Genomic DNA, 115,343 nt, shown 5'->3' on the forward strand with positions numbered 1-115,343 from the left:
ATCTATCTCTTTTTTAGTCGAATACACACTTGAAACACAGATTGGTGTGTTAACGGGTATTTTCTTTATTCTGCTAGCACTTATTCCAACCACCTCTAGCCGCCCTACAGCCACTCGATTGGCCCAGCGTTAAGGCCCGGCCCTAGGTTCAGCTTATGCTTAGCTCTTTTCTCACGCGCATTCGGTTGGCTTACCGCGCTCGCCGTGCCGAGCGTCTTGTTGTAGCGCTCAGCACTTCAGATGCCAAAGCGCTCAGTACCCAAGCCCCACCTCAGCAGGCGCGCGTGCTGGTAGTGCGCAACGACTCGATTGGCGATTACCTGCTGTACCGCCCTTGGTTGCGCCAGCTCAGCCTTGCGTTGCGCGCCCGTGGGCAGCAGCTCACGCTGCTCGCCAACCGGGTGTGGGCGCCACTGGCGCAAACCTGGGACGGCGAGTGGTGCGATGAAATAATAGCCGTGGACTTCGGCGCTTTTGCCAAAGACCTATCGTACCGAAGTCAGCTCGTACAAAAGCTGGGCGAAAAAGGCTTTGGCGAAGTCATTTATCCGCTACACGTACGCGAGCCTACTGTCGAAAATTTTATTCGGTTTCTACAGGCGCCCGTTCGCGTAGCCAGTGAAGGGGCGCATCAGGTCAGTGATTGGTTGTCGCTGCTCAATGCCAGCTATTCGCACCTACTGCCTAGCACCCGGGACGTACTGTTTGAATACGACCGCAACCGCGAATTTTTCGAGAATTGGCAGCAGTTGGCCGCAGACCCTAGCGCACTGCCTACTACCGAGGTGCCGCTGACCCTGCCGCTCTCGGTGCACGAAGCGGCTCGCCAAGTGGGGGCTACCACCGCGCCCTACGTGGTGCTGTTTCCCGGTGCCAGCGCCCGGCAAAAAAGATGGCCCCCGTCTGCTTTTGCGAAGCTGGCTCGGCAGCTGCACCAGTACTACGGTGCGCGCTATCGGCTAGTAGTAGCCGGCAGCGCCGCCGATGACAAGCTGGCCCAGCAGCTGATACAGGCGGCCGGCCCCGCCGTGCCCCTCGAAAACCAGTGTGGAAAAACGGACCTGCCGGGGCTGGCCGCGTTGCTGGCCGCCGCGCAGCTAGTCATCAGCAACGATACAGTGGCGGCCCACTTGGCTGTGCAAGCCGGTACGCCCTGCTTGGTATTGCTGATGGGTGAAAACTACGGCAAGTTTTTTCCCTACCCGCCCGCCTTGCTACGAGCGCCTTGCCAATGCCTGTTTCCGCCCAGCCAAGAAGCGCGATTCGCTCGCGGAGAATTCAGCCCGCCACCTCGCGACCCAATTATTGATAAAATTCCGGTGGAGCGGGTGCTACTGGCTGCGCAGCAAATGCTGCAATGAGCAACAGTAAGCTAAGCTAAAAGCGGCCCTAGATAGCTCCATAGTTGCTCGCAGCTACTGATGGGGATGAAAGAACTACCTAGGTAGCGTAAAAAATCAGCCGAAGAAAACGAACATCAGTGCTAATACCACAATGAACACCACGTACATCAGGCCATCGGATAAAATGTACTGGCGATAGCGTTGGTAAAACTCACGGAGGCGGCTCATAAGCACGGGCAAAGGGGCGGGCGAAGGTACGACGGCTAATTTTTGCGTACTTTTGAGGCTATTCTTGTTCTATTTATTAATGCCTGTTATTCCTCTCAAGCGCTGGATATTTGCCCCCGACCCCGACCCCGCAACGGTGGCCGGCCTAGGGGAAGCGCTGAGTATCAGCCCAGTGTTAGCGCGGCTGTTGGTGCAGCGCGGTATTGTGACGCCAGCGGCGGCGCAAGAGTTTTTTGAGCCTAAGCTGGCCGATTTGCCCTCGCCCTGGCTGATGTGCGACATGGACTTGGCCGTGGCGCGGGTAATGCGCGCCCTACAAAGTGGCGAAAAAATCTTGGTGCTGGGCGACTACGATGTGGACGGCATTACGTCGGTAGCCTTGGTAGTAAGCTATTTGCGGCCGCTAGCCGAAGCCCTCGACTTGCCCGAGGAACAAAGCCGGTTTCAGCCCTACATCCCCGACCGGCATCGTGAGGGCTATGGCATCTCGATGCAGGCCGTGGACTTCGCCAAAGCCCACGGTTTCACGCTGGTTATTGCCCTCGACTGCGGCGTGAAGGCTGTGGAGCAAGTGGCCCACGCCAATGACCTAGGACTCGATTTCATCATCTGTGACCACCATTTGCCTGGCGAGGAACTGCCGGCTGCCGTGGCTGTGCTCGACCCTAAGCGGGCCGATTGCAGCTACCCGTACCCCGACCTGTCGGGCTGTGGCGTGGGCTTTAAGCTCTTGCAAGGCCTCACCGAGCGCCTAGGGCTGCCCACCGCCCCACTCTATGCGCAGCTCGACCTCGTGACGGTGAGCATTGCGGCCGACGTAGTGCCCGTAACGGGCGAAAACCGCGTGCTGGCCGCCCACGGTCTCCGCCGCTTCAACGTGACGCAGGCTGCCGCAGCGGCCCAGGCTGCTACGCCTCAAGTAGCCCAAACCGCTGCCGACACGCTCGATGGCCCGGCACCGCGCCCAGCGCAGGCGCCCTCCTCGGCTCACCTACCAAGCGAAGGCTTGCGCCCCGGCTTAGCAGCCTTGCACGAGTTGGCTGCCCCCCGCCAGGGCCCGCTGAGCCTGAGCTCTCTAGTATTTGGGTTTGCGCCGCGCATCAACGCCGCCGGGCGCATGGGCGATGCCCACCGCGCCGTGAATATGCTGCTGGCTCCTACGCAGCAGGAGGCACGCTACACGGCCGAGGTAGTCGACCACATGAACCAGGAGCGGCGCCTCTCAGATGCGCGCACCACTCAGGAGGCGCTGGCCATGATTGCCGAAGACCCTGACGGCGCCACGGCGCCCGCTACAGTGCTTTTTCAGCCGCACTGGCCGCAGGGTGTGCTGGGCATTGTGGCTTCGCGCTGCCTCGACCAATACTACCGGCCCACCGTTATTCTCACCGAGAAGGATGGCATGGCAACCGGCTCGTCGCGCTCCATCGCGGGTTTTGATGTGCATGAGGTGCTCGAAGCTTGCGCACCGTTGCTGAGCCAGTTTGGCGGGCACCGGGCGGCGGCGGGCCTCACACTGCCCGTCGAAAATCTACCTGCTTTTAAGGCGCAGTTTATGCGCGAAGTAGCGGCCCGTGTGCCCGCCGGCCAGCAGCCTGTGCGGCCCGTGGATATCGATTCGTGGCTGGATTTTACGCAGCTTACAACCGAGTTTCTATCCGAACTGCAACGCCTAGAGCCTTACGGCCCCGGCAACCCCGCACCCGTTTTTGCCAGTGCCGACTTGCGAGCGGTGCCCGCTTCGGTGCGACCAGTGGGCCAGGCCGGTCACCTCAAAATGCGCCTAATGCAGCCCGACCAATCGCCCGGTGTGGTGCTTGAGGCCATTGGCTTTGGCCTAGGTCACTACCTGCCGCGCTTGCTCGAAACGCCTGATGCGCCCCTGAGTGCGTGCTACATCTTAGAGATGAACGAGTTTAGGGGGCAGCGCACCTTACAGCTGCGCTTGCTAGACCTGCGCTGGGAGTAGTTTTTTGCGCCACTAGCTTCTGGTTGCTAGCTATTCGCTGCCTCTCCTGCGTAGGTGAGGAAAGCTAGTAGCTAACAGCCAAAAGCTAGCAGCCAAAAAATGCGTTACGTTTCCATCGACCTCGAAATGAGCGGGCCCGACCCTCTGCGCCACCAGGTGCTGGAGCTAGCCGCTGTGGTAGAGGATACTAAGCGGGCCGCCGCTACACCACTAGCTGAGCTGCCGGCTTTCCGCCGCGCCGTGCGCCACCCCGAAATCTGTGGTACGGCCGGCGCCCTGGCTCTCAATGCGGGACTGCTGCACGAGCTAGCCGACAAAACCAAACTGGCTGCGCCCGACATTTGCCGGCCTGATGAGCTGCTGCCGCAACTGCGCGAGTTTTTACTAGCCAACGGTTTTCGGCCCAATAAAAAGGACTGCTTGAGCGTGGTGATGGCGGGCAAGAACTTCGCCACGTTTGACCTGCTTTTTTTGCGCCAGCTACCCGGTTGGGGTACCCTACTCAAAGCCGAGCCCGCCGTGCTTGACCCTGCTGCTTTCTACCTCAACTGGCACAAGGATTCGCGACTGCCCACCATGCTCATTTGCCAGGCGCGTGCCGGCGATGCCGAGCCCCACGTAGCCCACGAGGCCTTGGCCGATGCCCTAGAGGTGGTGCGCCTACTGCGGCCCTTCTACGAGCACCCCGCTTATAAATCAATTAATAAGGAGCAATAAGCAAAGTGCCTGCTAAGCTACTTCAAGCTTAGCAGGCACTTTGCTTATTGTTGGTGAACAAGCTACCAGCTACCGCTAGCGCCGCCGCCACCGCTGCTGCCGCCGCCAAAACCACCAAAGCCGCCGCCTCCACCGCCGCCTCCACCGCCGAAGACCCCGCGGCCGCCCGAGAAGTCGCCGAAAATAATGGGGGGCATGAAGCCGCCGCCAAAGCCTCCACGTCCGCCTCGGCCTCCACCGCCCCCACGCGAGCGCAGTAAAAAGACCAGAATCAGCACGCCAATAATTATCCAGAAGCCAGCCCCTGAGCCGGTCCGGTCGCGGCGCCCACGGCTACGCGGCGCCTGGGCTGGGTCGGCTTTGTATTCGCCCTTGGCTAGGGCTATCAGCTGGTCAGTGGCCCGGTCAAGGCCCGCGTAGTACTGGTTTTGGCGAAAAGCTGGCACCAGTGTATTGCTGATAATGCGTTTGGCCAGTGCATCGGGTACTGCGCCTTCGAGGCCATAGCCCGTTTGAATGCGAGCCTTGCGCTCCTGAATGGCCACGAGCACCAAGATGCCGTTGTTGTTATTCTTTGAGCCGATGCCCCAGCTTTCATAAAGCTTTTGAGCATAGTCGGCAATATCATTGCCCTCTAGAGTGGGCACCGTGACCACCGCTATCTGCGAAGTGGTACTATCGTTGTAACTAACCAGCTTCTGTTCCAAGGCAGCCACCTCCTGCGGCTGCAGCACCTGAGCTAAGTCGTTTACTAGGCGGGGTGGGCTAGGGGGGGGCGGTACTTGCTGGGCTCGCGCCACTAGCCCTAAGCTCAGCCATAGTAGCAGGCCTAGCAGGCCGCGCCAATAGCTAGTAGCTGCCCAACGTGAGGGAGAAGACAACCTAGGAGATGCTAAAAAAAATCGGTTCATCGGCGGGGCGGCGTAGGTGGGGCGTCGTCCCCGTAAGAAATAGTGTCGTCCAGCTCATTTATGTCGGTAGCAGCATCATAGGGGAAAAACTGCTGCAGCTGCTCGCCTACTAGCCGAATGCCGCGCTCTAGGCCTAGTACATATTGCTCTTGCCGAAAGTGACCCACCACCATTTCCTTCACATCCTCCCAAAACTCATCGGGCACCGTGGCATTGATGCCCGCATCGCCGACCACAGCAAACTGCCGGCTCTGCCAAGCCAAGTAAAATAGGACCCCATTGCGCAGCTTCGTCTGGTGCATTTTGAGTTCAGCAAATACCTGTGCCGCCCGGTCCAGCGGCTCGGGCGTGGGGCATTTTTCCTCTAGGTGCAGCCTGATTTCGCCCGACGTGCGCAGCTCGGCCTGCTTGATGGCGGCCACCAGCGTTTCTTCCTGAGCCGGGGTGAGGGGGTGGGTCATTGTGATTGAGCTAGAAGTTAGAAAGCAGAAAGTATGCGTTGCGAGCGGCTGACTAAGCCCGCTCGCAACGCATAGCTCAGCATCCGTAACTCAATTAGAACTGAACAGTGGGCGCTTTTTCAGACCCTTCGGCTGCCTTAAAGTAAGGCGCTTCCTTGAAGCCAAACATGCCCGCAAACAGATTATTGGGGAACGACTTGATAAAGCCGTTATAGTCGTTGGTAACAGTGTTGAACTTGTTGCGCTCCACATTGATACGGTTTTCCGTACCCTCAATCTGCGCTTGTAGTTCCTGGAAGTTGGCGTTGGTTTTCAGCTCAGGATAGTTCTCGCTCACGGCCAGCAAGCGACCTAGGCCGGCCGAAAGCTGTCCCTGCGCTGCTTGAAACTTCTCGATATTTTCAGGGGTGAGGTCGTTGGCATTGAGTTGCACGCTGGTGGCTTTGGCGCGGGCTTCCATTACGCTGGTAAGGGTAGCTTGCTCCTGCTTAGCGGCACCTTTCACTGTGTTCACTAGGTTCGGAATGAGGTCGGCCCGGCGCTGATAGGCGCTTTGCACGTTACCGGTTTGGGCTTTCACTGCCTGGTCGCGTTGCACCATGCCATTGTAGCCGCACGACGACTGCGAAAGGAGCGTAACCATCGCGGCGAAATAGAGAAGAAGGCGTTTCATAAGGGGTTAGGGTTTCTGAAAGCCGGCCATTAGTTTTGAGGTCCAGCGGTGAGAAATAAGAAGCGTATTGCCGCAACCACTACCGCTAGTTAGCGGTTAGTGGCCCGACCGGGGCAAAATACGCACGCGCCCCGCCACAGTTGTATAGCTGCTTCATTTCCTGCCGCCGCCACCGCCGTCAGCCCTACCTTTAGCCGTATGAAAGCCATTATTCCTGTTGCCGGCATCGGCTCGCGCCTGCGCCCCCACACCCACACTCAGCCCAAAAGCCTGGTGCCGGTGGCTGGCAATACCATTCTGGGCCACATCATTGACCGGCTGAAGGCGGCGGGCCTCACCGAGTACGTATTCATCATCGGCTACCTAGGCGAAAAAATTGAGCAATATGTGCGCGAGCACTACCCCGACCTCAATGCCACCTTCGTAGTGCAGTCGCCGCGCGAGGGCCTAGGCCATGCGCTGTACATGGCCCGCGAGACCTTCCGGCACGATACTGACGGGGTGCTCATTCTGCTCGGCGATACCATCGTTGATGTTGACCTGCCTGCTCTGTTGGCCCAGCCCGGCACCATTCTGGCCGTGAAAGAGGTAAAAACACCTAGCCTCTTCGGCATTGTCGAAACTGGCGCCGATGGCCAGGTAAACCGCGTGGTCGAAAAGCCGCGCATTCCTAAGTCGAATTACGCGCTAGTGGGCCTCTACAAGATTGCCAACGCCGAGAAGCTGGCCGAGGCGCTAGAGTGGCTCATCGCCACCGACCAGCGCACCCACGAAGAGTTTCAGCTCACCGATGCCCTCATGCACCTCATCGAGGAAGGCGAAGTGATGCGCCCCGCAGCCGTAGACAATTGGTTTGACTGCGGCCGCAAGGAAACGCTGCTCGAAGCCAACGCCCGTCTGCTCGACCAACCCGAGTTTTATACCGCCCGCGAATACCCCGACTTCACCGATACTGTCGTGATTCCGCCCGTCAGCATTGGCGCAGGTTGCCGCATTGCCCACTCCATCATCGGTCCCAATGTGGCCATAGGTGAAGGTACCATTATCCGGCACACCATCGTCAGCGATTCCATTATTGGCTCCTATAGCGAGCTGAGCTCGGCCGTAATGCACGACTGTATCGTGGGCTCCGACGCTTCTTTCCGCGGCCTCAACCACAGCCTCAACCTAGGCGATAATACTGAGATTGATTACAGCCAAGCCCGAAGCTAACTACTAGCTGCTGAGCGCAAAAGGGAACGGGCGTCGTATCATTTGATACGACGCCCGTTCCCTTTTGCGCTCAGCAGCTATGCTACTACTACATTATCAATCAGTCGCACGCCCCCTAGGTGAGCCGCCACGCATAGCACCACAGGTCGGCCAGCGTCGTAGCTAGTTATCGGCTGCAAGGATTGCGCGTCGGCTACTTCTAAGTATTCAGGGGTGAACTCAGGCACCTGCGCCAGTATAGCTAGCGCTTGCTGCTGCACCTCGGCTGGTAGCACACCTAGGCGTACTTGCGCCGCCGCTTGCTGCAGTACCTGATAGAGCAACGGGGCTACTGCTCGCGCCGCAGGCGACAGTCGAGCATTGCGCGATGACATTGCCAAGCCATCAGCCTCCCGTACTGTTGGGAAAACAACTAATTCTAGGTCAAACGAAAGGTCGGTAATTAGTTGCCGCACAATGGCGACTTGCTGAAAATCCTTTTGGCCGAAGTAGGCTGCGTGGGGCCGAGCTAGATGAAAGAGCTTACTTACCACGGTGGCCACCCCATTGAAGTGGCCAGGCCGGTGCGCGCCTTCCATTACCCGCTCCAGTGGGCCAAAGTCGAAACGCAAGATTGCAGGCTGCGGATAGACTTCAGCGACAGAGGGCATAAACAGCGCTGTACAGCCTGCGGGGACCAATGCAGCAGCATCTTGCTCGGGCAAGCGCGGGTAGAGGCGTAGATCGTCGGGGTTATTAAACTGCGTGGGGTTAACGAATACCGAAGCAATGACTTCGTCGCAGTATTGAGCGGCAGCGCGTACCAATTGTAAGTGGCCCTCGTGTAGGGCGCCCATCGTGGGCACTAGCCCTAGGCGCCGGCCAGCAGCGCGCGCCTGCTCGGCGTAGGTGCGCAACTCGGCGGCGGTAGTAAAAATTAACATTCCTAAGTATAGCCTAGAAAGGAGGTTTGAATGAATTTTATTGATTTTTCGCTAAAAAATGCGTAATTTTGTGTAGCCAAGCCTTGGCCTTTTCCTAAATCCTTTCCCAATTATCATGTCGAAGTTGCGAATCCTGTACGCGGCCACCGAAATTGACCCTTTCCTGCAAACCACGAAAGTGGCTGAGCTACTGCGCCGTTTACCGGCTGCGATGCAGGAGACCGGGGCTGAAATCCGGATTTTTGTGCCTCGCTTCGGCATTATCAACGAACGTAAAAACCGGCTGCACGAAGTAGTACGCCTCTCAGGCATCAACATTGCCGTGGGGGACGACGAAAAGCCGCTGGTGATTAAAGTAGCCTCGATTCCGACCGCGAAGCTACAGGTTTATTTTATTGATAATGAAGATTACTTCCACCGCAAATCGGCGCTGGTGGACAAAAATGACAAGTTTCACGCTGACAATGACGAGCGCGCCATCTTTTTCTGCAAAGGTGTACTCGAAACAGTGAAGAAGCTAGGTTGGTCGCCCGACATCGTGCACTGCAACGACTGGATGACCTCGCTCATTCCACTGTACTTGAAAACTACATACAAGAAAGACCCGGTTTTCAAGGATGCTAAATCGGTGTTTACGGTCTACAACAACGAGTTTCTAGACAAGTTTGAAGGCAACTTGGTTGAAAAAGCCAAGATGCTCGACATCGACGATGACATGCTGAAGGAGTTGAAGTCAAACGACTTCTCGGGCTTCGTGAAGCTGGGCATGGAGTATGCCGATACGGTAGTACGCTCGGATGAAGACTTCTCTGACAACCTCAACGGATTATTTAAGGAGTACAGCTCGCGCAAGCACCTGAGCCAGGTAGCCGCTGACGAAAACCTGCTTTCGTCCTACCAAGCTCTCTATAACGACTTGGCCAACTAACGTACAGCCTGGGATATTCCCAACTGTAGTAACTTTGCCTTTACCAACCGGCCGTTGGCATCGCTATTAAGCGGTCCAACGGCCGGTTAGTTGTTTAGTCCAATCAGCAAATTGCTGCTGGCCAGAATCACGCTGTATATTTAAGCCGATACTGGCTAAGCTAAGACGCTTACTATAAAAAATTCACTTTCACTTTCTTTTATTTTTATAAGCCATGTGTGGCATTGTTGCGTATCTAGGTCATCGTGAGGCCTGTCCTATTATTCTAAAGGGGCTGCATCGCCTCGAATACCGCGGCTACGACTCGGCTGGCGTAGCACTTCTCAATGGTAGCCTGAACGTCTACAAGAAGAAAGGCAAGGTAGCTGACCTCGAAAAGTATCTAGGTGATAAGGATACTCATGCTACCGTGGGGATGGGACATACCCGCTGGGCCACCCACGGCGAGCCCAATGACGTTAATGCTCACCCGCACTACTCGACTTCGGAGCGCATTGCCATCATTCACAACGGCATTATTGAAAACTACGCGGCGCTGAAAACCCACTTGGAGCAGCAGGGCCACGTGTTTCACTCTGATACCGATACGGAGGTGTTCGTCAATCTCATTGAGGAGATTCAGAAGCAGAATGAGTGCAGCCTCGAAGAGGCCGTGCGTCTAGCTTTGCACGAAGTGGTAGGCGCCTATGCCATTGTGGTGCTGAGCAAGGATGCACCCGACCAGCTGATTGCAGCTCGCAAAGGGTCGCCGTTGGTAATTGGTATTGGTGAAGGCGAGTTCTTTGTGGCTTCCGACGCCACGCCCATCATCGAATACACCAATGAGGTGGTGTATGTGAATGACTATGAGCTGGCAGTTATTAAAGACGGGCAACTCGCCATCCGTTCACGTGAAGATGTAGTGCAGACGCCCTACATTCAGCGCCTTGAGCTAGAATTGGATAGCATTGAGAAGGGCGGCTATGAGCATTTTATGCTCAAAGAAATTTTTGAGCAGCCGCGCTCCATTCTTGATTCGATGCGCGGGCGGCTTGAGCTTGAAAGTGGCCACTTAAATATGGCCGGCTTTCGAGCCTACGAGCAGAAGTTTGTCAATGCTCACCGCATCATCATTGTGGCATGCGGCACGAGCTGGCACGCCGGCCTAGTAGCTGAGTATCTAATTGAGGACTTGGCTCGCATTCCGGTCGAGGTAGAATACGCCTCGGAGTTCCGCTACCGTAACCCAGTTATCTCAGAGCGTGATATTGTGATTGCTATCTCCCAGAGCGGAGAAACAGCCGATACGCTTGCCGCTCTGGAGCTGGCTAAGAGCAAGGGTGCTACCATCTTTGGCATCTGCAACGTAGTGGGCAGCAGCATCGCTCGTGCTACCGACGCTGGCGCATATACCCACGCTGGTCCTGAAATTGGGGTAGCCTCGACTAAGGCTTTCACGGCGCAGGTGACGGTGCTAGCGCTACTGGCTATGTGCATTGGCCAGCGCCGCGGTACGCTCTCTGACACTAAGTTGCGGGAGCTCATGGTCGAGCTGCACAGCATTCCGACCAAAGTTGAAAAGGCTCTAAAGCTAGATGCCGAGATTCAGCGTATTTCTGAAACTTTCAAGGATGTACCTAACTTCCTGTACCTAGGCCGGGGCTATAACTTTCCCGTGGCCTTGGAAGGAGCTCTTAAGCTTAAGGAGATTAGCTACATTCACGCTGAAGGCTACCCAGCAGCTGAGATGAAGCACGGCCCCATTGCCCTCATCGACGAAAATATGCCGGTGGTGGTTATTGCCACTCGCGACAGCTCGTATGAGAAGGTAGTAAGTAACATTCAGGAAGTTAAAGCCCGTAAAGGCCGCATTATTGCGGTAGTCACGGAGGGTGATACTACTATTCCAGCCATGGCTGAGTTTGTGGTAGAAGTACCATACACCTCAGAAGTGTTAGTGCCACTGGTGTCAGTAATACCACTGCAACTGCTGAGCTACCACATTGCTGTGATGCGCGGCTGCAACGTAGACCAGCCTCGCAACCTAGCCAAATCGGTGACGGTGGAATAACTTTCTTAAGTAGGCATGCTATACTCACCCCGCCGGCAAGCGCCGGCGGGGTTTTTAGTGCCAGCTTACTTCCTTCTCATGCGTGTTTTAGCGTCTTTGTTATCTCGCCAGCTGCTATTTATACTGGCAGCGGCTAGCTGCGTGCTGCCTCTGGGAGTTTTAGCATTTTATAGTCATCCCGCGCTCGATGATTTTGCCATTGGGCACTATTTGCGCAGCCGTACGATGGGGCAGTATGTACTAAGTACATATATCCATAACTCGGGCCGTTACTCGTCTTCGCTATTCAGCGCAGTGCTAAAATTTTTTGGGACGCATCCACAAGCGTATCAATTATTAATCTTTGGGGGCTTGCTGAGCTTTGTACTAAGCCTATATGCAGTGGCATCGAGCGTGACTAGTCGTGGGCAAGAAGCGCGTATCCTAGGAAGCCTACTGACTATAGCCGCTTTGGTAAACTTTCCGTGGCCAGCCGAGGGTATTTTTTGGCTGACAGGTTTGATAGCTTACCTCTACCCAGTGATTTTAACAGCTTTGCTGGCAGCTCTGCTTAGCTGGCTGTATGCCCACCCACAACGGCCGCATCGCGTGCTGTGGGTAATAGCACTGCTGTTAGGATTTATTATTCCCGGCTTTAGCGAAATAACAGCGCTGCTATTACCGCTGGTGTACCTAGGGGTGGCAGTAGCATTGCGGATATCGGTGCGGCGTTGGTCATGGGGTGGGGTAGGGGCAGCCATCTTACTAGGCAGCTTGCTAACCCTGGGGTCACCGGCCCATTTTGCGCGGTGGCAGGCCCTAGGGCCCGGGCACGGGGTGGCAGGCTTGGTAAAAGGCTTATTACTAGCCACTGGAGGCGCCACCTACTGTGTGGTTAACTGGCTAGGCAATGGCATGCTATTAATACTGGTGCTGCTCGGGCTACCACTGACCTCAAAGCTGGCGCCGGGACCAACACAACCTTCGCTGCTGCATCGCCTCACGCGGCAGCCATGGCTATGGCCGCTGCTTACCTTGGTTGGCGTGTGGCTGGCCTTCTTGTTTTGCCATGTAGCATCGGGTATTGCGCCGGCCCTGCGAGTAAAGAATTTGCTGTATCTCTATTTTGTAGCGGGTGGGCTATTGAGTGCCTATAGTTGGGCTAGTCGCCTCAATGCCCGCTATATGGCGCTACTCGTGGCCCGGCCAGTACAGGCGTTATTAGTTGGCTGGTTCGCCGTCGCTTTCTTATCGGACCATAATGTGCACCTTACGCACGATGACATCGGGAGAGAAAGCAATACGGTAGTGCAAGCCTACCGCGACTGGCTCAGTGGTAGTGCCGCCCGCTACGACCAGCAGCAGCGGACCCGCGTAGCGCTCTTACGCACAGCTTCGCCTGGGTCTGCTCCTTTGCGCCTCGACCCGTTACTTGAGCAGCCGCGGACTATTTTTTACTATGATATCTCGGCCGACGAACGCCTGTGGGGTAATGTCGCCTATTCGCAGTTTTACGGCGGCCCGGCGGTGTATGTGCTAAAGGCTGGAGAGCCTCGCTAGGTGGGGGCTAGGCTGGCCTGCCGTGCCATGCGTTACTTTGGCGAGCCAACCTAATGTGCTCATAACCCCCATGCATCACCAGATTATTTTCTCCGACCAAGCGCCGGCGCCCATCGGGCCTTACTCGCAAGCTATTAAAGCTGGTAACACTGTGTACGTATCGGGCCAAATACCCCTTGATGCTGCTGGGCAGCTCGTGGGGGAGGGCGATGTGAGTGCTCAGACGCACCAAGTACTCAAGAACCTGACTGCTGTGCTAGCTGCTGCTGGCTTAGCTCTCACCGACGTAGTAAAGTGTTCCATCTTCGTGAAGGACCTAGGCAATTTTGCTACCATCAATCAGATTTATGGGACTTACTTCGATGAAGCCACTGCCCCGGCCCGCGAGACCGTGGAGGTAAGCCGCCTGCCCCGCGATGTCGAAGTTGAAATCTCTTGTATCGCAGTAGGGTAGCGCTCAGTAAGGGACGTAATGAGCCCGCGCGAGCAGCTAGCCAGTCAGCGTTGCTTAGGGTGCTCATTACTCCCATTACGCTATCCCGTACCTTTGTAGTATTATGAGTGAAAGACCTGTTCGGGTGCGTTTTGCCCCCTCGCCTACTGGCCCGCTGCACATTGGCGGCGTGCGGACGGCCTTGTACAATTACCTGCTAGCCCGCAAGCTGGGCGGCACCATGATTTTGCGCATTGAGGACACTGACCAAAACCGGTTTGTGCCCGGCGCCGAAGACTACATCCGGGAAAGCCTAGAATGGGTGGGCATCAAGCTTGATGAAAGCCCTTGGGTAGGTGGTCCCCATGCTCCCTACCGCCAAAGCGAGCGCAAGCCCATGTACCGCGCATACGCCGACCAGCTCATCCGCGATGGCTATGCCTACTATGCCTTTGATACGCCCGAAGAACTCGACGCCATGCGCGAGCGCTTGCAGGCCGCCAAGGTGCCCAACCCGCAGTACAATAGCATTACGCGCACCCAGATGCGCAACTCACTGACCCTGCCTGAAGACGAGGTAAAGCAGCTACTTGACAGCGGTGCGCCCTACGTTATTCGCCTTAAGGTGCCGCGCAAAGAGGAAATTCGTTTTCAAGACCTCATCCGCGGGTGGGTAGTAGTGCACTCTAGCGCCGTCGACGACAAGGTGCTGATGAAGTCGGATGGTATGCCAACCTACCACTTGGCCAACATCGTGGACGACCACCTCATGGAAATCTCCCACGTCATTCGGGGTGAGGAGTGGCTGCCTTCGGCGCCGCTTCACGTGCTGCTGTATCGCTACCTAGGTTGGGAAAAGACCATGCCGCATTTCGCTCACTTGCCGCTGCTGCTCAAGCCTGATGGCACGGGCAAGCTCAGCAAGCGCGACGGCGACCGCCTAGGCTTTCCAGTATTTGCCTTAGAATGGCACGGCACCGACGCCGAAACCGGCGAGCCCACCGTTAGCCGCGGCTACCGCGAGGAGGGCTACCTGCCCGAGGCATTAGTCAATTTCTTGGCCTTCTTGGGTTGGAACCCTGGTACTAGCCAAGAGATTTTCTCCATGCAGGAGCTGATAGAAGCCTTCTCTATCGAACGCGTGAGCAAGTCGCCCGCCAAGTTTGACCAGGCCAAAATTAAGTGGTTCAATGAACACTACCTGCGCGCTAAGCCCAATGCGGAGCTAGCGCCCTACCTGCTCACTGCCCTAGCCGAGCACGGCATTAATTGCTCGCCCGAGAAAGCCGAGCAGGTGGTGGGTGTAATGAAGGAGCGGGTAAGCTTCCCGCAGGATTTCTGGCAGGAGGCTAAGTATTTCTTCGAAGCCCCAATCGAGTACGACCAAACGGTCATCAGCAAGAAATGGAACCCGCAGGTGTCAGCTGCCCTAGCTGCCTACGCCGATGGTCTGCCCGCCGACTCGGAGCCCAGCGCCAATGCGGAAGTGCTCAAAAATATCTTCAACGATACCACCGCGGCCCAGGGTCTCAAGCCTGGCCAAGTGCTGCAAGCCTTGCGCGTGGCCGTGACTGGCGCTGGCGCCGGCCCCGACCTATTTGAAACCCTAGCCATTTTGGGTACGGGCGAGGTAGGCCAGCGCCTACGTGCCGCGGTAGAGCGCCTAGGTTAGCGCTAATAGGATTAAACAGCAAAAGCCCCCTGGCCAGCCGGCCGGGGGGCTTTTGCTGTTTAATCGGCTTCTTATTGAAATAAAAATTTCGTAGTTAATATATTTTATTTAGATTTGAGTTCTAATTACTAGTAAGTTATAGTTGGTTAACCTGAGTTTGTATAATTTTTAGTTGCTAATAAAAATTCTCTTTCCTTCATTTTTTACGTCAATTATATGAAGTCAAAACTTCTACTCATAAGTGGATTAATTGTATTATTGGCGCCGCGCATTGGACTAGGCCAATCGGGCGCAGGTTGCTCTGGACACTTCGATATTGTTTACCCAGCGGGCAGTGGCACGGCTACCACCTCAACAAACAACGGTTCGGGCAGCGTCACCAACAGCTATTGTCCCCCCACAGCGGGCACAAGCCAGCAAATTCAAGTCACACCAACTTCTAATAGTACTGTCTTGCTGACTCGTACGCTAGCCGACAACACAGTGACGACCTACGATGCCGGAACGGTAACTGGCGGCGCCACCTATACCTTCGTTTTCCCAGTGGCTACGCAGTCGGCTGTTTACAAGCTCACGGGTACTACGGTCAACTGCAATAATGCGAAGGCGCTGAATTTTAGCTTATTGCTGGACCCTACGCTTGCGCTGACGGCTAGCGCCACTACCGTGTGTGCGGGCGGCAGCACCGTACTCACAGCCACGGGCTCGACTGGTAGTTACACGCTCACGGCACCCAATACACCTACCCAAACCAATACAACGGGAATATTTGCCGTGTCGCCCACGGTTTCTACCACGTATACTGTCACGGCGCCTACTTCGTGCGGCACGGCCACCCAGCAGCAGCTAACGGTGATAGTGCCCGAGCTAACCGTAAGCCCTGCCGCCGCTACCATTACCCTAGGTGGCTCGGTGAAGCTAACAGCTACCACCAACGTGAATGGTGCCGTATATAGCTGGAAAGATATGGGCACCAGTGCCTTGTTAGGAACCATTGATGCGCCCACGTTGGCACCACTGCTCACGACTACCTACCGCGTGACAAGCACTGTAGCTGGCTGCTCGCTTTCTAGAGATGTACCCGTGACCGTGCAGTTGACCCAGCCCTTGCCCGTTACGCTGAGCCGCTTCGACGCCACCTGGACGCCAGCCGGCCCCATGCTCAACTGGTCCACTGCCTCAGAGACTAATAATGACTACTTCGCCATCGAGCGTAGTCTTGATGGCGTAGCCTTCGGTACCATCGGTCGGCAGGCTGGGGCGGGCACAGCTACCACTGCCCGCGCCTATCAATATGCTGATACCGAAGGGGCCGCTCTCACGGCCTCTACCCTCTATTATCGCTTGCGCCAGGTAGACAGCAATGGTAAAACCACTTACTCGCCCGTGCGCATGGTAGCTATCAAGCGCACCAGCTTGACCTTGTTTCCTAACCCAGCTTCTGATAAAGCTACACTGACCGGCGCGACACCCAGCGCCCCGGTGCGCGTGCTCGATGCCCTAGGTCGGGTGCTGCTCACCACTACTACCGATGCGGCCGGCAGCGCTCAGCTAGCACTGCCGGCTGGCTTGCCCGGTGGCGTGTATATAGTGCGGGCCGGCCAGCAGGCCACCCGCCTCACCGTAGAATAGGCCCTGGCCGTTGCTAGGCTCTGCTGCCAGGCCGCGTCGTATAGCCTACGGCGCGGCCTTTTGCGTAGTAATGGGCAATTGTTCATTGCTCATTGTTAATCGCTCCTTGTAGAAATGGCTAAGAAACCCACCAAACCCAAGCAAAAAGCGCCCGAGCCCGAAAAGAAAGCTCGTGTGCACAAAGAGCTGGAAGGCTTCGAAATCGGGGTGAACCCCCTAGGAGAAATTACTTCCAACTATTCTATCGAGCAGATAAACCAGTTCCTGGGTCGCCACGTGCGCGATAAAAAAATTGTGAACCGCGAGGGCCAGTACGGTGAAGAAGCGCAGGCTAAAAGCGCCGCCGAAGCTGCCCGCATAGCCAGCGAGGAAGATGAATTTCCTTTGGCCGAAGGTGCTGGCGACGAGCCCGAAGAAACCGACGAAGACTTCATGAAGCGCACCAGCCGCGAGGCTAAACGCAAAAAAGACCTTGGTAACGAAGCCGACGAGGCCGCTGAAACCCGGCGCGAGCTACCCGAGTAGGCGCACGTAGCTACCAGCGCGTCTGCAGCCACCTAAGCGGTGCAGGCGCCCTAGGTAGCCGCAGGCCAGCTTACATGTCCTGAATAGGTTGGCTGGCTACTTGCTGGCCCTTCTCATAGGTGTCTATCTCTACTAGCCGGCCGGTCTCCGAAAACTTGCGCCACTCGCCAAACCAGAAGTAGTGCAGCACCGTGCCCTCGTCGGCCACGCGGGCGCGGCCTTTCTGCGACACTTGGCCGTTGGGGTGGTAAAAGGTAATATCGCTGTAGTCGCGGCGGTAGCGCTCGGCGTGGTCGAGCGTGCCCAGCTGCGTGTAGTAGCGCCAGTGGCCCACGGGCCGGCCGTGCCGGTAGCGACCTCTAGTGAGGCGCGTTTGCTTGTTTTTATCGTCGTAATACGTGCGCCAGCGGCCCTGCTGCTCACCCTGGCGGTCATAGCCATTGGTGCGCCAGAAGGCGGCGTGTTGACGGCCCGGCACCGCCGTAGTGCAAGCCGAGGCCGCGAGGCCAAGTAGAGCAAAGAAATAGCAGCGCATGGCAGTAGGGTAAGGGGTGGGGTTAGTGCTTCACCTTCAACGATAAAAGTTGCCTGTAAGTATAACACTGCGCGTGCGATATAGCCTGTGGCCTACATTTGCCGCTCACCTAACCCCTAGCTGAATCATGCGCTCGCACGAGGTGGATTACCGTATTCTCGGCTCCGATATTCAAGTGCTCGAAATAGAGCTCGACCCACAGGAAACCGTCATCGCCGAAGCCGGCGCGATGGTGTACATGGATGAAGCCATCGCCTTCGAAACCAAGATGGGCGATGGTTCGGAGCCCGACCAAGGCTTTATGGGCAAGCTATTTTCGGCAGGCACCCGACTCATTACCGGTGAAAGCCTATTTCTGACGCACTTCACACACCGTGGCAGCTATGGCAAGAGCCGGGTTGCCTTCTCGGCGCCTTACCCTGGCACCATCATTCCGCTTGACCTAGGGACCCTGCCCGGCGGCCTTATTGTGCAGAAGGATGGCTTCTTGGCCGCCGCCAAGGGCACCAAAATCAGCTTGCATTTCAACCAAAAATTTGGGGCAGGCTTTTTTGGAGGTGAAGGATTTATTCTGCAAAAACTTACCGGCGATGGCAAAGCTTTTGTGCACGCCGGCGGGACCATCATCGAGAAGCGCCTCAATAATGAGCTGCTGCGCGTCGATACGGGCTGCGTGGTAGCGTTCGAACCGGGCATCGACTTCAGCGTGGCCCGGGCCGGGGGGCTAAAGTCGATGATATTTGGGGGAGAAGGACTGCTGCTGGCTACTCTGCGCGGTACAGGGCGCGTTTGGATTCAGTCGATGCCAGTTAAGAAACTTATTCAAGCCCTGGCACCTAGGGGTGGCAACGCCCAGAAAGAAAGCGGCAGTGTGCTCGGCGGGCTCGTTAACGGCTGGCTGGATGAATAACAGCCGCTGGATAGCCAGCCGACTGTTCGTTGTCGCTTTGCAAGTGCACTCCTACGATGACGCCTACCGATGCAAGGAGGGCGAAAGCGAGCACTGCTAAAAGTACCAAAATGCGGCGGTTAGGGGCCTGTGCGGCACTGAGCTGTTTAGCGCCATTAAAAGCGGAGCGGCGATAGCGCCGTTCGGGAGAAGCCAGCGACCTGGCAGAAATAGACCGAGGAGATGCCATGTATAAAATAAGATAAGCGGGTGGGAAGGAGTAGCGTAGCCATAATGTGGTCGAAGAAAAGTACGAAGTTGCAAGCGCAGCGGATTACCAGTTATCGACTTGACAGCTAAATAAATCGACTAATTTTAAATAAATAGACTTTTCTAAGAAAATCACTATTTATTCCCTGCTCAACCACGTCCCACCACCCAATTGTTCCCTAGGTAGTTAGTGACTATTGCCTTCGCGCCCAACTACATCCTGCCCCTGCCACCGGGCCATCGCTTCCCGATGCTGAAGTATGAGCTACTGCCCGAGCAGCTACTGCACGAGGGCACTGCTACGGCCAGCGATTTCTTCGTGCCCACGCCTCCGCCACTGGCCGATGTGCTGCTCACGCACGAGGCCGACTACGTGCATCGCCTGTTGCACGGCCAGCTTACGCGGCCCGAGGAGCGGGCTAGTGGCTTCCCGTGGAGTGCGGCCCTGGCCGAGCGCGAAATCACGCTACTGGGGGGCACCATTGGGTGTGCACAGCGGGTGCTGGCGGGTGCAGGGGTGGCCCTCAATATTGCGGGGGGCACGCACCACGCCTTCGCGGGGCGGCCCGAGGGCTTTTGCTTGCTCAATGACCAGGCAGTAGCGGCCAATTGGCTGCTGGCCAACGAGCCAGCCCGGGTGCGACAGATTTTAATTATCGACCTCGATGTGCACCAGGGTAATGGTACGGCGGCCATCTTTCGGCACGAGCCGCGGGTGTTCACGTTTTCGATGCACGGAGCGCGCAACTTTCCGGGGCGCAAAGAGGTGTCAGACCTTGACCTGCCTCTGCCCGACGGCACCGGCGACGACGACTACCTAGGGCTGCTGGCCGATACCCTGCCGCGCCTCCTCGATGAGCAAGTGCGTCCCGACTTCGTGTTTTACCTCAGCGGCGTCGATGTGCTGGCCACTGATAAGCTGGGGCACCTGGCTCTTAGCCGGGCTGGCTGCCGTCAGCGCGATGAGCTGGTGCTAAGTGCCTTGCACCAGCGCGGCTTGCCCACAGTGGTGTGTATGGGCGGCGGCTACTCCGAGCGCATCGCCGACATTGTAGAGGCCCACGCCAACACATACCGAGTGGCTGCCAGCTTGTGGTAGCGAAGCACCTAGGTAGCCTTAAAAAGCCAGTGCGGGCAAGTGCCAAAAAAGCCCCGCTCCAGAGTAGGAGCGGGGCTTTTTTTAAGGAAAAGGAAAAGCTTAGTAAGCTAGTTGTAGCGCTGGTTCGAGGGGCGGTTGGAGTCGTTGTCCGTGCCGCTGAAGGTCTTCGAGAACCAGTCTTTAATTTCGTCGATAGCGTGGCCAGTTTTCTCTTGCAGGCGGCCAAACCACTCATCTTGCTTGCCTTCGTCGTAGGTCAGGTCATCGTCGGTGAGCTGGCCCCACTTCTGCTTAGCAGCGCCTTTGATTTCGTTCCAGTTGCCGCGCGCACGCAGCTCGGTGTTGTCGCCGATGCTATTGTTGTTAACGTCCATGAGTGAAAAAGTTGAAAGGGCGGGTTGTTGGGCTTATACGCGGCCCTCAGCCGATAGGTTAGGGCCCAATAGGTAATGTGGCCGGCGAGGTAGCTCGCGAGCGTGCCTTGCCACGGGTAAGGTGCATGATAAGCTTTACGAGCAATAGCACGGCTCCGGTTATTAATAACGAGAGTAGCAAGGCATAAAGGGCTAAAAGCGCGAGAATAGCACCAAAATCCGACCCGAAAAATAGGGTCCTGAACCGGCCGTGTTGCGCGACGAGGCGTGCGCTGCTATCAAGGACTTTTTGGTGGCAAATAGCTGACTTTTAAGACGTGGATGACTAAGCTGAGTGTGCGATGATACCAGGCCGTTAGGCTTGTGTATCGGCGGGGTCGCCCATGTGCTGCGCACCACTTTAGAGCCATCGGGCTCGGTATGGGTAGCTGTAATTAGGGTGTTGTGGGTGCTGCACACTGCCCTAGGTACTTCGACTAGGGCAGCAGCGGGCGGTAGCGCCACCGTCGTCGAGGCTGGCAGGTAAGCGGCAGACTCCGCGAACTGATAGCTAGCCCGGCTGCACGCAGCCAAGCTAACCAGTGCGCAAAGGCAGCCGAATGAGCGGTAAAAGATTGTGGCCATAGCGTGTGTGAGAGATAGGGTGTTGCCAGGCAGGTGTGCTGGCTGTCTTGCTCCCAGGCTGTTGGCCTAGGTGAGCGAGGATGAAAGTAGCGGCCGGCCTCCGCGCGCTAATCTTCATTTGCACTAAATTCTGACATCTACATCAGCTTCTATTTGAAATTAAGGTGTTGTTGAATAGCATTTTATGCTGAAAAAATCTGATGTTATAAAGTGGTAGTTAGTCTTGGCTTCATCCGGCGCTTACTTTGGGGCGACCTAGCTATTTTTCATGGACGACCTGCGCCTGACGCTGCAAACCTTGGCTCCCGACGACCGCCGCGACCTCGAGCGGTTTATTCAGTGGCAGCGCCGCAAAGCCACCGGCCGGCAAGACCTGCGCCTGCTCGAGCTGCTGCTTAGCCCCAAGGAATACAAGACCGAAACGCTCATTCAGAAGCTCTACCCCGACGAGCCCAACGCGGTGGCCTACTACGCCCTGCGCAAGCGCCTGCTGCGGTACCTCACCGATTTTTTGCTGCTCCGGCAAAGGCAGCACGACGCCACGGCAGCTACGTCGGTACGCGGGCAGCTCACGCTGGCCCAGTATCTCTTTGGGGCCGGCGTGCCGCGCCTGGCCTGGAATCTGCTGCGCAAAGCCGAGAAGCTAGCTCAGGACAACGAGCAGTACGAATCGCTGAATGCCGTCTATAACCTTCAAATTCAATACGCCAGCTCGCCCCACGCCGAGCCGCTTGACGCTATTATCGAGCGCCGCCACCGTAACAAGAAGGCTGCCGATGAGGAAGAGCGCGCCGCTATTGCCGACAGCTTGCTGCGCCAGCGCCTGCGCCAAGCCAGACAGCACGGCCGGGGCGCCGTGCCAGCCGACGAAATTTTGCGCAATATTTTGGTCGAATACGACTTGCAGGAGGCCTTTGCCCGCTCGCCGTCGCTGCTGTGCCGGCTCATGAGCATCACACGGCACGCCATGCTGGTGCGGGGCGACTTTGCCACGTTCGCGCCCTTTATCGAGCGCTGCTACCGGCTCATGGAGCGCCGCCACGGTTTTGCGCCCGCCCACCGTGGCTACCAGCTGCGGTTGCTGTATATGCTGGCGCACGCGCTGTACCGCTCGCGACGCTTTCCCGAGTCGGTGGCCTATTTAGAGCAGGGCCTAGCCGTGCTGGCCACCGCGCCGGGCCGGCAGTTTGCCGAGCTGGGACCCCGCTTTACATTTTTGCTAGCGGCTAATTATTCCTTTCTGCATCGCAACCGCGACAGCATCAGGATATTAGACGAAGCGCTGAAAGCAAAACCACCGCTGCTGCCTGCCGACCAGCTCACGGCGCGGTTGCAACTCAGCTTTCACTACTTTGCGGAAGGTAATTTTCAGAAAGCCAACCAAACGCTCATTAGCCTCGACCGCACCGACCATTGGCTCGAGCAGAACCTAGGGCTGGAATGGCTGCTTAACCACAACCTAGGCGAGATGCTGATACAGCTAGAGCTCGGCAATCCCGACCAGGCGCTAGCCCGCCTGCGCGCCGTAGAGCGCCGGCTGCACGAGCAGTTTCCGGGCACCGAGGCCACGGCCGAGGCGGCCGCCTCGCCCCTAGGTGGCCCCTACCATGCAGTCGTGAGCTTTATGGGGTTTGTGCGCGAAATTATTGCCGACCCGGCCGTGGCTCGCAGCCCCGATTTTGCGGCGCGGGTGGCCCGCATTCCAGCCTTTTTATCTCAAGAGCGCGAAGACTTGCAGGTAATTAGCTTTTATGCCTGGCTAAAAGCGCGGGTGCTGGGCCGGCCGTACTACGAGGTGCTGCTACAACTGGCCGAGCAGTAGCGCAGGCGTTCAATGCTCGGCCAGTAGGTACACCAAATGCCCGTGCTACTGCTTAGCTAGCTGGTTAATATCCTTCACCTCCAATACTTTTTTGGGAGTACCGTGTTCGGCAGTATGCAGGAGTGCCAGGGCCAGTTCGCGCAGCGTGCTGCTGTAATTAAACAGCCGCGCTAGCGGAATCAGCCAGCTAAACCAGCGGTATACTGCTGGCACGTGCCGCTGGCCCTTCACAGGCTTCAGCCCGCCCGGCCGAAACATATAGGCCGCCCGAAAAGGCAGCGCTAGTAGGTCGTTTTCGGTGCGGCGCTTCACTTGCGCCCACATCAGCTTCCCCCCGGTGCCCGCTCCCGAAATGTAGCAGAACGTAGCCTCGGGCGAGTGGCGCAGCAGCGTGCGCGCCAAGTGCAACGTCAAGTCGTGCGTAACGCGGGTGTACGCGTCTTCTTTCATGCCCACCGATGAAACGCCCGCGCAGAAGAAGCACGCCGTGTAGCCGCGCAATTCTTCTTCGACGCCCCCTAGGTCAAAAAAATCGGGCACTAGCAGCTCGTGCAGCTTGGGGTGCGCGTGCCCGCTAGGGCGGCGGCTGATGGATAGCACCGTTTCTACCTCGGGCTGGTCGAGCAGCGTCAGCAGCACACCCTCGCCCACCATGCCGGTGGCGCCGGTAAGAATAATCCGTTGGGACATAGAAATAAAACAAAACCCGCACCTCAAAGACGTAGGAGTGCGGGTTTTGTTTTAAGCGCTCAGCGTTACTCGAACAGCGCCGGCTTACGCTCAACCAGTGGTTGGGGGTCGCTCGTCATAGCTGCTTGCCCAAATCCACAGGCGGCACAAAATTTAGCTTTCACAGTGCGTAAGGGTTTGTGGCACTTCGGACAAGGTGGCCCATAAAGCTCCACGCTATGATGAAATATTGCGTTGGGATTTTCTTCATCAAAACCCGTTAGCAGCCGGTACATTTCTAGCATGGGGCGCAGGCGGCGGGCTACCGGACTGGCCAAGTCTAGGGGTGGCGGCAGCGACCTGCCAAGTCGCCGAGCCTCTGCCTCCACTGCCGACATGCCTTCCTGCCTCGCCTTATCTAGCAAATAGTTTTCCTCACCTTCCAGCATGGGAACTTCCTGCTGGCAGCGCCAGCACCACAAATTCCTCATGTTAAGATGATTAGGACTGGTTACAATTCCTTGCGAAGGCGGGCCACCGGAATGTTTAGCTGCTCGCGGTACTTGGCCACCGTGCGGCGGGCAATGTTGTAGCCGCGGGCATTAAGCATTTTTTCGAGCTTATCATCGCTCAGCGGGTGGTCCTTTTTCTCATTGCCAATGAGGTCTTTCAGAATGCTTTTCACCTCGCGGCTGCTAGCGTCCTCGCCCGAGTCAGTAGCGATACCCTCGGAGAAGAAGAACTTGAGCGGATAAATACCGTGCTCGGTCTGGATAGACTTAGAATTGGCCACCCGGCTGATGGTGGAGATATCCATGCCAATAGCCTGGGCTATGTCCTTGAGAATCATGGGCCGCAGCTTCGAGTCGTCGCCCGTTAGGAAGAACTCACGCTGGCGCTCCACAATGGCTGACATCGTGCGCAGCAGTGTATTCTGCCGCTGCCGGATGGCATCGATAAACCACTTGGCCGAGTCGAGCTTTTGCTTCACAAAACTGACGGCCTCCTTCATCTTAGCGTCTTTCTTGGCGGCCTTGTCGTAGGTCTGCAGCATCTCGCGGTAGTCGCGGCTCACGCGCAGCTCGGGGGCATTGCGGGCGTTCAGGGTCAAATTCAGCTCGCCGTTATCATTGGTCAGGATGAAGTCGGGCATCAGGTACTGCGCCCCGCCGGCACTGCCGCGCCCGCCACTCACGGGGCCGCTGCCGCCCGGCTTGGGGTTCAGCTTTAGAATCACGGCCACGGCTTCTTTCAGCTCGTCGTCCTCTAAGTCCAGCTTTTGCTGAATGCGCTGGTAATGCTTCTTAGTAAATTCCTCGAAGGTTTCGGTCAAGATGCGCTCGGCGTTTTGCGTGGCCTCGTCTTGGGGGCGGCGCTCTAGCTGCAGCAGCAGGCACTCGGGCAGGTCGCGGGCAGCGATGCCGGGCGGGTCAAACGTCTGAATGACGCGCAGCACACTCTCAATCTCGGCTTCGGTAGCCTCAATGTTCTGGCTGAAGGCTAGGTCATTGGCAATGGCCGCTAGGTCGCGCCGAATGTACCCATCGCCATCAATCGAACCAATGAGCTGCTCGCCAATGCTTTGCTCTAGCTCATCGAGCTGGGCGTAGTGCAGCTGGTCGAGCAGCGAGTCTTGCAGCGAGCCGCTAGTGTCGGCCAGCGGCATTTCGCGTTCTTCTTCGTCGCCGGGGCCGTCACCCTGCATCTTGTAGCCCGCTATCTCATCATCATTGACGTAGTCGCTGATGTCGATTTCGTGGTTGTCGTTGTCGATACCTAGGGCTTCGGGCTCTGCGGCCGGCTCGGGGCGCTCGTCGGCGTAGTCGTCGAGGCCGCTGGCGCTGTCGTCGGGCGCCTCATTGCCACCGAAGTCTTCATCTAGTGTGTTGTCGTCGCTGTCGAGCGAGTCGTTGGGGTCGTTATCATCGGCCGAGTCGTCGGGGCTATCGTCGCGCTCGGCGTCGTCGCTGTCACCTTCTTCCAGGGCTGGGTTCACTTCCATTTCCTCCTTAATGCGCGTTTCGAGCTCTGCCGTAGGGATTTGCAGTAGCTTGATAAACTGTATTTGTTGAGGCGAAAGGCGCTGAGAAAGCAGCTGTTTAAGGTCGAGGCGTTGCATAGGAAGGGCTACTAGCGGGAATGGGCCGGTGGGCCAGAGCGGACGGTAGAAATACGGAAGAACAAACTAACTGGTCGTAGGCTAATACTAGCAAATTCCGGTTGGGGTTAGCGCCCCGCGCGGTAATGGCCCAAGCGCTGGCTTTACCTTTGCTGGCTCAACTGCCTTTTGATTACCGCTTATGCCTGCCGACCAACTCCGCCGCACCCGCATTCAAGACCTGCTCACGAGTACCGACCTCAACCGCGAAGTGCTGGTGAAGGGCTGGGTACGCACCCGCCGGGGCAACAAATATGTGCAGTTTATTGCCCTCAACGACGGCTCGGGCCTTGCCACCTTGCAAGTAGTGGCTGATGCTGAGAAGTTTCCTGAAGAAAGCCTAAAAGAAGTAACCACTGGCTCGTGCGTGGCCGTGCGTGGCTTGCTGGTACCTAGCCAAGGCAAAGGCCAAGCAGTGGAGGTGCAGGCTAGCTCGATAGAAGTGCTCGGCACCGCCGACCCCGAAGCCTACCCGCTGCAAAAGAAAGCCACCTCGCTGGAGCACCTGCGCGAGATTGCCCACCTGCGCCCCCGCACCAACACCTTTGGGGCGGTGCTGCGCATCCGGCACGCGCTGGCATTTGCCGTGCACGATTATTTCAACCGGCACGGGTTCTATTACGTGCACACGCCCATCATTACGGGCTCCGATGCTGAGGGGGCGGGCCAGATGTTCCGGGTGACTACCCTGCCGCCCGAGCACCCCCCACGCACCGAAGACGGCTCGGTTGACTTCTCCGAAGACTTCTTTGGCAAGCAAACCAACCTCACCGTATCGGGGCAGCTCGAAGGCGAGCTGGCGGCTATGGCCCTAGGGCAGGTGTACACCTTCGGACCCACCTTCCGGGCCGAAAACTCGAACACCGCTCGCCACCTGGCCGAGTTCTGGATGATAGAGCCCGAAATGGCGTTCTACGACCTGCAAGACAACATGGACCTGGCCGAGGACTTCCTCCAAAGCCTAGTGCGCTATGCCTTAGAGCACTGCGCCGCCGACCTGCAATTCCTGAACGACACCTACGACAAGGAGCTGCTCGAGCGCTTGCGGTCAATAACCGACAACGCCTTCCAGCGCCTCACCTATACCGAGGCGGTCGAGATTCTGAAGTCGGCCAAGAAGAAATTTGAGTTCCCGGTAGATTGGGGCACCGACTTGCAGAGCGAGCACGAGCGCTACCTGGTAGAGAAACACTTCAAGAAACCGGTTATCCTCACCAACTACCCTAAGGAAATCAAAGCTTTCTACATGAAGCTTGATGAGGACGGCCGCACCGTGCGCGCCATGGACGTGCTCTTCCCCGGCATCGGCGAAATCATCGGCGGCTCGCAGCGTGAGGAGGACCTAGGTAAGCTCGAAGGCCGCATGGCCGAGATGCACGTGCCCACCGACGAGCTGTGGTGGTACCTCGATACCCGCCGCTTTGGCACGGCCCCGCACTCGGGCTTTGGCCTAGGCTTCGAGCGCCTGGTGCTGTTCGTGACGGGCATGACCAACATCCGCGACGTAATTCCCTTCCCACGTTTCCCCAAGAACGCAGAGTTTTAAACAGGTTGAAGAAGCTATTCAATACAAAAGGCGGCCCCATCGGGGTCGCCTTTTGTATAGTGGTGTAGAGGTGCAGAGGCGTGCGGCCAAGCTGCTACTGGCTTGGTGCATCGGCGTGGTAGAGGTTGTATAGCTGGTCGATGAGGCCAAAGCTGCGCTTGTTCAAGTTCTGCTCAGTAGATAAGATGATGAGCAAATTGCGGCCGGCGAGTTGCTGGCGCAGGTTTAGTTCGCGCACGTAGTGGCTTTCGCCCGGCGTGTTTTCGGGCCAGAACACGCTTTCGTTATAGTACCAGAAGCGCGAGCTGTCGCTGAACAGATTAGAGAAATAAGGGTAAAAAATATAAAAGCTTTGTGTAAAGCTATCGCCCACTAGCAGCGTGTTTGGCCGTTGTTGGTGGGGGGTGGGCGGCGCAAACGTGACGATGGGGTACGCCATAGGGTAGGGGCGAGGCCTGATTACTAGGTTTAGACCTCTAGCGATGTCCTCATCGGTGCCACGCAAGTGCTTGGTAGTTATTTCACCGGGGCTGGTGGTAAAGTTGGGCAGGTCGAGGCGCGTAAGCGCCTCAATGGCGCGGGCCAATGTGTCGGCCACTAGGGTGGTGCTATAGCCACTCCAGTGCGTGCCACCGCGTGGAAACAGCGGGTGCGGCGCCGTAGGCTTCCAGCGCTGAAACAGCGCTGCCGCATCGAGCACGTGCACCCCCGCCTTGGGCAGCGCCTCGGCAAAGCCAGTGTAGTTGGTGGGGCCGCGGTCGGCAGCTTGCACGCCGGCGGGCAGGTCTTCGGGCAGGTAGCCGGGCTTGCCGGGGGCCAGCACATAGAGCAGCTGGGTGCCACGCTGAGCTAGCATGTCTTGTACCCCGCGCACGCGCTGGGCGTGGGCCGTAATAGCCTCGGCGCCTAAGTAATCGCGCCCTAGGTACGATTCGGTGGGGCCGCCTTGATACAGCACACCGTGCTGGCCTACCAGCACATCGCCCGTGTGCACTTGGCCGAAGAAAGAAAAATCGACTTGGTTGCGCAGCCGAATGAACCATGCCCGAAAGCCCAAGCGATTATCCAGGTAAGCTTCGAGCCGGGGCTGGTAGTTGCCAGCCAGCAGGTCGTCGACTTGTAGGTCAGGCTTCTCGGCGTTCGTATTAGGATTGTAGCCATCGAGTGCGCCCACGGGAAGCAGGGGCCACTTGGCTTGTAGAGCCGGCAGAAGAAACAGGGAAGTTAATGTTGCCAGAGCCAACCGTTTAATCCATAAATAGTTGTCTTGCTGCATGGTGAGCTAGAAGCGGAAATATATAAACGGATTGAACGTACTGCCTAAGATTGCGCCCGCGCTCAGTAGCAATAATATCGCCGCCACTGTGCTTAAACCCAGCGCGCGACGTAGCGAAAGCGGGTGAACAAAGTAGAGGCTCAAGTTGAACCGCTCTAGGGCGGGTATAGCATTCATGAAGGCGAAAACAGCGCTTACAACCAGTATCGACCAGAACTTGGTGGTGAAAGAGAGGTGCACCAGCTGGGGCACTTCCCAGGCCCGGCTGATATCGGGCATAATACCTACTAGGCGGCCCCCAAAAGCGGCTGCCTGGTCTAGAGTTTCGGCCCGAAATAGTACCCACCCTGCCACAGTGATGAGAAAAGTAGGCACAATGCTAAGGGCGCCGAGGCGGCGATAAATACGCAGCAGAAACAAACGGTCGAGCACTAGCCAGAGCCCATGGTAGGCACCCCAGGCAATGAATGTCCAGGCGGCGCCGTGCCAGAAGCCAGACAGGATAAAGACCGTCCACAGATTGACATAAAGCCGACTAGGGCGCACGCGATTACCACCTAGCGGAATGTAGAGGTAGTCGCGCATCCAGCGACCTAGCGTGATGTGCCAACGCTGCCAAAACTCCGTGATGGAGCGTGCTGCATAAGGCGAATTGAAGTTTTCGGGAAACTGAAAGCCCATGAGTTTGCCTAGCCCCACCGCCATGTCGGAATAACCCGAAAAATCGAAGTAAATCTGGAAAGTGTAGGCTACCGCTCCTAGCCAGGCCTGTGCTACCGGCAAGGTGGCCGGGTCAAGGGTAAAAATGTGGTCGGCCTGTTCGCCCAGCGCGTTCGCGAGCAGCACTTTCTTGGCTAGGCCCACAATAAAGCGGAAAAAACCGGCCAGCTTTTCATCGACCGTGTCAAAAGCGCGGCGGTCAGTAAGCTGCCCGGCTATTTCGTGAAAGCGCACAATCGGCCCCGCTATCATTTTGGGAAATAACATGATGTAAAGCATGAAATCCCAAAAGTTTTTGAGCGGCTTGTTCACGCCGCGGTACACGTCAATAGTATAGGTGAGCTTTTCGAAGGTGAAAAACGAAATGCCGATGGGGAGCACTATCTTCTCCCACGTCAGAGCTGGACCACCGAAGTAGCTACGCACGGCGCTGGCATTGTCGAGAAAGAAGTTAGCGTATTTGAAGTAAAACAGCATGCCAACGTTAATCAGGATGCTGATAATTAGAAAAATGCGTTGTTTCCAGCGTTCGCTGGCGGCATCCATGAAGCGGATGAGTAGAAAGTTGACGACTACTGACCCTACAAACAGCGCTAGAAAATTCAGCCCTCCCCAAGCGTAAAACAGCAAGCTGCATAGCAAGGCTACCACATTTTTGAAACGATAAGGCGCCAGCCAGTACAGCAGCAAAAAAGCGGGTAGGAAATAGAAAAGAAAGAGCGTACTACTGAAGACCATCCGTAAGAAAATGAAGCTGGTTTAAGTGCTACTTCAAAATCAGCTGGAGCGAAGGTATTTCAGAAAGCTACCATGGCCTTGCCTAGAGCTTAGCATTACTACAGCGAAGTACAACCTAGGTAGCGCGTTTGGAAAGATGAGGGCCTAGCAACTTCAAAGAGCGTAACTCGTTCAGTAGCGACGTATTTCTTTCGCTCATGCTTCCCGAAATTGACCTCACAGACGCCGCCAGTCTGCCCGAAGGCGCACTGAAAACCTTTCCCACTCCCCACGACGGCCCCAAGGTGCTGCTGACGCGCCAGCAGGGCCAAGTGCGTGCGTTCGCGCCTAATTGCCCGCACTACGGCGCCCCATTGGAGAAGGGTAAAGTAGTGGATGGCCGACTCATCTGCCCCTGGCACCACGCCTGCTTTAAGGTCGAAAATGGCCACCTGTGCGAGCCACCCGCCCTCGACGACCTACCCACCTACGCCGTGCGCGAGGCCGAAGGGCGCATCTTGGTGCAAGTGCCGGCTAGTCCGCCCGCCAGCACCGACAAGCCTGAGACCACGCCGACCGCCGAGCTAGGTGGCACTCCGCCGCCTGCACCTGCCACAGGCCCCGCCGATAGCCGCACCTTTGTTATTGTAGGGGGCGGGGCGGCCGGCGAGTTTGCAGCTCAAACGCTGCGGCGCGAGGGCTTCGCGGGCCGCGTGGTGCTGGTGTCGGCTGATGAAAAGCTGCCTTACGACCGTACCAAACTCAGCAAAGCCTACCTGGCGGGCAAAGCCAAAGCCGAGACCCTGCCACTGCGCGAAGCTGAGTTTTATGTACAGCAAAAAATTGAGCTCTTGCAGCATACGCGCGTAATCGGCTTGAGCCTAGCTAAGCAGGAAGTGCAACTGGAAGGCCAGCCGCCGCTACACTACGACCAGCTACTGCTAGCCCCCGGCAGCACGCCCAACCTGCTACCCAAATTGCCCGGCCACGACTTGCCTGGCGTGCTGCCTTTGCGTACCCAGGCTGACGCCGACGTCCTACTGGAAGCTACCAAGGATGCTAAGCAGGTGGTGATTATCGGCGCGAGCTTTATCGGGATGGAGGTGGCTAGCAGCCTCATGGCCGAGGGCCGAACCGTGACGGTTATAGCCCAAGAAAAAGAGCCCTTCGCCCGCGTCCTAGGTCCCGAAATTGGTCAAATGTTCCGGAAGCTGCACGAAGAGAAAGGCGTTCACTTTGAAGCGGAAGCGGAAGTAAGCGCCCTATTAGGAGAGCAAGGCCACGTAGTGGGCGTGCAACTCAAATCGGGCAAAACCCTGCCTGCCGACACTGTGGTGCTTGGGGTAGGCGTGCGGCCTGCTACCGACTTTTTGAAGGATGCCTTTAGCTTAGAAGAGGACGGAGGTGTGGCTGTGAATGCCAACTTGCAGGCCGCGCCGGCTGTGTATGCGGCCGGCGACATTGCTCGTTTTCCGCTGGCGGCCACCGGCCAGCCTACACGCATAGAGCACTGGCGCGTGGCGCAGCAGCACGGCCAAGTAGCGGCCCGCAATATGCTGGGCCAGCAAGCGGAGTTTACCGCTGCTCCTTTCTTTTGGACGCAGCAGTATGGCAAAAGCCTGCGCTATGCCGGCCACGCCGAGCGGTGGGATGAGATTGTTTACCACGGCAACGTAGCCAAGCAGGATTTCCTAGCCTTTTTTGTGCAGGCCGGCCGCATCGTGGCCGTAGCTAGCATGGGCCGCGACACTGATATGATTTATATCACAGAGCTACTAGGGCAGAATAAGATGCCAACCCCCACGGCCCTGCGGCCCGACTTGGACTGGGCCTCTGTAGGGGCTGCTACCTAGGGTTTGGGTTTTAAGGTGGAACTGAGAAGGGCGCTGCCTCCAAATTAGGAGACAGCGCCCTTCTTAGTACAAGTCTAGCTACTGAGCTGATGCTAGCGCCGCCCACGGCCACCGCCCTCGCCTCCTCGCTGCCCACCACCGGGGTTGCCTGGCTGGCCCCCAAAGCCACCCCGAGCGCCGCCAGAGTTGCCTGGCTGATTGCCAAACCCACCGCGGGCACCACCTAGGTTGCCGGGTTGGCCGCCGCCACGGTTGCCTCCATCAAACCCACCAGGGGTAGAAGGGCTCCCGCCAGGCCGGCCTCCGCCCGGGAAACCCCCGTTGAAGCCGCCAGGGCGCCCATCGCCAAGATTGCCGCTGGGGCGCCCACCATCGGGCCGGCCGCCCCCAGGGTTGTTATGTACATTACCAAAGCCACCGGGCCGGCCGTTGTTGCTGTAGCCTCCGCGGCGGTCAAAGTTGCGGTTGAGGTCACGGTCGTAGCCCCGACCATTGTAGCCACCGCGGTCGTAGCCATATACCCGGCCGGCTCCGTAGTCGCGGTTATTGTGGTAGGGGCCGTAGTTGCCCCAGCCGCCACGCCGGAAGCCGGCTACGTACTGCGGGTAGCGGTTGCGGTAGGTGCCGATGTATAGCCATGGCTGCGGCCCTACGTAGCTAACCGGGTAAGGGTGAAAGTAATAAGGGTCGTAGCCATCGAGGTACGGCATCTGCACCCACTGGTAGCCATCAAACACTAGGTAGATACCATTGTAGATGTCGTAGTAGCCGTCAATCTCCGGAATGTAGTAGTACTGCGTGCCCTGCGGCACGGCTGGCCCCCAGGGCGGCAGGCCAATATTTACCCCCACGCTCACCTGTGCCTGGGCGGCCCTAGGTGCAGCAAAAGCCAGGCCCATGCCCAGCGCGAAAGCAAGAAAACGAAGGCGAGACTTCATGATAAAAGCAGAAAGGAATCAGTGAATTGCTGCTTGTTCTTACGCAAGTTCGGTGCCGGATTTTAGCTTAGTCGACAGAAGCGCCTAGCTTGCTGGCTAGCCCGCCAAATGTGCCGACGAACCGGTTCGCCTTTTACCCAAAGCCAAAAAGCCCCGCTGGGTAGCGAGGCTTTCTGTGGCTCTCTAGCACTATTAGTGGCGGCCTTTGCCATGGCCCTTCCCATGGCCAGGGCCGGGGCCGTACAGCTTCTTGGCTTGGCCGGGGGGCATGCCGTGGGGGTGGCCCTTCCCCTTCCAGAGCCAGGGCGAGTCTCCACGGTAGGCGATGTACTGCGGGTGGAAGCTGCGCGGGTCGTAGCCATCGAGGCGCTCGAAGCGGGCCCACTGGCCATTGCGCTGCACGATGTAGCGGCGGGCCGGCACGTCGTAGTAGGCATTAGCCTCCGGAATGTAGTAATACTGGGCATCGGCTGGCGCACCAACTACTACCGGCGGGGCCGTATTGATGTTAATATTGACCTGGGCGTGGGCCGGGGCAGCGGCCAAGGCTAGCAAGCTAAGCGTGGCTAGCGCCGCGGTTTTTTGAATAAAATTCATAGGTGTAAAAGAATAGGTTACCCGGCCTGCTTGGCAAGGACAATGCCAACACAGGCGTAGGGGGTGCCGACTCTATACGGACCTGCTTAGTTTTTGGCTTTACGTAGCAGGTACCGCGTAAGCGTGGCCGTAGGTTGTAATCCAGCTGGCTCGGCCCCGACCTCGGTCGAGTGCACATCGACCAGGTCCCAGCCTGCCGCAGATAGCTCACCTAGGGTGTTGTTAAGCAATGTAATATTGCGCTGAAGGTTAGCGCGGTAGCGGTCAGAGGCCAAGTTGTATTCTTCCTCCAGCTTGATTTCGGACTTGCCTTGGAAGGTGGGCGTCAGCAGAAGGTAGCAGTCATTTCGATATGGCGACTTGATAACCGAAATCGTCATGAAGTCATAGGTCGGGCGGCCGGTTTGGGCCAAGGCGCTCAGCGATACTAGGAGTAGCAGCGCACCTAGGCACCAGTTGCGAATAGGGAAAGCCATGCGTCGAGGAGTTTGGTTGAGGAGAAGAATAGGTGGCAATGCTGGCCCGCCGCGCATGCCAAGTTAGCTCATTGCCAAAAGCACTGGCACTAATCGGGCCACACGCCTGTTGTGCACTATCGGCCCAGCTGGCAGCGAAAAAAACCGCGTTTTTACCACTCTCGCCCAGCCATTTCCGTACCTTTGCTTGTTCCTCTGATTTGCCCGCATGGCTAAAAAAACGGCTACCGCTCCTGTTGCTCCTGCTCCAAAAACACCCAAGGCTGCCTCAAAAAAGGCAGCTAACTCTACTGTCAAAGCGGCCGAGCTTTTGACCACAGCTACCGAAGCCGAGCTAGTGGAAGTAGCTGAAAAGCAGGCATCCGATGTGCAGCACGACCTGCCCGTGGGCCGCCAGCCCGCGCCCGCTGGCCGGGCCGTGGCCGAGCAGCACCAAACGCCCGAAACCCTGGCCCCGCCTGCCGATGGCCAGCTCCTAGGTGCCGCTGCCGAGGCGCCTTACATCGAGGTGTACGGTGCCCGCGAGCACAACCTCAAGAATGTGAGCGTGCAGATTCCGCGCGGCAAGCTGGTGGTATTCACGGGCATTTCGGGCTCGGGTAAGTCTTCGCTGGCTTTCGATACCATTTATGCCGAAGGGCAGCGGCGGTATATGGAGACCTTCTCGGCCTACGCGCGCTCGTTTATGGGTGGGCTAGAGCGGCCGAATGTCGATAAAATCGAAGGGCTGTCGCCGGTAATATCGATTGAGCAGAAAACCACCTCGCGCAACCCGCGCTCGACGGTGGGCACCATCACCGAGATATACGACTTCCTGCGCCTACTCTATGCTCGCACGGCCGAAGCTTTCAGCTACGCCACGGGCAAGAAGATGATTCGGCAGAGCGATGACCAGATTATCAACTACATCCTGAAGCACTACGACGGCAAAAAGCTGATAGTGCTGGCGCCGGTGGTGAAGGGGCGCAAGGGTCACTACCGCGAAGACTTCCAAAAGATTGCCAAGCTGGGCTTTACCAAAGTGCGCGTTGATGGCGAGCTGCTCGACATCACGCCCAAGATGCAGGTAGACCGCTACAAGATTCACGATATCGAAATCGTGATTGACCGGCTCGTGGTGAAGGAAGAAGACCGGTTCCGCCTGTCGGGCTCGGTGCAAAACGCCATGACCCACGGCAAAGGCACCCTGCTAGTGCTTGACCCAGACGCCAAAAAGGCCGCGCCGCAGTTTTTCTCGCGTTTCCTGATGGACCCCGAAACGGGCATCGCCTACGACGACCCGGCGCCTAACACGTTCAGCTTCAACTCGCCCTACGGGGCCTGCCCACACTGCGCCGGCCTAGGCGAGGTGCAGCAAATAACCGAAGAAACTGTAGTGCCCGACCCCAAGCTGAGCATCAGCCGCGGCGGCATTGCGCCCCTAGGGGAGTACCGCGACATTTGGATTTTCCAGCAGCTTCAGCTCATCCTCAAGAAGCATAAGGTCAGCCTGAATACGCCCATCGAGAAGCTGCCGGCCGAGCTACTGCAGCGCCTCATGCACGGCATCACGCAAGACGAGGCCGACGATGCGAAGGGTGCTTACACCGAGCCTTTCGAGGGTATCATTCCCTTCTTGCGCCGCCAGATGGAGTCCGACTCGGACAGCATTCGCGAGTGGATACAGCAGTACACTCAGGCCCAGACCTGCCCGGTGTGCGATGGCTACCGCCTGAAAAAAGAAAGCTTGCACTTCAAGCTGGCCGACAAGCACATCGGCGAGCTGTCAGTGCTGGATATTAATGAGCTGGCCGCTTGGTTCGTAGGACTAGAAGACCGCCTCAGCGACCGCCAGAACCTCATTGCGCGCGAGCTACTCAAGGAGATTCGTAAGCGCATTGGCTTCTTGCTCGAAGTAGGGCTCGACTACCTCAGCCTGCACCGCTCGGTGCGCACGCTCAGCGGCGGCGAGAGCCAGCGCATTCGCCTCGCTACCCAGATTGGTACCCAGCTCGTGGGCGTGCTTTACATCATGGACGAGCCGAGCATCGGCCTGCACCAGCGCGACAACGAACGCCTTATCAAGGCCTTGCAGCACCTACGCGACATCGGCAACTCGGTGATTGTGGTGGAGCACGACAAGGACATGATTCTCAATGCCGACCACGTGCTTGACATTGGGCCGGGCGCGGGTATCCACGGCGGCCACATTGTGGCCGAAGGCACGCCCAGCGCCATCTTCAACTCGGGCTCACTCACGTCGCAGTATCTCAGTGGCCAGCGCCACGTGGAGGTGCGCAAGAAGAAGCGCGAGGGCGAAGGCAGCTACTTGGTGCTGAAAGGCGCCAAAGGCCACAACCTCAAAAACGTAACCGCCAAGTTTCCCCTAGGTAAGCTCATCGCCGTTACGGGGGTGTCGGGTTCGGGTAAGTCGTCGCTCATTCACGACACGCTGTACCCAATTCTCAATCAGCACTTTTTCAATGCCCACCGCGAGCCGCTGGCTTACGGCAGCATCGAAGGCCTGGAGCTGATTGACAAGGTGATTGAGGTAGACCAGTCGCCCATCGGCCGCACGCCGCGCTCGAATCCGGCGACGTACACGGGCGTGTTTACCGAAATCCGGCAGCTGTTTGCCGAGATGGCGGAGGCTAAAATCCGTGGCTATGGCCCTGGGCGCTTCTCATTCAACGTGAAGGGCGGGCGCTGTGAGACGTGTGAGGGCGCTGGCATCCGCACCATCGAGATGAACTTCCTACCCGACGTGCACGTGCCCTGCGAAACCTGCAAAGGCCGCCGCTACAACCGCGAAACGCTGGAAGTGCGCTTCAAGGGCAAGTCCATCACCGATGTGCTTGATATGACGGTAGAGAAGGCCGTAGACTTCTTCGAGTTTCAGCCGCGCATCCTACGTAAAATTAAGACCTTAGCTGACGTTGGATTAGGCTACCTGACCCTAGGGCAGCAAGCCACTACGCTTTCGGGTGGTGAGGCCCAACGTGTGAAGCTCGCCACCGAGCTCAGCAAAAAGGACACCGGCAAGACCTTTTACATCCTCGACGAGCCGACCACTGGCCTGCACTTTGAGGACATTCGCCACCTAGCCGACGTGCTGCACAAGCTCGCCGACAAGGGTAATACTGTGCTCATCATCGAGCACAACTTGGACCTCATCAAGGTGGCCGACCATGTCATCGACATCGGCCCGGAGGGCGGCGCTGGTGGCGGTACCATTGTGGCGCAGGGCACGCCCGAGCAGGTGGCCAAGGCAGGCAAAGGCCACACTGGGCGTTTCTTGGCCGAGGAGCTGAAGACCAGCAAATACGCGTAGCGGCGCCGAAAGGCACCTAGGTAGCCGCGGGCCTTTGCAGGTCTATCGGCTACCTGAGCGTGCCCTTGATGCTGGAGTGGTCGAACGAAGCGGTAAACGTATTGCCGCTGGCTGAAAGGGTGCCCGAATTAGAGCTGCCTCCTCCCGTCTTCACGTTGCCATTGAAATAGCTAGTGCTTTCGGTAGCAAGGTTCGTCCAAGGGCCCGAGCCAGTGCGATTCTTATCGACCAGAAAGCGAATGCTATACGTTTCGTGGACGCTAAAACGCCCTTGGAACTCATAGACATCTTGCACGCCGCACGTGCTGATGCGCAGCTTTAGGTCGGAAAGCGTGGCCGTCGTATCGCGCTTGTTGTAGCGCAAAAACCCGTCGTCGTGAATGGTAAATCGTCCGTTGATGGGCGTGAAGTCGTTGTAACTGGGTGCCGCATCCTCTTTAGAGCAGGCGCTGAGCACAAGCAAGCCTAGGAGAAGTTTTTTCATAGAAGGAAAAGGAACTGTAAGCAGCTAGTCAGTTGCTTACAGGATAGAAAGATAGTTTGCGTTGGTGTTTTGCTACTCGAAAATGCTAGCGCCCTTATTAGGAAAGCGGCTATTGGGCTTCGAGTTGGCTCAGCCGCTCGTAGCGAAGGCTAAGCTGACGGTGGCGGCGGCTGTGCACTAGCCCAAGCAGCGGAAACGCCACGGCGGGTACCAGCCGTAGCAGCCACGGCTGCACAAAAAACGACAGGAGGATACTGAAGGCAAATACCAACGGCGACGAGAGCGGCCGAAACAAGTCGAGGTCGGGATGAGCGTGCTCGTGGGCGAGCGTGAGGCCGTGGGCGCGGTTGCGCAAGTAAGCTTGCAGCCGCACCTGCATGCAGCCTACCACAATGATATTGAGGCTATAGAGAATCCAGGGCGTACGCAGCAGGCTGTACTCGCTCTGGTAGGCCGTGGTGAACGGCATAAGCACGATGCCGAGCAAAAAGAACAGGTTGGTCCAGATGAGCCGATTGTCGAGATTGCGCACAAACCGAAAAATGCGGTGGTGCGCCACCCAATAAATAGCAATGACGAAGAAGCTGATAAAGAAGCCAATAAACTTCGGTATCAGCCGCAGTAGGCCCTGCGCCGCCTCGGCCTCGGTGGCGTGGTGCAGCTCGGGTACCTTGATTTCGATGACGAGCAGCGTGATGGCTATGGCAAACACCGCGTCGGTAAACAGTATCAGCCGCTCCAACTGAAACTCGGTGCGGTCGTGGGAGTCGCGGGCGGTATCGGAAGGAGTTGCCATGGGGAGCCGGGCTAGATGCGCGGCTAAAATAACGCCCTAGGCGCCCGTCGGCCCAAACCGTTCGGTCAGAATCATTTCCGGTGCCAATCCGGCGGCTTGCAAGCCATTGGCTACGCTTTCGACCATGCCCGTGGGGCCGCACACAAATGCCTGCGGCTGGCTTTCGCCAAAGCGCGATACTACCTCGGCCAGCATAGCCGCATCGATGCGGCGCTGGTAGCCGGTCCAGCCGGGCGGCGCCTGGCGGGTGTAGTCGAGCAACAGCGTGAAGCTGTCGTCGGCCTTCGCCATTGCTTCTAGCTCAGTTTTATAAATAACTTCCTCGGGCGTGCGCACGCTGAGCAGCAGCGTGGCCGGTGTGCGCAGGCCTAGGTGCTGGCGGTGGCGCAGCATAGCCATAAGCGGCACCACGCCCGAGCCGCCACCCACGAGCAGCAGTGGCGGCGAGCTAGGCTCGCCGCGCCACACAAAGTACCCGCCAATGGGACCGCGTACTTCTAGCTCGTCGCCCACAGCCACGCCCTCGAAGAGGTAGCCCGATACTTCGCCCTCGTCGACCAGCTCCACGGTAAGGGCGATTTCGCCGGTTTGCTCGGGCGGCGAGGCGATGGAGTAGCTGCGTTCGGCCTGGTAGCCGCCCTCGGCGGTGAGGCGCAGGTCGTAGTGCTGGCCGGCGCGGTGGGGCGTCCAGTTAGGCAGGCGCAGGGTAAAGGTTTTGACGTGCGGGGTTTCGGGCACGATGCTGACCACCGTGCCCAACTGCCAGGTTACCTTGCTCATAGCCGGATGCTGCCGGCGCTAGCCTGGTCGTCATCGTCGTCGCGGTAGCGTTGCTCCTTCCACGGGTCGCCGTACATGCTGTAGCCGCCGCGCTCCCAAAAGCCGGGCTCGTCTTGGGCCGTGAAGCGTAGGCCCTGCACCCACTTGGCGCTTTTCCAGAAGTAGAGGTGCGGCACCACTAGCCGGGCCGGGCCGCCGTGCTCGGGCGCCAGCGGCTGGCCTTCATACTGCAAGCCCACGAAGGCTTTGCCGCCGAGCAGGTCGGCCAGCGGCAGGTTGGTGGTGTAGCCGCCGTAGCTGAATTCGGTCACGTACTGCGCCTCGGGCTTGAGCTTGACGTGCTCCAGGAGCGTGTCCACGCTCACGCCGCGCCAATGGGTGTCAAATTTCGACCACTTCGTGACGCAGTGAATGTCAGGGTTGAAGTCCTGCATCGGCAGCTTATTGAATTCTTCCCAGCTCCACTTCATGGGCGCTTCTACCAGGCCTTCGAGGCGGAACTCCCAGTTGGTAAGGGCAATGCGCGGCGTAGGGCCGGCCGTGAGCACCGGAAAATCGGTAGTTTCGTACTGGCCGGGCGGCAGCTTGGGGTTGCTCGGGCGCTTGGGCTGAAAGCCGCGGTTGGTGAAGATTCCCATAAAATATAAGTGAGATGCAACGCAAAGAAACGGGTGAAGCAAGCGACCTTAGGAGGCTACCAGGCAAGCCATAAGAAAGCCCTTGGCTACCAGCGCCAAGGGCTTTCTACCCAAAGAAATAACCTAGGCCTCTGCTGTTACCAACAAGCCGTGGCAGATGTTTGGGCTACTCGATTTCTGGTGTCAAGTCCTGCGACGTCAGGTCGTCTTCGCCTAAGTCGGGCTGGCGGTCAGCTTCAGACTCAAACCGGCTTTTGAAGCGGGCGTAGAGCGCATTCATGCCTAGTAGCAGCAAGCCCATGAGGATGAAAACAATAGCCCGCGTGACGGTGCCGCTCTGCCGCAGGTCGAAGAACAGGAGCCGCGCCATGCAGCCTAGCATACCGGCTAGCGCCACGTAGCGTAGGTCTTGCCGCCGCAGCGCCAGGCTACCGCTGAACACAGCTACTACTTGCAGCATGAGCAGCACCGTCAGCACCGAGCGGTCGAACGACTGAATGAGTAGTACGGCCAGCGCCACAAAGGCAGGGTAGAGCAACCAGGTTTCGAGCTGGTAGCGGGCGGGTAGGGCCAGGATATTCCAAGCCGGCGAAAGCTGGGCGAAAGGGGCATTGCCGTGACGCAACGCCACCGCCACGTAGCCAAACAGCAAGACTACAGCCGCCGCGAGCGCCCACCAGTCGGCACTGAGCAGTTGAATAGGGGTGATGTACAGTAAGCAGCAGAAGCTAGCCGTGCTCGCTGCCAGCCAGTAGTATAGCCGCCCGTACAAGCCTAGCCGCCGGAAGCGCAGGGCTAGCTTAGGTGCTGCGCCACCCAGCAGCAAGGCCACGGCTACCCACACCAGCGGTAGCCATTGCGAGCGGACATCGTGTGCCAGCGTGGCCGAACCAACCAGCAGTGCCATTTCGGGTAGCCAGGGGTGCAGCTGCCGCCAGGAGGCATACACCGGCTCGGTAGCTGGCGGCCGGGCCAAGGCCAGGGTTGCCACCACCACCACGAGCAAACCGGCTGTGAAATAATCGGCTCGTAGGCCGAATAATAGCTCGTGGTGAGCCACCAACCAGCCTTGCAGCAGCAGGCTACCAAGCAGCCCGCTATAGCTGAGGTGCAGCAAGTAGCGGTCGGGTAGGCCGGCGCGCACTACGGCCGCGGCATCGGGCAGGGTACGCCGCCAAGCCAGGGCTGCGCCGAAGGCAGCGCTACTCAGCGCGAGCAGGTCCAGCATGAAGTAGGCAACGTGGCCCGCCGGCACAGCCGCCAGCAGAGCTACTACCAGGTGAGTACCCAGCAGGTATAGCCACGGCCAGCGCACGTAGCGCCCGCCCGCTGGCCACCACGAGGTGAGCAGGCCCGCTACTGGCACGGCTAGCGTAGGTGCCAAGTAAAGCGCTATATAACCAGCACTATGGCCGGCGCCGTGCCTAGCGAGTGGGGCCAGCACGTGGTGCCATTGTAGCCCCACGTAGCCCACACCGGCCAGTACCAACCCGGCCCAAAGGCCCGGTAGCGCCACCCGCTGCCGCAAGTAGAGTAGCGCCCCCAGCAGTGCCATCGCGGGCCAGGCTGCCCATGCCTGCCCATACACCAGCGCACCGGCACCGAGCAGTAGCCAGCCTACCGCTAGGCCTAGGGCCGGCAGCGGCGTAGTGGCCCCTAGGGCCAGGCGGGTAAAATCTTCCTGCGCCCGCCGCCAGTAGAATCGCCGCAGTTGGTAGCCCAGCGTGAGCAGCGCAGCGCCTATCAGCAGTGCGGCCCGTCCCCACGGCCCTAGGGCACCCATCGAGGTGTAGCGCACCAGCACGGGCAGCAGTAGCGCCTGCACCACCAGCAGGTAGGTTTGCACGTGCAGCAAGTCGTCTTCGTCGCGGCCGCTCAGGAGCAGGGCCACCACTAGGCTTTCAGCGTATAGCACGCTCAAAACGCCTGGCCAGCTCAAGCCTAGCTTGTGCAAGCCAAATACAGCCATTAAGGCAAATGCCTGGGCTAACACCACTTGCTGGCGCCGCATCCACTTAGGCAATGCTGGCGTAGCCCGCAGCCATAGTCCGAGCCCCAGTGCACTACCCGCGAGCAGCCCCAGTGCTCCTAGTAGCCAGGCTACCGGTGCGCCCGCCCAGCCGAACACTATGCGGGCTAGCACAAGCCCGGCTCCGGCCTGAAGCACCCCGGCCAGGCCCGCAAAACTGTGCAGCAAGTCGAGGTGGGCTTCTGGGTTAGAAATCAATTGAGTTAAGGAAGAAGCCTCTAGCTCGGCGGCTTCGTGGGCAGGCAGGTAAGGCCGCACGCCCCGGAATAAGGGCCACCTCACGGCTGCTTGTACAAAGCCTAGGGCGGCCCAGCCAGCCAGTGCTAGTATCAGCGTCTCGCGGTATAGCACTACCAGCCTCGCGCTGGCTAGGTGGCTGCCAACCACCAACAGTAGGCTCGCTCCTGTGCCTAGGGCCTGGAACAGCGCGGCGCGGTACACGAGCGTGTGCAGCTGGTCGAAGGCAGCGCGCCCGGCAAGCAAGAGCACTACCAGCAGGTTTTCTACGAAAAGCAGTAGCAGCACCGCCGCCCAGCTCAGGCCTACCTCGTGCAAGCCAGTTAGCGCCAGCGCCACAATGCCCTGCGCCAGCACGAGCTGCTGCCACCGCACCCAGCCCGGTAAGCGGCTCGCCGTGCGCACCCAGGTAGCCAAGCCTAGGCAGCTAGCCACCAAGCCCACAAGCAGCCCCAGCACAAGCCAAGTAGGCGTAGTAGTTGAGTTAAAAAGTAAGCAGCCAAGACCAATGCCTGCCACCGCTTGCAACACGCCACCTAGGCCCGCAAAGCCACTGACAAGGTTCCGGTGCTCTTCGGGATTAGATACCAGGCCGGTAATTGCCGTTGGCTCACTCCATTCAAGACGAGGGATATATGGCTTGATAGCCGCCAGCCGTGGCCACCTGAAAGCTGCTTGTGCAAAAGCTAGGCTAGCCCAGCCAGCCAGCGCTACTATCAGCACTTCGCGGTATAGCACAGCAGGCGCGCTATGGGGTAAAAAGCTCGCCGCCCGCAGTAGTACGGCAAGCCCGGCGAGTGCGGCTTCGGCCAGCGCGGCCCGGTACAGCTGCCGATGCAGCGCGTCGCTGGCCGCGCGCCCAGCCAGTAGCAGGGTCACCGCTAGAGCTTCGGCGTAGGTCAGTAGCAGCACTGCCGACCAGTTCAATCCTAGTTTGTGCAGGCCCATCAGGGCTAATAGGATGTAGAACTGCGCCAGCGCTAGCTGCTGCCACCGCACCCAGCCAGGTGCCCGGCCCGCCGAGCGCACCCACCAAGCCAGCCCTAGCGCGCTAGCAGCCAGTGCCAGCAGCCCACCCAGCGGCCAGGCTACCGCCGCTACCAGCCCGCCCATAGCCAAGCGGCTCAGTGCCAGGCCGGCCATTGCTTGTAGCACGCCGCCTAGGCCCGCAAAACCAGCCAGGAAGCCTGCGTGCTCCTCGTGGTTCGATACCAGTTGTTCCGGGGTTCGGTCGGCAGTAGGGTAGGGCTTGGCACCCGCCAGCCGCGGCCATTTGAAGGCTAGCTGCACAAAGGCAAGTGTGGCCCAGCCGGCCAGGGCCAGCACCAGCGCCTCGCGGTAGAGTACCGCCGGGCTACCTAGGTGAGTAATCGTTCGCAGTAGCAAGCTCAAGCCCGCCACCGCTGCCTCTACTAGCGCTGCCCGGTACACGAGCTGGTGTAGCCCGTCACGCTCGACGCGCCCAGCCAGCATGAGGCTAACTCCTAAGGACTCGACATAAAGCAGCAGTAGTACTATCGACCAATCAACACCCGCCTCGTGCAGCCCCACAATGGCCAGCCCCACAAATAGTTGCGCCAGTGCCAATTGCTGCCACCTCACCCAGCTTGGTGCGCGGCCCGCCCGGCGCACCCAAGTGGCTAAGCCTAGCGCGGCCGCCGCCAAGCCCAAAAGCAGCAGCCCCACGGGTGCACTCGACCAGCCAAATAAGATACGTGCTAGCGCCAAGCCTGCGCCCAACTGCAGCAGGCCCGTGAGCCCCGCAAAAAAGCTGAGCAAGCGGCGCGGCGAGCCTACTGGCGCCGAGTCGGTAGCTAGCCGCAACAGCGGCTGCCGAAGAATAAACTGCACAAACGCCAGCCCCGCCCAGCCCGCCAGGGCTAGCACCAGCGCTTCGCGGTACAGCGCCGCGGGCAGACTGCGGCCTAGGTGGCTGCCCGCTAGCACCAGCAGGCCAGTGCTGGCCAGCGAGGCTACCACTAGGGCTACGCGGTACACCAATATTTCGCCTTGCCGGGCCATTACCAGCGTTATCAGCAAGGCTTCGAGCAACATAAAGAGTCCAATTACCGTGGGCGTGGCATGCCAGCCTTGCAGTGAGAGGGCCGTGGCAAGGGCCAGTATGAGCGAGATAATAGTATCGGTCTGAAATAGCCAGCCGATACCCAATTGCTTGGCCTTGCGCCCGGCCCAGAAGGTGAGCACTGCCCCCAAGGCCAGCGGTATAGTCTTCCAAACCGAACCTGTACTGTAGAGATATAAATTGATACCTAGGCAGGTCCAGTTCAGCAAATGAGCTGTGAAGAGCAGCGGCTCAAACTTGCGCTGCGCGTACACGCGGCGGTACTGCACCACCGCTGCCGCACCGCCTACTAGCAGCACCAGCGCCATCGCAATGAGGCGCAGCGAGTTCGAGATGGCCGGCAGCTCTTGATGCCAGTAGAGGTGGAAGGCGAAGAAGCTGACAATGCTTAGTAGCAACTGGTATTTCCAGAGCTGCCGGTAGGTGATAGCAATGCTGAAAGCCGTGACGCCCGCCGCTGCCCCTAGGGTAAGGGCCGTGGGCGGTAGCACCGCCAGCGCCACTAGGCTCAGTACGCCGTGCAGGGTGGCTACCTCTTGGCGGCTAGTGCGCCAAGCCAAGTAAAGGTTAGCGCTCACGCCCACCAAGAGCAGTAGGTAATCAAACGGGGGCACGACCCAGCGTAGCCCATCTATACTCACTGCCCCCACACAAGCAAATAGGAAAATGGCCGCCGCACTACTTGTTAGCCAAGCGTTCAGCTTCTTCGCAAAAGCCTTATCGCGCAGGGCCACACGTGCCCCCAACAAACCCGCCGCAAAGGCGCAAATCATCAGAAACCGGAGCTGGGGCGACACTCGCAGCGCCGCGTAGATACCTAGGAAGCCTACGCCTGTCACGAGCACGACTGCCCCCAGGATACCCGTCCAGTTTTCGAGCAGCACCGTCGAGGCACGTTCCCACCATGTTGGGCCAGTGGGCACTGGCTTAGGCGCGGGCCGCCGCGGTAGCACCGGCTTGCGCGGCGGTGGCGGCGTGGGGCGGCCTACCGGGCGCGGTTGCGGCACCCAGGTTGGGGCCGGTTCGTCGGCTGGCGCTGGGGTAGGCTCGGGCTCTACCGCAATTTCAGGCGCTGCTAGTGGCTCGGGTTCGTTGCTCGGGCTCGGCTCGGCTATTGTTTCAGATTCAGTGGGGAGGGTTTCCGCTACCTCTTCTGATTCCGCTACCGAGGGGGTGCCAGCTTCTAGGTTTGACTCCACATCGGGCGCAGGTGCTAGTACTGGCTCATCTAAGAGCGTCAATTCAGGTGTTGCCGTTTTCTCCCATTCAGGCGCAGGCTCGATAATGAGTGTCGGCTCTGCAATGGGAATAACCTCCTCGGGAAATGCTACCTCAGTTAGGGAGGCAGATATGGTTTCTTCCGTCGGCAGTGCTGCCTCTGTTAATTCACTAGCTGAAGCAGCTAACTCAGGCTCTTCCTGCGCTGCTGCCATTGGTGGCACTAGGGCCGGGGTGCTCGGCTCGGGTGCCGCTACCGGCGGCGCTGGCTCTGGTGCTATGGTGGCAGCGGCCGGTTCCCAGCTCCAGTTAGTTGCTGCTACCGGCGGTTTGGTAGCAGGTTCTGCTGTAGCCTGAGGGCTTGCTACGGCGATAAGGCTAGCTTCCCTAAACTGCGCAAACTGGTCGCGCAGCTGAAGCAGCTCGGTGCGGAGCTTCGTGTGCTCGGCATTGCGCCGGGCTAGCTCGTCTTGAAGGTCATCTAGCCGGTCTGGGAGGTTCCAGACGCGAATGGCTAGAAATAGGGCGCCAAGTAGTAGCGCAAAAAGAAGAATGCCCATAGGCCAGACAGCTTAATGACCGCCTAGCTGTCGCTAGGCTAATCAGTTGGTGAAGAGGGTCTGGCGCTGGTTAAGAGCAGCACTGAAGCCGCCGCGTTAACCGCATGGACTTTGGGTATTACAAATACGAGGCCGATGTCAAAACGCACTTTTTCGGTTTCTTAAGAAAGTTCCATTGGCAGGTAACTAAATAGTATAATACCCGAATTATGTACGTTGCATTTTTGTCTCTATTTTACTTTATTTTAACATAAGTATAAGAATTGTAAGTAGTTGTATAATATTATAAAAATTAGTTAGTGTTAAATAAAAAAGCCGCTCCGGAATATTCCGGAGCGGCTTTCAAGCATATGATGCTAGGCAATTTCTTATTTCTTAGCTTCTATCACCGGCTGCATTTTCTGCAGCATGCCTAGATGCATTTGAAGAACTGGTAAGTTCTTCTGAGCAAATGTCTTGATATCGGTATCGCTCGACTGAGTAACGGCCTCCTGGTATTCTTTGATGTCTTCCTGGTGGTCGGTAAGCATGGCGCTTACGTACTTTTTATCTAGCTCAGGGCCTTTTTCGGCCAGTACATCGTCGTACACCTTCTGCTGGTCTTTGCCGAGCGTGGTGGGTAGCGTGATGTTTTTCTGAGCCGCCAGTGCCTTCAGTTCTTCGTTGGCTTTGGTGTGGTCAGTTACCATTTGCTGCGCAAACTGCTTGGCTTCGGGTGTGGTAGCTTTTTGGGCTACCTGCTGGCCTAGCTGCACTTCGAGCATACCGCCGCTGGCGGCCTTGGTCATAAACTCCGAATCGAAAGCCGGGCGCTGCTCGCCACCTACCCCCTTGGCGGTAGTTACAGTGGTGTCGGCATCGGTAATGCCCTTTTTGGCATTGTTAGTCTCTTGTGCTTGTTCTACCGAGTCGGGCTTTGAGGAGCAGCTCGCTGCACCAAGCAGCGAGGCAGCCCCGCAAAGCATTACAAAAATACGTTTCATAGCGAAGCTAAAAAGCTTATAGTCAATTGTGAGTGCGAAAGAAGCTGCCCTAGGGCAAGCTTACATTTTCATGTCCGAATCTTTGTGGGACATGCTTAGGTGTTCCTCTACTACGGGCAGGGTAGTGGTAATCCAGCCGCTGAGCGCCGTGTTTTTGGTCATGGTTTTATGAGCGGCCAGCGTGTTAGCCGTTTTCTGGTGGTCGGTCACCATTTGGGCTAGGTACTTGGTTTCAAATTCTTTGCCCGTCAGCTTAGCCATGGTAGGGGCCAGCGCCTTGTGTTCGGCATCCATATCCGTAGGCAGCGTCACACCAGCCTTGGCCGCGATGGGCTTCAGGTTAGCCGTGCTCTTGGTATGGTCGGCTATCATCTTATTGGCCAGCGTTTTTGCGTTTTCCGATACCCCTTTCGTCAGGGCCATCTTGCTAAGCTGAATTTCGTTTTGGTCGCTGTGCGCGGCCGACATCATAAATTCCTTGTCATCGGCGTGGGGAGCCGTGGGGCCGCTGGGGTCAGCCTTGGCCATGCCGCCACCGCTCTGCATAGCCGAACTGCTATCGCTCGAGGCCGTGGAGGTAGCCGCCGCGTTGGTTGTGTCAGTAGTAGCTGAGGCACTTGCGCCCGCCTCAGTGTTAGCGCCAGCAGCCGCCGTGTCGTTGGTCGATGAGTCGGTGGTGCTACATGCGTTCAAGGCAAGGAGGCCAGCACCAAGCAGGGGAAGAATCAGGCGTTTCATATCGGAAAGTCAAAAAGTAGGTTGGAGGCATGGTTTACGTGGGATTGTCTGGAAGGGTTTGATAATGAAGGTATTGCAAGTGTTATATCTTGATAGTCAAAGCTGCCTGATGACAAAATGCTGAGGCTATTCTTTGCATTTTTCAACTGTCGAGTTAAACCACCTAGGCCGCCCGCCATCTTACAGGCCTCACCTTTCTCACCTTTCTTTTATGCGTTTCACTACTTCTCTGCGCGCCGTTGCAGGCGTCGCGCTGGCGGGCGGGCTGCTCCTCACTGCCAGCTGCAAAAAGAATAACGAAGTCACCACCTCAACCGAAGACGTGGTTTCGGCCCAGGATGCGGGCCTCGGCGACGAAGAAAACGCCACCACCGCCGACCTAGTAGAGGCCGCTGCCCCGCAAGATGCCACGGCTTCGGCCAGCGCTACTGTGGTCGATGCCCCCGAATTGGCCCGCCTGCTACCGCCCTGCGCTACCCGCACCTATGATGCGGCCACCCGCACGCTCACACTCAATTTTGGCACTACCAATTGCCTCTGCCCCGATGGGCGCTACCGCCGCGGCGTCATCACGGCCGTATTTAGTGGGCCTTATCGCCAGGCGGGCGCCGTAGTTACCATCAACCGCACCAACTACTTTGTGAATGATAATCAGCACCTAGGCACCCGCATTATCACTAACTTAGGTAGCGGTTCTTTCGACCTGGTGGTGCAAAACGCCAGCATCATCTTTGCCAATGGCGGGGGTACCACGTCGTGGTCGTCGCAGCGCCGTTACACTCGCACGGCCGGTTTTGGTACCCCCAGCATCCTAGACGATGTTTACAGCATCACAGGCTCGCTCACAGGCACCAATCGCCGGGGCATCAGCTACACGGCTGCTATTCAGCAGCCTCTAATCAAAAAGTTTGCGGTGGGCTGCGCCCGGCACTTCGTAGTCGGCACTATCGAGCTCACCAATACCAACGCTAAGGCCATGCTGCTCAACTACGACCCTACCGGTACCCAAGCCTGCGACAATGTTGCCTCCGTAACCCAGAACGGCCGCACCTATACCATCTACCTGAAGTAGGGTCTGGGCCATAAATTCGACAGCTTTTCGGATAGGTCGGATTTTGTAGATGAATAATTAGAAAAGGCGGCCCTAGGGCCGCCTTTCTTAGTTCAGAGTAACAAAGCTAGGAGAGTCGGCTACAAAATCCGATTCATCCAAAAATTCCGTGAAGCCACGGTTTACGCAAGGAGCGCTTCAGCCAGCAGTAGGTCTTCGGGCGTGGTAATCTTGAGGTTGCGATAGTCACCTTCTATCAGCTGCACGGGGTGCAGGTCATCGACCACGCTGGCGTCGTCAGTGAAAGTGGCTAGCTCGGGCAGGCGGTAAGCGCGGCGTAGTAAGTCGAGGTCAAAGGTTTGGGGCGTTTGCATCAGGCGCAGGCGGCGGCGGTCGAGCGGCGACGAGCCCGCGGCGCCCAGCATGCGCACCGAGTCTTTGGGTGGCACGGCCGCTGCCGCGGCTTGGTGTACCGCAGCGGCTTGGTAGGTGGCCTCTACCACGCCCGTAGGCACCAGCGGGCGCACGCCATCGTGCACGGCCACCAATGCGCCGGTGGGCGGCGCGGCGGGCAGTGCGGCCAGCCCAGCCTTCACCGAGGCCCAGCGCGTGGCGCCGCCAGCCACCACAGTGTGCGGTGGCGCCTCAGCATATTCAGCGGCCAAGGCCTGCCAGTAGGCTAGTTGGTCGGCGGGTAGTACCACCACGGTTTGCACCACCTCTAGGGCCGGCTCGGCAAAGCGCCGCAGAGTGTGCAGCAGCACCGGCTCGCCGCGCAATAGCAAAAACTGCTTGGGGCGGTCGGCGCCCATGCGCAGCCCACTACCCCCAGCTACCAGAATGGCGTAGCGCGGCAGCGGAGAGGATGTAGGAGAGCTAGCAGAAGACGGCGGGAACGTAGGGGGCATAAGGTTAGCAGAACTTGTGCGGCGAAGGTAGCGACGCGCGCCAAGCCAAAACGGCCCGGCTGCCTCCTAGGTAGCCGGGCCGTTTGGTGAGCCTAGTTATACGCGCTCTTAGAGAATCAGCATCGCGTCGCCGTAGGCGAAGAAGCGGTACTTCTCTTTGATGGCTTCCTCGTAGGCCGCCATCAGCAGCTTGTAGCCAGCGAAGGCCGAAGCCATCATTACGAGCGTGCTTTCAGGCAAGTGGAAGTTGGTAAGCAGCGAGTTAGCGATTTTGAAATCGTAGGGCGGGTAGATGAACTTGTCGTTCCAACCCTGGGTCACCTTCACGCGGCTGCTAGCCGATACCGACGCATCGAGGGCCCGCATGGTGGTGGTGCCAATGGCGCACACCTGCTTTTTGGCGTCTATCGATTTGTTGATAATCTGGGCCGCCTCGGCGTTCACGAAGAACTGCTCCGAGTCCATCTTGTGCTTGGTCAGGTCTTCTACGTCTACGTGGCGGTAGGTACCTAGGCCCACGTGCATCGTGATGAACGCCTTTTCTACACCCTTGATTTCCATGCGCTTCATCACCTCGCGCGAGAAGTGCAGGCCGGCCGCCGGGGCCGCCACTGCGCCAATATTCTCGGCGAAGATGGTCTGGTAGCGCTCCTTGTCGCCCTCCTCGGTTTCGCGCTTCAGCACGTCCTTAGGTACGGGCGTTTCGCCGAGCTCGTAGAGGGCCTTGCGGAACTCCTCGTCGGTGCCGTCGAACAAGAACTTGATAGTGCGACCGCGCGACGTGGTGTTGTCGATTACTTCGGCTACGATGTCGGAATCGCCGAAGTACAGCTTGTTGCCAACCCGGATTTTGCGGGCCGGGTCCACCAGCACGTCCCACAGGCGCAGCTCTTTATTTAGCTCGCGCAGCAAGAACACTTCTATTTGAGCGCCAGTGCGCTCTTTCTGGCCGTACATGCGGGCCGGAAATACTTTGGTATCATTAAAAACGAATACATCGCCTTCGGAGAAGTATTCGAGAATATCTTTGAACATCCGGTGCTCGAACTGGCCGGTGGCGCGGTTTACGACCATCAGGCGCGACTCGTCGCGGTGCCGGGCCGGATGCGTAGCAATCAGCTCTTCGGGGAGTTCAAATTTGAACTCGTGCAGTTTCATCGCCATGTAGTGGGACGTACTAGGGGGAAGTTACCAAAAATTTGGGCGGGCAAAGGTACGAGTTTGTTTTGGGATTCCGAATACCTTTGCGCTGCTTATCTGCTACTTGCCTTTTCTGCTCCGCTTATGTTGCTCACCCTGCGCCTCACGTTCGAGAGTTTTGTCTTTGCCTGGCAAGCACTGCGGTCTAATTTGCTGCGCACGATTTTGTCGCTCCTAGGGGTCACGGTGGGCATTTTTGCCATCATTGCCGTCTTTATGATTGTCGATTCGCTCGAAGCTAACGTGCGCCAAAGCATGAGCTTCATGGGCGACAAGGTAGTGTACGTGGGCAAGTGGCCTTGGGTGTTTGAGCCCAATCAGCCTTGGTGGAAGTACTTCAACCGCCCCGTGCCCACGGCCCGTGAGTTTCGGCAGCTTGAGCGGATGCTGACGCCAGGTGGCAATAAGGGCGTGGCCATCTTTGTGAACAAAGGCGGCAACACTTTCAAAGCGGGCTCTAACTCCGTGACCGACTGTTCTCTACAGGGCGTGAGCTACGACTACCGCAACGTGTCGAATGTGCCCGTAGAGCAGGGCCGCTACTTCACCTTGCAAGAAGTGGACGGCGCGCGGCCGGTAGCCATCATCGGAGCCACCATCGCTGAGAACCTCTACCCTGGCATCGACCCTGTGGGGCAGGATTTCAAGACCCACGGCCGGCATTTTACCGTGATTGGGGTACTCAAAAAAGAGGGCAAAAACCTCCTAGGTGCCCCCAGCAACGATGCTAATTGCCTTATTCCGTACAATACCTTCGCTGGCATTTTTGCCCTCAGCAGCACCGGAATGAGCGGCCCCTCGCCCAGCATTGGTGTGAAGGGCGCCGACACCGACCCCGGCCTGCTCAACCTAGAGGCCGAGATGCAGGGCGCCATGCGCACCATTCGCGGCCTCAAGCCCCGTGAGGAAGACAACTTCGCCCTGAACCGGCCCGAAATGATAGCCTCGCTCATCACCAAGCTCTTCAGCGTGATTGGGCTGGCGGGGGCCGTCATTGGCTCGTTTGCCATGCTGGTAGGCGGCTTTGGCATTGCCAATATCATGTTTGTGTCGGTGCGCGAGCGCACTAACATTATCGGTATTCAGAAATCCCTGGGCGCTAAAAACTATTTTATTCTGTTTCAATTTCTATTCGAGGCGGTGTTTCTATGCCTCCTAGGTGGCGCAGCAGGCATCTTTCTGGTGTGGCTCGTCACGTTCATTCCGCTCGGTGACCTCACGCTGTACCTCAGCCCCGGCAACATCACCCTCGGGCTGCTTGTATCCGTTGGTATTGGCGTAGTGGCGGGCATCGTGCCCGCCGTGCTGGCTGCCAACCTCGACCCCGTTATCGCCATCCGAGCCAAGTAGATTGGTGCCTAGTGCTAGTGCCTAGGTTATGCGGTTGAGGTATTTCACAACTCAGGCACTGGGCACTCGCACCAAGCACTATTCCCCACCTATATTCGCCCCCTTGTGGCCGCCCCGCTTGCCAAGCTGGGGCGGTTTCGTTTTTTCCCCACCCTGGCAGTATGTCCAAACTTAAGAAAACCAGCAAAACCAAGCTGTCCGATGATAACCTAAACGCCGGCTCCGGCAAAACCATCGTACAGCCCAACGTCAACGATAACAAGCTGACAAGCATCACTGAACTGCGCCAGCAAACCGGCGCTGTGGCCAAGACTACCCCCGACCCCGACGAGCAGCGCATCCGCAAAGCCTTTGTTGATAAAGACTGGAACGAGATTAAAATCGCCGATAGCTGGCAGATTTTCAAGGTAATGGCCGAGTTTGTGGAGGGCTTTGAAAAGCTGTCCAAAATCGGCCCTTGCGTGAGTATCTTCGGCTCGGCCCGCACCAAGCCCGACAATCAGTACTACCAGCTGGCCGAGGAAATTGCCTCTAAGCTAGTGCGCCACGGCTATGGCGTTATCACGGGCGGCGGCCCCGGCATTATGGAAGCCGGCAACAAAGGCGCTCGCGCCGAGGGCGGCAAGTCGGTAGGCCTCAACATCGAGTTGCCCTTCGAGCAGACCCACAACATCTACATCGACCAAGACAAGTGCATCGACTTCGATTACTTTTTTGTGCGCAAGGTTATGTTTGTGAAGTACGCGCAGGCCTTTGTGGGCATGCCCGGCGGCTTCGGCACCATCGACGAGCTGTTTGAAGCACTAACCTTAATTCAAACCAAGAAAATTGGGCGCTTCCCCATCGTGCTCGTGGGCTCGGCCTACTGGGGCGGCCTCTTCGAGTGGATTAAGAACGTAATGCTGGGCGAAGAGCACAATATCTCGCCCGAAGACATGGACCTCGTGCACATCGTAGACGATGCCAGCGAGGCCGTCAAAATCATTGACGATTTCTACCACAAGTACTCGCTGTCGCCAAACTTCTAAGCGACCGCTTTATTTGCCCAAAAGCCGGACGGAAACGCCCGGCTTTTTTGTTGAATAGCCGTAAAGCCCTTTACTCGCGCTCTGCTCGCCTCGCCCGTACTTTGCCCCACCATGTCTGATACCGCTGCTACCCCCGCCAAAAAGCTGTTCCTGCTCGATGCTTTTGCCCTCATCTATCGCTCGCACTTTGCCTTTGCCAAGAACCCTAGGGTCAACTCTAAGGGCATGAACACCGGGGCCATCCTGGGCTTCACAAACACGCTGGTGGAGGTGCTGCTCAAAGAGAAGCCGACCCACCTAGGCGTGTGCTTCGACTCGGGCAAGACCTTCCGGCATGACAAGGACGAAAACTACAAGGCCAACCGCCAGGCTATGCCCGAGGACATTGGCATCGCCATCCCGTACATCAAGCAGATTATCGAGGGGTTTCATATCCCGATTTTGCTGATGCCCGGCTATGAGGCCGACGACGTGATTGGCACCCTGGCCCAAAAGGCCGAAAAAGAAGGCTTTGAGGTGTTTATGATGACGCCTGACAAAGACTACTGCCAGCTCGTGACCGAGCACATCAAGATTTACCGCCCCGCCTTCATGGGCAACGCGGCCGAAGTGCTCGACGTGCAGCACGTGCTAGAGCGCTTCGAGATTGAGCGCACCGAGCAAGTAATCGATATTCTAGGCTTGCAAGGCGATGCGAGCGATAATATCCCCGGTATTCCCGGCATCGGCGAGAAGACGGCTAAGGCGCTCATCAAGCAGTTTGGCTCGGTCGAAAACCTGATTGCCAACTCCGATAAGCTCAAGGGCAAGCAGCAGGAAAACGTGCGCAACTTTGCCGAGCAGGGCCTGCTAAGCAAGGAGTTAGCTACGATACACGTGAACGTGCCCATTGAGTTTGAAGCCGATAAACTCATCATGGATGCGCCCGATGCTACGCGGCTGCGGGCGCTGTTCGAGGAATTGGAGTTTCGCCAGCTTGCCGCCCGCGTGCTGGGCGAAGGCGGAGCAGGCAGCACTAGCCGCACCCCGGCCGCGCCCGTGGGCCGCGGTGCCCGCCGGCCCAAAGTGGCCGCGCCCGCCGGCCAGGGCTCGCTCTTCGGCGAGGGCAGCGCGGCTGTCATCAACGCGGCCGAAAACGGTGACCTAGGGCCCGACGCGCCCGGCGAATACTACGACGGCCCCACCAAGACGCTGGAAGACGTGCCGCACCATTACCACTTGGTCGATACGCCTGAGCTGCGCAAGTCGCTCTTAGGCTTCTTGTTGCAGCAAAAAGAAGTGAGTTTCGACACTGAAACCACGGGCCTGAATACGATGACGGCGCGGCTAGTGGGCCTGTCGTTCAGTTACGTAGCGGGCGAGGCGTACTATGTGCCCGTGCCCAGCGACGATGCGGAGGCCAGCCAGGCTATTGTAGACGAGTTTTGCCCCTTCTTTGAGAATACAAACATTCTGAAAATCGGACAAAACATCAAGTATGACTTGCTGATACTGAAGAATTACAACGTGCGGATAGCCGGGCCGTTCTTCGACACCATGCTGGCGCACTACCTCATCGAGCCCGACATGCGCCACAACATGGACGTGCTGGCCGAGACCTATCTGCATTACTCGCCGGTGCCCATCACGGACCTCATCGGGCCCAAGGGTAAGAACCAAAAGACGATGGCTGACTTGGAGCCGGCCCGCGTAAAAGACTACGCTTGCGAAGACGCCGACGTGACCTTGCAGCTGCGCCACGTGTTCGAGCCCATGCTGAAGGACCTAGGGCTGCTGGGCCTGCTCAACGACGTCGAAAACCCGCTGGTGCCGGTGCTCGCCGATGTCGAACACGCGGGCGTGCGTATCGACTCAAACGCCATGAATGAGTACTCGGCCGAGCTGCAAGGCTACGTGCAGGAGCTTGAAACCCAGATTTTCAAGGAAGCTGGGCAGGAGTTCAACATTGGCTCGCCCAAGCAGCTCGGCGAAGTCTTATTTGACAAGATGCAGGTTGGCGCCGGCAAAATCAAGAAAACCAAGACCGGCCAATACGCTACTGGCGAAGAAATTCTGAGCCAGCTGGCCGGCGATTACCCCATTGCGGGCCTCATCCTGGAGTATCGCCAGCTCACCAAGCTGCGCAGCACTTATGTCGAGGCCTTGCCCCAGTTGGTGTGCACCGATGGCCGCGTGCATACCACGTTCAACCAGGCTGTGACGGCCACCGGGCGTTTGTCTTCGACCAATCCCAACCTACAGAATATTCCGATTCGCACCGAGAAGGGCCGCGAAATTCGCAAGGCCTTTGTGTCTCGCGATGAAAACCACATTTTGCTGGCGGCCGACTACTCGCAGGTGGAGCTGCGTATCATGGCCGACTTCTCGGGCGATGCTACGATGATAGAAGCCTTCCGCCTAGGTCAAGATGTGCACCGTAGCACCGCTAGCAAGGTGTTTCACGTGCCCTTGGAAGAGGTTGATGGTGAGATGCGGCGCAAGGCCAAGACGGTGAACTTTGGTATCATCTACGGCATCTCGGCCTTTGGCCTGGCCCAGCGCATTGGCATCAGCCGCAAGGAAGCAACCGATATCATCGACACGTATTTCCAGGAGTTCCCGTCGGTAAAGCAGTTCATGGATGACAGCATCAACCGCGCCCGCGAACTCGAATACGCCGAAACGCTGCTCAAGCGCCGCCGCTACCTGCGCGACATCAACTCGCGCAACGCCACACTACGCGGCTACACCGAGCGTAACGCCATCAACGCCCCCATCCAGGGCACGGCCGCTGATATCATCAAGAAGGCGATGATTAATATCCACGACTGGCTTGAAAAAGAGCGCCTAGGTACCAAAATGATACTGCAAGTGCACGACGAACTCGTGTTCGATGCCGTGAAAGAAGAAGTAGACTACGTGACGCCCAAAATCCGCGAGTTGATGACTACTGCCCTGCTATTGCCCCACGGCGTGCCGCTAGAGGTAGAAGTCGGCACTGGGGACAACTGGCTGAAGGCGCACTAGTCGAGCAAGCCATAAAAAAATAACGCTTTAGTAGCAGTAGAGACCGGTCAAATAGTATTGCGCTGTTTGGCCGGTTTTTGTTGCTATTCATCGAAAAAAGGAGTGCAACACCGCATAAGCAGGGTAGCCACTCCTGCGGTATCGCTTGCCCACCTTCATTGATACGAAGTGGGTCTTACCATATTTGCGTACTGCTATGAAAACTATTCTACTTCTGATAAGTGCGGTGGCCACGTTGGCTACTGCGCAGGCCCAACAGCTGCACCTAGCTCCCGATTCGCTACGCCAGGTACAGGCCCAAGCTCGGCAACAACAAAGGCCTTTACTAGTAGTAGTGGCCCCGCCGCCACCGCCCGCCAATTTGCCGAAGGTGATGCAAAAATCGCGGAGTCAATCGGGCCTGCATGAGCCAGAAGTAGTGACGGCTCTTAACCAAGACTTCTTGGTAAAGGAAGTAGGGTTTAACTCGCGCGAAGGAACTCCTTTGGTGAGGCAGTATACTATTACTTCGTATCCTACTTACCTCTACTTTGCGCCCGATGGCACGCTGCTATACCGGCGCTTTGGCAATGCCTCTAGTGCGGAGCCTTATTTGAAAGACATTGCCGCGGCTCGCCAAGCGCTGGCCGACCCGCACAACTTGAGCTACTACCAGGCCGAGTACGAGCGGGGCAACCGCGACGCTGGTTTTTTGCGGCAGTACCTAGCCAAGCGCCAGCAACTAGGGCAGGTAGTAGAGCCAGCTCTGCTTGATAGCTATGCTGACCAATTGCCCGCCAAGGCGTTCGACCGGGCAGCCGATGTGCAGTTTATTCTAGAGCTGGGCCCCGTGGTGGGTAGCCGGGCCTTTCGCTTATCTCACCTCAACAGTAAGCTGATTGACAGCTTATACCGTGTGCTACCGCTAGCGCAGCGCCAAGCTATGAACAACCGCATGATTGCGCGTACCATGAGCCAGGCCATTGCCACCCGCAACCAAAATATGGCGCAGGAAGGGGCAAATTTTGCGCGTAGTACTTGGACGAACAACCCTCAGCGTGGCATGCGAGCTTATGAAAATAATATGCTTGACTTCTACCGGCTTACCAAGGACACAACCAATTACTTAAGGCAGTCTTCCTGGTATTATGAGCGGTATTACATGAATATCTCTACCGATTCGGCTCGGAAAGCCCTTACCGCCTACGAAGCGCAACAGCAAGCGCAAGCGGCCAGCCGGCAGCGCCTGTTGGCTAATGGGGGGCGCCCGCCCGGCCTACCGGCCGGCAGCCCCACTATGATAGCTACCACTATAAGACGTGGCGGCCCTGCTCCCGATTTTGTGAATGAGCTAAATACGGGCGCTTGGAACGTATACCTGACGGGCACGCGCAACCGTGATTACTTATCGCGGGCAGTGCAGTGGAGCAAGCGCACGGTAGACCTAACCCCGCGTGCCGCTTACTACGACACACTAGCCCACCTGCTCTATCGGCTCCGATTCTTTGCCGAGGCGGAGGCTATGCAGCAGCAAGCTGTAGCCCACGCCGCGCCCGAAGGCATGAGCTCTCAGCAGTACGAGCAAGAGCTAACCAAGATGAAAAAGCATCAGCCATTGTAGTAAGGTAATGTGCTTAGCTATCCCAGCCACCCAAAAAGACCAGCTGCCAGCGCCGCTCCCAGCAGTGGCCCCACCACCGGAATCCAGGCGTAGGACCACTCGCTGCCGCCCTTGCCTCGGATGGGTAGCAGTGCATGCATCAGGCGTGGCATGAAGTCGCGGGCGGGATTAATGGCATAGCCAGTGGTGCCGCCCAGCCCTAGGCCGATAATCCAAACCAGTAGTGCCACCGGCAGCGCGCCCACCGAACCCAGCCCGATAGCTGCGTGCGTAGCGGTGAGTTCGGCACCGGCCTGGCCATTATAGAGTACTACCAGCACCAAGACGAGAGTGCCTATTAGCTCGCTAAGAAGGTTCAGCTTGTGGTTGCGGATGGCCGGGCCGGTGCAAAACACGGCCAACTTGAGCAGCGGCGTGGGGGTGCGGTCGAAGTGGTCTTTGAACAGCAGCCACGCCAGCGACGACCCTAGGGCGGCGCCCAGCAGCTGGGCCAGAACATATGGCAATACCTTGGCCCAGGCAAACTTGCCGGCCAGCGCCAAACCTAGCGTTACGGCTGGGTTGAGGTGAGCGCCGCTGTAGGGGTTGGCTACCACCACGCTTACATACACAGCCAAGGCCCAGCCGGTAGCGATGACCAGCCAGCCGCTGTTGTGGCCTTTGGTATCGACTAGCACTACGTTGGCATTGGTAGCAGTGCCCGTGAGCATGAGCAGGGCGGTGCCCACTAGCTCGGCGGTGAAAGGAGTCATCTAAAAAGGGTAGAAAGTAGGGTGGGACCCAGCCGGGTGGCTTAGCGGCGCGTGTGTGCGGCGCCGCCGGTTCTTTGTTTCGGCGCTCTAACTTAGCCCCCGATGTTTGCGAAATCTTCTTTCTACGCCGCTTGCCAGGCTTTCTTGGCCCAGCGCATGGCCGTAGCCCGCGCCGAAATGCAGGCCGCCCAAGAGTCATCGAACTCCGACACCAAAAGCAGCGCTGGCGACAAATACGAAACCGGCCGCGAGATGGCTCAGCAAGAGCGCGACCGCCACGCCGCCCAGTTGCACGAAGCCCAGCAGCAGCTCGCCGAGCTACAAAAAATCAATCCCGAGCTGGCCACCGATACGGTGCGCCTAGGGGCGCTGGCGGCCACTAGCCTAGGGCTATTCTACGTCAGTGTGGGGGCTGGGCGGCTGCGCACGGCCGAGGGGCGAGAGTTTCTGGCGGTGTCGGCTAGCGCGCCGATAATGGCGGCCTTGAGCGGTAAGCGCGCCGGCGAAACAGTCGTGTTTAATGGCAAGCCCGTGCAAGTGCAAGCCGTGAGCTAGTGCCCAGCTGCCACCCTGGCCAGCAGCAGGCCGTATGCAAGGCTATGCAACGTAATCTTCACCAACTCGCGCAGCTGCCCGCCACCAAAAATACCCCGCTGCAAGATGTAGCTCGCTGCCTGCTCGGCAGCTTTATGGTAGCCGCTGGTACCGGCCACCTCACGTTTGTGCGCCAAGATTTTCAGGCACAGGTGCCCGACTTTGTGCCTATGGATAAAGACACGGTAGTGCTGCTCTCGGGCGTGGTCGAAATCGGCCTAGGGCTAGCCCTTTTGTTTCTGAAAGGTAAAAACCGGGTGCGCATGGGCCTCGGGCTGGCCGCTTTCTATGTGGCTATTTTTCCGGGCAATATCCACCAGTACACGCATCATATTTCTGCGTTTAACCTCGATACCGATGGCAAGCGCTTAGCTCGGCTATTTGGGCAGCCTGTGCTGGTAGGCGTGGCCTTATGGTCAACTGGAGCGTGGAAGTCCTGGCGCAAATTGGCGAATAAGTAACTGGCTGCATAGCCATTATCTCAAGCAAACTGCTAGCGAGGCGCAACTACTAAGCTGGTCGCCACTGCTAGCCTATGCCGGATATTGTTAAATAATTGCTTTATGGCAATGGAAAAGCAATTTGAATTTCCGCTCACTGCCATCGGTGAGCCGGCTTGGGAGATGAAGCTGCGCCAGTATTTAGAGGGCTACGACATTGCTAGCACGAGCGTAGCGCAGCAGCAGCTGGCCGCCTGCGAAGCCAACCTAGGCGCCGAACTGCCCTCGAGCATGCGCGCCTACTACTTGGCTTTTGGCGGTAGCCAAAGCGCAGATTTCATGTATGGCCTCTCGCCAGTGGCAGCGCTAGCGCCACTCGCCTCGGCTGGCTTCGAGCTCGTTAGCCTCTATTTCACGCCGGCAGAGGTAGCCAACATGGTTTGGTTCGCCGAAAGCCCTGGCAACGACCCGTTGTGCTTCGACCAAACTACGGGTGAGCTTTATCTTTTCTCCCACGACCCGGTGCAGAAGGCTAAGGTATTTACTGATTTCAATCAGTACCTGCTATTCGAAATAATGCAGCTCGAAGCGCTGCTTGGCGATGGCATAGAGGAAGCGCACGCGCACCAACTAGCTACTCAGTACCTGCGTGGCAAAGGGATAGATTACGCGCTCAGAACGCAGAAGCTCTGAGCGCTTACGCACGGGTGCTACGCTGCCTTCTCATTTTTGGCTACCACAAACATGCGGTCGCCAAACTGCCCGGTTAGCTTATTGAGCCAATACGTGGGGTACTGCGTGCCAAGCTTAGTGGCCTGCTCCACCAAGTTGCCACCTAGGCGGATGTTGGCCGGCGCCTTCACCGGGTTCAGCAAATCGACCACCGAAAAGCCGTTCTTGGCTAGCATCTTGCGGATGGTATTGGGCGTAAACTCGTAAAGGTGATAAGGCGGAATATCCATGCGGCGCTGGCGCCCTAGGGCCTTGTAGGCCGCAAAACCCAAGCGCATACTGGGCAGGTTGGTCACGCTGGGCAGTGCCAGCACCAGCAACCCGCCGGGACTCAGGATGTGGCCAAACTTGCGAATCGCCGCTGCTGGCGACAGTAGGTGCTCTAGCACATCGCCTAGGTAGGCCAGGTCAAATTGATTTTCGTGAAAGTCCTCGGTGGTTTCGATGTTGCCGGTCACCACGGGCAGGCCTAGCTCGCGGCGGGCGTAGTCGGCAGCGTGGGCCGATATTTCAAGGCCCGACGTTTCCCACCCCAGGCTTTGCAGGCTTTTGAGGGTGTAGCCAGGGCCGCAGCCCACCTCTAAGTACCGAAACTTGCGGCCGGGATAGTGCCGCTGCATGTAGGTCGTGAACTTGTCTTCTTTTACCTTGCTCAGGTCTAGGTTCTTGCCTTCTTCAATGAACGTCTTGTCCTTCTCGGTGCGGTCGTAGTTGGGGCGGTCCGTAAAATATTCCTTGCCATACAGCTTTTCGAGCTGGGCAGGCGTGGGCTGCGGGTCCAGAAAAGCGAGGTCGCAAGCAGTACAGCGGGTGCCTTGCAGGCGCTGGCCGTCAAAGAGATAGTAGAAGGGGAGGGGCTCGAAGCTCGTGGCTCCGCACAAATCGCAATGACGCATTTTATTCAGGTATCAGTCAGCAAGCAGCAGTTAGCAAATAGGCACCTAGGCGATAATTGCGACTGATTTTACTTGTAAAGTTCAGCAGCAGAACCCAACTCCGCGGCAAGCCGTTGGTTGAGTAGCTAACTGCTAACTGAATAATTGTTCGATGATAACTGAAAAGCTAGATGCCGTTGTAATTGGGGCCGGCCCCGTGGGCCTGGCCTGCGCGCTCGAAATTCAGCGCCAGGGCTTCAGCGTGACGGTAGTGGACAAGGGTGCGCTTGTCAATTCTATTGTGGGCTACCCCACCAACATGGAGTTTTTCTCCACGCCCGAGCTGCTCGAAATCGGCGGCTACCCTTTCCCAATGGCTTCCTACAAGCCCCACCGCGAAGACGCCCTCGATTATTACCAGCGCGTAGCGGCTTCCGAAAAGCTGAGCCTGCGCCTCTACGAGCGTGTGACGGGCCTGCGTGGCCAAGCCGGCGACTTTGTAGTCGAAACGACGAAGGGCGAAATAGCAACCCGCACCGTAGTAGTAGCCACCGGCTTCTTCGACGTGCCCAATCCCATGGGTATTCCGGGCGAGGACTTGCCGCACGTAAACCATTATTATAAAGAGCCCTATGCCCACGCCGGCCAAGACGTGGTAGTAGTGGGCGCCAAGAATTCGTCGGCCAAAGCTGCTCTATCGCTAGTGCGCTCGGGTGCCCGCGTGACGCTGGTAGTGCGCGGCGCCGAGGTGTCGGAAAGCGTGAAATATTGGATTCGGCCCGACTTAATCAACCGCATCAAGGAAGGCCGCATCACAGCGTACTTCAACACTACTATCACGGCCATCACACCGCACACGGTAGAAATTGTCACTCCCGAGGGCCCGCGCTCGGTACCGGCCGACTACGTGTACGCCCTCACCGGCTACCGCCCCGACTACTCGCTGCTGGTGGATATGCTGGCCCTGCCCCTAGATGAAAACGACCCCGCGCGGCCCATTCTTTTCGACCCCGCCACGCACGAAACGGCGCGCCCCGGCGTGTACGCGGCCGGTACAGTATGTGGCGGCCTAGCTACTAGCCGCTGGTTTATCGAGAATGGGCGCCACCACGCGCAGCTTATTGCGGCGGCACTGGCAAACGCGCCAGTAAATGCCTAGCCACAACAACTAGCAGCGCCTTATCAAGCAAAAAAACCGGTCGATGCACACGCATCGGCCGGTTTTTTTGCTTGATAAGGCGCTGCTACAAAGCGGTGTAGGTATAGTCTTCTGTGCCTGTGTAATCGCGATTGTTCATGCGGTACGTATAAACGTGGCGGATTTGCAGGGTTTGCTCCGTTAGCACGAGCACTTGGTAGGCCTCGTCGGCATCGCGCAGTTGGTGTTGGTTGATGTAAAGCGTAGTCTGGTCGTCGTTGAAATACCAGGAGCCGGGTTCCACAGGGGCCATCTCGCCATACTTAGGGCACGCCGTGGCACCCTCGCCGTAGGCAATGGTCTTATCGGCGTTGAATTTTGTCACGTCGTCCTGCGAGCAAGGTTGGATGGAGCTGTATACCTCCTGTACTACTGCGTTGCTGCCTTCGCGGTGGTAAGTAACGCTTTGTGCAGCAAGTTTCCAGTCGTGAGCTAGCAACAGGCTCGTGCGTACATCGGTAGTAGGCAGCGGCTCACTGTCTTTTTTGCATGCGCTCAGCGACAGCGCGGTAATGCTTAGCAGAAAGAAGATTTTTTTCATGTAGAAAGAATGAGTGTCAGGTGAAGCGAAACGCTAGGCAAGCATTGGGCCAACTCCGGAATCTCGAAGTTTTGCAGATAGATAGGGCCTGCCCCACCACAACCCCGCGCTGAAAAGTGTGCACCCACTCGCCGCACGCTGCTTTTGCTGCGCCAGCCCAGCAAAAGCAGCGTGCGGCCATCTTTGGGCTTCCTCTCTGGCGCTTGGAAATAGGTTGCACGGGCGGTAGGGTAGCACCCTAAGCGGGATGAGGCTGTGCCTTCTAGTTAGGAGCGAAGGTAGCGTCAACACTAATAGGAAAGCCACTGATAGTTGGCGTGGCACTAATGCGTAGAGTGCTTGAGGTCAACTCCTTTACATCAGCTTCGCCGTTGAGTAGGCTCCCTTGTACAGAAATGGTAAGCTTGCTTTGGTCGGTGTTGAAGGACCAAGTGCCGCTTTGGGTCTGCGGGTCAGTGCTGTTGCACTTATTAGCCCCGGCATCCTGCACTACCGTTTTGTCGGCGTTGAACTTAAATAAATCGTCGTTATAGCAAGCTGGTATCAAGCTACTCGGAAGAGGACTGCCATTGAGCGTAGCATTGATAGTGGTGAGGCGCCAGCTTTTAGCCGTGAGCAAGTCGGTACGCGAAGGAGCAGGAGTGCTTTCTCCGTCTTTTTTACAAGCGCCTAGGGCAGCTATCCCAAGGAAAAGGAGGCAAGCTTTTTTCATAACAAGAGAGAATGAGTAGAATGAGCACGCAAGCTACACCCATACCACACATTCATGCTCACCTACAGAAGCATACCGACTACTGGCAAGCGCTAGCTGCCTGCACCGCATACCCATACCCTGCCACGGCGCCACGCTGAAAAAACGCACACCCACTCGCCGAGTCTCCCATCTGCTGCGCCAGCCGGCCTAGCAAAAACAGCGTGCGGCCATCTTCGGGTTTGCTCTCTAGCGCCTGAAAATAGGTGGTGCGGGCATCGGCGTAGCGCCCTAGGTGGGCTAGAGCCGCGCCTTCGGCCTGCAGGTAGGATAGCGGCACGGCGCGGCCTAGGCGCTGGTATTGGCGGTGGCCCTGGCGAAGGTCGGCCAGAGCAGGGCGGGGGCGGCGCAGGTCGAGCAGGCGGTTTTCACCGCGGGCCAAGTACGCCTCGGCCAGCGTGGTATCGAGGCGCAGGGCCTGCGAATAGCTGCGCTCGGCTTCGGTGGGCTGGTGCAGCACCACTTGGCAGCGACCTAGGCGGTAAAGCACCCGAGCGGTTTCGGGAGTAGGCAGCGGGTCGGTGCCGTCGGCGCTGGCTAGCAGCGCCGCTTGGTAGTCGGCCCGGGCTGTGGCGTAGTCGTGGTTGATATCTTCGGCGAGCTGGCCTCGTAGGCGCAGGGCCGAAGTATAGTCCTCGCGAAAGGCAATGGCTTGGTCGAGGTAGCTGTAGGCAGTGCTCCACTGGCCTTGGGCAAAGGCTTTGCGGGCATCGTCGTAGTTGACGCCCGCCGCCACGCGGTCCATCACCACTTTGGCCGAAATACCAAACAAAAAAATGAGCCCCGTAATGGCCGCTACCAACCAGAAATCCTGGCGGTTGAAGCGCACTTGCTGGCGGGGCGTGCGCTGCTGGTAGTGGCGCTCGCGGCTGCCCGCCGGGGGGCGGGTGCGTAGCGGGCGCGTGGCCATAGGCGGGGGCATATGGTACACCGAGGGGCCGCTAGCGGCAGCTTCAGCCGCGGCGCGGCGCTGGTTGTCGGCGTACTGGGCAGCTTGCTGGAGTTGAAGGTCGTACTGAGCGCGGCGGCCGGGGTCAGACAGTACCCGGTAGGCAGCGGCTACGGCCTTGAATTGCTCTTCGTGGCGTGGGTCGCCGCCGTGCTTGTCGGGGTGCAGCTGGTTGGCTAAGCGCCGGTAGGCCTGCTTGATAACTTCGGCCGAAGCCGTTGCGGGCACCCCTAGCACTTGGTAATGATTTTGACTCACGTCCCGAAAAAATTAAAGAAAAGCCGGGGACAAAAGTTAGCCCCGGCCGCAAGTTTTGCGTAAAGAACGCCCTAGGTGAGCGGGCTGTTGCCCACGGCGCCTGCTTCTTAACCGCAACTTCTAGCTAAACAATTCCTCTTTATGGCGACCCTGACCGACGACAAAACGCCGCGTAACGATAGCCTCATCAGCAACCTCACCGGCTACCTCGACACGCGCATCGACATCGTGCGCCTCGAAACTCAGGAGAAGGTTAAGGGTGTGTTTGTGAGCACCGTACACGGCGTAGCCCTAGCCTTCCTAGGTATACTATTTATCGTGTTTGGCTCCATTTACCTGGGCCTAGCTCTAAACCAAGCACTTGATAGCCCGTCGGCCGGCTTTGGGCTGGTAGCGGCGCTGTACCTAGTATTGGCAGTCCTTTTCTTTGTGGGCGTCGATAAAAAAGTATTTCAGGGTGTAGCAGATAAGCTGCTCAATAACACCATTTATAAATCGGATAAGCGCGACGCAGCGAAGTAATTTGCTCAGCTGGCGGTGCCGCGGCACCCTGCTACGCCCAGCCCACCTAGGGCACCTGCCCCCACGTTTCTCTCCTCTACTTAGCAACCAACACCTATTATGGCTGAGCCGAACAACCCGCTGTTTGAAGACGAAAAGGAATTTCTGGAGCGCAAAAAGCTCGAGTATGAACGGGCTTTGCGCGGTGATGTCGAAGAAATAAAAGAGCAAACCATTCACGCTGGCAAAGTAGCGCTCGTAGGCGCTGGCATTGCGGGCGGCGTGTGGCTGCTAGTGAAAGCCTTCAGTGGCAGCAAAGCCAAGAAAAAGCACAAGAAGCATAAGCGTGATTCTTCTTTTGAAGATTATGCCGGCTTTGATGGCTACGAAGGCTACGACGATGATGACCATGACCAAGAGCTAGACTCCTTGGCCACGGCCTACCACTCGCCTGAGTATGCCTACGACCATGCCAACCGCTATGCCGAGGAAGACGGCTTTTACCAAGAAGGTAGCCGAGCTGACTACTTCCAAGACGAAGACGAGGACAGCGAGGCCGATGACAACGGCCTGAGCGACTACCCTGACTTCCCGGCCCACTCTAGCCCGCAGCACGGCGCTGATGCATACAGCGAAGACTTGACGGACACGGACACCACGTATGGTAGCCACGCCGACACGGGCATGTATAACTCTGATAGTGGGGTATACCACACCGACGAGGACCACGGCGACTACGACCAAGAAGACACTGAGCCGGCCCACTCGTTTGCTTCTGCCAACTCCTACCAAGCACGCCCATACGATGATAGCCGCCGCCTGCCCGAGTCGAACAGCTTTGCCGAGCCAGGAGACGAAGAAAAGCCTGCGCAACCCACTGTAGATAAGGCTGCTGAACCGAAGAAGCCGTGGCTGATACCGGCCGTAATGGCCTTCGCCCAAAGCGAAACCGGTAAAGTACTAGTAGCGCAGGCAGCGGCCATGGCCCTAGCCTTCGTGAGTAGCAAGGTGAAGGATATTCTGCCGCGTAATGAAGACAAAGCCGGCAAAAATGCCGACCTTGCACATTCATCGGCCTTGGCAGGCGCTTCGCCCGCTGTTTGGCCTGCTACTACTGCCGCTCAGGATGCCTCTGCTGCCGCCCATCACGACGCCAACACCAACACTCCCCGCGAGCCGCTTGCTTGACACGCTGGCCGGGCTGCGGCTACGTAGGCGCAAAGCCTTAGCCGTACTGCTCGACCCCGATGATTTTGCCGCCGATAGCCTGCGCCATCTGCTGCACCTGACCCGGCAACATCCGGTTGATTTTTTCCTCGTTGGGGGCAGCCTAGTGCTTACTGAGCACCAGGCTGCCCTCATTGCGTTATTGAAAGCGGAAGCGCCACAGGTGCCCGTTATCTTGTTTCCGAGCCACGCGCTGCACGTAGACTCCGCTGCCGACGGTATTTTGCTGCTCTCGCTCATTTCGGGGCGCAATCCTGATTTTCTTATTGGGCAACACGTGGTAGCTGCGCCGCGCTTGCGCCAGAGCGGCTTGCAGTTGCTACCTACCGGCTACATGTTGGTTGACAGCGGCCGGCCTACTACGGCATCGTACATCAGTGGTACCATGCCCTTGCCACACGATAAGCCGAGCATTGCAGCGGCCACTGCCATGGCTGGCGAGCAGCTAGGCCTCCGCCTAATGTACCTCGATGGGGGCAGCGGAGCCCAGCACCCCGTATCGGCCGCCATGATACGCGCCGTGCGCGAAGCCGTGGAGGTGCCCCTCATCGTGGGCGGTGGGCTAAACACCGGCGAGAAGATTTACACCGCCCTAGGTGCCGGCGCCGACCTAGTAGTAGTCGGCAACCACATCGAGCGGGCTCCCGACTTCTTGGCCGAAGCTGTTGCCGCAACCCGCGAGGCTGGGCGCGGCCTAGTAGAGGTTAGTTGAGTTATAGCTTCAGCTTAGGTTCTTATAACAACAAAGGCTGCCCTAGGGCAGCCTTTGTTGTTATAAGAACCTATAAAATCTGATTCATCCGGGAAAACCTGATAAATCCGTAGTTCAGGCAATTAGATGTTCATGGCCGACTCACGGCGGCGCATCTTACCAGCCGGGATGCCGAACATCATCTTGAAGCGGCGGCAGAAATAAGCCGTGTCTTTGTAGCCCACCTCGCGGCCGATATCACGAATACTTTTCTTGGTGGTACGCAGCAGCGACACCGCGCGCTCCATGCGCTGGTACTCAATGTAGTCCTGCGGGTTGATATTGGTCAGCATCTTAAAGTACTGGCCTACATAGTCCTCGCTTACACCAGCTACGCCGGCAAGCACCTTGTTAGAAAGGTCGCCGCTCAGGTTCTCCTTAATGAAGTTGAACAGGTCGATGAGGCGCGGGTCTTTGAAGTAGGTGCTGTTGGTGGCAAGCTGCTCCACAAACAGGTTGTTGCGCAGAATGTAGCGCACCACTTCTACCACGATGTTTTCGGTGTAGATGCTTACTAGCCGTTCGCGACCCGGCAAATCTTGTAGCGTTTCTTCAACAACTTTGATGATGAGGTTAGCCAGCTTAGAATTGCCTTTGATAACAAAGGCCGGCACGTCGAGAGACGAGAAAAAGTTAACCGAATCGAACACCTTGGCCTCGAAGGCTACGAAGCTGTGGCTTTCTTCCGCATCGCCAATCAGGTCAAGATTGTCATTCGATGAGAAGAACCGGTCCTTGTTTGTAATCAGGTCATCGTTAGAAATAACGCGGCTGCTAGCTCCGGCGCCGTAGCCGATACGGGTGGCGCGGCCGCCCGGCACAAATAGCAGTTCGCCTTCTTCTACAACTTGCTCATCCTCACCGAAGCGAATTTGGCCCCGGTGCAGTAAAATAATATTATTACCCACGTCATATACGTTGCGGGCCGTAAAGCCTTGCCGTAGTACCAAATTCTTGGCCTTTATGTAGCGGACCCCTAGTGATTCGATGACTTTATTGTAATCTTCCATAAGTTAATGAGTAGCTCTTGGGTATAATGGGTGTTAAAAGTGCCGAAAGTTACGACTTAATAATCCAATAAAGCATGGAAAAATTCAGTAAAAATAAAAACCCAGGCCAAAAAGCCTGGGTTTTGTGCAAAATGCTTGAAAACGAGGCCTGCAAAGGCCCTATTTGAGGATTTCCCGCGATATCACAATTTTCTGAATCTCAGAAGTGCCCTCGTAAATCTGCGTGATTTTGGCGTCGCGCATGAAGCGTTCTACGTGGTACTCCTTCACAAAGCCGTAGCCGCCGTGAATTTGGACAGCCTCAACCGAAGCGTCCATGGCCGTCTTGGAAGCGAAGAGTTTAGCCATAGCGCCGCTCTTGGCGTAGTCGGCGCCATTGTCTTTATCAGCAGCAGCTTTCAAGCATAGCAGGCGAGCCGCCTCCACATTGGTAGCCATGTCGGCCAGCTTGAACTGAATGGCTTGGTGCTTGGCAATTTCTACCCCAAATGCCTTGCGCTCCTTAGCATACTTGATGCTGAGCTCCAGCGAGCCTGAAGCAATGCCTAGGGCCTGCGCCGCAATGCCGATGCGCCCGCCTGCCAGCACCTGCATGGCAAACTTGAAGCCGAAGCCGTCCTCACCGATGCGGTTCTCTTTAGGCACCTTCACGTCGGTGAAGAGCAGCGAGCAGGTATCGGAGCCCCGAATACCGAGCTTGTTTTCCTTAGGCCCTTGCTGAAAGCCGGGCATGTCCTTGTCTACAATCAGCACGTTGATGCCGCGTGACTTTAGCTCGGGGTTGGTTTGGGCAATAACGAGGTATACCGAGGCGGTAGTACCGTTAGTAATCCAGTTCTTGGTACCGTTCAGGAGGTAGTAGTCGCCCATGTCCTCAGCGGTGGTGCGCTGGCTGGTAGCGTCGGAGCCCGCCTCTGGCTCAGAAAGGGCAAAGGCACCAATGATTTCGCCCGAGCACAGGCGCGGCAGGTACTTCTGCTTCTGCTCCTCGGTGCCATACTTCTCGAGGCCCCAGCACACTAGCGAGTTGTTGACTGACATGATAACCGAGCACGAGGCATCGACTTTGGAGATTTCCTCCATGGCCAGCACGTAGCTCACGGTGTCGAGGCCCGAGCCGCCGTACTCAGGGCTCACCATCATGCCCATGAAGCCGAGCTCGCCCATCTTCTTGATTTGCTCGGTCGGAAATTTCTGGTGCTCGTCGCGCTCAATGACGCCAGCCCATAGCTCGCTCTGGGCAAAGTCGCGGGCCGCGTCGCGTACCGCTAGCTGCTCTTCGGTGAGCTGAAAGGGTGAGGTGGGGGCAGTGGTGGTTATCATACGGGGTGGGGGCCGAAGCCAGGGGGTAGAATAGAGTGAAAAAGAGACACGAAAATACGGCCTAGGGTGCATGTGGGCCGAAAAAAAGTCGTCATGCCGAATACTGGCATGACGACTTTTTAGTTCATTGCTAAGCAGATAAGGCTGCTTTAGTTGCGGCGGCTACCGCCCAGGAAAATGCTGACGTAGTAGAGCAGCGTAGCCAGCGAGCTGAGCGCGGCTACCACATAGGTCATAGCAGCCCACCGGAGCGCGTCTTTGGCTCCGGCGTGCTCCTGGGTCGTTACCACCCCGCTACGGTCCATCCAGGCTAGTGCACGGCTCGACGCGTCGAACTCGACAGGCAGCGTGACGAACGAGAACAGCGTAGTGAGCGCAAACAGCGCAATGCCGATACCTAGGGGAATAACACTGGTGCGTATCATGAAGATACCCGCCAGCAAAATGAAGGGCATAAACTTCGACACAGCCGACAGCGCCGGTACCATAGCCGAGCGGAACTTCAAGAAGCTATACGCCTGGGCGTGCTGCACGGCGTGGCCGCACTCGTGGGCAGCCACGGCAGCGGCCGCTACCGAGCGCTCGTTGTACACGTCGGCGCTAAGGTTCACGGTTTTATTGGTAGGGTCGTAGTGGTCGGTAAGGCTACCGTCGGTGCTGGTAATCTGCACATCGTAGATGCCGTGGTCGGCGAGCATTTTAGCAGCCACTTCGCGGCCACTCAGGTTGGCACGCAAGCCCACCTGGCCATACTCTTTGAACTTGCTGCGCAGTCGCCACTGCACCGCAGCGCTGGCAACCATTATTAAAATCAGAAGCAGGTACATAATGAAGAAAAGATGAAGTAGCTAGTTAAACGGCTAGCCTCCGGCAGCGGTTGCCCCTAGGTAGACGCACAACCTAGCCGCGTGCTTTAGCCACAATACTCGAGGTACTATAGCCGGCTACCAGCGGCACGGTCAGAACTTGCCCGCCTCTATTTAACACCAATTCGTGCCCCACAATTCCGTCAATCGCGTAGTCGTCGCCCTTCACTAGGATGTCGGGCTGCACCAGCTCGATGAGCTGAAGCGGCGTGGGCTCACCAAACAGCACCACGGCATCGACGAAGGCCAGTGCGGCCATAATGCGGGCCCGCGAGGTCTGGTCTTGCAGCGGCCGGCCGGGCTTGAGAGCGCTTACCGAGGCATCGGTATTCAGGCCCACCACCAGGCGGTCGCCAAGGGCGCGGGCCTTTTCTAAGTAATCAACGTGCCCTAGGTGCAGCAAATCGAAGCAGCCATTGGTGAACACAATGCGCTCGCCAGCGGCGCGCCAAGTGGCGAGGGCGGCAGGCAGCTGCTCGGGGGTGAGGATTTTATCGGCAGTCATGAAAGCAGACTAAAGAAGGCCGCTGCTAGCGGCGAAAGGTAGAAGCTAGGTAGTCGGTAAGCGCTAGCGCATCGGCATGCTCGGCGGGCACCCGCGACTGGAAAAATACGGTCGTGAAGGGGGCGAAGAAAATGTAGTCGCGCGTAAGCATGGCCGTGCCATTATGGAAGCGGCCGCTGGTGCGGGCGGCTACATGGCCGGCTATTTGGCCAAGCTGCTCGGGGCCGCGCTCCCAGTTGGGGGCGTCGCGTAGGTTGACCTCATTATAGCTGTCGAGGTAGGCCTGCTCGCGGCCGCTAAACCCGTTAATCTGGTTTTGAATAATAATGGACATACCCAGCGCCGGGTTATAAAACTCATTGCCTTCACGCTCCCACTCTGGACCGCTGGGCACCTCAATTGTGCCAATGCCTTCTAGGTTCCGGCGACTAAGCGCTACGTTGGGCTGCGGGGGCGGCGTGTCAAACAGGCTAGGGAAGGAGGCGCCCCTTTTTCGGCCTTGGTACGTGCGCACGTAAAACAGTATCCCTACAAAGGCTACCAGCAAAACGACGAAGAAGGCCGGGTGACTAAAAAACTGCATAGTGGCAGGTGGGTTAAGCAGTGAGTACGATTGACTCCAAACCTAACGCAGCGCCGGTCAATAGGATGCAGCTAGCTAATCGTACTACTCCGTAGTAAGCGGCTCGTGGGCTAGGGCCTCGGCTTCGTCCACCACATTGCCTTTGTCGGCCGCAGCCACGGCTACGAAGCTGATGCCACCCATTAGCACCACCAGCAAGGTTTGGGCGCCGTGTACCACCAGCGCGTAGGCAATGCCGGCCTCTTTGCTGATGCCGTACACCAGCAAGATGCCCTGTACTAGCACGTGAAAGGGCCCGATGCCACCCGCTACCGGTGCGGCCATGCCAAACGCGCCGAAAGTGAGTACTGCCAGCCCAGCGCGCATGTCGAGGCCGTAGGTTTCGGGAAAGCAGAAGAAAGCTAGGTAGTCGAGTAGGTAGTATACCAGCCAGGTAAAGAACGTGTGGAGTAAGAAAAGCCCCTTCTTCTTGAGCTTAAGCACACTGAAAACGCCCGCCAACAGGCCCTTCACAAACACGATACCTTTGTTAAAGAGCGCGTTCTGCCGCAGCTTCTCCAGATTGCGGAAGAGGGCGTAGCCCACGCTGGCCAATAGCCCTAGCCCCACAATGGCTGCCACCACCAGCGGCGTGGGGTTGCGGGCGATGGTGTCGGCCTTGCCACCTAGCAACTCATCATTGAAGAAGCCCCAGAACGTTTTAAAGTCGAGCAGCAGCGTGCTGCTTAGCAAAAGCAGCAGCATTATCACGTCGATTACGCGCTCGGTCACGACGGTACCTAGGGCTACTTGCACCGGTACGCCGCTGGTGCGCCGCAGCACCGAGCACCGGATGACCTCGCCCGCACGCGGCAGCACTAGGTTGGCGAGGTAGCCCACCATCATAGCGTGGTACACTTTCCAGTAGGGGGCAGGGTTCTGCGAAGCGTCGAGCTGCATTTGCCAGCGGTAGGCGCGGCTGAAGTACCCTAGGGCCGAAAGTATGAGCGAAAGGCTCAGCCAGAAGTAATTGGCTGTGCGGATGTAGTGCCCGATGCGCGATAAGTCTTGGCCGCGCACCGCGTACCACATCAGCGCCCCCGAGATGCTGAGCAGCAACGCGTACTTAAGGACAGTAAGAAGGTGCTTCATGAGGTTTTCTAGCGGTTAACTATTGGCTGTTAGCTACTAGCCTCTCCGTATAGAAAAAGCTAGTAGCTAACAGCTAGGAGCTAGCAGCTCAAGAAAGGCGATTGTGCTGGTCGGGAAAAATGACGGTCGGCTTGTGGTCGCGGGCCTCTTTAAAATCAACCAGCGCGTAAGAAAACACGATAATCACATCGCCCACGGCCACGCGGCGGGCGGCGGGACCATTGAGGCAGATGGTACCCGTGCCACGCTCGCCCCGGATGGTGTAGGTTTCGAGGCGCTCGCCGTTGTTGACATTCACCACCGTTACCTTCTCGTTTTCAACCATATTGGCGGCGTCAAGCAGGTCTTCGTCGATGGTGATGCTGCCTACATAGTGCAGCTCGGCCTGGGTAACCTTAACGCGGTGAATCTTGGATTTAAGAACTTCGATGTGCATAAAAGCAGGATAAAATAGCCCTCAAAGATACCAGTCTCAGGCGTCTATCCTCTGTAGCGGCTGCCGAGGCCGGGCGCAGGATGTGTAGGACGGACAGGGGGGTACTGCGTAGCTTAGCCGCCCAACCTGCTGCCTAGCTCTCTTTCAGTCGTATGAAAATCACCAAGCTGCTCGTCGCCAATCGGGGAGAAATTGCCATTCGCGTGTTTCGCGCCGCTTCCGAACTCGGCATTCCCACGGTAGCCCTCTACACCTACGAAGACCGGTATTCGCTGCACCGCTACAAGGCCGACGAGGCCTACCAGATTGGGCGCGACGACGAGCCGCTGCGGCCCTACCTCGATATTGAGGGCGTAATTAAAGTAGCCAAGGAAAACGGCGCCAACGCCATTCACCCCGGCTACGGCTTCCTGAGCGAAAACGCTACGCTGGCCCGGCGCTGCCGCGAGGAAGGCATCATCTTCGTGGGCCCGCGCCCCGAGGTGATGGAAGCCCTAGGTGACAAAGTAGCCGCCAAAGAGGTAGCCTTGAAGTGCGGCGTGCCGCTCATCGAAAGCTCGGAGCAAGACCTGACCGACATCGACGTGGCCCTAGCCGAGGCCCACCGCATCGGCTACCCCGTGATGTTGAAAGCCGCCAGCGGCGGCGGTGGCCGCGGCATGCGCGTCATTCGCGACGACGAGCAGCTGGCTAAGGGCTTCTTCGAAGCTCGCAACGAGGCGCAGAACGCCTTTGGCGACGATACGGTATTCCTGGAAAAGTTTGTGGAGCGGCCCAAGCACATCGAGGTGCAGCTGGTGGGCGACCAGCACGGCCACCTCACGCACCTCTACGAGCGCGACTGCTCGGTGCAGCGCCGCTTCCAGAAGGTGGTAGAGGTGGCCCCGGCCGTAGACCTAACCGAGTCGCTACGCAGCAAGCTCTACGAATACGCCTTGCAGATTGGCCGTGCCGTGGGCTACGATAACGTAGGCACGGTCGAGTTCTTGGTCAACCCCGAACTCGACCGCATTTATTTCATCGAAGTGAACCCCCGCATCCAGGTCGAGCACACCGTGACCGAGATGATAACGGGCGTGGACTTGATTAAAACCCAGCTCTTCATTGCCTCGGGCTTCCCGCTCGAAGCACCCGAAATCGGCCTAGGTCCCGATGTGGTGGTGCCACGCATGGGGGTGGCCGTGCAGTGCCGCATCACGACCGAAGACGCCACCAACGACTTTAAGCCTGACTACGGCACGGTGGTGGCCTACCGCTCGGCGGGCGGCTTCGGTATTCGGCTCGACCAGGGTTCGGTGTACCAGGGTGCGGTTATTTCGCCGTTCTTCGATTCTTTACTAGTGAAGGTGTCAACCCAGGCGCCCACGCTGGCCAGCGCGGCTCAGAAGATGCTGCGCACCTTGGATGAGTTTCGGGTACGCGGGGTGAAAACCAACATGCAGTTCTTGCAGAATATCGTCCGCAATGCCGACTTCCAAGCCGGCCACGCCACGGTAGACTTTATTAAGGACCACCCCGAACTACTGCAGTTTAAGACCCGGCTCGACCGCGCCACGCGCACCCTCAATTTCATCGGGGAGATAACCGTGAACGGCAACCCCGACGTAGCCGGCCGCGTGGACGAGCGCCGCCAGATTCGCAAGCCTCCGCTGCCCGCCGCCGACCTCAGCGTGGCCCCCGCCGATGGTACCCGCCAGAAGCTGCTGGCCCTAGGCCCCGATGAGTTTGCCAAGTGGCTGCGCGCCGAGCCCGCCATCCACTACACCGACACCACGCTGCGCGACGCCCACCAGAGCCTGCTGGCTACCCGCATGCGCACCATCGACATGCTGAAGGTGGCCGACCGCTACGCCCGCCAGCACCCGCAGACGTTCTCGATGGAGGTGTGGGGCGGTGCGACCTTCGACGTGGCCCTGCGCTTTTTGCACGAAGACCCCTGGGCTCGCCTCACGCGGCTGCGCACAGCGGTGCCTAACATCATGTTGCAAATGCTGATACGCGGGGCTAATGGGGTGGGCTACAAAGCGTATCCGGATAATCTGACGGAAAAATTTGTAGCTACGGCCAGCGAAAAAGGCATCGACCTGTTCCGCATCTTCGACTCCTTGAACTGGATGAAGGGCATGGAAGGCTGCATCAACTACGTGCGCAAGCAAACGCCCGGCCTGGCCGAAGGCAGCATCTGCTACACCGGCGACATCCTGGATACCAGCCGGCCCAAGTACAACCTCGACTACTACCTCACGCTGGCGCGCCAACTAGAGGAAGCGGGTGCGCACATTCTCTGCATCAAGGATATGGCCGGCTTGCTCAAGCCCTACGCCGCCGCCGAGCTGATACCCGCGCTGCGCGAAACGGTGAAAATTCCGATTCATCTGCACACCCACGATACCAGCAGCCTGCAGCCCGCCACCTACCTCAAGGCCGTGGAAGCGGGCGTAAACGTTATTGATGTGGCCCTAGGTGGTCTCTCAGGCCTTACCTCGCAGCCCAACTTCAACTCGGTGGTGGAGATGCTGCGCCACTCGCCCCGCCACCGCGAGTTCGACCAAACCAGCCTCAACCAATTCAGCGACTACTTCGAGGCGTTGCGCGAGCAGTATTATCCCTTCGAGAGCGGCCTGCTGGCCGGTACGGCCGAGGTCTACGAGCACGAAATACCGGGCGGGCAGTACTCCAACCTGCGGCCCCAGGCGGCGGCCCTAGGGCTGCTTGACAAGTTTGGAGAAGTGAAGCAGCGCTTCCACGATGCCAATGAACTGCTCGGCGACATTCCGAAGGTGACGCCTTCCTCGAAGGTGGTCGGCGACTTGTCCCTATTTATGGTGTCTAATAACTTGACGCCGCAAGACGTGCTGGAGAAAGGCCCGACGCTGAATTTCCCCGAGTCGGTGCGCGAGCTGCTGCGCGGCGACATTGGCCAGCCCGAGGGCGGGTGGCCCACGGACATTCAACACGCCGTGCTGCGCGACGAGAAGCCCTTTACTGAGCGGCCGGGCGAGCATTTGGCGCCCATCGACTTCGAGAAGGAGTGGGCCGAATTTGAGAAAACGCACCCCTACGCGCAGTTTACCGACCTGCTTTCTAGCCTGCTCTATCCCAAGGTGTTTGCCGATTACTGGGAATTTCGCAAGAGCTACGGCGACGTGAGCCGCGTGCCCACGCCCGTGTTCTTTTTTGGCCTGAAGGAAGGCGAGGAAACTATTATCGAAATAGCGCGGGGCAAGTCGATTATTATCCGCTTGCAAAGCATCGGCCCAGTCAACGCTGAGGGTATGCGCACCATGTTCTTCACCCTCAACGGCCAGACGCGTAACCTGGAGATACGCGACCAGGGCGTGGAAGTGAAAACCGTGCACAACGCCAAGGCCGACCGCGCCAATTCAAAGCAGATTGCCGCTCCGCTGCAAGGCCTGCTCAGTAAAATGCTGGTAGAAGCCGGCCAGCAGGTCACGAAAAACACGCCACTCTTCGTTATCGAAGCCATGAAGATGGAAACCACCATCACTGCCCCCGACGACCTTACGGTAGGTACCATCACCCTAGGCGAAGGCACCCGCGTGCTGGCCGATGACCTGGTGCTGACGGTGGCCTAGCAGCTTGTCGCCATTATTCCCTAGTTTGTAGCAGATTACCTAAACCCAGTAAGAAGCCAGCTCATGCGCACCTCGCTTTTAGTTCTTGCCTGCCTTGCACTGCCACTAGTAGGAATGGCGCAGATTAGTGATTTGCACACCGACCCGCGCGGCGGCACCCTCAACGACCGGTTTGCCCTAGGTTACTTCATGGCCCCCCGAGCCAATGAATCCGTGCAAGGCAGTGTATTCCTAATGCCGGCCTGGGCCCCTGGCCAACTGCTGCTCAATGGTAATAGCAAGCCGATAGAGGCCCCGCTCAAATACGACGTGCACAACCAAGAGGTGCGGGCCAAGCGGCCCAATGGCGACTCAGTAGCGGTGTCCGTGACGAAGGTAAAAGAATTTACGCTCGCCACGCGGCGCTTTGTGTGCTACCCGGCCCCCACACTGCCCACCGAAGTAGGCGGTGGCTGCGGCGAAGTACTGGCTGATGGCACCCACGCACAACTACTAAAGTTTGTGCGCAAAACTATTGTGAAGCAGGCTACTCAAGGCAGTGCCTATGCGTCAAGCTCAAGCGTTGATGCCCTGGAGGCCCAAACTGCTTACTACCTGCGCTGGGCCGATGGCCGCTTTGTGCCTATGCGCCTCAAGCGCGGTAGTCTCGAGCAGGCCCTTGCCGGCCAGCCGGCCGCCTTGGCTGCCCTTAAGGCCCGCAAGGGCAACCTAGGCAGCGAAGCCGATATGGCTGCCGCCGTGGTAGCCATCGACCCATTGCTTACCGCGCCCACGCGCTAGTTTTTAATTACTCTTAATGCGTATTTCCTTGCTTCTGGGCTGCTTAGCGGTAGCCAGTACTTTGTCGGCCACCGCCCAAACCAAAACGGCCGTGTCGGCCGCGACGGTGAAGCGCGTGCTCACCACCCTAGCTGCCGACGATATGCAGGGCCGCGCCACTGGCCAGCCCGGCCAGCTGAAAGCGGCCGAGTTCTTGGCCGGCGAGTTCAAGCGTATCGGCTTGCAGCCGCTGCCGGGCCAGAATAGCTTCATGCAGGAGTTTCCGGCCTATCAGTCGGGCGTGACCAGCCTGCAAGTGACGCTCAATGGCGCGCCGGTAGCCGCTAGCCGGGCTTTTGCCCTCACTACACAGTCTCAGCTAAGCTGGACAGAGCGCGACAGTGTGCAGGTGTTGGTGCTAGGGCCAGAAGAAAAAGTGCAGGCGCACTACCGGGAGATTCTGCGGCCTAGCAAAAACACGCTCGTCGTATTTGACCCCGCGCAAGCGGCTACTTTTCAGTCCATGCTGAGCCAATTTGGCAAGCCTAGGCTGCGCGGCGAAGCTACTAGCAGCACCTACTCGAGCGTGCTAGTGTTGGCTGAAGCAGCTACGCCCAAAGTCACTACCTTCCGAGTGGCCGCCAGCGCCGCTACCAACGCCGTGACTTTGCGCAACGTGGTGGGCTATCTGCCCGGTCGCGACGCCAAGCTGGCCCCGGAGAAAGTCATTTTTTCGGGCCACTACGACCACCTAGGAATTATCAAGCCTGTGGCCGGTGACTCCATCGCCAACGGCGCCGACGACGATGCCAGCGGCACCACGGCGGTGGTGGCTTTGGCCGAATACTTTAAAAAGCGCAACGACAACGCTAGGTCATTGATTTTTGTGGCCTTCACGGCCGAGGAAATAGGCGGCTTTGGCGCGCGCTACTTCACCAAGCAGCTCGACCCGAAGGAGATAGTAGCCATGTTCAATATCGAGATGATAGGCAAGGAAGCCAAGTTCGGTCCCAAAACGGCTTTCATCACGGGCTACGACAAGTCAGATTTTGGCAAGCTACTGCAAGCCAATCTGCAAGGCACTGAGTTCAAGTTTGAGCCCGACCCATACCCCGAGCAAAACCTGTTCTATCGCTCCGACAACGCCACGCTGGCCCAGCTAGGCGTGCCCGCCCACACCATCAGCACCGACCAGATTCCGACCGACAAGCTCTACCACAGCGTCGACGACGAAGTCAGTAGCCTCGATGTGAAGAATATGACCAACGTTATTTCAGCTATTGCGCGCAGCGCCACTGGCATTGTAGCTGGGCAGCAAACGCCCACGCGCGTGGCACCTGAGCCGGCTGGCAAGTAGCAGCGGCACCTAGCACTAAAGCAAGGTGCCTGTGAAGTTTGTAGATTGTAACCGGGGCCGGATGGGGTTGTACCTTCCGGCCCCCATCCATTTTTAGGCGTTTACTCGGTATGCTACACTCCCGTTTTCAGCTGCGCCGCTGGGCCTTTGGGGCTGGCCTCCTGGGCTACCTGCTCCTGCTTGGCAGCCCCTCGGCCCGCGCCCAAACGCCCCTCGGCCAGCCCTCGCTCGACGAAGCCAAGGTGCAGGTGTGGTGCGCCACGGCGCGCTTCGTGTACGAAGATGCCGGCCGCCCCAACCTTAAGCGCACGCTGCGCTGCGACGGCAACCTAAGCACCCTGGCCACTAGCCTGCGCCCCGACAGCCTGCGAGTGTATTCGCTGCTGTATGCCCCCATCGAGGGGCAGGGGCGCATCTATAAAGGGTTGAAGGACAACCCGGCTCGCATAGCGGCACTTACTAAGGCTATTATTGCCCGCCTGCGGTCGTCGCCCGCCCGTCAGCGCGACCCCGCTCGCCTAGCCCGCCTGCAAGGGCTCGAAAAAAAGCTGACTGACTACGTGACAACCGGCCTGCCCCCCGGCCGCGAAGAGGAAGCCCCTACGGCCGATACCTCAGTGCGTGCTGCCCCTGGCGTGGCCGAGGCTGCCGAAGCTGGTGCTGCCAGTGGGCCGGCTGCCCGCGCCAGTGCCCCCGCCACCGAGCCCGTGCTCAACCGCTTTTTTGCGCCACTAGCCCTCATTCTGAGCATTGTAAGCTTGGTGTTGTTTGCCTTGCTGCGCGTAAGCATGAGCCGCGAGATTCGCCAAATGCGGCGTATGACCAGCCTAGCCTCTGAGCTGAGCCCCGCCCAGCAGCGGCAGGTAGAAGAAATGGTGGCCCGCCGCGTGGCCGAGGCCCTGCGCGAGCGCGAAAGCGAATCCCCGAGCCCGCCCGCGGGTTCAGCGGCTACCTAGGGCGGGGCCCGGTGGGCCGCCAATGACCTTCGACTCTCTCCTCCCAGCTCTATGAAAGCAACCTCTATTTCGGCCGCGGCGGCGAGTTTATTGCTGCTGGCGGCTTGCCGCACGTCGCCGCCCCGCCACGCCGGTATTTCTCCTTCCAAAACCAACGGCGGCCACGATGCCCTCACCGAGTCGGCAATTGCCGAGCGCTCGCAACCCACCGCTACTTCTACTGCCTTGACCTACCCCCAAACGCGCCGCGATGCGCACACCGACAACTACTTCGGCACCACCGTGGCCGACCCCTACCGCTGGCTCGAAGAGCTAGACTCGCCCGAAACCAAAGCCTGGGTGACGGCCGAAAACCAGGTGACCTTCGACTATCTTAGCCGCATCCCGTTTCGCGACAAGGTGCGCGAGCGCCTCACTACCCTCTGGAACTACGAGCGCTACGGCGTACCCAGCGTAGAGGGCGACTTGCTAATTTTCAGCAAGAATGATGGCCTGCAAAACCAAGCGGTGGTGTACGCCGTGAAGAAAGGCGAGCCGCTTGAGAACGCTGTGGTGCTGCTCGACCCCAACAAGTTTTCGGCCGATGGCACTACTGCCCTGGCCGGCATGCACTTCAGCAACGACCACCGCTACCTGGCTTATGCTACCAGTGGTGGCGGCTCCGACTGGCAGAAGGTGCACCTGCTCGACATGCAAACCCGCCAGCCCCTGCCCGACGAGCTAAACTGGGTAAAGGTATCGGACATTTCGTGGGCCGGTAAAGGCTTCTACTACAGCGGCTACGACGCGCCTAAGGCTGGCGAAAACAGCCTAGCCGGTAAAAATGAGTACCACAAGGTGTACTACCACCAACTCGGCACCCCGCAGAGCCAAGACAAGCTGGTGTACGAAGACAAAACCAAAGCCCTAGGTTTCCGCATTGCGGGCGTAACGGAGGATGAGCGCTTTCTTTTTCTCTCGCTTACCGACAGCAAGGCCGATGGCAACCAGCTACTGGTGCGCGACCTCAAAGACCCCAAACAAGCTACTACCTGGGCCACGCTGCAACCCAGCTACGAGTACGATACCAGTGTAATCGGCAACGTGGGCGGCGAGCTGCTGGTGTACACCAACGACCACGCGCCCAACTACAAAGTGGTGCGCATCGACCCCAAGCACCCACAGCCGGCCAGTTGGAAAACCGTAATTCCGGAAGCCAAGGAAAAGCTCGAAGGCATCAGCCAGGCGGCGGGCATGCTGCTGGCTACCTACCTGCACGACGCTAGCTCGCAGGTGAAGGTGTACACCGAAGACGGTAAGTATAAGCACGATGTAGAGCTGCCAGCCATCGGCACGGCGGGCGGCTTTGGCGGGCGGCGCACTGATAAGGACCTGTATTACGCGTTTACGTCGTTTACCTACCCCACCACCATCTACAAGTACGACCCAGCCACCAACCAAAGCACCGTATTTAAGGCACCGAAGGTGGACGTGAAACCAGAGGACTACCTCACCACGCAGGTGTTCTACGCCAGCAAGGACGGTACTAAGATTCCGATGTTCATCACCCACAAAAAGGGGGTGAAGCTCAACGGCAAAAACCCGACGTACCTCTACGCTTACGGCGGCTTTAACGTGTCACTGACGCCAGGCTTCTCGGCCGCGCGCATGCTGTGGTTGGAGAATGGCGGCGTGCTGGCCATTCCTAACCTGCGCGGCGGCGGCGAATACGGCGAGGCCTGGCACAAGGCCGGCATGACGCCCAATAAGCAAAATGTCTTTGACGACTTTATCGCGGCGGCCGAGTACCTGAAGGTCCTAGGGTATGCCGACGCCGACCACCTTGCTATTGCGGGCGGCTCGAACGGTGGACTACTAGTAGGCGCTACCATGACCCAGCGGCCCGACCTCTGCAAGGTGGCCTTCCCGGCCGTGGGCGTGATGGATATGCTACGCTACCAGAAGTTTACTATTGGCTGGAACTGGGCGCCCGAGTACGGCACTTCCGACGACAAGGCGCAGTTTGAGAACCTCTACAAGTTCTCGCCGCTGCACACCCTTAAGCCCGGCACCAGCTACCCCGCCACGCTCATCACCACCGCCGACCACGACGACCGTGTGGTGCCGGCGCACTCCTTCAAGTTTGCCGCTCAGCTGCAAGCCGACCAAGCTGGCAATAACCCCACACTCATCCGCATCGACGTAAACGCGGGCCACGGCGCTGGCAAAAGCACTAAACTGCAAATCGACGAGTGGGCCGACATCTGGAGCTTTGCCTTCTACAACATGGGCGTGACCCCGATGGGCAAGTAGGAGCCGCTACTAACCGAAAAAAACACGTTTGTCATGCTGAGCTTGCGAAGCATCTTATCACGTCAGGGTTATCAGCTCTAACGTGTTAAGATGCTTCGCAAGCTCAGCATGACAAACGTGTTTTAAAGGACGTGGTGGGCACCCTAGGGCATGCCTTTGCCACCTGCCGAGCCATAAATCTGGCCGGTGGCATAACTGGCATCACTGGCAGCAAGCTGCACATAAATGCTGGCCAGCTCGACAGGCTGTCCGGGGCGCTTCATCGGCGTGTTACCGCCAAATTCCTTCAGCTTTTCCTGAGTGGCGCCGCCGCTCACTTGCAAGGGCGTCCAGATAGGGCCAGGTGCTACGCCATTTACACGGATACCCTTAGGTGCTAGCTGCTTGGCCAGCGAGCGCACGTAATTAGTGGTGGCTGCCTTGGTTTGGGCGTAGTCGTAGAGGTCCTCCGAAGGGTCAGTGGCCTGCTCCGAGGTGCTGCCAATGATGGCCGAGCCGGGCGGCAGGTGCGGCAGCGCGGCTTTGATAATCCAGAACGGCGCGTAGATGTTGGTCTTCATCGTCCAGTCAAACTGCTCGGTCGAGATGTCCAATATAGAAGCGTGCGCTTGCTGCCGGCCGGCGTTGCTGACCACGATGTCGAGCCCGCCTAGCTGTCGCACAGCCTCATCGACTAGCTTCTTGCAAAAAGCCTCGTCGCGCAGGTCGCCCGGAATGGCAATGCCCTTGCGGCCTTCCTTCTTGATAAGAGCAATAACTTCTTTAGCATCCGCCTCTTCGGCAGGTAAGTAGTTGATGGCTACATCGGCGCCCTCGCGGGCGTATGCAATAGCCGCGGCGCGGCCCATGCCCGAGTCGCCACCCGTGATGAGGGCCTTGCGGCCTTGCAAGCGGCCCGAACCTTTATAGCTGGTTTCGCCGTGGTCAGGCTTGGGGTCCATCTGGCTGGCTAGGCCGGGCCAGGGCTGCGACTGACCTTTGAAGGGAGGCCTAGGGTACTTGGTGGTGGGGTCTTGCAACGGAGCTGCGGTAGGCCCAGGGGCCGCCTCGGCCGATAAGATGGGCGATACGGCCGCAGCAGCTAGGCTGGCACCTAGGCCACCGAGCAGCTTGCGCCGGCTAATGTTGTTTTCTTCTTCCATGAGATAGCACGTTGGTTAGCTAAGTGAGTATCGGCTTAGCTAAACGAAACAGCTGCTAGGAAGTTGTTATGGTTAAGCTTACTAAGATAGTTGAGAATAGTAGTATAGAAGTAGTTGGGCAGGCTGATAAGTAGTTTGGCGCGCAGTGCGGACCTAGGCGGCCGCTTCTAAAAAATAATGTCCGACTGAATCACTACAGTCGGACATTGAGGCGCAGTAGCAATAAGCGCTTGACTACTCTACCACTTCCAGCACCGTGCGGAAGGAAACGTAGTTACCCTTAAACTTTTTGTCCATTTCCTCGCGTAGGGCGGGGGCAAAATGCTCCTGGTAGGCTTCCAATTGCTCGAGGCTAATGGCAAAATATTGAGCGGCATACGTGATGCCGTCGTCTTCCTCATTGAGTAGGCGCAGCAAGCTGCTTTTGATGAAGCAGCCGGTGCCCACTACTTCGGCCATATGGTGGCCAAGCATATAAGCTACCCACTCATCGGCAATGCGGGGCTCGAGGCTGGTCGTAACGTTGTATAGAATCATGAGAGTGAAAATAGGGCGCGTAGCACGAGTTCTGTGCTACCGCAGCTTTGTGGCCGCTCAGCAACAAGCTGAAGGCAGGCCGGTCATTAATACGAAGATTTAGTTTGGTACGGGCATCGCCGCTCGCAGTTCATTGGCCAGTACCTGCACTAGCTCGGCGGCGGGCAGGGCGCGTGCCAGCCCCACTCCGGTGCCGGCCCACTGCACGGCAAAGCCGGGCTCTCCGGCTTGCTGAGCGGCGGCCACCAAAGCCTTGCCAGCCAGGTAAGCCCGCGAGTAGGCGGCAGTGGTCGGCCGGCCCGGCTGGTCAATATCCAGCATAAAGCGGTTAATCAAGCCCCGCGCCGGCCGCCCCGAAATAACATCGGTGAGCGCCGTGGGCAGAGGCGGCTGCTGAAGCAGCGCCGCTCGGTACGCCGCACTAGCCCCCGACTCTGGGCAGGCGATAAAGGCAGTGCCCAGCTGCGCAGCCGCCGCGCCCGCGCTTAGCGCTGCTGCTATGTCGGCCCCAGTCATAAGCCCGCCGGCTGTCACTATGGGCAAGGGTAGGGCCTGCGCCAGTTGTCGCGTTAGGGTGAGTGCTGGCAAAAAGGTGTCAGTTGCAACATCGAACACGCCGCGGTGCCCGCCGGCCTCAATGCCCTGGGCCACTAGCGCATCGGCACCTAGGGCCGCGGCGGCTTGGCCCTCGGCCACCGACGTAACGCACGCGAGCAGCAATACGCCGGCTTGGCGCAGGGCACTGGCTTGCGCCGCTGTGGGCAAGCCAAAGTGAAAGCTCACCACCCGCGGCCGAGCGGCTATTAACACTTGCAGTAAGGCATCGTGCACCCGGAAGCTGGGGTATACTTCCGTCAGGCTGGTGGGCGGCTCACTGCCTAGCTCTTGGAAGTAAGGCCGTAGATAGGTCAGCCAGTTCGCATCGTGAGCAGGGTCGGGCGTGGCTGGCTCGTGGCAAAAAACATTGACGTTAAACGGCCGGTCCGTGGCCGTTTGCAGCTCAGTTAATTGCTGAGCCACTACCACCGCATCTGGGGGGGCGCCTGTCGCCAAGGAGCCTAGTGCGCCGGCCCGCGACACGGCCAGGGCCAGTGCCAAAGTAGACACCCCAGCCATCGGAGCCTGAATAATGGGATGCGTAAGGGCAACGCGGTCACAAAATGCGTTCATAAGCTAGCGGCTTTGCCTCTGGTTAACCAAGCGGCAAAGCACAGGGTTTGGCCCCTATTCCTCACACCCGCATGGGGTCAAACTGAAAATCGTTGATGCGGGCCTGAATGTCTTGGGGCGAAAGCTTCTCGCGGGCGGCGGCTTGGGCAAGGGCAGGTAGCTCCTGGTCACCCGCTAGGCGCAGGGTCAGAATTTGCTTAAGGGTGAGATTCTTCTCTAGCTCTGCAAAGCGCTGCCCACTCACTTCAAAGTAGCGCTGACGCACTTCGACCCGCGCTATGCGGTCTTGTAAGATGAGGGCATAGTGCTGCCGCAACATCACAAGCGCCACAAAGAAAAAGAGCGTAACGGCCGCTAGCGAAAACCAAAGTCGCGAAATCTCAGAATCATCGCCGGCCACGCCCACATAGCGGCGTATGGTATAAATGACCATTACCAGCGTGAGCGGCAGCAACACAAAATGGTGCAGCGGATAATAGCGAACGGGATTTTTGGCAGCCATGCGAGAGGGCGAAAAAAGCGAAGGAAAGAGTAGGAATAAGCGCAAACGAAAAAACTCCGGCCAGGGCCGGAGTTTTCCAACTTAATTCTAACTGAATGTGCTTGTGGTTAGTCGCGAGCGGCTTTCTCAGCTTTGCGCTGGGCTTTCAATTGCTCTTTGGCAGCCTTTTCTTGCATACGAGCCGATTTCTCAGCGTTTTGCTGCATCTTAAGCTGCTCTTTCTGCTGCTTGGCAGCGGCGCGCTGGGCGCGCATCTGGTGCTTGAGGTCGTCGGCTTGCTGCTGCTGCGCTTGCAGCTCGCGCTTGCTTTCTTTCACCGATTCGTTGGCAGCCCGGCGCTGTTCGCGCTGCTGCTCGTAGGTAGCTTTTGCATCCTGCGAGGTAGGGGCGGGCGTAAGCGTCGGGTCAGTTGGGGTCGTTTGGGCGTGGGCCGATGTAGCGGCCAGGCTAGCTACAGCAAAGGCGGCTAGCAAAAATACTTTTTTCATGAGAATAGGATGAGCAGCTAACTAGCTGAGCTACTTTAACGTGAAAAGCCTAGGTGAAGGTTAGGGTAAGTTTTTGATGCGGCCAGTGCAAAGCACGCCGAGCTTCTACTTAGCCAAGCACCTTTTATGCCAGCTCCACTACTAGGCGTGGGCCGCGGCAGGCACCGCGCAGCCACTTTGGCAGCCGTCGGGCAGCTCGGTATCCTCGACCTGCACCGTGCTGTGGTGAATGTGAAATTCGCGCAGTAGCCCAGCCGATAGGTTGGCTAGCCAAGCTGCGTCGGCCCCGCCGGGACGCACTAGGTGGGCCATAAGAGCCGTGTCGTGGCCATCGCTACTCATGCTCCAAATGTGTAGGTCGTGCAGGCTCTGCACGCCCGGCTGGCCGAGCATAAACTGCCGAACTTTTTCGAGGTCGATACCATCGGGCACGGCTTGCAGCCCGAGGCGAATAGTATCGCGCAGCAGCCCCCACGAGCTTACCGCAATCACCACCAGCAGCCCGAGGCTAATAACAGGGTCGAGCCACGTCACCTTGGTGAAGTACGTGATGGCGCCGCCTATCACCACACCTAGGCTCACAAGCGCATCAGTGAGCATGTGCAGGTAGGCACCGCGCACGTTCACGTCGCCCTTTTGGCCAGCGCTAAACAGCCAGGCCGTGAAACCATTAATCAAAATGCCGGTGCCGGCCAGTAGCATCACGGCGCCGCCCTTCACAGGCTCTGGATGGCGCAGGTGGTCGATGGTTTCCCACAAAATGAACCCTAGGGCCCCGTAGAGCAAAGCGGCATTCACCAAGGCTGCCTGAATGGTGGCGCCGCGGTAGCCGAAGGTGTAGCGCGGCGTGGCCGGGCGGCCCGCCAACCAGGCGGCTCCCCAGGCTAGGGCCAGGCTCAGTACATCGCTCAGGTTGTGGCCCGCATCGGAGAGTACGGCGGCCGAGTTGGCCCACAGCCCGCCCACGGCCTCGATGATGACAAAGGCTAGGTTCAGCCCAATGCCCCAGGCAAAGGCAGCACTAAACTTGCCCCCGGCCGGCGGGGCGGCGTGTACGTGGCCAGCGTGGCCGTGGTCGTGCGAATGGCCCATAACTAAAGTAGCGTGCGCGTGTAGTGGCCTAAACGCAAAGGCCGGGGTTTGGGTGCGAAAGTAACCCTAGCCCCGGCCTAGGTGCTATTTAAATGCCAGAGGCACTACTACTTTCACGCTCACTGTGCGGCCCATATTAAACACGCCTTGGCGGCCATTGGTGTAGTTGATGGCCGCATACTTGAGCCGGCTCAGGTGCGATTGATAGGCCACGTCGAACAAGTTATTAGCCGTCACGAAGACCGAAAACAGCGTCCGGCCCTTACTGTCGGCCACGTCGGTGCCCGCGCCAGCGTTAAATAAAGTATAGGCGGGCGTCGCCGTTTCGGTGTCGAAGGCCCCGAAAAAGCGGTTTTGGGCAAACGTCTGCTCTAGCTGAAAGCGGGCGTACACGTTGGTGAGGCGCTTGCCTTGGCGGCGGAAGTTGCCGCGCAGCTCCGATTGCAGTCGGTCGGCCGGGATGAAGGGCAAATACTTTTGCTCGTCGGGCACGTCGAGCTGGCGGGCGCGCACCATCGAAAACGAGTTCTCGAAGTGCAGCCAGTCGAGCGGGTGCGGGTGAAAGTCGAGCGTAACCTCGCCGCCCAGCAGCCGCGCCTGGCCCTGCACGTAGTTGAACAGCCCGATGTTGGGCCCCGTCGATACCAGCGAGTCGGTGCCAGCCTGGTTGAGCACGCGCCGCGCAAAAATGTAGTTCGAGATGCTGTTCTCAAACGCATCGACGCTAAAGCGCACATGGTCGCTCACGTAGCTCACGCCCGCATCGACCTGCAAACTGGTTTCAGCCTGCAGGCCCGGCTGGCCCACTTCATAGCGAATAGTGCCCTCGTGCACGCCATTCGAGCCCAGTTCGGCAATGTTGGGCGCGCGGAAGCCGCGCGACAGGTTGGCCTTCACCGTGAGGCGGTCGCTAAAGCTGTAGGCGGCACCTAGGCTGCCACTGTAGTTATTAAAGGTGCTTTCGAAGCCCGAAAACTTGGTTTCGGCGCCGGCCGTGCCGGCGGGCACGGGCTGCTCGTCGGCATCGAGGTACAGGCTTTGGGCCCGGATGCGGCGCACGTCGTAGCGCAGGCCGCCGCTGAGGTCGAGCCCGCCTAGCGATTTCTTGATGACCCCAAATACGCCGCCCTCATTCAGCTTGTAAGCCGGAATGAGAAATTCCTGCCCTAGGTTCCGGTTTTGCTGGTGCAGGCCGCTGGTGCCCACGGCCAGGTTCCAGCCATTTAACTCGGGCAAGAAGTAGCGCAGCGCGTAGTCCACGGTGCGCAGCTGGAAGTACAGGTCGGGCGTATCGGGCGCCAGTACGTTGCCAAACTCGCGGCGCAGGTTCTGCTGGTAGTTGACCTGCAAGGCCAAGCGCCCGCCGCGCTGCCCGATGATAAAGTTGTTGTCGGTGCCAATCCGAAGGTGGTTGATGCGCTGGCGCGGCACCTGCAAGGTGTAGCCCGATTGGTTGTCGGTCACTACCTGCGGCTCGGCTTGGCCGTTCACGGCCACCTCGCGCAAAAAGCGCCCGGTTAAGCTGTCGCGCTCGCCTTCTATCAAGCCCACATTTTGGTTAAACGAGCTGAAGGTGAGGTGTGAGTAGCCCCAGCTTTTATTCAGGCCCACGTAGCCGTTGGCGTCCCACTCATTAAAGCCTGAGTTGAAAACCCGTCCGTCGTAGCGGTTGCGGTAGTCGCCGGCCACCTTACGGGTGCCCCGCACCAGCCAGTTGAAGCCGTTGAGGTTACCCGCATTTTCGAGCGAGTAGCCCTGCTGGCGGTTATTAGTCTGGTAGTTGGCCACGGCCTGGCCCGTGATGCGGCCCTCCGCGATGGGGTCAGGCGCCAGGAAGTTGATAACCCCCGCCATGGCATCGGAGCCATACAGCAGCGAGCCCGGCCCTTTGATAATCTCAGCCCGGTCGATGCTAAACTCATCTAGCTCAATGCCGTGCTCATCGCCCCACTGCTGGCCCTCCTGCTTTGCGCCGTTATTCAGGGTCACTACGCGGTTGTAGCCCAGCCCACGCACCACCGGCTTGCTAATGGCCGCACCCGTGGTAATCTGGCTGATGCCCGGCGTGTGCGCGATGGCGTCAATCACGTTGGTGGCCGAGGTCTGGTTGAGGCGCGTGCGGTCTACCACCGTGGTGGGCACTGGCGAGCGGCGCAGTTCCGTAGCCTGGCTCACGCCCGTCACCACCACCTGCCCAATCTCAGTGGCCGTGGGGCTCAGCTTGAAGTCGAGCGGCTGGCCACTGCCAGTGTCTACTAGCTGGCTTATCGTATTGTACCCTAGGGAAGTAATCTGAACCGTAAACCGGCCCCTAGGTAGGTTGGCGAAGCTGAAGCGGCCCTCGGCGTCGGTGGCCGTGCCTTGCTTGAGGTCGGGAAAAATAACGTTGACGCCGGGCAGGCCCTCACCCGTGGTGGCATCTGTAAGGCGGCCGCTGACTGGCCCCGCTGCCCGCGGGCGTGCTACCGGCGTAGGCGTTGTAGATTGACCTACTGCCGCAAAAGACAAGGTGCTGGCTAGCACCAGCATAGAAGAGGTACGAAGCATAAAGCCCACTAATTAGAAAAGAGGCGCCGAAGCAGCCGGGTCCGAGCTTGGCTTGCAAGTCCCCGCGCACAGACGGGGCCCATTGGCCTTAAAAGCAAGGAAAAACGAGGCTGCTGCCCGGTAGGTGCACTGGCGCTTAGCACTAGCCCGCGGCTGCACACGCAGCCCGCAGAGCCAAAGCCAATAAATTAAAAACCAAAAAGGAAAGGATAGGCCAGGCCTAGGTACCCAGCAGCTACCTAGGTGCTAGGCCTGCGGAGGGCCACGCAGGGCCGAGCGCCGCAGCGCGGCGGCCGAGCAGGCCAGCGTAGCGGGCACAGCCAGCGGCCGATAGTGCAGCTCGCGTGGGGGGAGGGGAATGGCTACCAGCGGCGCAGACTGGTAAGACACATTGTAGAACTGCTCGGTTTGGCAGTGGGTGTGCTTGGCCGTGAGTCGCGCTTTACCTGGCTGATGCTTTGCGGCTGGCGCAAAGGCCGGCTCCTCGGTAGTGTGCTCGTGGGAGTGCAACGCCAATATCCACGCCTCCGGCAGCAGCGTCCGCATGAGGCAGAGCAGTAGCAGCAAAGCAAGGTAGGGGCGAAGAACAGGCCGCAACACGGTAACGCTAAATCAACCGATATACTGACAAGGCAGGCAACTATGAGGTTGCACTAGTTAGGCAAAGATACACCTAGACAAGAGGTGCTACTGTCCGCACGTGCAACGACGTTTCGTGTACGAGTAAGGCTATGTAAGCTAAGGCTGCCTTAGGTACAAGGAGCACGCACCCACTGCGCGAGGTGGGAATGAGCACTTGGCTAGCCTGCCTCGACTTACTAAGTGCAAATCATTTTACACTTCGATTACTACTTCTAGCGTTACTACCAAACCACTACCGATGCAATGCGATAGGTGCCGTTGATTTACTCGTTGTAGCAGCAAGTCAGTAGGTGAAATACTACGGTAAAATGTCCTCAGTGGCAAGTAGCTGGTGTCACCTGTCTTGTATCACCTAGGCTTGCCAGAAGTACATTTGTTGGCTAGTTGTAGGTGCCAATACATCAAATACATATGGCTTTAATAGCCGAGTTTGTTGTATTTATCTTATATTTAATATATTTTGAGTCTTTTGAGCGCTTTTCACGACCAGAAATAAGGTTTCTGCGTATGTCCGCCGCTTTCTTGCATAAAATTATGTTGCCTACTGTGCGTTCAGTCGTACCGCTAGGATAGATCTTCTTTCTTCCGCGTCGCTTTTATGATTATTACGGACATCAAAGAACTTAAAATCCAGCATGACGAACCGTTGCATCTTTTACGAGTAGAGTGGGCTGCCGGGCGCGATATGCGCCGCCTGCGGCCCGCGTTGGAGCAGCTCTCGCAAGTAGCTATTCGCCTGCAAATCACGCATGGCTTGCTGGCGATTGATACACTGCCCGACATTTCGGCATACGACCAGATATGGTTGGGCTCGCAGTGGCTACCCAAAACAGAGCGGCTGGCACTAAAGCAGGCCGTTATTGTGCTCTCATCGGGCAAGATTTACAATCAGCAAGCCATTGAGACCTTGCTGACTTTGAATCGGAACCACGTAAGATTTGATTTTCAATTCTTTAGCCAATCGGTATCGGCCATGCACTGGCTCACCAACGAGTCGCGGCGCCTACCGGCCCTGCTGGCCGAGTGGGACGAGGCATTTGGACCGATGGCCCCCGAAGCCTACCAGGCATCGGAGCCGCGGGCCCCGTACCGCCGGCCGTAGCGCTCCACGGCTCCTGCCAACCTGGCAGCGGCTACCACCTTGGAACAGCCTTTGAAAAGGAGGGCTGACTGACAGGCGCTGCTTGTTAGTCAGCCTTTTATTGTTTCCACTTAGCTCATTCCCCGATGTCCGAAACCGGCTCCATCTCCATCCATACCGAGAACATCTTCCCGATTATCAAGAAGTTCTTGTATTCTGACCACGAGATTTTCCTGCGCGAATTGGTCAGCAACGCCGTCGATGCTACCCAGAAGCTCAAGAGCCTGGCCGCGCTAGGCGAGTATAAAGGCGAGCTAGGCGAGCTAAAAGTGCGCGTGACGGTAGATAAAGACCAGCGCAAAATTACGATTTCGGACCACGGCCTCGGCATGACGGCCGACGAAATTAAGAAGTACATCAATCAGATTGCCTTCTCTGGTGCCACCGAGTTTGTGGAGAAGTACAAGGAGAAGGATGCCCAGGCGAAAGACCAGATTATCGGGCAGTTTGGCCTAGGTTTCTACTCGGCCTTTATGGTGGCCAAAGAGGTAGAAATCTGGTCGCAGTCGTACAAAGAAGGCGCCCTGACCGCCCACTGGACCTGCGATGGCTCGACCCAGTACACCATTGACGAGCCCACCGGCGAGCACGCCAAGGCTGAGCGCGGCACCGACGTAGTGCTGCACGTGGCCGAAGACTCGGACGAATTCTTGGAAGAGGCCCGGCTGCGGACCATCCTCACCAAGTACTGCAAGTTCCTGCCAATTCCGATTGAATTTGAGGGTGAGCTGATTAACGACACCACGCCCATCTGGACCAAGCAGCCTTCGGACCTCACCGACGAGGACTACAAGAAGTTCTACCAGGAGCTGTACCCCATGTCGATGGACGAGCCCCTGTTCTGGATTCACCTGAATGTGGACTATCCGTTTAACCTGACGGGTATTCTGTACTTCCCGAAGGTGAAGGACGAGCTGCAATTCCAGCGCAATAAGATTCAGCTGTACTCGCGCCAGGTATTCATCACCGACGAGGTGAAGGACGTAGTGCCCGAGTTCCTGATGCTGCTGCACGGCGTCATCGACTCGCCCGATATTCCGCTGAACGTGTCGCGTAGCTTCCTGCAAGCTGATGCTAACGTGCGCAAAATCAACACCTATATTACCCGTAAGGTGGCCGATAAGCTGGCTGAGCTATTCCGCAAGGACCGCGCTGGCTACGAGGAGAAGTGGGCTGACATTGGGCTGTTTGTGAAGTACGGCATGCTCTCGGACGACAAGTTCTACGAGCGCGCCAAGGACTTCGTGCTGCTGAAAAGCGTGAGCGGCAAGCTGTACACGCTCACTGAGTACACCGAGCACATCCAGGCCAACCAGCAGGACAAAGACGGCAATACCGTGGTGCTTTACACCACCGATGCTGAGCAGCAGCATGGCTTCGTGGCAGCCGCCCAGGAGCGCGACTACGACGTGCTGAACATGGACCAAGTGCTCGACGCGCACTTCATTGGCCAGCTCGAGCAGAAGCTAGAGAAGACTTCATTTAAGCGCGTGGATGCGGCCACGGTGGGCCAGCTCATCGAGAAGGAAGAAGCCCCCGCCAGCGTGCTGAGCGAGGATGACCAGAAGAAGCTCGAAGAAGTATTCACGGGCGCTATCAGCAACCCGGCTATGCACGTCAAAGTGGCGGCTTTGTCGCCGCAGGATGCGCCGGTAGTTATCACCCAAAACGAATTTATGCGCCGCATGAAAGACATGCAGCGCACCGGTGGCGGAGGCGGCATGCAGATGTTTGGCTCAATGCCCGACTCGTTTGACGTGACCGTGAACGCCAACAGCCCCCTCGTAAGCAAGGTGCTGGCCGACGGTGGTGAGACTATCGCCAAGCAAGCCTTCGACCTGGCGCTGCTAGCCCAGGGCATGCTGAAAGGTGAAGCCCTCACGGCCTTCGTAAAGCGCAGCACCGAGCTGCTGTAAGCGTAAGTGCCCTAGGGTAAAAAAAGCCCCGCTGCCGAGAGGTAGCGGGGCTTTTGCGCTTTTAGGAAAGGGAGGAATAACCCGTGTCAGGCTGATGAATAAGCAAAACTTCCACTAGAACTTCTTACTATTGTGCGGCTCGTGCGGCAAAAAGTACAAGCTTGTGTTCCCTTCCTTTTCCCACCTACCTATGAAAAGTCTGCTTGCGCTTGCGCTGCCGTGTATAGTAGTAACGATAGCCGCTGCTCAGCCGAATAAAAAAATAGCGGATGGCCTCGCCAACAACCAGGCAGTAGTTGCCAACGGCCGGCTAGCCGGTGCGGCACTGCCGAGCGGCATCCACGCCTTTAAGGGCGTGCCCTATGCCGCGCCGCCCGTGGGTAGCCTACGCTGGCGCGAGCCGCAGCCCGCCGCCAAGTGGACCAACGTGCGCCCGGCTACGCAGTTCGGACCTAGAGCCATGCAACTGCCGCTATTTGGCGACATGAACTTTCGCTCGAACGGCGTGAGCGAGGACTGCTTGTATCTGAATGTGTGGACGGGTGCGAAAGCGGCCAGCGAGCGGCGGCCGGTGCTAGTGTATTTCTACGGCGGTGGGCTGGTGGCGGGCGATGGTTCGGAGCCGCGCTACGACGGCGAAAGCATGGCCCAGAAAGGCATTGTAGCCGTGACGGTTAACTACCGGCTAGGTGCATTCGGCTTTCTAGCCCATCCTGAGCTGACCAAGGAATCGCCGAACCACGCTTCGGGCAACTATGGCCTGCTCGACCAAGCCGCGGCCATTAAGTGGGTGAAGGACAACATCGCGGCCTTTGGCGGCGACCCCCAGCACATTACCATCGCCGGGGAGTCGGCCGGCTCATTCTCGGTAAGCGCCCAAATGGCGTCGCCGCTCTCTAAAAATCTGATAGCCGGCGCGATAGGCGAAAGCGGTTCGCTGCTGGGCTTGCAGCCGCTGCCCGCACTGGCGCAGGCCGAGCAGGCAGGTGCGGCCTGGGGTACTAGCCTAGGTGCGGGCTCACTGGCCGCACTGCGGGCGCTGCCGGCCCAGCAAGTGCTAGAAGCCAGTGGCAAGCAGGGTGCCCCACGCTTTTCGGCCATTGTAGATGGCTACTTGTTTCCGCAGTCACCTAAGGAGATTTTTCTGGCTGGGCAGCAGGCTAAGGTGCCGCTGCTGGTGGGCTGGAACTCGCAGGAAAGTGGCTACCAAGGCATCTTGGGCCAAGCTGCCCCGACCGCGGAAAACTACCGCGCCGCCGTGCAGAAAAACTTTGGCGACCGCGCCGCTGAGGTGCTGCGCCTGTATCCTGCTGCCTCCGATGCCGAGGTAGAGCAAGTCGCTACTGACTTGGCCGGCGACCGCTTTCTGGGCTATAGCACCTGGAAGTGGGCCGACGCGCACGCCAACACTAGCGGTCGGCCCGTGTACCGCTACTACTACGCCCGTCCCCGCCCGGTCATGACGCCCGAAATGGGCAATGCCACCGCCAATCTAGCTGGTGGCGTGACCAAGGGCGACCCCAACGCCAAGCCGGCTCCGCCTGCTAAGGGCGCTGTGCACTCGGCCGAGATAGAATACGCGCTGGGCAACCTAGGCAGCAATAAAGTATTTGCCTGGACCCCCGACGACTACCAGGTGTCGAAAACCATGCAGGCGTACTTCGCTAACTTCATCAAGACCGGCAACCCCAACGGCGCCGGCCTGCTCACTTGGCCTGCTCTCAAGCCCGGCGCGGGCGGCCAGCTGCTGCGCCTCGATGTAAAAACTGAGGTAGTGCCCGACCAAACCCGCGACCGCTACCTACTGCTAGAGCACATGGCGGCCAAATAGCGCGGCGCGGGCGGAGGATACTCGGCGGCTGGCCAGGCCACAGTAATGGCTGCCACCGAGTTAGTGCAGAGGAAGCTGTATATCAAACTCACGTCTGCTTGCGTACTAGGCTCCATGGAATCTGCATCATCGACCGACGCGATAGTCCCCGACGAGCTGGCTCAGGTGCTGCTGGATATAGCCCCCACGGGGATGATGCTAATGCGCCCCGTGTATGCGGCTGGCGATGAAGCTATTATTGACATAGCTTTCGAGTACCTCAACCCGGTGGCGCAGCGAAAAATACTGCTGCCGGCGCGGCCTACCGAATCGCTACGCACCCTGTATCCCGGCGATGAGGGGTTGTTTGCCTTTTACCGAGCCGCCTACTTATCAGGCGAGCGGGCCGAGTATGAGAGTACCCGCGAGGTTGCTGGTCTGGTATTTAGCTACTACCTAGTGGTGCAGCGCCAGGGGCCTAGGTTGGTAGTCAGCTTCACAGCTGCTACCGATAACCCTATCGAGGCAGTGGCCGAGGAGCTGCACGCCAGCCTAACCCGCGAGCAGGCCGCCCGGCAGCGGGCCGAGCGCCAGCAGCAAGACATGCACCGGCTTTTTGAGCAGGCGCCCGTGGCTATATCGGTGTTGCGCGGTCCGCAGCACGTGGTAGAGCTCATGAACGAGGCCAACGCAATGCTCCTAGGTAGCACACGGGAGAACCTGCTTGGTCAACCCATCATGGAAGTATTGCCCAGGCTGCAAGGGCAAGGTTTCGATTTAGTGTTGCAGCGGGTATTGCAAGGCGAAGCTATGGTGTTTCGGGAGGTGCGGGTTAAGCTCAGCCGCGCGCACCTAGGGCAGTCCGACTGTGGGTACTACCATGTCACCTACCAGCCCTGGCGGGCCGAAGACGGCGAAATAGTGGGGGCAATAGCTGTGGCAACGGAGGTAACTGAACAGGTGCAAACTCGCCAAGAACTCGAACGCCTCAACCAAGAGCTGGAGGCCCGAGTGCAGGAGCGCACGCAGCAGGCCCATGCCTCGCGGGCCGAGGCCGAGCGCCAGCGCGGCCGCTTGGCGCAGCTCATTGCCGAGGCCCCAGCTGCTATTTGCGTGCTGTCGGGGCCCGACTTTGTGTACGAGCTCGTGAATCCGCGCTACCAGGCACTGTTTGATAACCGCACTCTGGTTGGGCAGCCTCTCTTGACTGCCGTGCCCGAGTTTGCGGACCAGCCCGTGTGGAGTGACCTGCGCCAAGTGTACGAAACGGGCTGCACCCACACGGCAGAAAACAAGCTAGTGGCCGTGGCCCGGCCCGATGGCGTGCTGGAAAAGCGCTACTTCAACTACATCGAGCAAGCTCGCCACAACGAGCACGGCGAGATAGATGGCGTGTTCGTGTTTGGGTTTGAAGTGACCGAGCAAGTGCGAGCTCGTGAGCAGGTGCAACGCCTCAACGAAAAGCTGACTGCCGCCAATCAGGAGTTGTGCGACGCCAACAAGCAGCTTGTGCGCACGAACATCGACTTGGATAACTTCATTTACACGGCCTCGCACGACCTTAAAGCGCCCATCACTAACATCGAAGGCTTGCTGTACTTGCTGAAGAAAGCCTTGCCCGCGGCGGGGCGCTCCGACGAGCTAGTGGCTTCTGTGCTAGACCGCATGCACGGCTCAGTCGAGCGCTTCACGCGCACCATCGCGCACCTCACCGATGTGACCAAGCTGCAATCAGAATTTGCGCAACCTGCCGTAACGATGCTGCTAGCCAATATCGTCGAAGACGTGCGCCAGGACCTGCTGCCCCAGCTTACCGAAGCCGGCGCCGAGCTCGAAGTAGACGTGGACAACTGCCAGCCGCGCGTGTTTTCCGAAAAAAATCTCCGCAGCATTCTCTATAACCTGCTCAGCAACGCGCTCAAGTACCGCCACCCCAGCCGGCCACCCCAGATACGCGTGACCTGCGCTGCCGAGGGCGACCAGCTAGTGCTCAAGGTGCAGGATAATGGGCTGGGTGTGAACGAGTGGCAGCAAGCTCGGTTGTTCCAGTTGTTTCAGCGCCTGCACACCCACGTCGAAGGCTCGGGCCTGGGGCTGTACATGGTGAAGAAAATAGTGGAAAATGCGGGCGGTACCATCGAGGTGCAAAGCCAGGTGAACGAGGGCACCACCTTCACCATCCGCTTCCCGGCGTAGCGTTGGCCCTAGGTGCGCCTATCGCCGAGCGGTGTCAGTTAGGGTTATTAAGAAAGCTTTGAGGTCGGCCACATCCTTGGGGGTGAGGTGCAGCTTATCGGGCGGCAGGGTCTGGTTTTCGACCGCAATGCCCTGGCCTACGCCCCCGCCCTCGTTGTAAAAATCAATAACTTCCTCAAGGGTGCGAAATTGCCCATTGTGCATGTAGGGCGCTGTGAGGGCCACGTTGCGTAAGGTGGGCGTCTTAAAGGAGTGGCGCAACGGAGCCAGCTTGGTGAGGGCGTAGCGGCCTAGGTCGGGGTCGAGCTGCCGGCTGCCGGGGCACGTGGGCACGCCTAATACCTCCGCTTCCGAGTCCTGAAAAGTAGGCGGCGCAGTGCCATTGGTAAGAGGCAAGAAGTGGCAAGTGGCACACCGCGCCCGGCCCGCATACAAGTTGAAGCCCCGCGCTGCAGCTGGGCTCATGGTGGCCCCGGCCTCGCCGCGCACGTAGCGGTCGAAGGGCGCGTTGAGGCGCACCAGGCTGCGCTCGTAGGCAGCCAGCGCGTTTTGGATGCGCACTGGGCTCACGAGCGGCGCGCCAGCTTCGGTCCTAGGAAAGGCTGCACGAAACTGGGCAGCGTAGCGTGGCTGCCGGGCCAAGCGGCCAGCGGCAGCGTCCAGCGAGCCGTGCATTTCGTCGCGGCTGCCGACTACGTCAATGGCTTGGTTTTCAAGGTTGGGGGCGCGCAGGTCGTAGAACTGCCCGGCCTGGAGCGCGGCGTTGAGGATGGTGGGCGTATTGCGCCGCAGGGTGCCGCCGTTGAGCGTGGCACTCAAAGCTAGTCCGTCGGTAAAAGCGCGGCCCGGCTGGTGGCATGAGGCGCAGGAGCGGCCCCCGCCGCCGCTCAGCACGGGGTCGTGGAAGAGCGCGCGACCTAGGGCCACCTTAGCCGGGTTACTAAACCACTGCTGATTGCCAGTATAAAAATCTGGGTTGAACGCACCCGTATCGAATAGCGTGGCCGCGTCGGGCCGCAATGCCCGCAGCTCGCCCGGAAATGGCGCGATATGCAATTGCTTCTGCAAAGCCGATAGGCTTCGCCCCAGCGGGTTGGCATGGTTGCGAATAAACCCTATGCGGTCGAACAACGCAAAATCTTGTTGCTGTAGTAGGGCCGTGCGAGCCGCCGCCAACCGGGCTTGCGCGGTGGGCTTGGCTGGCTTGCCAGCGGTAGCGCCAGCCAGGGTGTACAGCCGCAAAGGCGCTTCTAAAGCACCTAGGGCAGCCTCGGCTTCGGGCAGGGTGGCGGTGGGGCACAGCGGCGTATCGAAGCCTGTGATACCCAGAGCCACTACCCGAAACACCTGCTGCCGTAGGGCGTCGAAGACGTGGGCATCGGTAAACTCTTGGTCGGCCCACGAGAGTTGGAGCGAGCGCACCTGCCGCCGCAGGCGCACCACTTGGCGACGCAACTCTGTGCGGCTAGCCGTGTCTTGGGCGGCCGGAGCGGGGCTGGTGTACAGCAGCGGCTCAATGACTTGCAGGCCCGCCGGCTCAAACATCTTGGTCTCTTCCACCTCTACTTCGGCCACAGGCGCACCATTGACTAGCCGGCTGGTGGCGGGCAAAAAGTATTCGGTAAACGGCTCGACGCGCTTGTACGCCAGCCGGCAGCGCCGGAAGGCTTGCCGTAGCGAATCAATAGGCAGCGCCTGCGCTATGGGCCGTTGGCTCAGGGGTAGCAGTTCCTCATCAATGAGTGCCAGCAGGTGCCCTAGGTCGTGGGCTACGGCGGCTTTCACCTGGGCAGGGCGCGAGTTGGCTTGCTGGGTGGTTTGGCCGGTAGGGGCGGGTGGGGGAGTGGCCTGCTCGTCGGCGGCGGGCGTGCAGTAGGTCAGCACGCTTGCTAGTAGCAGGGTTAGGCCTGTTAATCGAAAAATAGGGTATTTCATAGAAATGCTAAGCTGTGGCCCCTGATGTCTAATGCAGTGCCCAGGCTACTCCCGCAAGTAAGAATCGTTGGTCATGCAGAGCGTAACGAAGCATCTCGCGTGGCACAGTAGACTTCTAACGTTTACAACGAAGCGAGCGAGATGCTTCGCTGCGCGCTGCATGACAGTTAGGTTTTAACAACAGCACCCCCCGCCGAGGCCGGCGGAGGGTGCTGCAAAGGCCCTAGGTCCTGAAAACTACTTGGCTACGCCGCGCACGATGACGACTTGGCCGCCCTCGTTGTTGGTGTTGGCGGTAGCTCCCGAACCGTCGGCGTTGCGGAACTTAGCATCCTGCCAGGTGTGGGGGTGGATGTTGACCAGGAAGGTGTTGGGCGTGTTTACGAGGTCGCTGATGTCGTACATGGCACCGTATTCCCAGGAGCTTTTCTGCTGGTTGTTGCTGGGGTTATACTTAGCGTTGAAAGTCGCATCGGTGCGGCGGTGGTCCATTTCGAGCATGGCCTTGGCGCGCTGGGTGGGGGCGTTGATGGCCCACTGCCAGATGCGGCCGTCGTGGTTATTGTCGCGGTAGTACGAATCGCCGTCTTCCTGAATGTAGACGTAGTTGTCGGTCACGCAGATGTTGTCCGGGTTCACGATGTAGTTGCCGGGGTCGGTGGCGCCATCCACCACTACTTCGAGCTTGGCCGCGCCCACGGGGTCGGTGGCGTTCAGGTTCAGCTTATATACGCGGCCCCACATGGTCTTGCCGGCCACGGGCGTCACTTTATCCGACGCGCTCACGCCAGTAGCCGTGAAGTACAGCTCGCGATTGTTGGCGGCGCTGCCTTTGCGGTAGTCTAAGTCCTCCACGCGGGCTAGCTGCAAGGCATTGTTAGCTACCGAGAAGGCGGCGATTTGGGCGCCGGTCATGGTGTTCACGTTGGGCACTTCTATCCACTGCACGTCGTAGCTGGTGCCGGCGCTCATGCTGGTTTCTACGGGGTCGCCGTTCTGGCGCTTCAGCATGTAGAGCTTGCCATTGTCGAGGTCGCCGGGGGTATTGCTCACGTACAGCAGCACTTGGCCGTTGGTGTCGTCTTCACCAATTACAATAACCGTTTTGCCGGGGTAGGCCTGCTTGTTGAGCGGCACGGCGTTTTCCATGCTGGCCTTACCTAGGGCGGGCTTGCGGCGGCTCGAGTTAGACTTGTTGGCCGTGCCCAGCGGGTCGAGGGCGTGCACCATGCTCTCCGAGCCGCTTTCGCCGGCCGTCAGGAAGGTGGGCATCGGGAAGCCGTGTTCTTCGGGGGTGGCCAGCGTGGCCGAGCACAGGCGGGTGGTGCCGCCGTTGTAGTCCAGAATGTACTCGCCGCGCACCGGCTTGAAGGTGCGGTCGAGGTACACGCGCGATACCGACTGCGAAATCTCGTGGTTGTTAATCAGCACGTAGCCACCCTCGGCGGCGGGGTTTTTCAGCAAGCCAGCGCCATCGGGCTGCGGGCCAAATATGAAGTTGGGCGACCCGGCCAGCACATCGTCCGACGAAATCAGGGGCATGATTTGCAGGCTCTCGAAGCCCGGCATGGTCTTCACCAATGATGGCGTCACCGATTGCGCTTTCAGCTCGACGGGGTTACTAGGGTCGTTGTTATCGTCGTTGGTGCAAGCTGCTAACAGGGGCAGCAGACCTAGGGCCGCTAGGCGAGCCGAACGAAGAAGAGTAGCGTTGGTCATAAAATAAAAATGAGAAAAAACTGGGTTCTAACAGGTCCCCAAAATTCCTCGTCTAGTATTACGCCAACGTCAAGTGCTAATTATGAAAGTTTGATTAAGAAAAACGGGTAGGTTTTACTTCTTGAAAAACGCCAGTAAATCAGATTTGTATGAATTGCCAATTGGTATCTCGTCGCCCGTGGTCAGCACCAACTGCTCGGGCTGGAGCAACTTGATATGGGCCGCCGCCACAATGAACGAGCGTTGCACCCGCACGAAGCGCTCGCCTAGGGTATCTACCATTTCTTTCATGGTGGCGTGGTGCAGATAGGTTTTGGCGGCCGTCACGATTTTGACATAGTCCTTGCAGCCCTCCACAAATAGAATGTCGCGGTACGGCACTTTCAGCAGGCTGCCTTGCTCCTTGAGTAGCAGGTGGGTGTCGTCGGCGGCGCTGGGGGCAGTGGCTGGGGTAGGGGGCTGGTAGCGCGCCACAGCCTTCTGGAAGCGCTCGTAGCTGAAAGGCTTGAGTAGGTAGTCGAGCACGTTGAGCTCGAAGCCTTCATAAGCGTACTCGCGGTAGGCGGTGGTGAGAATAGTTTGGGGCGGCGTGGGCAGCGTTTTGAGGAAATTCAATCCTGTAACAAGCGGCATTTCAATGTCTAAGAACATTAAATCGACGGGGTGCTGGCGCAGGTGCTCGTGGGCTTCTAGGGCGTGGCGACACTGGCCACTAAGCACGAGGCCGGGCGTTTGGGCAATGAACTGCTTGAGCACCTGGTGGGCCAGGGGCTCGTCGTCGACTATCAGGCAGCGGGTAGGGGCGGTGCTCATAGGTGCAAAATAAGCTCGGCGCGGTAGCGGCCGTTGTGCTCGCCTAGGTGCAGCTCGTGGGTGCCGGGGTAATAAAGCTGCAAGCGCCGCTTAATATTCTCTAAGCCAATGCCTCCGCTGCGACGCGGCGACGCGGGCGGCGGGCTGGGCAGCATGTCATTCTCGATTACGAAGCGCAATTGACCCGGCGCGGTCGTAAGGGTGGCCTCCACGCTGGCATTGTCGCTGAAGTGGTGGCGGCCGTGCTTAAAGCTGTTTTCGACCAGCGGCAGCCACAGCAGCGGCGGCACCTGCCGCCCGCCTAGGTCGGCCCCGGCCGTGCTAAACTGGATGCGCGCGCCCTCGTACTTGCGCTGCTCTAGCTCGAAGTAGTTTTCTAGAAACGCCACCTCATCGGTTAGGTTGATACGCTCCTTGCCGCTGTCGTACAGTACGTAGCGCATCAGCTCCGACAGCAGCAGGATGAAGCGCGGCGTTTCGGGCGAGCCGGCCAAGCTGAGGCCGTAGATGCTATTGAGGGTGTTGAACAGAAAGTGCGGCTGCAGCTGCGCCTTCAATTGCTCAAGCTGCAAAGCGGCGTGCTCTTTTTCGATGTGGCGGCGGCGTGCTTCCTGCTCAAACGCCACCCGCACGAAGCCCACGCAGCTGAAGGCCAGAAAATCGGTCAGCAGCAATAGCAAATACGGCATTCCAATATTGAATAGCAGGCGGACCCCGTCGCGGTAGTAATGCTGGTAAAACGCGCTCAACGCCGGCGGTATGGCCAGCGGCCGAAAAGCCAGCGCGGCCAGCGTGGTATTGAACTTGATGCCCCACCACAGGTACACGATGCCCCCTAGCACCAGCAGGGCCGCGTAGCGCCGCCGACGCAGCAGCTTAGGCAGCAGCCAGCGGTAGTAGGGCACCACGTAGAGCGTGGCCGCCAGCGCAAACAGTATCAGCTGCGGAAACGGGAAGTTGGCCCGTTCAGTCGGGTGCAGCCTGCTGTCCTCCATAAAGTAATTGTACTTGTACATCCCCACGTAGAGCGCCCACACCAGCACTTCAAAAAACAGGGGGAAGCGGCTGGGCCGCGCGGCATCGTCTTGTTGCATGCAGCGAAGGTGGCAGCCGAATGCCTGCCTAGAGTAAGAAAGCACCCCAGATTTCGACTAAACGGGGGATTTTTTCGACTAAAAATCGGACAAGCGCGCTTGGTCGAAATCGGCCCTGGCGTGGTCGAAAAAAGCGAAAAGAAGGGATTGGGCGGCCGTTGCTTTGTCCCATTCCCAGCCGGTTGGCGGCGGGAGTCACGCACCCAGCAACCTTTTCTGCCCCCCGATATGAAAAACGTTTTCGCCTCCCTGCTCCTCACCGGCACCCTGGCTTCGGCCGCGCAGCAAGCCGCCGCCCAAGTGGCCGCTAACCCCGCCGCCACCGCCCTAGGTACCCTCACTGGCACTGTAGCCGATAGCACCTCGCGCCAGCCGCTGGCCTTCGCTACAGTAGTCGTGCGCTCCGCTACCGATGCCAAAAACCTGCTGAGCATGGTGACCACTGATAGGGGCGCATTCAGCTTTGCGGGCCTAGCGGCCGGTGCCTACACTTTGGAGGTCCGCTACCTCGGCTACCGCTCGGGCCGACCCACGGCCGTAGCGGTGGGCACGGGTAGCAACCCCGCCGTGGCCGTGGCGCTGGCCCCCGAGCACCACGCGCTGGCCGAAGTGAAAGTAACGGCCGCCAAGCCCTTCATCGAGCAGCAGGCCGATAAGCTGGTGCTGAACGTGGCCGCCAGCCCCATCGCCGCGGGCGGTACCGCTGCCGACCTGATAGGCCGCGCCCCCGGCGTGCTAGAGCAAGGCGGCGGCTACCAGCTGCGCGGCAAAAGCGTGACCGTGATGCTCGATGGCAAGCTCACCAACCTGAGCGGCGACGAGCTGAAAAACATGCTCAGCGCCATGCCCGCCAATAGCCTGGATAAGGTGGAGCTCATCGCCAACCCCTCGGCCAAGTACGACGCCAGCGCCAGCGCCATCGTGAACCTAGTAACGACCAAGAGCCTGAAGCTGGGCACCAATGGCACGGCTACCCTAGGCGTAGGCGCCGGCCGCTACGGCCGCTACAACGCGGGCTTTAACCTCAACCACCGCACCGAAAAGCTAAACGTGTACGGCGGCCTCGACCGCCTCGACAACCAAACCTACAGCACCACCAGCGCCGTGCGCGCCCTCAGCTCCGAAGGCCAGCTCGCCGAAAACAGCCTCGAAACCCGCCGCCTCCAAACCAACAACGCCAAGCTGGGCTTCGACTACGACCTGAGCAAAACCACCTCAGTGGGCGTGCTGGTGAAAGGCATGCTCACCGACCGCACCCGCGACGCCGAAAGCCAGGCACTCCTCAGCGCGACGCAGCAGGCCACCCTGGTGCGCCTCGAAGGCGCATCGCAGGTAATAAGCCCCGCCATGAATGCTTACTACAAAACGGCTTTCGCGAAGGGTAAAACGCTGCGTGTGAACGCCGACTACTTCAGCTACGCTAAAGATTCCTACAACGACTACGCCACCAGCACCCGCGACGCAAGCGGCCCGGCCGACTTGCTGCGGGACAACTCGCCGGCCCGCAACTCGGTGAAATCGGTGATGGCTGACTACTCGCAGCCGCTTTATAAGGGTACGTTTGAGGCTGGTCTGAAAGCCATCTCCACCGTCACCGACAACGATATCCGTTGGGAGCAGGCCTCCGCCGGTCAACCTTGGACTACCGACCTAGGCAAAACCAACCACTTCGTGTACCGTGAAAATGTGCGCGCCGCCTACGCCACCTTCAGCCGCGACATCAAGAAGGTGTCGCTGCAAGTGGGCCTGCGCGCCGAGCAAACCAACACCACCGGCACCTCGCTTACCACGGGCCAAAGTACGGAGCGTCAGTACCTCAACTTCTTCCCCAGCGTGTCGGCGCAGTACAGCCGGTCGGAGAAAACGCAGTTCGGCTTCTCGTATCGCCGCAAGATTGAGCGGGCCCAGTTTGGGATTGTCAATCCATTCCTGACCTACATCAGCCCCTACCGTTACGTGCAGGGCAACGCTAACATTCTGCCCTCGCTCTCGCACAACCTGGAGCTGAGCTACTCCTACGGCAGCCTCCTCTCGGCGGCCGTGAGCTATAGCCGCTTCAGCGACGTCATCACCGAGAGCTACCAGAGAAACGACGTCACGCAGGTAGTCATCAACTCCTTCGCCAACTACCGCAGCGCCGACCAGCTCAGCGCCACCCTGACCCTGATGAAGCCGCTGTTGAACAACAAGTGGCAGACCGTGACGACCCTAAGCGTGCTGGCTGCCCAAGTGCAGGGCGGCCCCGGCACCATCGGTCTGGCCAAGTCTAGCCCTGGCGCCTACTTATCCAGCAACCACACTATCACGCTGCGCCCCGGTCTCAAAGCCGAAGTAGCCGCCTCTTATGCGTCACCTATGACCTTCGGCGGGCTGGCGATGCGGTCGAGCTACAGCGGCAACGTGGGCATCTCGCAGACCGTGCTCAAGGGCGCTGGCACGCTCACGCTCAATGTCACGGACATCTTCAACACCCAGCGCACCCGCTATGAAGTGCTCGCCGCCGGCCTCAATTCGCAAAACGTCAACAAGTTCGAGAGCCGCTTTGTGAAGTTGAACTTCAGCTACAAGTTTGGCAACCAGAAAGTAAAGGCCAGCCAGCGCCGCGAAACGGGCGTGGAAGCCGAGCGCTCGCGCATGGAATAAGTACTACGGGGGCCTTTCTGACTATGAAAACAGCGACGGCGGCTGGTACGGATAGCTCCGCACCGGCCGCCGTCTTCGCGTTATTCTCTCCACCGGGTGGGCACGGCTCGGTAGGCGAAGTAGGCAAGTTGGTAGAAAAAATGCGGCGGCTCGGTGCAGTTGGCCGCATTTTCGCGTTTAACCGTAATTGGCGGGGCGGTTACTTTTGCCCACGACCACCTATTACCTCTTCCTGATGCGTAAGATTCTCTTTGGTTTTCTGCTCTTTCTGGTGGTGCTAGTTGCAGCAGCGGCGCTAGCGCCCTTTCTCTTCAAGGACAAGCTGCGCGCGCTGGCCGACAAGCAGATAGCGCAGCGCGTGCGCGCCAAGGTGCAGTACAATCCCGCCGATATAGACGTGACGCTGCTGAGCACGTTTCCCGACCTAGGGCTCGATATTAAGAATCTGCGCGTCATTGGCGTCGACTCGTTTAGCCGCGATACGCTGGCCTACCTGCCCCGCCTGCGCGTGGGCCTCGACCTGATGAGCGTTATCAAGGGCCAGCAGATTGATATCAAGAGTGTCAACCTCGACCAGCCCGACATTGCGGTGAAGGTGCTGAAAAGCGGCCGGGCCAACTGGGATATCATGATTTCGGACTCGGCCGCGGCGGCCAAGGGCCAGGATACCAGCGCCGTGAACCTCGCCATCCAAGGCTGGAAAATTGACAACGGCCGCCTGCGCTACGACGACCGCAGCATCCCGTTTAGCATGGATGCACGCGGCATCAACCATACCGGCAAAGGCGACTTTGCGAAGAATATCTTCGACCTGACCTCGAATACCAAGATTGCCAAGCTCACGGCCAACTATGCTGGGGTAGACTACTTGACCGACAAGCAAGTAGACGCCGACATCGCAATGGCGATGGATCTGACCAAGAGCCTCTATACCTTCAAGGAAAACCAGGTAAAGCTGAATGACTTTCCATTTAGCTTCGCGGGTGCTATCGGGCTGCCCAATGCCACAGATATCACTTACGACATCACCTTCAAGGCGCTGCAAACTGACTTTAAGAACATTCTAAGCCTAGTGCCAGGCGTATTCAACGAGCAGTTTAAAGACGTGCAGGCCGCTGGCCAAGTTGCCTTTAATGGCTACTACAAGGGCGTGCAAAACAAGCTGCGCATGCCCGGCTACGGCGTAAACTTGACCGTGACCAACGCCCGCTTTAAGTACCCGCAGCTACCTAGGGAGGCCAAAAACATCAACGTGGCGATGGTAGTCGACAACCCCTCGGGCTTCACTAATAACGTGAAAGTCAATGTATCGAAGTTTCACCTCGACCTAGGGAACGACCCGGTAGATGGCAGCGTGGCCATCGACGGCTTGGAGCCGATGAAGGTGGACGGCCGCGTGAAAGCTAACGTGAACCTAGCCGAAGCGCTGAAAGTGTATCCGGTGGCGGGCATCAACATGCGCGGCCAATTTTTCGTGGATGCCACGGCCAAGGGCACCTACTCAAAAACCCAGATGCCAGTGGTAAACGCCGCTATCAAGATGAGCAATGGCTACGTGAAATCGAACCAGTTTCCGGCCCCGATTGAGGATATCAACTTGAGCGGCACGGTAGTGAACAGGACCGGCCAGGTGAACGATACCTACGTGAACTTGCCGCAGTTTCACATGGTGCTGGAGGGCGAGCCGCTCGACGGCCGCCTCACGGCGCACAACATCAACTCGCCCATCTTCGACGCCAACGTGAAGGGCACGGTGGACCTCACGAAGATGACCAAAATCTTCCCGCTCGAAGGCATGACCGTAACCGGCCGCGTGAGCGGTGACATCGCCGCCGCCGGCAACATGGCCGACGTGGAAGCTGGCCGCTACCAGAACGTAAAAGCGAGCGGCGCCGTGAAGGCCAGCAACATCACCTACAAGAGCAAGGACCTGCCGCAGGGCGTGAAAATCAGCAGCGCAGCTGGCACGTTCAATAACAATCAGATTAATATTCAGAGCCTAAACGGCACGGCTGGCTCGTCCGACTTTGCGGCCAATGGCACTGTGAGCAACTACCTAGGGTACCTCTTCACGCCCGGCCAGCCGCTACGCGGCACCATGAACGTGACCTCGCACAACTTCAACGTCAACGAGTTTATGGTGGACCCGGTGAGCGAAAAGCCCACTGCTGGCGCCGTGAAAGCCGCCCCCACGAAGGCCGATGGCGTGGTGCCGATTCCGAAGTTCTTTGACCTCGTGCTGAACAGCAAGGTTGACAACGTGACCTACGACAACCTGAAGCTGCAAAACGCTACCGGCACAGTGACTGTGAAGAACGAGGTGGCGTCGCTGAAAAACCTCACGTTTAATACCCTAGGGGCTACCTTTGGTACCACCGGCAGCTACAACACGCAGGACTTGGCGCACCCCAAGTTTGACCTAGGGCTGAACATTAAAAACCTGGATTTCCAGAATGCTTTCAAGGCCTTTAACACCGTGAAGGCGCTGGTGCCGCTGGCCTCGGCGGTGCAGGGCGTATTCGGTACCAACTTCAGCGTGAGCGGCGAGATGGGCCAAGACATGCTGCCCAAGCTGAGCACGCTGAGCGGCAAGGGCCTGTTTGATATTGTGAAAGCCAGCGTGTTGCAGTCACCGGTACTGAGCCAGATTTCAAACCTAACCACCCTGCCCGAACTCAAAAATCTGCAAGTGCTGAATAAGGTCGTGAACGCTCAAATCGTGAACGGCAACCTTGTGGTGCAGCCCTTCGACCTGACGGTGGGCGACGTGAAAATGACTCTCGGTGGCACCAATAGCCTGCAAGGCATCCTGTCGTACGTGGCCGCCATCAACGCGCCCACCGGCAAGCTCGGCAGCACCGTGAGCAACAAGCTGACGCAGCTAACGGGCGTGCAGAACATCCAGGGCACCGACCGCGTGACACTGGGCCTCAACATCGGCGGCAACATCACGAGCCCAGTGGTGAAGCTGACCAGCGGCAGCCTCAAAGACCAGGGCAAAGCCATCGTGACCAACGTGGTGAAAACCAAGCTCACCAGCACGCTGCTCGACCTTGCCAACAAGAACCGCGCGAAAAACGATAGCACCCAAAAGGCCACTGCCATCACGCAGCAAAACGCGCAGGAGCAGTTGAACCTGGAGGTGCAGAAGCGTAAACTGGAAGCCCAGGAGAAGGCCAAGCAAGCCATCGGTAAGGGCTTGAATAGCCTTTTCGGCGGGCGCAAGACCACGCCGGCCGCTACACCTGCTACCTCGGCCCCGGCCGATACGACAAAGAAAGCCACGCCTTAGTGCGGAGGTTATTGGCAAAATTTTTGCCGTAGAAAGCCCAGCTGCCAATCCGGTAGCTGGGCTTTTTAGTACATTCTTACTCTTATCTACAGTACAGCTTTTATGCAAAAATATCGTCTCCTAGGGTTGGCCAGTGCCGCTTTGCTAGGCTTAGCTAGTTGTTCCAAAAATTCTTCAGAAAGCGCTGGTTCGGCCAAGCTGGAAGTTCGGCTCACCGATACGCCTGGCAACTTCAGCGCCGTAGTACTCGATGTGCAGCAGGTAGAAGTGCACCTCAAAGACGAAAACGACCCGAGCGGTTGGCAAACACTGGCTTTCACGCCCCAGGCCGTAAATGTGCTCGACTATGTCAATGGCAAGTCGGCGCTACTGGTAAATACTGACTTTGCCCCCGGCGACCTCAAGGAAATCCGCCTGATACTAGGGCCAAATAGCTACGTAGTGGGCACCGACAACCAGCGCTACGACCTGAAAACGCCCAGTGGGCAGACCTCAGGCGTGAAGCTGAAGCTCGACAAGGTGACGCTGCAAGCCAACGCCACTTACCAACTGCTACTCGATTTTGACGTCGCTAAGTCCATCGTGGAGCGCGGCAACTGGCGGGCCGGCAACGACAAGAAGGAACGCTACTTGCTCAAGCCCGTTATTCGGCTGGTGGCCCAAAACCTGCAGGGCGGCCTCAGCGGCACCGCAAACCCGGCCGCCGCTCGGCCGCAAGTATTGGCCATTCGCTCGACCATACTCGGCCCCGACACCGTGAGCACGTTTGCTGATGCTTCGGGGGCTTTTCAGCTTAGGGGCTTGGCGGCCGGTACGTACCAGGTGCAGTTCTTCCCGACCACTACGGCGCCTGCTGGGCAGTCCGCTTATAAAAATGTGGGAGTACCAAACATTACCGTAACCACAAACCAAGTAACTAGCCTAGGGGTGACGCAGTTGCAGTAACCTGAAATATGTCGATGATTAGGTAATTCATTGATTGACAACGCAAAGCATTAGGTGTTAGCGGCCACTGTTGCCAATTAGCACAGCTGCTGTTGCACGAAATGGATTGATAATGTGCCGGGTTGCGGGAAATGTTCGTATAAGGACATAGCCGTGGTCCGGCATTTTTTCAGGTCATTTTCAAGGCGTAAGCTTAAAGGCAAACGTAAAAAATGCGTAGGTTTGTAACAAATTTCATCTTTTCTTCATTATTGGTTTCGACTTGAGCGAATTGCTTTGAGCAAGTCGCCATGAACACACTTTAAGGAAAAACAGGATACCGTATGGCATCACACGCTACGGCTGGCTTGCCGCCGCCCACCCCCTGGCAACGCCTCACTCGCATGCTCGACACCGAGCGCACTACCATCCGCTACATCATTTTCTACGCCGTTCTCACGGGGCTTATCAGCCTGTCGCTGCCCCTAGGTACGCAGGCGGTATTTAACCTCGTTTCGACCGGGGCCGTGTTTAGCTCGACCTACATCTTAGTAGCCGTGGTAGTGGGTGGAGTGCTGCTGGGTGGCATCTTGCTGGTAGGCCAGATTACGCTGGTTGAGGCCATCGAGCAGCGCATTTTTGCCAAGGCCGCCATTGAGTACGCCTACCGGTTGCCACGCATCAAGCCCGAGGCGCTAAAAGGGCTGGACGCCAAGGAATTGGTCAATCGCTTTTTTGATATTCTGACCGTGCAGAAGGGCCTCACCAAGCTGTTGGTAGACGTCATGTTCGCGGTGCTTCAGATTTTGATGGGCGTGATTGTGCTGTCGTTCTACCATCCCATTTTCATTGGGTTTGGCTTATTTACCATTCTGTCACTGGGGTTTGTGTATATGCTCAACTACCGGCGGGCCCTGCGCACCAGCATCGAAGAATCGGCTTATAAGTACGAGCTGGTGGCCTGGCTCGAAGAAGTGGCCGGCCGCCTCGACGAGGTGCGCAACGACGATGCCCAAGAGCACAAAACCTTGGCCCGCGCCGACGAGCTGACCTCCGAGTACCTACACGCCCGCAACGAGCACTTTCGCGTGCTCAAGTCTTACTATAACTATGGCATTGCCCTGCGCACCATCCTCACGGCGGGCCTGCTGATATCGGGCACGCTCTTCGTGGTATCGCGCCAAATGACCCTAGGGCAGTTTGTGGCCGCTGAAGTACTTATCGTGATGATTAGCGGCTCGATAGAAAAGTTGATGACTAGCATCAACACCATTTTTGACGTGCTGACGGCGGTGGAAAAAGTAGCTGCCGTGACCGACCTACCCATGGACGAGCATAAGAATTCTATTGCCTTCGAGAATGCTTAATATTTCTAACCAGCACGTTATCGATGAAGTGTGGGAGCACGTGCCCCGGCAGTCGCGCCCCGAGTTGCTGCGCACCTACGCCAGCCGCAAGCTGGGCCGCCTCCTGATGGTCATCGGTATCGTATTCATTATCATTTTGTTCTTGCCCTGGCGCCAGACCATCGAGGGTTTTGGTACGCTCACGGCTCTCTCGCCCGAGGACCGGCCTCAAAATATTCAGAACCAGATAGCTGGCCGTATCGAGCACTGGAACGTGCGCGAAGGTCAGTTTGTGCGTAGAGGCGACACGCTGCTGATGCTGTCGGAGGTGAAAGATGAGTACTTCGACCCCAACCTCCCCCAGCGCTTGCGCGAGCAGCTGGCTGCCAAGCGGGGCAATGTAGCGGCCTACCAGGCCAAAATAAACGCTACCGACCAGCAGATTGCTGCCCTGCGCGCTACGCTGGAAGTGCAGCTCGAATCGGCTCGCAACAAAGTAGAGCAGGCGGAGAACTACCTCAACAGCGACCGTGCCGACCTAGTAGCCATTACCAATTTCTACGAAACGTCGCGCGCCCGGCTGCTACGTTACGAGGAAGGCTACAAAAACGGCTTGTTCTCGCTTACCGACATCGAAACGCGCCGCCTCAAGCTGCAAGAAGACCTAGCCAAGGTGACCTCGCAGCGCAACAAGGTGAATAGCAGCATCCAGAACCTAGCCAACGCCCGCATCGAGCTAGCCAACCTGCGCGCCAAGTACGGCCAAGACCTAGCCAAAGCGAACTCCGACCGCAGCACGGCCGTGGCCAGCCGCGAGACCTATGAAGGCGAGGTAGCCGCCACCCGCAACAAAATTGCCAATGTGGCTGTGCGCCGCGACCTCTACGTGGTGCGTGCCCCCCAGACGGGCTACATCGTGCGGGCCCTCAAGGCCGGTATCGGCGAGACCATTAAAGAGGGCGAAAGCATTGCCACCTTGCAGCCCGAGGCCCCGGCCCTGGCCGCCGAAATCTACGTGCGGGCTATGGACGTACCTCTCATTCAGCGTGGGCGCACGGTGCGCTTGCAGTTTGAGGGCTTCCCGGCCATCCAGTTTTCGGGTTGGCCCTCGGCCGCGGTCGGTACGTTTGGCGGCGAAGTCACGGTGATAGACGTGGTGAATAGCCCCGGCGGCAAATACCGCTTGCTGGTGCGCCCCACCCAGCCCCAGCGCGGCGACAAACCCTGGCCCAAACAACTGCGCCTAGGCTCGGGTGTGCAAGGCTGGGTTATCCTTGACTCGGTGCCCGTGTGGTACGAAATCTGGCGGCAGCTCAACGGCTTCCCGCCCACCCTGAGCAAAGAACCCGAGGTAACTCCAACCAAATCTGATTCTGGCAAAGCCACCAAGTAGCCGCTTATGCCCTTGTTTTTCATTTTAGTAACTATTCTTCATCGGCTGGCCCGCGGTTGCGCGGACTTTGTAGTCCGCGTACGTTCGGTATGCTCGCTGGCGAACGCGGACTACAAAGTCCGCGCAACGGCCTTGCTGGTGCTCCTCGCTGGCCCTGCTTTGGCCCAAGACCCACAGCTGCCAGCTCGCCGCTCGGGCCTAGAGCGCGCGCCGCTCCAGACAATGCAGCTCGATGAAATTCGCCCGGCCGATACGGCCAAGGTTTTCTCGCTGCAAGACCTGGCCGAGCTAGTGTTTGCTAACCACCCCATTGTGAAGCAGGCGGCCCTGCTCAGCGAGGAGGGCCGCAGCCAAGTACTGCAAGCTCGCGGTGGCTTCGACCCTAAGCTAGAAGCCGACTTTCACCGCAAGCTGTTCGGTGGCACCGAGTACTACAATAACTGGGGCAACCAACTCAAAATCCCTATTCTGCCTGGTGGCATCGATATTAAGGCGGGCTACGACCGCTATGTGGGCGTGTACACAAACCCCGAAACCCGCACACCCGTCAATGGGCTGGCTGGTATTGGCTTGTCGGTGCCCATCGGGGCGGGGCTGTTTATTGACGCTCGACGCAGTACGCTGCGCCAGGCCAAGGCCCTGCTGACCGCTGCCGAGGCCGACCGTGTAAAGCAGATAAACGAGGTATGGCTGCAAGCCGCCAAAGACTACTGGAACTGGTACTACTCGTACCAGCAAATCCAGCTTATCCGCGAAGGCATTGCGCTGGCCAACCGCCGCTTTCAGGCCACGGCCCGCCGCGCCCAGATTGGCGACCAAGCTCCCATCGACTCGGTGGAGGCCCAAATCACAGTACAGGACCGCTTGGTGCAGTCGACCCAGTTGCAAGTAGAGCTGCAGAATGCCCGCCAAGTGCTTTCCAACCACCTCTGGAACAAGGACGGCCAACCCGTGGAACTGCCCGACTACGCTGCGCCCCAAATTCCGGTGCTCGACACGGTGAGCCGCGCTCAGTTTCAGCAGCTAGCTGAGCAGGCCGCGGCCAACCACCCCACGCTGCTGAAGCTAGGTGCCAAAATAGCCCAGTACCGCATCGAGGAGCGCTACCGCCGCGAAATGCTCAAGCCCAAGCTGAATGTGAGCGGTACGCTCATTAGCCAGGGTAATTTTTACCGAAGCGAAGTGCCTAGCTACTACAACTTTGGTATGGATAACTACAAGCTGGGCGTTGATTTCTCATTTCCGCTTTTCCTACGTGCCGAGCGCGGCAAGCTACAGTACGCCCGTATTCAGCTCAAGGAATTTGCCCTAGAGCAGCAGCAGAGCCGGCGTACCATCGCTACGCAGGTCAACAACGTGTACAACACGCTTAAGGCCTACGAGCAGCAGTTGGCTTTGCAGGCCCAAACTATCAAAAACCAGCGTACCCTTCTGCTTGCGGAACTGCAAAAATTTGAGCTAGGCGAGAGTACCATCTTCCTCATCAACGCTCGCGAAACCAAACTCATCGACCTGCGCATCAAGCAAGAAAGCCTGCGCGCCGGCTACGAAAAGTCGCGGGCCGAGCTGTATTACTACGCCGGTACTAGGTCGGTAGATAAGTAGGTAAATAGTAAAAAGACCTGTCACGCTGAGCTCCGCGGGGCATCTTGGTTGGATGTACGAGGTTAGTATTCCTCACACAATCCGCCAGGATGCTCTGCGGAGCTCAGCGTGACAGGTCTTTTAGGTAAGCTAGTAGCCTAGTTCTGCTGCTGTACTTGACCGCTCATTTCGCGGCAGTAGGTGATGAAGTCGGTATTGACGGGCTCTAGGCCGCCTTCGCGCATCTTGGTAGCCACTTGACCACGGTGGTAGCTGGCGTGCACCACGCAGTGCGTCAAGATGTCGCTCACTTGGCTGTCGAAGGCATCGCCCTGTGAGTTGCTGTATTGGATGTGGCGGTGCAGCTCGGGGTCGTCGGCGTTGGCGCACAGCTCGGCAAAGCGCTGCGAGGTCTGCTCGTGCCAGTGGTGCAAGCCAGCTAGGTCGTGCTCCTGCCACACTTTCAGGGGGCTGGCCGCGCCCGATAGACGCGCAATCCAGATGGCCTGGGCATTGATAACGTGGCTGAAAATGCGCAGGGCAGCCGTTGGCAGCTCTTTGCCCGCGGCGGCCGATGAATCGAGGCGACGCAGCAGCGTTTCGTTTGCCCATACGTTGAATACGCCGAGCTTTTCGATGGTATTAACCATGAGAGTTCTAAGTTAGGGGGTTTGGAGTTTTGAGTGGGCAAAGCCGGCTCTCGCGCCAAAGCTAGTTTACCCACGGCAGCCCATAGGTATAAGGCAAGTCAAAACGCTTGACGTGAAACCCAAAACTTGTTATCAGCGTGGGTCTTGCCACACTAGCAGCTCATTGGTTTTGCGCTTGTCGAAGTTGGCGCACTGGCCATCGCCCTTGCCCGTGATGCCGCCTTCGGGGTGGCACAGCACTTTGCCTTTGGTGTCGTACACGGTCGATTGCTGGTCGCAGCACGGGGCCGATTCGTAGTACACAGTTTGGTCCTCGTACTGGTAGCGCACAATGCGAATAACAGGATTACGCTTGCGCGTGGCCAAAATATTCTGAATGCGCTGCCGCAGCCACAGCGGCCGGGCCGAACTATCGACGCGCATGTCGCGGGCGGGCACGGCATCGACCGTATTGGTGCTAGTGGGGGCGGGGGTTTCCACATTGCGCACAAAGCCTTCGGATGGTGGTGTAGTGGGGGTATTCACCACGACATCTTGCTGGCAGGCACCTAGGAGCAGCGCCAGCGCGGTAAACGAGAGGAGCGAACGACGCATAGCGGAAAAGGG

93 protein-coding genes (1 of these 93 running past the window's edge) are annotated in these 115,343 nt (G+C 58.4%); 45 read left to right on the forward strand and 48 right to left on the reverse strand.

The window, feature by feature from the left end; genetic code table 11:
• The 4 genes from FNT36_RS07250 to FNT36_RS07265 form a co-directional block, all read left to right on the forward strand.
• Positions 1-133: the 3' portion of an O-antigen ligase family protein gene (locus FNT36_RS07250; RefSeq protein ID WP_144845946.1), read on the forward strand. It extends 1,145 nt beyond the left edge of the window; only the last 133 of its 1,278 coding nucleotides appear in the window; its start codon lies beyond the left edge, outside the window; the stop codon is at positions 131-133.
• A 22-nt stretch (positions 134-155) separates the two neighbouring features.
• Positions 156-1,361 carry a glycosyltransferase family 9 protein gene (locus tag FNT36_RS07255; RefSeq protein ID WP_144845948.1) on the forward strand — a complete coding sequence of 402 codons (1,206 nt, stop codon included), beginning with the start codon at positions 156-158 and terminating at the stop codon, positions 1,359-1,361.
• 289 nt (positions 1,362-1,650) lie between these two features.
• Positions 1,651-3,540 (forward strand): single-stranded-DNA-specific exonuclease RecJ, encoded by a 1,890-nt coding sequence (locus FNT36_RS07260; RefSeq protein WP_144845950.1) that lies wholly within the window; start codon positions 1,651-1,653, stop codon positions 3,538-3,540.
• 99 nt (positions 3,541-3,639) lie between these two features.
• Entirely contained in the window at positions 3,640-4,257 is a 618-nt protein-coding gene (locus tag FNT36_RS07265) for a 3'-5' exonuclease family protein (RefSeq protein WP_144845952.1), read from the forward strand.
• Positions 4,258-4,319: 62 nt separating this feature from the next.
• Here the strand turns inward: FNT36_RS07265 and FNT36_RS07270 are convergent, their stop codons facing one another.
• The 3 genes from FNT36_RS07270 to FNT36_RS07280 form a co-directional block, all read right to left on the reverse strand.
• A complete protein-coding gene (locus FNT36_RS07270) occupies positions 4,320-5,138 on the reverse strand; it encodes a TPM domain-containing protein (protein WP_233635747.1) in 819 nt (272 codons plus the stop codon).
• A 26-nt stretch (positions 5,139-5,164) separates the two neighbouring features.
• A complete protein-coding gene (locus FNT36_RS07275) occupies positions 5,165-5,629 on the reverse strand; it encodes a TPM domain-containing protein (RefSeq protein ID WP_144845956.1) in 465 nt (154 codons plus the stop codon).
• A 94-nt stretch (positions 5,630-5,723) separates the two neighbouring features.
• Positions 5,724-6,302, reverse strand: coding sequence for a LemA family protein (locus FNT36_RS07280; protein ID WP_144845958.1), 579 nt, complete (start codon positions 6,300-6,302; stop codon positions 5,724-5,726).
• Between the two features lie 198 nt (positions 6,303-6,500).
• Between FNT36_RS07280 and FNT36_RS07285 the strand changes: the two genes are divergently transcribed.
• Entirely contained in the window at positions 6,501-7,514 is a 1,014-nt protein-coding gene (locus tag FNT36_RS07285) for a sugar phosphate nucleotidyltransferase (protein ID WP_144845960.1), read from the forward strand.
• Positions 7,515-7,591: 77 nt separating this feature from the next.
• Here the strand turns inward: FNT36_RS07285 and panC are convergent, their stop codons facing one another.
• A complete protein-coding gene (gene panC / locus FNT36_RS07290) occupies positions 7,592-8,437 on the reverse strand; it encodes a pantoate--beta-alanine ligase (RefSeq protein ID WP_144845962.1) in 846 nt (281 codons plus the stop codon).
• A 115-nt stretch (positions 8,438-8,552) separates the two neighbouring features.
• Between panC and FNT36_RS07295 the strand changes: the two genes are divergently transcribed.
• The 7 genes from FNT36_RS07295 (at position 8,553) to FNT36_RS07325 (ending at position 17,216) form a co-directional block, all read left to right on the forward strand.
• Entirely contained in the window at positions 8,553-9,365 is an 813-nt protein-coding gene (locus FNT36_RS07295) for a glycogen/starch synthase (RefSeq protein ID WP_144845964.1), read from the forward strand.
• A 214-nt stretch (positions 9,366-9,579) separates the two neighbouring features.
• Positions 9,580-11,415, forward strand: coding sequence for a glutamine--fructose-6-phosphate transaminase (isomerizing) (gene glmS, locus FNT36_RS07300; protein WP_144845966.1), 1,836 nt, complete (start codon positions 9,580-9,582; stop codon positions 11,413-11,415).
• Between the two features lie 78 nt (positions 11,416-11,493).
• Entirely contained in the window at positions 11,494-12,954 is a 1,461-nt protein-coding gene (locus FNT36_RS07305) for a DUF6056 family protein (protein ID WP_233635748.1), read from the forward strand.
• A 70-nt stretch (positions 12,955-13,024) separates the two neighbouring features.
• Positions 13,025-13,408, forward strand: coding sequence for a Rid family detoxifying hydrolase (locus FNT36_RS07310; protein WP_144845970.1), 384 nt, complete (start codon positions 13,025-13,027; stop codon positions 13,406-13,408).
• Positions 13,409-13,511: 103 nt separating this feature from the next.
• Positions 13,512-15,059 (forward strand): glutamate--tRNA ligase, encoded by a 1,548-nt coding sequence (gene gltX / locus FNT36_RS07315; RefSeq protein WP_144845972.1) that lies wholly within the window; start codon positions 13,512-13,514, stop codon positions 15,057-15,059.
• Positions 15,060-15,512: 453 nt separating this feature from the next.
• Complete coding sequence (locus tag FNT36_RS07320) at positions 15,513-16,691, forward strand: T9SS type A sorting domain-containing protein (protein ID WP_233635749.1); 1,179 nt, start codon at positions 15,513-15,515, stop codon at positions 16,689-16,691.
• A 114-nt stretch (positions 16,692-16,805) separates the two neighbouring features.
• Positions 16,806-17,216: a hypothetical protein gene (locus FNT36_RS07325; protein ID WP_144845976.1), complete on the forward strand. Its 411-nt coding sequence runs from the start codon at positions 16,806-16,808 to the stop codon at positions 17,214-17,216.
• Positions 17,217-17,286: 70 nt separating this feature from the next.
• Here the strand turns inward: FNT36_RS07325 and FNT36_RS07330 are convergent, their stop codons facing one another.
• Positions 17,287-17,751 carry a toxin-antitoxin system YwqK family antitoxin gene (locus tag FNT36_RS07330; protein ID WP_144845978.1) on the reverse strand — a complete coding sequence of 155 codons (465 nt, stop codon included), beginning with the start codon at positions 17,749-17,751 and terminating at the stop codon, positions 17,287-17,289.
• A 127-nt stretch (positions 17,752-17,878) separates the two neighbouring features.
• Between FNT36_RS07330 and FNT36_RS07335 the strand changes: the two genes are divergently transcribed.
• Together FNT36_RS07335 and FNT36_RS07340 are read left to right on the forward strand one after the other, a co-directional pair.
• Complete coding sequence (locus FNT36_RS07335; RefSeq protein ID WP_233635750.1) at positions 17,879-18,661, forward strand: TIGR00266 family protein; 783 nt, start codon at positions 17,879-17,881, stop codon at positions 18,659-18,661.
• 439 nt (positions 18,662-19,100) lie between these two features.
• Positions 19,101-20,009, forward strand: coding sequence for a histone deacetylase family protein (locus FNT36_RS07340; RefSeq protein WP_233635751.1), 909 nt, complete (start codon positions 19,101-19,103; stop codon positions 20,007-20,009).
• 107 nt (positions 20,010-20,116) lie between these two features.
• On the opposite strand, the gene FNT36_RS07345 is transcribed toward FNT36_RS07340, so the two are convergent.
• Positions 20,117-20,383 carry a CsbD family protein gene (locus FNT36_RS07345; RefSeq protein WP_144845982.1) on the reverse strand — a complete coding sequence of 89 codons (267 nt, stop codon included), beginning with the start codon at positions 20,381-20,383 and terminating at the stop codon, positions 20,117-20,119.
• An 892-nt stretch (positions 20,384-21,275) separates the two neighbouring features.
• On the opposite strand from FNT36_RS07345, the gene FNT36_RS07350 reads away from it, so the two are divergent.
• The gene (locus FNT36_RS07350) at positions 21,276-22,829 is read left to right on the forward strand and encodes a hypothetical protein (RefSeq protein WP_144845984.1); all 1,554 of its coding nucleotides are present in this window, start codon (positions 21,276-21,278) and stop codon (positions 22,827-22,829) included.
• 45 nt (positions 22,830-22,874) lie between these two features.
• Here the strand turns inward: FNT36_RS07350 and FNT36_RS07355 are convergent, their stop codons facing one another.
• On the reverse strand, positions 22,875-23,519 hold the full coding sequence (locus tag FNT36_RS07355; protein WP_144845986.1) for an NAD-dependent epimerase/dehydratase family protein: 645 nt from the start codon (positions 23,517-23,519) through the stop codon (positions 22,875-22,877).
• A gap of 490 nt (positions 23,520-24,009) precedes the next feature.
• The gene (gene rpoN / locus FNT36_RS07365) at positions 24,010-25,617 is read right to left on the reverse strand and encodes an RNA polymerase factor sigma-54 (RefSeq protein ID WP_144845988.1); all 1,608 of its coding nucleotides are present in this window, start codon (positions 25,615-25,617) and stop codon (positions 24,010-24,012) included.
• A gap of 181 nt (positions 25,618-25,798) precedes the next feature.
• Between rpoN and asnS the strand changes: the two genes are divergently transcribed.
• The gene (gene asnS / locus FNT36_RS07370; protein WP_144845990.1) at positions 25,799-27,202 is read left to right on the forward strand and encodes an asparagine--tRNA ligase; all 1,404 of its coding nucleotides are present in this window, start codon (positions 25,799-25,801) and stop codon (positions 27,200-27,202) included.
• 94 nt (positions 27,203-27,296) lie between these two features.
• Here the strand turns inward: asnS and FNT36_RS07375 are convergent, their stop codons facing one another.
• Complete coding sequence (locus FNT36_RS07375) at positions 27,297-28,376, reverse strand: alginate O-acetyltransferase AlgX-related protein (RefSeq protein WP_233635752.1); 1,080 nt, start codon at positions 28,374-28,376, stop codon at positions 27,297-27,299.
• Between the two features lie 108 nt (positions 28,377-28,484).
• The gene (locus FNT36_RS07380; protein ID WP_233635753.1) at positions 28,485-29,888 is read right to left on the reverse strand and encodes an MBOAT family O-acyltransferase; all 1,404 of its coding nucleotides are present in this window, start codon (positions 29,886-29,888) and stop codon (positions 28,485-28,487) included.
• Positions 29,889-30,133: 245 nt separating this feature from the next.
• Between FNT36_RS07380 and FNT36_RS07385 the strand changes: the two genes are divergently transcribed.
• Complete coding sequence (locus tag FNT36_RS07385) at positions 30,134-31,768, forward strand: FAD-dependent oxidoreductase (RefSeq protein ID WP_144845995.1); 1,635 nt, start codon at positions 30,134-30,136, stop codon at positions 31,766-31,768.
• A 92-nt stretch (positions 31,769-31,860) separates the two neighbouring features.
• Here FNT36_RS07385 and FNT36_RS07390 read toward each other — a convergent pair whose 3' ends face one another.
• The 3 genes from FNT36_RS07390 to FNT36_RS07400 form a co-directional block, all read right to left on the reverse strand.
• Positions 31,861-32,706, reverse strand: a complete 846-nt coding sequence (locus FNT36_RS07390; protein WP_233635754.1) for a hypothetical protein — start codon at positions 32,704-32,706, stop codon at positions 31,861-31,863.
• 192 nt (positions 32,707-32,898) lie between these two features.
• Positions 32,899-33,303 (reverse strand): hypothetical protein, encoded by a 405-nt coding sequence (locus FNT36_RS07395; protein ID WP_144845997.1) that lies wholly within the window; start codon positions 33,301-33,303, stop codon positions 32,899-32,901.
• Between the two features lie 86 nt (positions 33,304-33,389).
• The gene (locus FNT36_RS07400; RefSeq protein ID WP_144845999.1) at positions 33,390-33,779 is read right to left on the reverse strand and encodes a hypothetical protein; all 390 of its coding nucleotides are present in this window, start codon (positions 33,777-33,779) and stop codon (positions 33,390-33,392) included.
• A 208-nt stretch (positions 33,780-33,987) separates the two neighbouring features.
• Here FNT36_RS07400 and uvrA point away from each other — a divergent pair, with 208 nt between their 5' ends.
• Positions 33,988-37,089 (forward strand): excinuclease ABC subunit UvrA, encoded by a 3,102-nt coding sequence (gene uvrA, locus FNT36_RS07405; RefSeq protein ID WP_233635755.1) that lies wholly within the window; start codon positions 33,988-33,990, stop codon positions 37,087-37,089.
• Positions 37,090-37,138: 49 nt separating this feature from the next.
• Here uvrA and FNT36_RS07410 read toward each other — a convergent pair whose 3' ends face one another.
• From FNT36_RS07410 to FNT36_RS07440, 7 genes are all read right to left on the reverse strand, one after another.
• The gene (locus FNT36_RS07410) at positions 37,139-37,573 is read right to left on the reverse strand and encodes a hypothetical protein (protein WP_144846001.1); all 435 of its coding nucleotides are present in this window, start codon (positions 37,571-37,573) and stop codon (positions 37,139-37,141) included.
• Between the two features lie 109 nt (positions 37,574-37,682).
• Positions 37,683-38,369, reverse strand: a complete 687-nt coding sequence (locus FNT36_RS07415) for a TMEM175 family protein (RefSeq protein WP_144846003.1) — start codon at positions 38,367-38,369, stop codon at positions 37,683-37,685.
• A 36-nt stretch (positions 38,370-38,405) separates the two neighbouring features.
• Positions 38,406-39,149, reverse strand: coding sequence for a ferredoxin reductase (locus FNT36_RS07420; protein ID WP_144846005.1), 744 nt, complete (start codon positions 39,147-39,149; stop codon positions 38,406-38,408).
• On the reverse strand, positions 39,146-39,787 hold the full coding sequence (locus tag FNT36_RS07425) for a sulfite oxidase-like oxidoreductase (protein ID WP_144846007.1): 642 nt from the start codon (positions 39,785-39,787) through the stop codon (positions 39,146-39,148). The genes FNT36_RS07420 and FNT36_RS07425 overlap by 4 nt, the downstream gene beginning before the upstream one ends.
• A gap of 166 nt (positions 39,788-39,953) precedes the next feature.
• Complete coding sequence (locus FNT36_RS07430) at positions 39,954-45,914, reverse strand: hypothetical protein (RefSeq protein WP_144846009.1); 5,961 nt, start codon at positions 45,912-45,914, stop codon at positions 39,954-39,956.
• A gap of 368 nt (positions 45,915-46,282) precedes the next feature.
• Positions 46,283-46,897, reverse strand: coding sequence for a DUF4142 domain-containing protein (locus FNT36_RS07435; RefSeq protein WP_144846011.1), 615 nt, complete (start codon positions 46,895-46,897; stop codon positions 46,283-46,285).
• Between the two features lie 60 nt (positions 46,898-46,957).
• Positions 46,958-47,635 carry a DUF4142 domain-containing protein gene (locus FNT36_RS07440; RefSeq protein ID WP_144846013.1) on the reverse strand — a complete coding sequence of 226 codons (678 nt, stop codon included), beginning with the start codon at positions 47,633-47,635 and terminating at the stop codon, positions 46,958-46,960.
• 211 nt (positions 47,636-47,846) lie between these two features.
• Here FNT36_RS07440 and FNT36_RS07445 point away from each other — a divergent pair, with 211 nt between their 5' ends.
• On the forward strand, positions 47,847-48,707 hold the full coding sequence (locus FNT36_RS07445; protein ID WP_144846015.1) for a hypothetical protein: 861 nt from the start codon (positions 47,847-47,849) through the stop codon (positions 48,705-48,707).
• 161 nt (positions 48,708-48,868) lie between these two features.
• Here the strand turns inward: FNT36_RS07445 and FNT36_RS07450 are convergent, their stop codons facing one another.
• Entirely contained in the window at positions 48,869-49,594 is a 726-nt protein-coding gene (locus tag FNT36_RS07450) for a 2-C-methyl-D-erythritol 4-phosphate cytidylyltransferase (protein ID WP_144846017.1), read from the reverse strand.
• Positions 49,595-49,702: 108 nt separating this feature from the next.
• Entirely contained in the window at positions 49,703-50,752 is a 1,050-nt protein-coding gene (gene queA / locus FNT36_RS07455) for a tRNA preQ1(34) S-adenosylmethionine ribosyltransferase-isomerase QueA (RefSeq protein ID WP_144847440.1), read from the reverse strand.
• Positions 50,753-50,881: 129 nt separating this feature from the next.
• On the opposite strand from queA, the gene FNT36_RS07460 reads away from it, so the two are divergent.
• The 4 genes from FNT36_RS07460 to FNT36_RS07475 all read left to right on the forward strand — a co-directional run bounded on the left by FNT36_RS07460 (position 50,882) and on the right by FNT36_RS07475 (position 57,778).
• Complete coding sequence (locus tag FNT36_RS07460) at positions 50,882-52,144, forward strand: ABC transporter permease (RefSeq protein WP_233635836.1); 1,263 nt, start codon at positions 50,882-50,884, stop codon at positions 52,142-52,144.
• 161 nt (positions 52,145-52,305) lie between these two features.
• Positions 52,306-53,172, forward strand: coding sequence for an LOG family protein (locus FNT36_RS07465; protein ID WP_144846021.1), 867 nt, complete (start codon positions 52,306-52,308; stop codon positions 53,170-53,172).
• 111 nt (positions 53,173-53,283) lie between these two features.
• The gene (gene polA, locus FNT36_RS07470; protein ID WP_144846023.1) at positions 53,284-56,178 is read left to right on the forward strand and encodes a DNA polymerase I; all 2,895 of its coding nucleotides are present in this window, start codon (positions 53,284-53,286) and stop codon (positions 56,176-56,178) included.
• 196 nt (positions 56,179-56,374) lie between these two features.
• Positions 56,375-57,778 carry a hypothetical protein gene (locus tag FNT36_RS07475; RefSeq protein ID WP_144846025.1) on the forward strand — a complete coding sequence of 468 codons (1,404 nt, stop codon included), beginning with the start codon at positions 56,375-56,377 and terminating at the stop codon, positions 57,776-57,778.
• 17 nt (positions 57,779-57,795) lie between these two features.
• On the opposite strand, the gene FNT36_RS07480 is transcribed toward FNT36_RS07475, so the two are convergent.
• On the reverse strand, positions 57,796-58,530 hold the full coding sequence (locus tag FNT36_RS07480) for an MIP/aquaporin family protein (RefSeq protein WP_144846027.1): 735 nt from the start codon (positions 58,528-58,530) through the stop codon (positions 57,796-57,798).
• Between the two features lie 102 nt (positions 58,531-58,632).
• On the opposite strand from FNT36_RS07480, the gene FNT36_RS07485 reads away from it, so the two are divergent.
• The 3 genes from FNT36_RS07485 (at position 58,633) to FNT36_RS07495 (ending at position 60,257) form a co-directional block, all read left to right on the forward strand.
• On the forward strand, positions 58,633-59,085 hold the full coding sequence (locus FNT36_RS07485) for a 3-oxoacyl-ACP synthase (protein ID WP_144846029.1): 453 nt from the start codon (positions 58,633-58,635) through the stop codon (positions 59,083-59,085).
• A gap of 44 nt (positions 59,086-59,129) precedes the next feature.
• Positions 59,130-59,585 carry a DoxX family protein gene (locus tag FNT36_RS07490; protein WP_144846031.1) on the forward strand — a complete coding sequence of 152 codons (456 nt, stop codon included), beginning with the start codon at positions 59,130-59,132 and terminating at the stop codon, positions 59,583-59,585.
• Between the two features lie 108 nt (positions 59,586-59,693).
• Positions 59,694-60,257: an SMI1/KNR4 family protein gene (locus FNT36_RS07495; RefSeq protein WP_233635756.1), complete on the forward strand. Its 564-nt coding sequence runs from the start codon at positions 59,694-59,696 to the stop codon at positions 60,255-60,257.
• Positions 60,258-60,274: 17 nt separating this feature from the next.
• Here FNT36_RS07495 and FNT36_RS07500 read toward each other — a convergent pair whose 3' ends face one another.
• Positions 60,275-61,192 carry a class I SAM-dependent methyltransferase gene (locus FNT36_RS07500; RefSeq protein ID WP_144846035.1) on the reverse strand — a complete coding sequence of 306 codons (918 nt, stop codon included), beginning with the start codon at positions 61,190-61,192 and terminating at the stop codon, positions 60,275-60,277.
• A gap of 151 nt (positions 61,193-61,343) precedes the next feature.
• Here FNT36_RS07500 and FNT36_RS07505 point away from each other — a divergent pair, with 151 nt between their 5' ends.
• Complete coding sequence (locus FNT36_RS07505; protein WP_144846037.1) at positions 61,344-62,330, forward strand: YpdA family putative bacillithiol disulfide reductase; 987 nt, start codon at positions 61,344-61,346, stop codon at positions 62,328-62,330.
• Positions 62,331-62,415: 85 nt separating this feature from the next.
• On the opposite strand, the gene FNT36_RS07510 is transcribed toward FNT36_RS07505, so the two are convergent.
• From FNT36_RS07510 to FNT36_RS07520, 3 genes are all read right to left on the reverse strand, one after another.
• Positions 62,416-62,910 (reverse strand): hypothetical protein, encoded by a 495-nt coding sequence (locus FNT36_RS07510; protein ID WP_144846039.1) that lies wholly within the window; start codon positions 62,908-62,910, stop codon positions 62,416-62,418.
• Positions 62,911-63,172: 262 nt separating this feature from the next.
• Positions 63,173-63,622 carry a lipocalin family protein gene (locus tag FNT36_RS07515; RefSeq protein WP_144846041.1) on the reverse strand — a complete coding sequence of 150 codons (450 nt, stop codon included), beginning with the start codon at positions 63,620-63,622 and terminating at the stop codon, positions 63,173-63,175.
• 79 nt (positions 63,623-63,701) lie between these two features.
• Complete coding sequence (locus FNT36_RS07520) at positions 63,702-64,868, reverse strand: J domain-containing protein (RefSeq protein ID WP_144846043.1); 1,167 nt, start codon at positions 64,866-64,868, stop codon at positions 63,702-63,704.
• A gap of 141 nt (positions 64,869-65,009) precedes the next feature.
• On the opposite strand from FNT36_RS07520, the gene FNT36_RS07525 reads away from it, so the two are divergent.
• From FNT36_RS07525 to FNT36_RS07535, 3 genes are all read left to right on the forward strand, one after another.
• Positions 65,010-65,390, forward strand: a complete 381-nt coding sequence (locus FNT36_RS07525; RefSeq protein ID WP_144846045.1) for a phage holin family protein — start codon at positions 65,010-65,012, stop codon at positions 65,388-65,390.
• Positions 65,391-65,489: 99 nt separating this feature from the next.
• Complete coding sequence (locus tag FNT36_RS07530) at positions 65,490-66,557, forward strand: hypothetical protein (RefSeq protein ID WP_144846047.1); 1,068 nt, start codon at positions 65,490-65,492, stop codon at positions 66,555-66,557.
• Positions 66,496-67,308 carry a geranylgeranylglyceryl/heptaprenylglyceryl phosphate synthase gene (locus tag FNT36_RS07535; RefSeq protein WP_144846049.1) on the forward strand — a complete coding sequence of 271 codons (813 nt, stop codon included), beginning with the start codon at positions 66,496-66,498 and terminating at the stop codon, positions 67,306-67,308. Before FNT36_RS07530 ends, FNT36_RS07535 begins: the two co-directional genes overlap by 62 nt.
• Before the next feature lie 122 nt (positions 67,309-67,430).
• Here the strand turns inward: FNT36_RS07535 and FNT36_RS07540 are convergent, their stop codons facing one another.
• The 7 genes from FNT36_RS07540 to panD all read right to left on the reverse strand — a co-directional run bounded on the left by FNT36_RS07540 (position 67,431) and on the right by panD (position 73,201).
• The gene (locus FNT36_RS07540; RefSeq protein ID WP_144846051.1) at positions 67,431-68,357 is read right to left on the reverse strand and encodes a helix-turn-helix domain-containing protein; all 927 of its coding nucleotides are present in this window, start codon (positions 68,355-68,357) and stop codon (positions 67,431-67,433) included.
• 159 nt (positions 68,358-68,516) lie between these two features.
• Positions 68,517-69,680: an acyl-CoA dehydrogenase gene (locus tag FNT36_RS07545; protein WP_144846053.1), complete on the reverse strand. Its 1,164-nt coding sequence runs from the start codon at positions 69,678-69,680 to the stop codon at positions 68,517-68,519.
• A 149-nt stretch (positions 69,681-69,829) separates the two neighbouring features.
• Entirely contained in the window at positions 69,830-70,507 is a 678-nt protein-coding gene (locus tag FNT36_RS07550; RefSeq protein ID WP_233635757.1) for a zinc metallopeptidase, read from the reverse strand.
• Positions 70,508-70,580: 73 nt separating this feature from the next.
• Entirely contained in the window at positions 70,581-71,051 is a 471-nt protein-coding gene (rfaE2, locus tag FNT36_RS07555) for a D-glycero-beta-D-manno-heptose 1-phosphate adenylyltransferase (RefSeq protein ID WP_144846055.1), read from the reverse strand.
• A gap of 25 nt (positions 71,052-71,076) precedes the next feature.
• The gene (locus FNT36_RS07560; protein ID WP_144846057.1) at positions 71,077-71,634 is read right to left on the reverse strand and encodes a hypothetical protein; all 558 of its coding nucleotides are present in this window, start codon (positions 71,632-71,634) and stop codon (positions 71,077-71,079) included.
• Positions 71,635-71,718: 84 nt separating this feature from the next.
• Positions 71,719-72,765, reverse strand: a complete 1,047-nt coding sequence (locus FNT36_RS07565; protein WP_144846059.1) for a lysylphosphatidylglycerol synthase transmembrane domain-containing protein — start codon at positions 72,763-72,765, stop codon at positions 71,719-71,721.
• An 88-nt stretch (positions 72,766-72,853) separates the two neighbouring features.
• Positions 72,854-73,201: an aspartate 1-decarboxylase gene (gene panD / locus FNT36_RS07570; protein ID WP_144846061.1), complete on the reverse strand. Its 348-nt coding sequence runs from the start codon at positions 73,199-73,201 to the stop codon at positions 72,854-72,856.
• A 152-nt stretch (positions 73,202-73,353) separates the two neighbouring features.
• On the opposite strand from panD, the gene FNT36_RS07575 reads away from it, so the two are divergent.
• From FNT36_RS07575 to FNT36_RS07595, 5 genes are all read left to right on the forward strand, one after another.
• Positions 73,354-76,797 (forward strand): pyruvate carboxylase, encoded by a 3,444-nt coding sequence (locus tag FNT36_RS07575; protein ID WP_144846063.1) that lies wholly within the window; start codon positions 73,354-73,356, stop codon positions 76,795-76,797.
• A gap of 114 nt (positions 76,798-76,911) precedes the next feature.
• Positions 76,912-77,577, forward strand: a complete 666-nt coding sequence (locus tag FNT36_RS07580) for a hypothetical protein (RefSeq protein WP_144846065.1) — start codon at positions 76,912-76,914, stop codon at positions 77,575-77,577.
• Positions 77,578-77,593: 16 nt separating this feature from the next.
• Positions 77,594-78,913: a M20/M25/M40 family metallo-hydrolase gene (locus FNT36_RS07585; protein WP_144846067.1), complete on the forward strand. Its 1,320-nt coding sequence runs from the start codon at positions 77,594-77,596 to the stop codon at positions 78,911-78,913.
• A 110-nt stretch (positions 78,914-79,023) separates the two neighbouring features.
• On the forward strand, positions 79,024-79,869 hold the full coding sequence (locus FNT36_RS07590; protein ID WP_144846069.1) for a hypothetical protein: 846 nt from the start codon (positions 79,024-79,026) through the stop codon (positions 79,867-79,869).
• Between the two features lie 51 nt (positions 79,870-79,920).
• Positions 79,921-82,161, forward strand: a complete 2,241-nt coding sequence (locus FNT36_RS07595) for a prolyl oligopeptidase family serine peptidase (protein ID WP_144846071.1) — start codon at positions 79,921-79,923, stop codon at positions 82,159-82,161.
• Positions 82,162-82,304: 143 nt separating this feature from the next.
• Here the strand turns inward: FNT36_RS07595 and FNT36_RS07600 are convergent, their stop codons facing one another.
• The 8 genes from FNT36_RS07600 to FNT36_RS07635 form a co-directional block, all read right to left on the reverse strand.
• Positions 82,305-83,303 (reverse strand): SDR family oxidoreductase, encoded by a 999-nt coding sequence (locus FNT36_RS07600; protein WP_144846073.1) that lies wholly within the window; start codon positions 83,301-83,303, stop codon positions 82,305-82,307.
• A 234-nt stretch (positions 83,304-83,537) separates the two neighbouring features.
• Entirely contained in the window at positions 83,538-83,840 is a 303-nt protein-coding gene (locus tag FNT36_RS07605) for a DUF4286 family protein (protein ID WP_144846075.1), read from the reverse strand.
• A 99-nt stretch (positions 83,841-83,939) separates the two neighbouring features.
• A complete protein-coding gene (locus FNT36_RS07610; RefSeq protein ID WP_144846077.1) occupies positions 83,940-85,010 on the reverse strand; it encodes an NAD(P)H-dependent flavin oxidoreductase in 1,071 nt (356 codons plus the stop codon).
• Between the two features lie 61 nt (positions 85,011-85,071).
• A complete protein-coding gene (locus FNT36_RS07615) occupies positions 85,072-85,512 on the reverse strand; it encodes a DUF6526 family protein (protein WP_144846079.1) in 441 nt (146 codons plus the stop codon).
• A gap of 107 nt (positions 85,513-85,619) precedes the next feature.
• Positions 85,620-86,000 (reverse strand): hypothetical protein, encoded by a 381-nt coding sequence (locus tag FNT36_RS07620; protein ID WP_144846081.1) that lies wholly within the window; start codon positions 85,998-86,000, stop codon positions 85,620-85,622.
• Positions 86,001-86,141: 141 nt separating this feature from the next.
• Positions 86,142-87,092 (reverse strand): cation diffusion facilitator family transporter, encoded by a 951-nt coding sequence (locus FNT36_RS07625; protein ID WP_144846083.1) that lies wholly within the window; start codon positions 87,090-87,092, stop codon positions 86,142-86,144.
• Between the two features lie 84 nt (positions 87,093-87,176).
• Positions 87,177-89,639 carry a TonB-dependent receptor gene (locus FNT36_RS07630; protein WP_144846085.1) on the reverse strand — a complete coding sequence of 821 codons (2,463 nt, stop codon included), beginning with the start codon at positions 89,637-89,639 and terminating at the stop codon, positions 87,177-87,179.
• A 246-nt stretch (positions 89,640-89,885) separates the two neighbouring features.
• Entirely contained in the window at positions 89,886-90,206 is a 321-nt protein-coding gene (locus tag FNT36_RS07635) for a hypothetical protein (RefSeq protein WP_233635758.1), read from the reverse strand.
• Positions 90,207-90,879: 673 nt separating this feature from the next.
• Between FNT36_RS07635 and FNT36_RS07640 the strand changes: the two genes are divergently transcribed.
• The 4 genes from FNT36_RS07640 to FNT36_RS07655 all read left to right on the forward strand — a co-directional run bounded on the left by FNT36_RS07640 (position 90,880) and on the right by FNT36_RS07655 (position 97,344).
• On the forward strand, positions 90,880-91,383 hold the full coding sequence (locus tag FNT36_RS07640; RefSeq protein ID WP_144846089.1) for a hypothetical protein: 504 nt from the start codon (positions 90,880-90,882) through the stop codon (positions 91,381-91,383).
• A gap of 125 nt (positions 91,384-91,508) precedes the next feature.
• The gene (gene htpG / locus FNT36_RS07645) at positions 91,509-93,338 is read left to right on the forward strand and encodes a molecular chaperone HtpG (RefSeq protein WP_144846091.1); all 1,830 of its coding nucleotides are present in this window, start codon (positions 91,509-91,511) and stop codon (positions 93,336-93,338) included.
• A 190-nt stretch (positions 93,339-93,528) separates the two neighbouring features.
• Entirely contained in the window at positions 93,529-95,169 is a 1,641-nt protein-coding gene (locus FNT36_RS07650) for a carboxylesterase/lipase family protein (RefSeq protein WP_144846093.1), read from the forward strand.
• A 114-nt stretch (positions 95,170-95,283) separates the two neighbouring features.
• Entirely contained in the window at positions 95,284-97,344 is a 2,061-nt protein-coding gene (locus tag FNT36_RS07655; RefSeq protein WP_233635759.1) for a PAS domain-containing protein, read from the forward strand.
• 18 nt (positions 97,345-97,362) lie between these two features.
• On the opposite strand, the gene FNT36_RS07660 is transcribed toward FNT36_RS07655, so the two are convergent.
• The 4 genes from FNT36_RS07660 to FNT36_RS07675 form a co-directional block, all read right to left on the reverse strand.
• Complete coding sequence (locus FNT36_RS07660) at positions 97,363-99,279, reverse strand: cytochrome-c peroxidase (RefSeq protein WP_144846097.1); 1,917 nt, start codon at positions 99,277-99,279, stop codon at positions 97,363-97,365.
• A gap of 237 nt (positions 99,280-99,516) precedes the next feature.
• On the reverse strand, positions 99,517-100,998 hold the full coding sequence (locus tag FNT36_RS07665; protein ID WP_233635760.1) for an alkaline phosphatase PhoX: 1,482 nt from the start codon (positions 100,996-100,998) through the stop codon (positions 99,517-99,519).
• Between the two features lie 114 nt (positions 100,999-101,112).
• Positions 101,113-101,811 (reverse strand): LytR/AlgR family response regulator transcription factor, encoded by a 699-nt coding sequence (locus tag FNT36_RS07670; protein WP_144846099.1) that lies wholly within the window; start codon positions 101,809-101,811, stop codon positions 101,113-101,115.
• Entirely contained in the window at positions 101,808-102,905 is a 1,098-nt protein-coding gene (locus FNT36_RS07675) for a sensor histidine kinase (protein ID WP_144846101.1), read from the reverse strand. Before FNT36_RS07675 ends, FNT36_RS07670 begins: the two co-directional genes overlap by 4 nt.
• A 228-nt stretch (positions 102,906-103,133) precedes the next feature.
• Here FNT36_RS07675 and FNT36_RS07680 point away from each other — a divergent pair, with 228 nt between their 5' ends.
• The 6 genes from FNT36_RS07680 to FNT36_RS07705 all read left to right on the forward strand — a co-directional run bounded on the left by FNT36_RS07680 (position 103,134) and on the right by FNT36_RS07705 (position 114,108).
• On the forward strand, positions 103,134-105,548 hold the full coding sequence (locus FNT36_RS07680) for an outer membrane beta-barrel family protein (RefSeq protein WP_144846103.1): 2,415 nt from the start codon (positions 103,134-103,136) through the stop codon (positions 105,546-105,548).
• Positions 105,549-105,753: 205 nt separating this feature from the next.
• Positions 105,754-108,840 (forward strand): AsmA family protein, encoded by a 3,087-nt coding sequence (locus FNT36_RS07685; RefSeq protein WP_233635761.1) that lies wholly within the window; start codon positions 105,754-105,756, stop codon positions 108,838-108,840.
• A 102-nt stretch (positions 108,841-108,942) separates the two neighbouring features.
• Positions 108,943-109,785 carry a DUF4382 domain-containing protein gene (locus FNT36_RS07690; RefSeq protein ID WP_144846107.1) on the forward strand — a complete coding sequence of 281 codons (843 nt, stop codon included), beginning with the start codon at positions 108,943-108,945 and terminating at the stop codon, positions 109,783-109,785.
• A gap of 323 nt (positions 109,786-110,108) precedes the next feature.
• On the forward strand, positions 110,109-111,131 hold the full coding sequence (locus FNT36_RS07695; RefSeq protein WP_144846109.1) for an ABC transporter transmembrane domain-containing protein: 1,023 nt from the start codon (positions 110,109-110,111) through the stop codon (positions 111,129-111,131).
• Positions 111,124-112,503, forward strand: coding sequence for an HlyD family secretion protein (locus FNT36_RS07700; protein ID WP_144846110.1), 1,380 nt, complete (start codon positions 111,124-111,126; stop codon positions 112,501-112,503). The genes FNT36_RS07695 and FNT36_RS07700 overlap by 8 nt, the downstream gene beginning before the upstream one ends.
• Positions 112,504-112,662: 159 nt before the next feature.
• The gene (locus FNT36_RS07705; protein WP_233635762.1) at positions 112,663-114,108 is read left to right on the forward strand and encodes a TolC family protein; all 1,446 of its coding nucleotides are present in this window, start codon (positions 112,663-112,665) and stop codon (positions 114,106-114,108) included.
• Between the two features lie 137 nt (positions 114,109-114,245).
• Here FNT36_RS07705 and FNT36_RS07710 read toward each other — a convergent pair whose 3' ends face one another.
• Both FNT36_RS07710 and FNT36_RS07715 read right to left on the reverse strand, forming a co-directional pair.
• Complete coding sequence (locus tag FNT36_RS07710; RefSeq protein ID WP_144846112.1) at positions 114,246-114,737, reverse strand: DinB family protein; 492 nt, start codon at positions 114,735-114,737, stop codon at positions 114,246-114,248.
• 132 nt (positions 114,738-114,869) lie between these two features.
• On the reverse strand, positions 114,870-115,331 hold the full coding sequence (locus FNT36_RS07715) for a DUF6970 domain-containing protein (RefSeq protein ID WP_144846114.1): 462 nt from the start codon (positions 115,329-115,331) through the stop codon (positions 114,870-114,872).
• Positions 115,332-115,343 lie beyond the last annotated feature (12 nt).

This window comes from Hymenobacter setariae, assembly GCF_007713685.1.
Classification (GTDB): domain Bacteria; phylum Bacteroidota; class Bacteroidia; order Cytophagales; family Hymenobacteraceae; genus Hymenobacter; species Hymenobacter setariae.

What these genes read in the sequence shown, in the direction of transcription:
- queA (WP_144847440.1), bottom strand. Translation starts at nt 50,752, where the DNA reads ATGAAACTGCACGAGTTCAAATTTGAACTCCCCGAAGAGCTGATTGCT.
- asnS (WP_144845990.1), top strand. Translation starts at nt 25,799, where the DNA reads ATGCCTGCCGACCAACTCCGCCGCACCCGCATTCAAGACCTGCTCACG.
- FNT36_RS07550 (WP_233635757.1), bottom strand. Translation starts at nt 70,507, where the DNA reads ATGTACCTGCTTCTGATTTTAATAATGGTTGCCAGCGCTGCGGTGCAG.
- FNT36_RS07530 (WP_144846047.1), top strand. Translation starts at nt 65,490, where the DNA reads ATGGCTGAGCCGAACAACCCGCTGTTTGAAGACGAAAAGGAATTTCTG.
- FNT36_RS07450 (WP_144846017.1), bottom strand. Translation starts at nt 49,594, where the DNA reads ATGCCCCCTACGTTCCCGCCGTCTTCTGCTAGCTCTCCTACATCCTCT.
- FNT36_RS07650 (WP_144846093.1), top strand. Translation starts at nt 93,529, where the DNA reads ATGAAAAGTCTGCTTGCGCTTGCGCTGCCGTGTATAGTAGTAACGATA.
- FNT36_RS07560 (WP_144846057.1), bottom strand. Translation starts at nt 71,634, where the DNA reads ATGCAGTTTTTTAGTCACCCGGCCTTCTTCGTCGTTTTGCTGGTAGCC.
- FNT36_RS07510 (WP_144846039.1), bottom strand. Translation starts at nt 62,910, where the DNA reads ATGAAAAAAATCTTCTTTCTGCTAAGCATTACCGCGCTGTCGCTGAGC.
- FNT36_RS07540 (WP_144846051.1), bottom strand. Translation starts at nt 68,357, where the DNA reads ATGGAAGATTACAATAAAGTCATCGAATCACTAGGGGTCCGCTACATA.
- FNT36_RS07335 (WP_233635750.1), top strand. Translation starts at nt 17,879, where the DNA reads ATGCGCTCGCACGAGGTGGATTACCGTATTCTCGGCTCCGATATTCAA.
- FNT36_RS07485 (WP_144846029.1), top strand. Translation starts at nt 58,633, where the DNA reads ATGTTTGCGAAATCTTCTTTCTACGCCGCTTGCCAGGCTTTCTTGGCC.
- FNT36_RS07440 (WP_144846013.1), bottom strand. Translation starts at nt 47,635, where the DNA reads ATGAAACGCCTGATTCTTCCCCTGCTTGGTGCTGGCCTCCTTGCCTTG.
- FNT36_RS07505 (WP_144846037.1), top strand. Translation starts at nt 61,344, where the DNA reads ATGATAACTGAAAAGCTAGATGCCGTTGTAATTGGGGCCGGCCCCGTG.
- FNT36_RS07410 (WP_144846001.1), bottom strand. Translation starts at nt 37,573, where the DNA reads ATGAAAAAACTTCTCCTAGGCTTGCTTGTGCTCAGCGCCTGCTCTAAA.
- FNT36_RS07395 (WP_144845997.1), bottom strand. Translation starts at nt 33,303, where the DNA reads ATGAATTTTATTCAAAAAACCGCGGCGCTAGCCACGCTTAGCTTGCTA.
- FNT36_RS07265 (WP_144845952.1), top strand. Translation starts at nt 3,640, where the DNA reads ATGCGTTACGTTTCCATCGACCTCGAAATGAGCGGGCCCGACCCTCTG.
- FNT36_RS07480 (WP_144846027.1), bottom strand. Translation starts at nt 58,530, where the DNA reads ATGACTCCTTTCACCGCCGAGCTAGTGGGCACCGCCCTGCTCATGCTC.
- FNT36_RS07580 (WP_144846065.1), top strand. Translation starts at nt 76,912, where the DNA reads ATGGCGCAGATTAGTGATTTGCACACCGACCCGCGCGGCGGCACCCTC.
- FNT36_RS07675 (WP_144846101.1), bottom strand. Translation starts at nt 102,905, where the DNA reads ATGCAACAAGACGATGCCGCGCGGCCCAGCCGCTTCCCCCTGTTTTTT.
- FNT36_RS07385 (WP_144845995.1), top strand. Translation starts at nt 30,134, where the DNA reads ATGCTTCCCGAAATTGACCTCACAGACGCCGCCAGTCTGCCCGAAGGC.
- htpG (WP_144846091.1), top strand. Translation starts at nt 91,509, where the DNA reads ATGTCCGAAACCGGCTCCATCTCCATCCATACCGAGAACATCTTCCCG.
- FNT36_RS07605 (WP_144846075.1), bottom strand. Translation starts at nt 83,840, where the DNA reads ATGATTCTATACAACGTTACGACCAGCCTCGAGCCCCGCATTGCCGAT.
- FNT36_RS07260 (WP_144845950.1), top strand. Translation starts at nt 1,651, where the DNA reads ATGCCTGTTATTCCTCTCAAGCGCTGGATATTTGCCCCCGACCCCGAC.
- rfaE2 (WP_144846055.1), bottom strand. Translation starts at nt 71,051, where the DNA reads ATGACTGCCGATAAAATCCTCACCCCCGAGCAGCTGCCTGCCGCCCTC.
- gltX (WP_144845972.1), top strand. Translation starts at nt 13,512, where the DNA reads ATGAGTGAAAGACCTGTTCGGGTGCGTTTTGCCCCCTCGCCTACTGGC.
- FNT36_RS07710 (WP_144846112.1), bottom strand. Translation starts at nt 114,737, where the DNA reads ATGGTTAATACCATCGAAAAGCTCGGCGTATTCAACGTATGGGCAAAC.
- FNT36_RS07430 (WP_144846009.1), bottom strand. Translation starts at nt 45,914, where the DNA reads ATGGGCATTCTTCTTTTTGCGCTACTACTTGGCGCCCTATTTCTAGCC.
- FNT36_RS07615 (WP_144846079.1), bottom strand. Translation starts at nt 85,512, where the DNA reads ATGGCTGCCAAAAATCCCGTTCGCTATTATCCGCTGCACCATTTTGTG.
- FNT36_RS07630 (WP_144846085.1), bottom strand. Translation starts at nt 89,639, where the DNA reads ATGCTTCGTACCTCTTCTATGCTGGTGCTAGCCAGCACCTTGTCTTTT.
- FNT36_RS07665 (WP_233635760.1), bottom strand. Translation starts at nt 100,998, where the DNA reads ATGACCAACGCTACTCTTCTTCGTTCGGCTCGCCTAGCGGCCCTAGGT.
- FNT36_RS07565 (WP_144846059.1), bottom strand. Translation starts at nt 72,765, where the DNA reads ATGAAGCACCTTCTTACTGTCCTTAAGTACGCGTTGCTGCTCAGCATC.
- FNT36_RS07475 (WP_144846025.1), top strand. Translation starts at nt 56,375, where the DNA reads ATGAAAACTATTCTACTTCTGATAAGTGCGGTGGCCACGTTGGCTACT.
- FNT36_RS07625 (WP_144846083.1), bottom strand. Translation starts at nt 87,092, where the DNA reads ATGGGCCATTCGCACGACCACGGCCACGCTGGCCACGTACACGCCGCC.
- FNT36_RS07355 (WP_144845986.1), bottom strand. Translation starts at nt 23,519, where the DNA reads ATGTCCCAACGGATTATTCTTACCGGCGCCACCGGCATGGTGGGCGAG.
- FNT36_RS07715 (WP_144846114.1), bottom strand. Translation starts at nt 115,331, where the DNA reads ATGCGTCGTTCGCTCCTCTCGTTTACCGCGCTGGCGCTGCTCCTAGGT.
- FNT36_RS07695 (WP_144846109.1), top strand. Translation starts at nt 110,109, where the DNA reads ATGGCATCACACGCTACGGCTGGCTTGCCGCCGCCCACCCCCTGGCAA.
- FNT36_RS07415 (WP_144846003.1), bottom strand. Translation starts at nt 38,369, where the DNA reads ATGGCAACTCCTTCCGATACCGCCCGCGACTCCCACGACCGCACCGAG.
- FNT36_RS07345 (WP_144845982.1), bottom strand. Translation starts at nt 20,383, where the DNA reads ATGGACGTTAACAACAATAGCATCGGCGACAACACCGAGCTGCGTGCG.
- FNT36_RS07590 (WP_144846069.1), top strand. Translation starts at nt 79,024, where the DNA reads ATGCTACACTCCCGTTTTCAGCTGCGCCGCTGGGCCTTTGGGGCTGGC.
- FNT36_RS07610 (WP_144846077.1), bottom strand. Translation starts at nt 85,010, where the DNA reads ATGAACGCATTTTGTGACCGCGTTGCCCTTACGCATCCCATTATTCAG.
- FNT36_RS07700 (WP_144846110.1), top strand. Translation starts at nt 111,124, where the DNA reads ATGCTTAATATTTCTAACCAGCACGTTATCGATGAAGTGTGGGAGCAC.
- FNT36_RS07255 (WP_144845948.1), top strand. Translation starts at nt 156, where the DNA reads ATGCTTAGCTCTTTTCTCACGCGCATTCGGTTGGCTTACCGCGCTCGC.
- FNT36_RS07295 (WP_144845964.1), top strand. Translation starts at nt 8,553, where the DNA reads ATGTCGAAGTTGCGAATCCTGTACGCGGCCACCGAAATTGACCCTTTC.
- FNT36_RS07660 (WP_144846097.1), bottom strand. Translation starts at nt 99,279, where the DNA reads ATGAAATACCCTATTTTTCGATTAACAGGCCTAACCCTGCTACTAGCA.
- FNT36_RS07575 (WP_144846063.1), top strand. Translation starts at nt 73,354, where the DNA reads ATGAAAATCACCAAGCTGCTCGTCGCCAATCGGGGAGAAATTGCCATT.
- polA (WP_144846023.1), top strand. Translation starts at nt 53,284, where the DNA reads ATGTCTGATACCGCTGCTACCCCCGCCAAAAAGCTGTTCCTGCTCGAT.
- FNT36_RS07285 (WP_144845960.1), top strand. Translation starts at nt 6,501, where the DNA reads ATGAAAGCCATTATTCCTGTTGCCGGCATCGGCTCGCGCCTGCGCCCC.
- rpoN (WP_144845988.1), bottom strand. Translation starts at nt 25,617, where the DNA reads ATGCAACGCCTCGACCTTAAACAGCTGCTTTCTCAGCGCCTTTCGCCT.
- FNT36_RS07390 (WP_233635754.1), bottom strand. Translation starts at nt 32,706, where the DNA reads ATGAAGTCTCGCCTTCGTTTTCTTGCTTTCGCGCTGGGCATGGGCCTG.
- FNT36_RS07325 (WP_144845976.1), top strand. Translation starts at nt 16,806, where the DNA reads ATGGCTAAGAAACCCACCAAACCCAAGCAAAAAGCGCCCGAGCCCGAA.
- FNT36_RS07680 (WP_144846103.1), top strand. Translation starts at nt 103,134, where the DNA reads ATGAAAAACGTTTTCGCCTCCCTGCTCCTCACCGGCACCCTGGCTTCG.
- FNT36_RS07330 (WP_144845978.1), bottom strand. Translation starts at nt 17,751, where the DNA reads ATGCGCTGCTATTTCTTTGCTCTACTTGGCCTCGCGGCCTCGGCTTGC.
- FNT36_RS07310 (WP_144845970.1), top strand. Translation starts at nt 13,025, where the DNA reads ATGCATCACCAGATTATTTTCTCCGACCAAGCGCCGGCGCCCATCGGG.
- FNT36_RS07670 (WP_144846099.1), bottom strand. Translation starts at nt 101,811, where the DNA reads ATGAGCACCGCCCCTACCCGCTGCCTGATAGTCGACGACGAGCCCCTG.
- FNT36_RS07280 (WP_144845958.1), bottom strand. Translation starts at nt 6,302, where the DNA reads ATGAAACGCCTTCTTCTCTATTTCGCCGCGATGGTTACGCTCCTTTCG.
- FNT36_RS07600 (WP_144846073.1), bottom strand. Translation starts at nt 83,303, where the DNA reads ATGGAAGAAGAAAACAACATTAGCCGGCGCAAGCTGCTCGGTGGCCTA.
- panD (WP_144846061.1), bottom strand. Translation starts at nt 73,201, where the DNA reads ATGCACATCGAAGTTCTTAAATCCAAGATTCACCGCGTTAAGGTTACC.
- FNT36_RS07585 (WP_144846067.1), top strand. Translation starts at nt 77,594, where the DNA reads ATGCGTATTTCCTTGCTTCTGGGCTGCTTAGCGGTAGCCAGTACTTTG.
- FNT36_RS07545 (WP_144846053.1), bottom strand. Translation starts at nt 69,680, where the DNA reads ATGATAACCACCACTGCCCCCACCTCACCCTTTCAGCTCACCGAAGAG.
- FNT36_RS07620 (WP_144846081.1), bottom strand. Translation starts at nt 86,000, where the DNA reads ATGAAAAAAGTATTTTTGCTAGCCGCCTTTGCTGTAGCTAGCCTGGCC.
- FNT36_RS07515 (WP_144846041.1), bottom strand. Translation starts at nt 63,622, where the DNA reads ATGAAAAAAGCTTGCCTCCTTTTCCTTGGGATAGCTGCCCTAGGCGCT.
- uvrA (WP_233635755.1), top strand. Translation starts at nt 33,988, where the DNA reads ATGGCTAAAAAAACGGCTACCGCTCCTGTTGCTCCTGCTCCAAAAACA.
- FNT36_RS07425 (WP_144846007.1), bottom strand. Translation starts at nt 39,787, where the DNA reads ATGGGAATCTTCACCAACCGCGGCTTTCAGCCCAAGCGCCCGAGCAAC.
- FNT36_RS07275 (WP_144845956.1), bottom strand. Translation starts at nt 5,629, where the DNA reads ATGACCCACCCCCTCACCCCGGCTCAGGAAGAAACGCTGGTGGCCGCC.
- FNT36_RS07400 (WP_144845999.1), bottom strand. Translation starts at nt 33,779, where the DNA reads ATGGCTTTCCCTATTCGCAACTGGTGCCTAGGTGCGCTGCTACTCCTA.
- FNT36_RS07640 (WP_144846089.1), top strand. Translation starts at nt 90,880, where the DNA reads ATGATTATTACGGACATCAAAGAACTTAAAATCCAGCATGACGAACCG.
- FNT36_RS07435 (WP_144846011.1), bottom strand. Translation starts at nt 46,897, where the DNA reads ATGAAACGTATTTTTGTAATGCTTTGCGGGGCTGCCTCGCTGCTTGGT.
- FNT36_RS07690 (WP_144846107.1), top strand. Translation starts at nt 108,943, where the DNA reads ATGCAAAAATATCGTCTCCTAGGGTTGGCCAGTGCCGCTTTGCTAGGC.
- FNT36_RS07495 (WP_233635756.1), top strand. Translation starts at nt 59,694, where the DNA reads ATGGAAAAGCAATTTGAATTTCCGCTCACTGCCATCGGTGAGCCGGCT.
- panC (WP_144845962.1), bottom strand. Translation starts at nt 8,437, where the DNA reads ATGTTAATTTTTACTACCGCCGCCGAGTTGCGCACCTACGCCGAGCAG.
- FNT36_RS07595 (WP_144846071.1), top strand. Translation starts at nt 79,921, where the DNA reads ATGAAAGCAACCTCTATTTCGGCCGCGGCGGCGAGTTTATTGCTGCTG.
- FNT36_RS07445 (WP_144846015.1), top strand. Translation starts at nt 47,847, where the DNA reads ATGCGTTTCACTACTTCTCTGCGCGCCGTTGCAGGCGTCGCGCTGGCG.
- FNT36_RS07490 (WP_144846031.1), top strand. Translation starts at nt 59,130, where the DNA reads ATGCAACGTAATCTTCACCAACTCGCGCAGCTGCCCGCCACCAAAAAT.
- FNT36_RS07535 (WP_144846049.1), top strand. Translation starts at nt 66,496, where the DNA reads ATGCCTCTGCTGCCGCCCATCACGACGCCAACACCAACACTCCCCGCG.
- FNT36_RS07655 (WP_233635759.1), top strand. Translation starts at nt 95,284, where the DNA reads ATGGAATCTGCATCATCGACCGACGCGATAGTCCCCGACGAGCTGGCT.
- FNT36_RS07350 (WP_144845984.1), top strand. Translation starts at nt 21,276, where the DNA reads ATGGACGACCTGCGCCTGACGCTGCAAACCTTGGCTCCCGACGACCGC.
- FNT36_RS07465 (WP_144846021.1), top strand. Translation starts at nt 52,306, where the DNA reads ATGTCCAAACTTAAGAAAACCAGCAAAACCAAGCTGTCCGATGATAAC.
- FNT36_RS07525 (WP_144846045.1), top strand. Translation starts at nt 65,010, where the DNA reads ATGGCGACCCTGACCGACGACAAAACGCCGCGTAACGATAGCCTCATC.
- FNT36_RS07500 (WP_144846035.1), bottom strand. Translation starts at nt 61,192, where the DNA reads ATGCGTCATTGCGATTTGTGCGGAGCCACGAGCTTCGAGCCCCTCCCC.
- FNT36_RS07420 (WP_144846005.1), bottom strand. Translation starts at nt 39,149, where the DNA reads ATGAGCAAGGTAACCTGGCAGTTGGGCACGGTGGTCAGCATCGTGCCC.
- FNT36_RS07305 (WP_233635748.1), top strand. Translation starts at nt 11,494, where the DNA reads ATGCGTGTTTTAGCGTCTTTGTTATCTCGCCAGCTGCTATTTATACTG.
- glmS (WP_144845966.1), top strand. Translation starts at nt 9,580, where the DNA reads ATGTGTGGCATTGTTGCGTATCTAGGTCATCGTGAGGCCTGTCCTATT.